The following is a 105661-nucleotide window of genomic DNA, read 5'->3' as shown; positions in this document are numbered from 1 at the left end:
CGCTCTGTTGGTTGGCGAGGTTGTTGAGGGAGGCGGCGAGGTCGGGCAGGTAGGCGGCAGGGGCGGCCTGGACGAGGGCGCGGTAGTGGTCGACGGCTTCGGTGGCGGTGTCGAGCGCGGCCCGCCGGTCCCCGGCGTCGGATTGCCGGTTGGCGAGGTTGTTGAGGGACGAGGCGAGGTCGGGCAGGTGGGCGGCGGGGGCGGCCTGGACGAGGGCGCGGTAGTGGTCGACGGCTTCGGTGGCGGTGTCGAGCGCGGCCCGGCGGTTTCCGGCCGCGCTCTGGTGGTTGGCGAGGTTGTTGAGGGAGGCGGCGAGGTCGGGCAGGTGGGCAGCAGGGGCGGCCTGGACGAGGGCGCGGTAGTGGTCGACGGCTTCGGTGGCGGTGTCGAGCGCGGCCCGCCGGTTTCCGGCCGCGCCCTGGTGGTTGGCGAGGTTGTTGAGGGACACGGCGAGGTCGGGCAGGTAGGCGGCGGGGTCGGCCTGGGCCAGGGCGCGGCGGATGGCGACGGCCTCGGTGATGGTCTCGACTGCGCCCTGCCGGTTTCCGGCCGCGCCCTGGTGGACGGCGAGGTTGTTCAGGGATACGGCGAGGTCGGGCAGGTGGGCGGCCGGGGCGGCCTGGACGAGGGTGCGGTAGTGGCCGACGGCTTCGGTGATGGTCTCGAGTGCGGCCCGTCGCTTTCCGTTCGCGTTCTGGTGGTTGGCGAGGTTGTTGAGGGACACGGCGAGGTTGGGGAGGTGGGCGGCGGGGTCGGTTTGGGCGAGCGCGCGGTAGTGGCTGACGGTTTCGGTGGCGGTGTCGAGCGCGGCCCGCCGGTCGCCGGTCGCGTTCTGCTGGATGGCGAGGTTGTTGAGGGAGGAGGCGAGGCTGGGGAGGTGGGCGGCGGGGTCGGCCTGGGCGAGGGCGCGGCGGATGGCGACGGCCTCGGTGATGGTGTCGAGCGCGGCCCGCCGGTCCCCGGTCGCGTTCTGCTGGATGGCGAGGTTGTTCAGGGACACGGCGAGGTCGGGGAGGTGAGCGGCGGGATTGACCCGGGCGAGGGCACGGCGGATGGCGACGGCTTCGGTGATTGTCTCGAGTGCCCCCTGCCGGTTTCCGGCCGCGCCTTGGTGGACGGCGAGGTTGTTGAGGGAGGCGGCGAGGTCGGCGAGGTGGGCGGCCGGGTCGGCTTGGGCGAGAGTGCGGTGGTGGCCGACGGCTTCGGTGGTGGTGTCGAGCGCGGCCCGCCGGTCCCCGGTCGCGTTCTGGTGGACGGCGAGGTTGTTGAGGGACGAGGCGAGGTTGGGGAGGTGGGCGGCCGGATCGGCCTCGGCCAGGGTGCGGCGGATGGCGACGGCCTCGGTGATGGTGTCGAGCGCGCTTTGCCGGTTTCCGACCGCGTTCTGGTGGTTGGCGAGGTTGTTGAGGGAGGAGGCGAGGTTGGGGAGGCGGGTGGCGGGGTCGGCCTGGGCGAGGGCGCGGTGGTGGCCGACGGCTTCGGTGATGGTGTTGAGTGCGGCCCGCCGCTCTCCGGCGCCGGATTGCCGGTTGGCGAGGTTGTTGAGGGAGGCGGCGAGGTCGGGGAGGTGGGCGGTGGGGTCGGCTTGGGTGAGGGTGCGGTAGTGGTCGACGGCTTCGGCGGCGGTCTCGAGCGCGGCCCGCTGCTCCCCGACCGCGTTTTGCCGGTGGCTGACGCGCTGGAGCTGGCTCGCCAGTTCGGCCGGCTCCGTGCCGTCGGTGGTGCGGAGGATCGACAGGCGCCGGAGGTCGGCGCGCAGGCCGAGTCCGGGCAGGCCGATCGTGGTGAAGGGGATCGCGCTGGCGAGGTCGTCGAGCCAGGGCACGGCGGGGTCGCTGTCGATGAGCCGTTCGAGGGCGGCGAGCGCGGTGCCGCCCTGCTCGGCGGCCAGGTGCAGGACGACCCTCCAGCGGTCCGGTGCCGTGCCGAGCCACTGCGTCAGGAGTCCCGTGGCGACGGCCGGTTCGGCCGCGGCCGCGCGGTTGAGCTGGCGCAGCGCCGACAGGAGGCGTTCGCTGTCGAGGTCGTCGAGGACGCGGGGAAGCAGCTCCTCGTCGTGGCGGAGTTCGGTGAGGGTGAGGTGGTCGGCGATGGGGTCGGGGCGCAGGACGAAGGGCTCGCCGGGGCCGGGCTGCAGGCAGGTGGTCAGGGTGGCGCCGATGGTCCTGCGCTCCTGCGGGTCGTCCGAGAGTTCCTCGACCGCGCGGAGCGCGGCCTGGACGTCCCTGGGGGTGGTGGGGGAGCGGAGGGTGAGGCTGGTGACGGCGCGGCTGAGGGTGCCCTCCGGTACGTCCGCGTCCTTGGGCAGGCCGGCGTTCCTCCGGTAGGTCTGCGCCCAGTAGCCGTACTCGTGCGCGAGGACTTCGTCGTAGAGGTCCGCGCGGGTGGCGGGGAGGTGGTCGGGGCCGCGGGAGGCGAGGTAGGCCAGCAGGACGTGGTCGAGCGTGGTCCAGTCGGCCGGTGCCGCCCGGGTCGCCGTCTCCAGGTCGAGGTCGCCGCCGGGGCCGTCCCGGAAGGCTTCGGCGGCCCGGCGGAAGAGCGTGGCGCCGGCGGGGTGGTCCGGTGGCAGGTGCAGGGGGCTGCCCTCGCGGGCGAGGTGCCCGTCGCGCTTGACGGCCCTGCGCAGGTTGGTGAGCCACTGGCCGGTGATGGCGCGGGCGGTCATGACGACGATGGCGGGTGCGGCGCCGCGGTCGGTGCGGCGTCTGAGCACGGCCAGCAGGTCCTGGGCGTCGGCGGTCCGGGCGTCGGCGTAGTCGAGGACGACGAGGGTGGGGGAGACGACGGTGCCCAGCCAGTCCCAGCCGGTGCGGCCGTCGCGCAGGTAGCCGGTGTACCAGCCGCTGTCGGCGGCGAGCCGGTGCGCGAGTTCGAGGGCGAGGCGGGTCTTGCCCGCGCCGCCCGCCCCGTGGACGACGATCATGCCGGTGTGCGGGCCGGCCGCGACCTCGTGGCACCAGTGGGTGAGGATCGTCAGCTCGTCACGGGCCTGGAACGGCACGACCGCGTGCTCGGCCCGCAGCACCTCCAGGGGCCGGCCGCCGCGCCGGTCGAGTTCCACGTACGGGCTGCGCAGCGGGTCGTCCGCGGGACGGTCGGCCGGGGTGTGGGCGTCCTGCTCGCGCCAGGTGCGGTGGACGTCGACGGCGAGGCGCCAGGTCCACTCCAAGGCGTACCGGGCCCCGCTGCGGGCGGCCTCGGCGAAGGTGGCGCCGGTGCCGAGGACCGGCGAGGAGGGCAGCGCCTCGGCGATGCCGACGGGGTCGAGGAGCAGCAGCGGCCGCACCGGCCCGTCCGGGTCGGCCTGGACGAGGTCGGCGAGGTCGTCGGGCCGGGTGGCCCACACGTCCGCGTCGGGCACCTGGGGGTCGTCCGGGTCGGGGTCGTCGATCCGGACGCCGAGGAGGGCGTGGGCGGCGCCTCCTGCCACGGGCGGGTCGAGGACGAGCACGACGGGGCGGAGCCCGGCGTGCAGGCAGGCCCCGGCGAGGACCAGCGCGAGGTCCAGGCAGGTCCCGTGCCGCGGGGACCACAGGACTTCGGCGGGCTGCCGGACGACCTGCCGGCCGGGGTCGTCCGACGGCGCCTCGTGGGAGTAGGTGATCCCCGCGCCGGCCAGGGCCTCGTACACGGTCCGCGCCTGCGCCAGGCGGCTGTCGGCCGGCGGGCCCGGCAGCCCCACCAGGGCCGCGACCGCCTTCGGCTGGACGTACTTGGCCAGCGCGGCGGGTTCGCCCTCCAGGGACCAGCGGGGCCAGGACCCGGTCACGGTCACGGGGCGACCACCGCGATGCCGTCGGTCACGGACAGGTCGCCCGCGCCGGGCACGGCCCGCACGCTCACCTTCAGGTCGTAGCCGCCCGCGGGCTGGCCGGGCAGCTCGGTGGCGTACCCGCCCAGGCCGCCGTCCCAGTCCAGCCGGACCTCCGCGACGGCGGCGCGGGGGCCCTCCGCCGGGCGGAGGGTGGCCCAGACGGAGAGGCGTTCCGGGGCGGCGGTGGCCTCCTCGGGGAGCTCGTCGCCGCACAGCCGCACGCGCAGCGGGACCGCGGCGCCCTGGAGGTGCAGCTCGTCGAGGTCGAGGCCGAGCGCGGCCTCGCGCTCCTCGCCCCGCGCGGCGGTCAGCCGCTGCCGCCCCTCGTACGCCTCGACCAGGCCGGGGACCCAGTCGGCGGAGGCGATGGGGCCGTGGCGGTCGCGGGTGCGCCAGCCGGTGGTGTCGTGGCCGTCCATCTCGACGGGGACGGCGGAGACGGCGGGCACGGTGCCGTCGCCGTGGTCCTCCTCCCAGCCCGCGAGGTCCAGCCAGCCCGGGAGCTCCTTGCTGAACTCCAGCTTCCGGCCGTCCCACACCGCGGAGCCGGGGGTGCGGTGGCTCCAGCCCAGGCGGGGCACCACCTGCGGCTCCGCCCCGGTGCGGGGGATCGCCGCCCACGCGTCCTCGATCTCCCGGTGCACCGCGAAGCCCCGCTCCGCCGACGGGCGCAGGCCGTCGAGCGGCAGGTCGTGGGGGTGGAGGGCGGCGTTCGCGGTGCCGTCCCAGACCATGGGGTAGCGGGGGAGCAGCTCGGCCACCGACGGCCAGCGCGCCAGCAGGTCGCTCACCCGGTCCAGGCGCATCCCCGCGACGCGGACGCCGTCGACCAGGAGGCGCAGGGCCTTGGGGGCGCCGCGGTGGGGGGTGCCGAGGGTGATCAGGGAACGGCACAGCGGCCAGCCCCCGAGCGGACCCAGCCAGTAGCGGGCCACCAGGCCGCCCAGCGAGTGCGCCACCACCACGACCCGCCCGGCCCGCTCGGCGGGCGAGAGGTCCTTCAGCCGCTCGTGGACGTCGGCCGCGAGGAGCTCGGCGGCGTGCCGGACGCCGAGGCGGAAGTCGTACGGGAAGAGCACCACGTTCGCCGCCGGGTCGCGCCGTCCGGGGTGCCAGGTGTCGACGACCGTGCCCGGAAGCGCGGCGAGACCGGCGACCAGCCGCTCGTAGCCGGGGACGACGGTCCAGCCCGGCAGCAACCGCTTCGACCGGATCAGTCCGGTCGCCCGCAGCGGCTCGTCCACGGCCAGCCGCCCCGGGTTCGCCAGCAGCCCGGCGATGTCACCGAACCCCGCGTCCCAGACCGCCCGCGGCCCGGAGCCGCGGCTGCCCGGCCGTTCCAGCACGCTGCCCCCGATACCCGGCAGCACGTACACCAGATGCCTGCGCCCCATGGTCCGCACCCTCCCCGGACGGCGGGCGGAACCCCGACGGCCACCGCCCCGCCACCCTTTGCTACCAGCGACGGGCGGGCAGACGCGGAAGTTCCGGAAAAGATACGCACCGCCCGGCCCGCCCGCCCCGCCTGCCGTCCGGCGCCGCTCACCCGTCCGGTCCGCCGGGGTCGCCGCCCGGGCGGGGCGCCGGAAAAGTGGCGGAGAACGCCCGGCGGAGACCGCGCAGCACAGCCGGGCGGTGCGGGCCGGAAGGCCGGAGGGCCGGACGGCCGGACGGGGAGCGCGCCGGGCGGTGGGAGGAGGGCGGCGGTGTACGGGCGACCGGAGCAGGTCGATCGGGGCGAGCCCCTGCGCCGCACCGTCGAGCGGCTGCGCGCGGAGCAGCGCCGCGTCCGGCCCGCCGAGCCGCCGGGACCGCCGCCGGTCGTCCCGGCGGACGCGCTCGACCCGGCGCTGACCCGGCCGCCGGACCTGGACCTGCACCACCTGCTCGACGCCGTCCCGCAGGCCGCCGTGCTGGCGGAGCCGGTGCCGGGCGCCGACGGGGGCGTCCGCGACCTGGCCGCGGTGATCCTGAACGAGGCCGCCCTCCGGCACCCGTCCCACCCGGGGGCGGCCTACCGGCAGGCCGGCGAGGGGAGCGGCCTCTCGCTGCGCGAGGCGTACCCGGGGCTGTGGACGGCCGCGTTCGCGGACGCCGTCACCGAGGTGCTGCGCACGGGCGCCGCCGCCCGGGCCGTCCCGGTGCGCTGGCGCGCGGTGCTGCCCGACGGCCGCACCGGCCTGCGGCACGAGCGGGTCACCGTGCACCGGCTGGGCCGCCGGCTGCTGCTGGTGTGGCCCGACGACCGCACCGAGCGGATCGCCCGCGCCGCGCAGCGCATCGCCCGGGTCGGCTGGGCCGAGTGGGGGCTGCGCGACGGCCGGCTCGACATCTCGCCCGGCCTCGCCGTCCTGCTCGGCCTGCCGCCGGACACCGCCACCGTCCCGCCGGGCCGGGCGCTGCGCCGGGTCACCGAGACCGCCCGCCCGGCGCTCTACCGGGACCTCGACCGGCTGCTCACCACCGGCGCGGACATCGACGTGCTGACCGAGCTGTACGGGGTCGGCCGGCCGCGCCGGGTCCGGCTGGTGGCCGAGGCGGTGCGGGAGGAGGGCGGCCCGGTGGAGGGCCTGCGGGTGGTGCTGCAGGACGTCACCGAGCTGTGGGAGAGCCGGCGGCGGCTGCGCGAGCAGGAGGAGGAGACCGAGCGGCAGGCCCGCCGCGCCGACACCGAGCACCACGTCGTCCAGCGCCTCCAGGAGGCCCTGCAACCGCACTCCGCCGTCCTCACCGGGCTCGGCGTCAGCACCGCCGTCGCCTACCGCCCGGCCGAGGCCGGAGTCGGCGGCGACTGGTACAAGGTGCGCCAACTCCCGGACGGGCAGGTGCTGCTGGCGGTCGGCGACGCGCGCGGGCACGGTCTGGACGCGGTCGCCCTGATGTCGATGCTGCGGCACGCGCTGGCCGGGCTGGCGTTCACCGGCGCGCTGGTCGAGTCGCTCGGCGGCTGGCTCAACCGGATCGCCTGCGACGAGGGCGACGAGGCCACCGCCACCGCCGTCGTCGCCCGCTACTACCCGCACCGGCGCCTGCTGCGCTGGATCTGCGCCGGCCACCCCCCGCCGGTCCTGCTCCGCGACGGCCGGGCCACCCTGCTGGAGCCCGACACCGGCCCGCCGCTCGGCGTGCTGCCCGAGGTGGCCTACGGCGCGGTGGAGACGCGGGTCCGCCCCGGCGACACCGTGCTGCTGTACACCGACGGCCTGGTCGAGCGCCGCGACCAGGACGTCGACACCCGCCTCGAAGCGCTCCGCGCGGCCGTCGGCGCGCACGCCGACCGGGACCGCGCGACCGACCCCGACCTGCAGCGCCTGGTGGACGCGGTGGTCCGCGAGATGTCCGGGCCGCTCTCCGAGGACGACGCCACCCTGCTGGCGTTCCGCTTCGACCACTGAGCGGGGGCGGACGAGCGCCCGCCCCGCCGGCACCGAGGAGGCGGCGCGGCGGGGCGGGCGGGACCGGCGGAGCGGAGGCCGGCGGAGCGGGCAGCGGGGGTCAGTCGTGCGGGACGACGGCGACCGGCGCCTGCGCGTGGTGGATCACCGCGTGGGCGACCGAGCCGAGCCTGCTGCCCAGGCCCAGGGTGCGCCGGCGGCGGCCGACCACCACCAGGTCGGCCTGCTCGGACGCCTCGACCAGCGCGGCCGCGCCGCCGCCGGTGCGGACGTCCTCCAGGACCAGCGTGCGCGGGTACTTCTCCCGCCAGGGGGCGACCGCCTCGGCGACCATGCCGACCGCCAGCGCGCCCAGCTCCTGCTGCTCGGTCTCCACCGGGATCCACCCCGCGTACCCGTAGGCGGGCGGCAGCTCCCAGCCGTGCACCACCCGGACCCGGGCGCCGCGCAGCCGGGCCGCCTCGAAGGCGAACTCCAGCACCGCGTCGTTCGGCTCCAGCGCGTCCAGGCCGACCGCGACCTCCGGCTCGTGCGACGGCTGCTCCGGGCGGCCCTCGCGGACCAGCACCACCGGCGCCGCCGACCGGCCCGCCACGCCCAGGCTGACCGAGCCGACCAGCAGCCCGCGGAAGCCGCCCAGGCCCCGGGTGCCGATCACCAGCAGCTGCCCCTGCTCGGCGGCCGCCGTCAGCCCGTCGACCGCCGCGTCCGGCACCAGCTCGCCGGTCACCTCCAGGCCCGGGTACGCGGCCCGCAGCTCCTGGGCGACGTCGCCGAGCATGCCCTGCGCGCCGCTCTCCAGGTCGTCGGCCTTCACCAGGTCGTTCGCCTTCCGGCCCAGGTAGGGCCAGGCGTGCAGCAGGCGCAGCGGGGCCTCCCGCCGGCCGGCCTCCCGGGCGGCCCAGTGCGCGGCGGCCCGGCTGCGGACGGACGCGTCTACGGCGGCGAGAACGGGACGAGTCATGACGGTGCCTTCCCTGTGCTTTCCCGAGCGGGCTCCCCGCCGCGGGTTCCCGCGGGCCTCCGTCGCCCGCGTCGCCCGCGTCGCCCGGTGCCGGGGTCGTGGCCCACTCTGCTCCCGCCCGCGCGGGCCCGCCAGGGCCGCCGGACCCGGCGGTCCGGGACGTTGGTCCCGGGTGCGACCCCCGAAGTGGAGTGCGAACGTCCGATCGGGGTCCAAGGCCCCTGCCCGACCCGCCCCCCGGTCCCGCACCATGGAGGTACCGGCCGGACCGGACGCCCGCGAACGTCCCGGCGCGCCGGCCGGACCGAACGACCCACGGGAGGTGACCGAAGTGACCACCGGACACGCCCCGACCCCCGGGACCGCGCTCGCCCGCCGCTTCAGCGACCGCCTCGCCGACCTCGGCCTCACCGAGGCGCAGGCGGCCGCCCGGGCGGGCATGTCGACCGCCTACCTGCGCCGCGTCCTGGAACTCGGACGCGACTTCGACCCGCCCGCGCTGCTCCGCCTGGCCGCCGTCCTCGGCCTGGAGTACGAGGAACTGGTGGCCGGCCGCCCCGCCGAACGGGTGAAGCACCCGGACGGCCCCGCCCTGGCCGGCCCGCCCGTCCTCGGCGAGCTCGGCGTCGCCGAGTGCTGGCGGCGCCTGGGCTCCAACGGCCTCGGCCGGATCGCCCGCACCGGACTCGACGGCCCCGTGGTGCGCCCCGTCGGCTACCTGGTGCACGGCCACAGCGTCCTGTACCGCACCACCGGGGACGGCCCGCTCGCCCCCGGCCCCGGCGGCGACGCCGCCTTCGAGGTCGACCGCGCCGACCGGGACCTGCGCGAGGGCTGGAGCGTGCTGATGGTCGGCCCGCTCGAGTACGTCACCGAACCGGCCCTGCTCGCCGAACTGCCCAGTCCCCCCGCGCACGGCCGCTGGGTCCGGCTCACGCCCGCCACCGTCACCGGACGGAGCATCCGGGCGGGCGGCCGGGCCGCGGCGTAGGAGCGCCCCGGGAGCCCCGCAGCGGGGCCGTCGGAACGGGACCGTCGAAGCGGGGCCGTCGGAGCAGGACCGTCGGAGCAGGACCGTCGAAGCGGGACCGGTCCGGGCGGCGGCGGCACTGGGAGCGCCACCGCCCGGACCGGTCACCGACAGGTGCGGGCGGAGAGGAGTCCGCCACGGCACGTCCGCGCCCCGGCGCCGGACCCGTCGCCTCCCGCCACATCGGGAGAGGTCCGCCGCCCCCTCGGAGCACGGGGGTTCCCTGAACACCGCCCACCGTAGCCGCGCCCCGCCGCCCCCACTTGGCACCCCGTCCACAGGCACTTGGCACTGTGTCCACCGACACTTGGCAGCGGGACCGACCCGAACCGGAGGCGATCGGCCGACGCGGCGATCCGCGGACGGGGACGGCACCGAAGACCGGGGGAAGGAGCAGGGGGGCCGGACGGGAGGAGACGACGTGCGCTGTCTGGTGACCGGAGCGACCGGGTACCTCGGCGGGCGACTGGTGCCCGAACTACTCGCGGACGGGGCCCGGGTGCGCTGCCTGGTGCGCGACCCCGCCCGGCTGCGCGACCACCCCTGGCGGGGCGCCGTGGAGACCGCCACCGGCGACGTCACCCGCCCGGAGACCCTGGACGGGGCCTTCGACGGCGTCGACGTCGCCTACTACCTGGTGCACTCGCTCGGCACCGGCCCCGACTTCGAGACCGTCGACCGGGACGCCGCCCGCGCCTTCGGCCGCGCCGCCGCCCGGGCCGGCGTCCGCCGGATCGTCTACCTCGGCGGCCTCGTCCCGCCCGACCTGCCCGAGGGCGCGCTCTCCCCGCACCTGCGCTCCCGGGTCGCCACCGGCCGGGCCCTGCGCGAAGGCGGCACGCCCGTCACCGAACTGCGCGCCGCCGTGGTGATCGGCTCCGGCTCCGCCTCCTTCGAGATGCTCCGCCACCTCACCGAACGCCTCCCCGTGATGGTCACCCCGCGCTGGGTCGACACCCGGATCCAGCCGATCGCCGTCCGCGACGTGCTGCGCCTGCTGCTCGGCGCCGCCCACCTGCCCGACGACCCCGCCACCGACCGGGTCTTCGACGTCGGCGGCCCCGAGGTGCTCACCTACCGCGCCATGATGCAGCGCTACGCCCGCCTGGCCGGCCTGCGCCGCCGCCTGATCCTCGCCGTCCCCGTCCTCACCCCCACCCTCTCCTCGCACTGGGTCGGCCTGGTCACCCCGGTGCCCGGCGCGCTGGCCCGGCCGCTGGTCGAGTCGCTGCGCCACGAGGTGGTCCGCTCCGAGCACGACCTGGAGCGCTGGATCCCCGACCCGCCCGGCGGCCCGATCGGCTTCGACCGGTCCGTCGAGCTCGCCCTGCGCCGGATCCGCGACGACGAGGTCACCACCCGCTGGTCCTCGGCCTCGCTGCCCGGCGCCCCCAGCGACCCGCTGCCCACCGACCCCGACTGGGCCGGCGGCAGCCTCTACCAGGACGTCCGGGAACGCCGGGTCGACGCCCCGCCCGAAGCGCTGTGGCGGGTCGTCGAGGGCATCGGCGGCGAGCACGGCTGGTACTCCTTCCCGCTCGCCTGGGCCGCCCGCGGCGCGCTCGACCGGCTGGCCGGCGGCGTCGGACTGCGCCGGGGCCGCCGCTCACCCGGACGGCTCAGGGTCGGCGACTCGCTCGACTTCTGGCGCGTCGAGGAGATCGAACCCGGCCGGCTGCTGCGCCTGCGCGCCGAGATGCGACTGCCCGGACTCGCCTGGCTGGAACTCACCGTCACCCCCGACGGCGACGGCTCCTGCTACCGCCAGCGCGCCCTGTTCCACCCGCACGGCCTGGCCGGACAGGCCTACTGGTGGTCGGTCGCCCCCTTCCACGCCGTGGTCTTCGGCGGGATGGCCCGCAACATCGCCGCCCGCGCCGAGGCCGGCTGACCGGCGGGTCCGGGAGGGCCGCCGGGGGGTTGGTTGCGGAGATCCCCCCGGGACGAGATATCTTGACGTCAAGACGTTGCAGACGTGGAAGCTGGAGCTACGGTGACTGACTCGACCATCATCTACACCCACACGGACGAGGCCCCCGCCCTCGCCACGTACTCGTTCCTGCCGGTCGTCCAGGCGTACGCCGCCACCGCCGGTGTGAGCGTGGAGACCCGCGACATCTCGCTGGCCGGTCGGATCATCGCCGTCTTCCCGGAGTACCTCCAGGAGGACCAGCGCATCGCGGACGCCCTCGCCGAGCTCGGCGAACTGGCCAAGACCCCCGGCGCCAACATCATCAAGCTGCCGAACATCTCGGCCTCCGTCCCGCAGCTCAAGGCCGCCGTCGCCGAGCTGCAGGCCCAGGGCTACGCCCTGCCCGACTACCCGGACGACCCGCAGACCGACGAGGAGCGCGACGTCCGCGCCCGCTACGACAAGGTCAAGGGCTCCGCCGTCAACCCGGTGCTGCGCGAGGGCAACTCCGACCGCCGCGCGCCGCTGTCGGTCAAGAACTACGCCAAGACCCACCCGCACCGGATGGGCGCCTGGACGGCCGACTCCAAGACCAACGTCGCCACCATGGGCGTCGACGACTTCGCCTCCACCGAGAAGTCGACCGTGATCGCCGAGGCCGGCGCGCTGCGCATCGAGCTGGTCGGCGAGGACGGCACCGTCACCGTGCTGCGCGAGAAGGTCCCGGTGCTGGCCGGCGAGGTCGTCGACGCCTCCGTGATGCGCGCCGCCGCGCTGAACGAGTTCCTGGCCGCGCAGGTCGCCCGCGCCAAGGCCGAGGGCGTGCTGTTCTCGGTGCACCTCAAGGCCACCATGATGAAGGTCTCCGACCCGATCCTGTTCGGCCACGTGGTCCGCGCCTTCTTCCCGAAGACCTTCGCCGCGTTCGGCGCCGACCTGGCCGCCGCCGGCCTCAACCCGAACAACGGCCTCGGCGGCATCCTGGCCGGCCTGGACAAGCTCGCCAACGGCGCCGAGATCAAGGCCTCCTTCGACGCCGAGATCGCCGACGGCCCGGCCCTGGCCATGGTCGACTCCGACAAGGGCATCACCAACCTGCACGTCCCCAGCGACGTCATCGTGGACGCCTCGATGCCGGCCATGATCCGCACCTCCGGCCACATGTGGGGCCCGGACGGCCAGGAGGCCGACACCCTCGCCGTCCTGCCGGACAGCTCCTACGCGGGCGTCTACCAGGCCGTCATCGACGACTGCCGCGCCCACGGCGCCCTCGACCCGGCCACCATCGGCTCGGTCCCGAACGTCGGCCTGATGGCCCAGGCCGCCGAGGAGTACGGCAGCCACGACAAGACCTTCGAGATCGCCGCCGCCGGCACCGTCCGCCTGGTCGACGCCAACGGCGAGACCGTCCTGGAGCAGGCCGTCGCCCCCGGCGACATCTTCCGCGCCTGCCAGACCAAGGACCTGCCGATCCAGGACTGGGTCAAGCTGGCCGTCACCCGCGCCCGCGCCACCGGCGACCCGGCCGTGTTCTGGCTGGACGCGAACCGCGCCCACGACGCCGTCCTGATCGAGAAGGTCAAGGCGTACCTGCCCGAGCACGACACCGAGGGCCTGGACATCCAGATCCTCTCCCCGGTCGAGGCCACCAAGCTCTCGCTGGAGCGCATCCGGCGGGGCGAGAACACCATCTCGGTCACCGGCAACGTGCTGCGCGACTACCTGACCGACCTGTTCCCGATCCTGGAGCTGGGCACCAGCGCCAAGATGCTGTCGGTCGTCCCGCTGATGGCGGGCGGCGGCCTCTTCGAGACCGGCGCCGGCGGCTCCGCCCCCAAGCACGTCCAGCAGCTGGTCAAGGAGAACTACCTGCGCTGGGACTCGCTCGGCGAGTTCTTCGCGCTGGCCGCCTCCTTCGAGCACCTGGCTACCACCACCGGCAACGCCGGCGCCCAGGTCCTCGCCGACACCCTGGACCGCGCCACCGGCACCTTCCTCAACGAGGACAAGTCGCCCTCGCGCCGCCTCGGCGGCATCGACAACCGCGGCAGCCACTTCTACCTGGCCCTGTACTGGGCCCAGGAGCTGGCCGCCCAGACCGAGGACGCCGCGCTCGCCGCCGCGTTCGCCCCGCTCGCCCGGACCCTGGGCGAGCAGGAGCAGGTCATCGTCGACGAGCTGATCGCCGTTCAGGGCCAGCCCGCCGAGCTTGGCGGCTACTACCAGCCCGACCCGGCCAAGGCCGCGGCCGTGATGCGCCCGTCGAAGACCCTCAACGACGCGCTCGGCTCGCTCGCCTGACGACCGGTCGGCAGCCGCTGACGCCGCCGTCGGCCACCCCCTCCCGGGGCGGCCGACGGCGGCGTTCCGCGTTTCCGGGCCCCGGGGCGGGGGGTGGCGTTCCGGGAGGGCGGGGCGGGGTGGCGTTCCGGGCCGGCGGGGCGGGGGCGCACTACAGTGCACCGTATGCCGACCCCCCCGTTCATCCTGGAACTGCGCGAGCACATCGGCCACGGCCCGCTGTGGCTGTCCGGCATCACCGCGGTGGTGGTCGAGGACGGCCGGATCCTGCTCAACCAGCGCTCCGACAACGGGCGTTGGGCCCTGCTGCACGGGATCGTCGAGCCCGGCGAGCAGCCCGCCGACACCGTGGTCCGCGAAGTCCGGGAGGAGACCGGCGTCACCGTCCGCCCCGAGCGGATCACCAGCGTCCTCAGCCTGCCCGCCTTCGCCTGCGCCAACGGCGACCGGGTGCAGTACCTGGACATCGCCTTCCGCTGCCGCCCGCTGGCCGGCGAGGCCGTGGTCAACGACGACGAGTCGCTCGCCGTCGCCTGGTGGCCGCTCGACGCGCTCCCGCCGCTGACCCCCAACGACACGCTGCTGCTGGAGAAGGCGCTCGCCGACCAGCCGTCGCCCTGGTTCGCCCTCGGCTGAGCGCCACCCGGAACCACCGCACGGTGCGGGCGAGTCGGGAGAGCGAGGAGGCTGACATGACATTCCCGCCGACCCGGCTGCCCGGGCGCGGCCCCGGCTGGTACCGGGGCGACCTGCACGTACACTCCGTCCACTCCGACGGCCGGCTCACCCCCGCCGAACTGGCCGCCGCGGCCCGCGCCGCCGGCCTCGACTTCCTGGCCGCCACCGAACACGACACGCCGATGGCGCCCGGGAGTTGGGCCGCCGTGGGCGGCGACGACCTGCTGGTCCTGCTCGGCGAGGAGGCCACCACCGACACCGGCCACTGGCTGGCGCTCGGCCTGCGCCCCGGCCAAGTCGCCGGCCGGACGCACCGGGTGGGCGATCCGGGGTTCGCCGAGGCACTGCGCGCAGTGCGCGCCGCGGGCGGCCTGTGCGTCGCCGCGCACCCCCACGCACCGTACCCCGGAGGGGAGTTGATGTATCCGCTGGGGTCCTTCGACGCCGTCGAGGTGTGGAACGGCCAGTGGGCCGCCGACCTGCCCTGGCAGGCCGACAACGAGGCCGCGCTCGCCGAGTGGAGCCGCCGCCTCGGCGCCGCCACCCGCACCGGCGACGGGAGTTGGCAGCCCGCCGTCGGCAGCAGTGACACCCACCTGCCCGGCCAGCTCGGCACCCCGCAGACCGTCGTGCACGCCGAGGAGCTGAGCGTCTCCGCCGTCCTCGCCGCCGTCCGGGCCGGACGCAGCTGGATCGCCGAATCCGCCGCCGTCCGGCTGGAGTTCACCGCCGAAGCGGCCGGCCGCCGCGCCGGCATCGGCGAACGCCTCCGCACCGGCGGCGCCCCCGCCGAACTGACCCTGCGGCTCTCCGGCGTCCCCGACGGCAGCACCGTGCACTTCCGCACCGAACGCGGCCGGGCCCACCAGGCCCCGGCCGACGACTTGCTGCGCTGGGAGGCGCACGCCGGACGGGACGGCTTCGTCCGGGTCGAGGTCCGCCGTCCGGACGGGCGGCCGGCGGCGCTGACCAACCCGATCCTGCTGCGCTGACCGTCCCCTGACGCCTGACGCCTGACGCCTGACGCCTGACGCCTGACATCTGACGCCTGTCGCTGGCCCGCCGGGGCGGGGAGGTGTCAGGATCCCCGGATGGACATCCGTCGCGCCACGCGGACCGAGGCGGTCAACGCCGCCGGACACCTCTTCGACACGCTCCCCGGGCGGGAGGCCACCGAGCGGTTCCTGGCGGACGAGCGCCACCACCTCCTGATCGCCTACGTGGACGACGCCCCGGCGGGGATCGTCACCGGTGTCGAGATGACCCATCCCGACAAGGGGACCGAGATGTTCCTGTACGAGCTGGGCGTGGACGAGCCGTTCCGCGGGCGTGGCGTCGGCCGGGCCCTGGTGTCGGCGCTCGCGGACTTGGCACGTGAACGGGGCTGCTACGGCCTGTGGACGGTCACGGACGAGGAGAACGCGGCGGCGCTGGCGACGTACCGTCGCGCCGGTGGCGTCCCGGAAACGGGACAGGTGGTGCTCGGCTGGTCGTTCGACCAGCGCTAGGCCGGCGCTAGGCCGGCGCGGCGGCCTCCCCGCACCGGACGCCGGGTCGCCGCCCTGGCAGCCGGGTCACCGGTCCGGGTGGCGGACGCCGAACCACTGCTCGGCGTCGAACTCCTCGAAGCGCTCCAGCTCGGTGAAACCGAGGCGCTCGGCGAGCCGGACGGAGGCGGTGTTGGCGGTCTGGGTGCAGAGCACGACGGGCTCGCCGGGCAGGACGGCGGCCAGCCAGTCGAGGGCGGCGGCGCAGGCTTCGGTGGCGTAGCCGCGGCCCCAGGCCCGGGGCAGGAACAGGTAGCCGAGCTCGCGTTCGCCGCCTTCGGGGCGGAGACGGCCGGGGCGGTCGGCGGCGCGCCGGTCGAGCGTGACCACGCCGATCATCTCCCCGTCCAGGTCGACCACCAGCAGGCCCGGGCGGCCCGGCGGGACCTCGGGGAGCCGCCGTTCGAACTCCTCGCGCGGGCGCGGGCCGCCGATGTAGGTGCCGACCTCGGGAGAGGTGAACAGCTCGACGATCGCCGCCCGGTCACCGGCCACGGGCTCGCGCAGCAGCAGCCGGGCGGTCCGGATCGGGGCGGGGGGCCAGGGCAGGGGCGCGGTCGAGGGTTCGATCATGCGTGCCAACGTATCGTGCACGCTCGACGCCCCGTCAAGGAGCGCGGTCGGGAAGGGCCGTCGGGAGGCGGCAGGGGGCACGCCGTCAGGAGGCGGTGAGGTCGCGGCGCCAGGCGACCTCGGCGGCCAGCGAACCGTCCGCCAGGTACTGGCGGACCTGCGAGGCGTCGGGGAGGGCGGCCACGGCCTCCGGGACGGGAACCTCCTGGAAGCCCAGCCGCCGCCAGAACGCGCCCGCGTCGGTGGAGAACAGGTAGACGTGCCGGATCCCGCCGGCCTCGGCCTCGGCCAGCACGTCCTCGACCAGGCGACGGGCGGTGCCGCGGCCGCGCCGGTCGGGACGGACGGCGACGCTGCGCAGCAGGGCGGCCCGCCCGGAGAGCTCCAGGGCGGCGCTGGCGGTCGGGCCGCTGGCGTCCCGGGTGGTCCACAGCAGGGTGCCGGGCTCGTCCAGGCCGTGCGGGTCCAGGCCCTGGGCGTGCAGGAAGGCGGCGAGGTCGTCGGTGGCGGTGCGCATCGGGCGGGTCCCTTCCGGGGTGGGGCGGCGGTTCGGACGGTAGCCGAAGCTTGTTGCGCAGAGTGACGTGTGTGGTGTCAGGGATGTGAATCCCGTGACCGTGAACGCGTTCGTCGCGTCCGAGCCGCCACCCCGCCGCCGCCCTCCGCACCGGCCAGGACCGGCCCCCCGCGCTCAGCGCCTGCGGCGGCGGGACCGATCCGCTGCGCACGGTGTGGCGGCGAGCAGGAGCGTGGAGCGACGCGTGGAGCGGTGTCAGGGCGACGGCGGTGCGGGCGGCGGCCCGACCTCGGCCCACAGCCGCTCCCGCTGTCGCCGATCGCGGTGCCCGAACCGGTCGGCCGTGCCGAGCACCCGGAGCACCGCCGTCACCACGGTCGGATCCGGGGGCTCCACGACCCGGAGGGTGACCCGGTAGCCGCCACCGGCCACCTGCTCGACCAGGGGCGGCCGCCCGGTCAGCCTGTGCAGCGCGTCGCCGATCCACCGGGCCCGCCCGGCGGGTGTGTCGTCGTGATCCACGGGCCGATCCTCCCCTCCTCCGGCCGGACGCGGGCCCGAACGGGCATGTCGGCCCCCCGGATCGGCAACCCCCCTGTGCTGCCGAGCGGTTGACGCCGGACGGCCGGGAGGGCCGCTCCGCGCGCTCGGGCCGGGCTCAGGCCGGGCCGAGGACGATCCGTTCGACGACCTGGTCCGGGTGGGCCGCCTCGCCGTGCAGGGTGGCCGGGTGGAGGTGGCCGGCCCGGTCGAGGGTGAAGAGCAGGTCGTGGCCGGGCGGCAGGGCACCGTCGGCGGGACGGCGCAGGATGCGGGCGCCCGCCGCGTGGCGGCGGGCGAGTTCGGGGCCGGTCAGGGCGGCGGGCAGCAGCATCGCGGCGGGCGCGTCACCGACCACGCCCGGGCCGGACGCGGCCGCGGGCAGCCGGAACACCGGAACGCCGGGCTCCTCGTCCAGGACGGCCGCCGCGAGCGCGTTGAACTCGTCCTCGGCGGTCAGCAGGTACACCGCGGTGACGCCCTCCTGCTCGGCGCCCTCACCGCTCGCGATGGCGAGCAGTTCGCCGTCGGCGAGCTCCAGCCCGGCGGCGGAGATCCGGGCCCGCTGCTCGTCCCGCCCGGCCCAGAGCAGCACGTCCAGGCCCGCCGAGCGCAGCACGACGGCCAGTTCGACCGTCCAGGGCTCGCCGCCGACCAGCAGCGGGCGGGAACGCGCCGGGCGGGTGACCCGCAGCAGCCGGGCCACCGGGACGGCGGTCAGGCCGTACAGCGTGACGGTCAGCACGATCACCAGGAACGTGGCGGGGAGGATCTTCTCCGCGCCGCCGATGCCCGCCGCCGCCAGCCCCGCCGAGAAGGTCGCGGCGGTGGACGCGGCGACGATGCCGCGCGGTGCCATCCAGCCGAGGAACGCCCGTTCGCCCTCGGGCAGGTCCGTCCCGGCGGTGGAGAGCGCCGCCACCACCGGCCGGACCAGCACCACCAGCGCCGAGGTCAGCACCAGCGCGGGCAGCAGCACCGGCCGGACCGACGCCCAGGTCACCGTCGACGAGATCGACACGAACAGCACGCCGACCACCAGCGACACCAGCGTCTCGAAGAACGTCCGCCGGGCCGGCAGGTCGAACGCGGGCACCGTCGCCACCACCACGCCCATCACGATCGCCGCGATCAGCCCGGTGTCCTCGCGCAGCGCGTCGCAGAGCGCCGCGACACCCACCACGGCCGCCAACTGGGTACTCGTCCCCAGCACTTCACCCAGCCGCACCCGCACCAGCAGCCACCACAGCACCACCGCGCCGAGCAGCCCGCCGAGCAGGCCCAGCCCCACGCTGAGGGCGAACTCCAGCAGCCCGGTGCCGAACCCGTGGTGCTGCTCCCCGACCAGCGCGTGGAAGACCAGCGCGCCCAGGATGCCGCCGACCGCGTCGATCAGCGAACCCTCCCAGACCAGGATCCGCTGCACCCGCTCGGTCGGGCGGACGAAGTTCAGCAGCGGCCCGACCACCGTCGGCCCCGACACCACCAGGATCGCGCCGAGCATCGCCGCCGCCTGCCCCGACATCCCGAGCAGCGGCGCGGCCGCGAACGCGGCGGCCGGCGCCGTCACCAGGGCGCCCACCCACACCAGCCGGACCACCGCGTGCCGGGTGTGACCGGTCAGCTTGCGCAGGTCCAGGCCGAGCCCGGCGTCGTACAGGATGACCGCGACGGCGAGCGAGACCAGCGGGGAGAAGGCCGCGCCGAGCAGCCGCTCCGGGTGGACGTCCTCGGTGACCGCGCCCGCCGCGAAGCCCACCGGCAGCAGCACGATGATCGCCGGGATGCGCAGCCGGGCGGCCAGCAACTGGGAGGCGACCGCGAGTACCACGGTCAGGCCGGACCCGATCAGGATCTGCTCAGAGGTCATCCCGCCATCCCATGCCGCCGACCCGCCCCCCGCACGCCACGCGCCCGGCACGTCCCCCGTCCGGCCCAACGGCGGTTCGCCCCGGCACCATTCGCTCCGGAGTGAACGGTGGCCCCCGCCCCGGCACGGTTCGCTCAGAAGCGAACGATGGCCCGCCCCGGCACGGTTCGCTCCGGAACGAACGGTGCCGCACCGCAGTCCGGCCCGGTTCGCTCCGGGCGGCGGGCGGCGGGCGGCGGGCGGCGGGCGGCGGGCGGCCGGAAGCGGACAGGCCGATCGGCGCCAATCGGGCCGTATCGGCCGCAAGTGGTAAACCCCCTGGGGTGTAGGGGAATTGACAGGTGCAAGAAGAGCGGCCGAATCGTGCACGACTGGTGACGACTAGATGTTCATACCCCTACCGTACGGGCATGAATTCCACGGGTGGGGCGGCCGAGGGCCGCGGTACGGCAGTGGTGATCGGTGGGGGACTGGCCGGGTGTCTGGCGGCCTGGGCGTTGCACGGGGTCGCGGAACGGGTCGTGGTGGTCGAGCGCGACCGCTACCCGGACGGTGTCGACTTCCGGGCCGGTGTGCCGCAGGCCAGGCACAGCCACCTGCTGCTGGAGGCCGGGCAGCGGACCTTGAACGAGCTGATGCCCGGCCTCGTCGACGAACTCGTCGCGGACGGTGCCAACCGGATCCTGCTCGGTGGGGTCAGCTGGCTCACCGCCGCGGGCTGGCTGGCCCGGCACGAGAGCGACCTCGCGGTGCTGATCTGTAGCCGTCCGCTGATCGACCACGCGGTGCTCCGGCGGGTCCGGGCGGTGCCGAACGTCGAGTTCCGCACCGCCACCGAGGTCACCGGCCTGCTCGGTGACGGCGGCGCCGTCACCGGCGTACGGCTGGTCGGCCGGGGCGAGGGCGGCGAACCGGAGACCGAGCTCGCCGCCGAACTGGTCGTCGACGCCTCCGGGCGCACCACCCGGGCCCCCAGGTGGCTCGCCGCGCTCGGCGCCCCGGCCGTCCCGGACGAGAGCATCGACCCCGGCATCTCCTACGCCACCCGGTTCTACCACCGGCCCGCCGGCACCCCCGACGACCTGGCCTACTACATCCAGTGCAAGGCCCCCGACCAGGGCCGGCTCGGCCTGCTGATGCCGATCGAGGGCAACCGCTGGATGGTCGGCATGGGCGCCATGCGGGGCTTCGAACCCTCGACCAAGCCGGGGGAGTTCGAGGAGCAGTTCGGCGGGCTGCGCCACCCCGGCATCGCCGAGGCGATCGCCGGCGCCGAACCGATCGGCCCGGTCCGCGGCTTCGCCCCCGGGCCGAGCGTGTGGCGGCACTACGAACGCTCCGCGCTGCGCGGCTTCCTGGCCATCGGCGACTCCTCCTGCGCCTTCAACCCGGTCTACGGCCAGGGCATGACGGTCGCCTCGATCGCCGCCCGCGCCCTGCGCGAGGCCGCCCGGAAGCATGAGGGCCTCGGCGAGGCCGTCATCCGGGAGACCCGGGACGCCATCGCGGCCGCCACCAAGGGTTCCTGGGAGATGGCGGCCGGCGAGGACGTCCGCTTCCCCGCCACCGTCGGCGGCCCCTCCGGCCTCCCGGTCCGGCTCCAGCAGCGGCTGATGGACCGGGTGCTGGCCCGCGCCGCCACCGACGGCCGGGTCGCCGACGCGTTCCTCCAGGTCGCCTCGCTGGTGGCGCCGCCCACCCTGATGTTCCGCCCCTCCGTCCTCGGCCGGGTCCTGTTCGGCCGCTGACCGCTCCGGTCCCGGAGTCCGTGCCCGGAGCCCGGTGACGGAGTCCGGCTCCGGAACCCGGTGCCGCCCGGACAACCCGGGCGGTACCGGGCGCAAGCGGTGAAACCGTCCCGGGGCGCGGTGTTCGAACGTGCGGGTCCGGCGGTTGAAGTGCGGGGATCCGGTGACTGTGAGCGCCGCTTCCCTTACTGTACGGACATGAGTTCTAGGGGGAGCGCGGCCGGCGACCGCGGCACGGCAGTGGTGATCGGCGGCGGGCTGGCGGGGTGCCTGGCGGCCTGGGCACTGCACGAGGTCGCGGAACGGGTCGTGGTGGTCGAGCGCGACCGCTACCCGGACGGTGTCGACTTCCGCCCCGGCGTCCCGCAGGCCAAGCACGGCCACCTGCTGCTGGAGGCCGGCCAGCGCACCCTGGACGAGTTGCTGCCCGGGGTCCTCGCCGAACTCCTGGCGGCCGGCGCCACCCGCGTCCCGCTCGCCGACGGCCTGCGCTGGCTCACCGCCGCCGGCTGGCTCGCCCCGTACCGGAGCGAGGCCGACCTCGCGGTGCTCACCTGCAGCCGTCCGCTGATCGACCACGCGGTGCTCCAGCGGGTCCGCACCGCGCCGAACATCGAGTTCCGCACCGGCGCCGAGGTCACCGGCCTGCTCGGCGACCGGCACGCCGTCACCGGCGTGCAGCTCAGCGGCCGCGGCGCGGGCGGGAGCGGCGCGGCGGACGGCGAACTCTCCGCCGAGCTGGTGGTGGACGCCGCCGGGCGCTCCACCCGCGCGGCCCGCTGGCTCTCGCTGATCGGCGCCCCGGCCGTCCCGCGCGAACGGGTCGACGCCGGCGTCTCCTACGCCACCCGGTTCTACCACCGGCCCGCCGACGCCGACGCCGGATCGGCCCTCTACCTGCAGAGCAGGGCCCCCGAGCAGGGCCGCTTCGGCGTCCTGCTGCCGGTCGAGGGCGACCGCTGGATCGTCGGCATGGGCGGCATGCGCGGCTTCGAACCCTCCATCCAGCCCGAGGAGTTCGAGAAGCAGCTCGGCCTGCTCCGCGACTCCGGCATCGCCGAGGCGATCGTCGGCGCCAAGGCCACCGGCCCGGCCCGCGGCTTCGTCCCCGGGCCGAGCGTGTGGCGGCACTACGAACGCTCGGCGCCGCACGGCTTCCTCGCCCTCGGCGACTCCTCCTGCACCTTCAATCCGGTCTACGGCCAGGGCATGACCGTCGCCTCGCTCGGCGCCCTCGCCCTGCGCGAGGCCGTCCGCAAGCACGGCGACCTCGGCCACGCCGCCGTCCGCGAGACCCGCGACGCGGTGGCCGGCGTCACCCGCAACCCGTGGCAGATGGCGGCCGGTGAGGACGTCCGCTTCGCCGGCACCACCGGTGGCCCCTCCGGACTCCAGGTCCGCATCCAGCAGCGGCTGTTGGACCGCGTCCTGGAGCGCGCCGTCACCGACGCCCGGATCACCGAGGCCTTCCACCAGGTCGCCGCCATGGTGGAGCCGCCGACCCTGCTGTTCCGCCCCTCCGTGCTGGGCCCGGTCCTGTTCGGCGGCTGACCGCACCGGCCCCGCGCCGGTGCGACGCCCGGCGCCGAGCGGTCGTCCCCGGGGCGGTTCCGGGTGGCCCGTGCGGTGGTTCAGGTGCCGTGGACGGGCAGCAGCAGGATCTGTTCGGGGTCGTAGCGCCGCCACGCGGGGTCGGTGCCCGCGCCGAGCAGGCGCAGGCGGCACCAGGGGTCGCCGTCGGGGGAGTGCCACCAGGCGTTGATCCGGCCCAGGACCCAGGTGTCGGTGCCGTCGAGGCGCACCTCCACCGGCTGGTAGGCGGGGTGGACGTCCTGCTCCGGCGGGGACCAGGCGGGTTCGGTCTGCAGTTGCGGAGGGAGCACTGCGGGCCTCCTTCGAGTCCGGTCGGCGGGGGCGACGGGTGAGGGGTGCCCGAACGGCCCGGCTGTGGCGGTCGAGAACACTCTACAGAGGTGTAGAAGGCGATGGCTGCCGATCCGGCAGCGTGGCGCAACACCACCGCCCCGGTGGCGGGTTCGGTCCGCCAGGGGCGGCCGGCCACCGGTTCCGCCGCTGCCCCGCCGCCGGGGCGGCCGGCCGGTCATAGACTCGGCGGATGACTGCTGAGGACTCCTCGATCGAGGCCCTGGGCGCCCTCGCCGACCCGGTGCGGCGCGCCCTCTACCGGCACGTGGCCGACGCGCCGGAGGAGGTCGGGCGGGACGCGGCCGCCGCCGCGGCCGGCGTCTCCCGCACGCTCGCCGCCCACCACCTCGACAAGCTGGTCGAGGCCGGCCTGTTGGAGGTCACCTACCGCCGCCTCTCCGGCCGCACCGGCCCCGGCGCGGGCCGTCCCGCCAAGCTGTACCGCCGGGCCGCCGTCGAGATCGCCGTGGCCCTCCCGCCCCGCTCCTACGGCACGGCCGGCCGGCTCCTCGCCGAGGTGGTCGAACACGCGGGCCTCGACCGCCAGTTGCAGGCCGCGGCCCGCGCGGCGGGCGTCCGGGACCAGGAGCGGGACCCGGACGCGGACCTGCCGGGCGCGCTGCGCGAACGCGGCTACGCGCCGTACCGGGACGGCGAGGTGCTGCGGCTGCGCAACTGCCCGTTCCACGCGCTGGCGGACGAGTTCCCGGCCCTGGTGTGCGGGATGAACCTGGCCCTGCTGGAGGGCCTGGCGGGCGACGGGTGGACGCCCGCGATGGACCCGGGGGCGGACGGCTGCTGCGTCTCGTTCTCTAAAAACAATAACGATTGACGTTAGAAGGCGGATCGGGCCATGCTTGCCGCATGACGCTCCTTCAGCCCGTCGGCACCCACCTCGCCCAGGTCAACATCGGCCGCACCGTCGCCCCGCTGGACAGCCCCGCCCTCGCCGGGTTCGTCGACCAACTGGCCGGGATCAACGCGCTCGCCGAACGCAGCCCCGGCTTCGTCTGGCGGCTGGTCGACGACGCGGGCGCCGACGCGACCGGCCTGCGCCCCGACGCGGACGACGACCTGCTGCAGATCAACTGCTCGGTCTGGGAGAGCGCCGAGGCGCTCCACGCGTACGTCTACCGCAGCGACCACCTGCGGGTCCTGGCCCGCCGCCGCGACTGGTTCCAGCCGCCGACCGCCGCCCACCAGGCCCTCTGGTGGGTCCCGGCCGGCCACCGCCCCGACGTCGCCGAGGCGATGGCCAGGATCGCCACCCTCCGCGAGCACGGCCCGGGCCCGGAGACCTTCACCTTCCGCGAACTGCGCCCCGCACACTGAAGCTCCGCACGCCGAGGTGCCGTGCACTGAAGCCCCGCACGCTGAAGCCCCGCACACTGAAGCCCCGCGCGCCGAGGCCGCGCGCCGAGGGACGCCACCGGCGGGGCGCCGCTCAGCGGATCGGGCCCAGGCGGGTGCCGGAGGCGGTGACGGCCTCGACGGTGCTGGGGTCGGGGCCCGGGTTGTCGAGGGCGAGGGTGCGGGTGGCGGGGGCGGGCTGGTCGAGCCTGCGGGCGGGGGTGGTGACGATCAGGCGGGAGACCCGGCGGCTGGCGGCGACCAGCAGGTAGGGGGTGCCGTTCGGGGCGCGCCAGCGGTACTGCGCGACGGTGTCCTGCTCGTAGCGGCTGCAGGCCCGGCCGTCCGCGTGCGCGAGCCGCTCCGCGGGTGCCCCGTTCGGGGGCAGGACCGCCGCGGCCGCGCTGCCCGAGCCGTCCCAGTGGTCGGCCCGCAGGCAGGCCCAGGCCAGCTCGCCGGCGTTCTGCGGGAGCTTCTGGTCGGCGAACTCCCACAGGTTCAACTGCCGTACGCCGGGCCCGGCTTCGGGAACGGCGCAGGCGCCGGCGGCCCAGCGGCGCAGGGCCTGCGGGCCGACCGCCTCGCGGGGCGGTCGGGCCGGGGCGGAGGCGTCCGGGGGCGGGGTGTAGGTGAGGTGGGCGGGGGTGAGGCCGCCGAGGTCGGCGAGCAGGAAGGCGTGCTGCTCGGCCACCGCCGGGTCGGAGCGCAGTTGCAGCACCGGTCCGGGGCAGCCGGGCGCGGCCGTGCCGGGGACGGGGTCGGTCACCCCGTCGGGGAAGGCGAGCGGGCGCTCCGCCTCGTCCGGCCGGTCCAGGCGCCGGGTCGCGGCGGCGGCGATCCAGGGGGCCAGCAGGTAGCGGGCGCCGCGCGCGTCGCGGCGCAGGACGGCGGCGGCCCCGGCGGTCACGTCGCTGTCCCCGGCGGCGGCCAGCACCAGGGCCGGGGCCGGCCCGCTGGCGGGGTCCTCGGTGTAGCGGGCCAGGGTCCGGCCGTCCGCGAGCAGCACCACCGAGGCGCCGTCCAGCCGTCCCGCGTACAGCAGCCGGGGCGCGGCGGCGGGCGGCCCGGGGCGGCCGCCCGGTTCGGTCGCGGTGGCCGGTCCGGCCTGCCGCCAGGCATCGACCGCGCGTCCGACCAGGGCCCGGTCGTCCCGGAGCCCGCCGCGGGCGGGCCAGACGTCCAGGCCCAGCTTCGCGGTCCGCCGCCACAGGTCGTCGGCGCTCCGCTCGACCGGGACCGCCCCGGCGGCGGACGGCGGCGCGGCCGGACGGTCGGCGCCGGACGCGGCGAGCAGCGGGACGGTCGCGGCGGTGACCGCCACCGCCACCGCCGAGGCCAGCACCGTCAGCCGGCGCCGTCGCAGCAGGTCGCCCGGCTGCAGGTGCACCGCGCACGCGTCGTAGCCCGGCGGGAGGTCGGACCAGGCGGGCGTGCCCAGGGCGCGCAGCAGCGCGGAGCCGGCCCGGGCGGACTCGGCGGGCGTCTCCACCCCGGCCCAGGCGAGCACCTCGGCGGCCTCCGGCCCGCTCAGGCCGTCCAGTGCCCGGAGCGCGAATCCGGCCCGGGCCGGTGCCGTCAACTCGGCCAGCCGGGCGTCCAGTTCGGCGTCCGCCTCGGTCGGGGGCGTGAACAGCCGCACCCCCCACACCCGGGGGAGCAGCGCTCCCGGTCGGCGTCGCCACCGCACCGCCGCCCGCACCACCCGGATCCGCACCGCCGGGTACCCGTCCGCCGCGTCCGTGCCCGGCGTGCCGGCCGGGCCCACCGTGCGCCCGGCGCGCACCGGCAGCGCGCGCTGCACCACCCCGTGCGCCGCCAGCACCCGGGCGTGCCGCCCCCGGTCGGCCGGCAGGATCAGGTACGCCAGGCACACCAGCCGCCGGTAGTGCCGCACCAGCACGGCCTCCGCGGAGTCCGGCCGTCCCCCGGGAGCAGCCGTCCCGGGCCGCGGCAGCGTCTTGAGATCCATCGGCCCCTCCAAGGCGCGGGAAGAAAGCCCCCGTACGTCGGACGGACCAACGAATGGATCATCGGATGGTTGCGCCGTCCGGGTCGCCCCCCCGGCCTCCGGCGGCCGGGCCCGGTGCGCGTCCTCCCGCCACCGGGTGCCGTCCCGCCCGGTCTCCTCCGACTGTTCGAGCCGCCGTTCGGCGTGCTCGACCAACCCGGCGGGCGGCCGGGCCGCCGGGTCGACGACGTGCTCCCGCCGGCACCCCGACCGCCCGCGCCACCACCGGAGTCCGCCCTACGGGCGGGCCGCTCCCGGGCCGGGCGTCCCGCTCCGGTGTTCTCCGAACCTCTCCCGGAACTCCTCCGGTCCTCCCCAGGTCCGCCGCCGTACGGGTGAGGATCGCTGCGCTGAGTAGTCATTCGGTAGCACTCTGCTGCTATCAATGGCGGTGCGCTCACCCACGAGCCGCCACAGCAGACGACGGTCGGCATGCGAAGCGTGCGACCGGAGCGAGAACGGACCCCTTCCCGATGGCATTCGCACTCCGCCGGACCCTCGGCCTGACCGCGCTGGCCCTCACCGCCTCCTTCCTCCCGGCCGGGCAGGCGGCGGCCGCTCCCGCGCCGCACCCGGGCGTGTACTGCCTGGCCAACGCCTGGGGCACCGCCAGTGTCGGCACCAAGCCGTGCGACGCCAACGACAAGGGCCAGCACTTCACCCTGACCGGCCAGCAGATCGCGCTCACCAACGCCCCCGCGTACTGTCTCGCCAACGCCTGGAGCACCCCGAACGTCGGCACCAAGCCGTGCGACCCGACCGACCTCGGCCAGTACTTCAGCGTCTCCGGCCAGCAGATCGCGCTGACCTACGCCCCCGGCTACTGCCTCGCCAACGCCTGGGGCACGCCGAACGTCGGCACCAAGCCGTGCGACGCGAACGACCCGGGCCAGCACTGGGTGGTCTTCAAGGACCAGGTCAGCCTGGCGTACGTCTGACCGGCCCCGCCGGTGCGGCGGGGAGCCCCCGGCCCCCCGCCGCACCGGCCCGGGTCAGACCGGGCCGTCGTGGCGGGCGCTGGAGCGCCAGTCGGCGGTGCGGACCAGGCACTCCAGGTGGGCGAGGCGGAACGGGCCCAGGGCGGGGTCGGCGCACAGAGCCGCGACCGTCGGCGTCCAACAGCCGCCGGGGCGGAACGGGGCGGTGTCGAGCGGGAGGGCGGGGAAGTGCTCGCCGGTGGAGACCGGGACCGGCGGCGTGCGGTCGCCGTCGCGGACGCCGAGCAGGGTCCCGGCCGGTTCGCCGGGCTCCGGGCTGACCGCGACCCGGACCCGGCCGTGGTGCGCCGCCACCAGGTAGGCCACCAGCGCCGGGTCCACCGCCGCGGCCGGCTCCGCGGGGTGCCAGTGGTCGCCGCCCAGCAGCAGGAGCGCGCTGACCAGCTCGTGCCGGAAGTGCGGGCGGGCCGAAACCCCGGTGCTCCAGGGGGCCTTGGACTTGGCCAGCAGGCCGCTCGGCGGCTCGCCGCCACCACCGCCGCGCAGCTTGTCCTGGAACACGGGGTGGCACTTGCCGAGGTCGTGCAGCCGGGCCGCCAGCGCCACCGCCGCCCGCTGCAGGCCGGACAGGCCGGGCAGCGCGGCGGTCAGCGCACGGGCCTCCTCCTCGGTCTCCCGCAGGTGCTGGTCCAGGCCCACCCAGGCGGTGCACCCGGTCGTGGCGGGCGCCCGGCCGGTGAACGACGACGGCACCGGTGCCCCGCTGTCCGGCGACCAGCCCGCGCCCGGCAGGTGCCCGCCGCGCGCCGAGTCGAGGGTCAGCAGCAGGCCGGCCCGCAGGTCGTCGGGGCCGGCCGGCCGCCACTGCCCGTCGGTCCGGTCCCGCAGCCAGGCGCCGTCCGGCACCTCGTCCAGCGGCGCCTCGCACTGCTCGGCCCGCCCCGGCTCCGGCTCGTCCGGCGCGGGCACCCCGTCCGCCCAAACGCGCCAGGCGACGAAGGCCGTGCGGTCGGCGTCGGCGTGCAGCCACGGGCTCGAGTCGGCGGGCCGGGCTCCGCGCGAGGTGTCGAACAGCGCCGCGAGTTCGGCCCGGCCCAGCGCGGGGGAGCGGACGGGGGCCGGCGCGATCCCGGCCCCGAACAGCTCCCCGGCGCCGACGGCCACCCCCTCGTGCGCCGCAAGCCAGCGCGCGACCCCCGGCTCGGCACCGGTCTCCTCCGGCGGCACGCACCACAACAACTCGCCGCCGTCCGGGAGTTCGCCGTGCCGGTTGCAGCGCCCGGCCCGCTGGACCAGGGCGCTCCACGGCGCGAGCTCGGTCAGCACCACCCGGGCGGACAGGTCGGAGCCGGCGTCCAGCGCCCGGGTCGCGACCAGGAACCCGTCGTCCGGCAACTCCCGTACCAGGGACCGCCGTTCGTCCGAACGCAGGTAAGGGTGGAGCAGGACGACCGGCTGCTCCGGGGCCGCCGCGCGCAGCGCGTCGCGCAGGGCGCGGGCCCGCTGCGGGGAGTTCACGGCGGCGATGCTCCGGGTGCCGGGCCGGTGGGCGGCGAGCAGCGCCGCGACCAGGTCGGGCAGGTACCGCCCGGGGTCGGCGGCCACCCGGCGGACGCGGCGCCGGGCGGTGTCCGGCCGGGGCCCGTCCGGCGGGGGAGCGGCGCCGTCGCCGACCGCCGACAGCCAGGTGCTGCCGGTCGGCGCGGTCGTGCCCAGCCGCTCGCGCAGCTCCTGGAGCCGCTCGCCGGTCGCCAGCCCCGGGCCGAGCAGGTGCGCCTCGTCGAACACCCAGTGCGCGTCGTTGTTGAGCAGCGCGAACGACACCGGCGCCATCGCCCGGGCGTCCGCGAGGCCGCGCATCAGCGCCCGGCTCAGCAGCACGTCGCGCGTGCCGACCAGGATCGCCGTCCGCTCCGGCCGCCGCCGCCAGGCGCCGTCCTGCGCGTCCGGCCCGGCCAGCAGGTGCAGGTCCACCCCGCCGGCCAGGCCCAGGCGGTGCAGCCACTCGCCGGTCCGGGCGTGCGTCCAGTCCGCGAGGCTGCCCTGCGGCAGCGCGTACACCAGCCGCCTCGGCGTCGCCCCCGGCGCGGACACCGTCCGCCGGTACAGCCAGGCCAGCACCGCCGCCGCGCTCTTCCCACCCCCCGACGGCACCCGCAGCGAACGCGGCAGGCCGCGCTCCGCCAGTTCCCGCTGGTAGGCGTACGGGCGGTGGCCGGTCGCGGTGCGGAAGAACTCCTCGAAGTCCCGGAACTCCCCTTGCCCGTACGTCATCCCGCCGCCTCCCCCTCGTCCGTCCGGAACACCCTAGGGCGCCGGACCGACGCGGCACCCGGACCGACGCGGCACCCGGCCCGGACCGGACCGGCGCCGACCCGGGCCGCCCACCCATCCGGGGCCGGGCCGGCTCCGAACCAGTCGGCAGGGGCGCCCGTCCCCGCCGCAGACCACCCAGGTGTCGACCGGACCCCGGGCCGACACCGCGAGGCACCCGTACGGAAACCAGCGCCATGACACTCGCCATCGTCCTGTTCACCCAGGACCTGCGCCTGCACGACAACCCCGCCCTGCACGCCGCCCACACCCGGGCCGAGCAGGTCGTCCCGCTGTTCGTCACCGACCCGGCGGTCGCCGCCGTCGGCTTCGCCGCCCCCAACCGGGTCGCGTTCCTGGCCGGCTGCCTCACCGAGCTCGACGCCGCGCTGCGCCGGGCCGGCAGCCGCCTCACCGTCCGCGACGGCGACACCGCCGAGCAGACCGCGAAGCTCGCCGCCGAGACGGGCGCCACCACCGTCCACGTCGCCGCCGGGGTCAGCGCCTACGCCCGCCGCCGCGAACAGCGGCTGCGCGAGGCCCTCGGCGGACGGCTGCACGTGCACGACGCCTCGCTCACCGCCGTCCCGGCGGGCGCGGTCCGTCCCGCCGGACGCGACCACTACGCCGTCTTCACGCCCTACCTGCGGGCCTGGCAGCAGGTCCCCCGCCGCGCCCCGCTGCCCGCGCCGCACGCCCTGCGCACCCCCGAGGGCCTGCCGAGCGCCCCGCCGCCCGCCGCGACCCCCACCGCCCGGGTCCTCCCCGACCCCGGCGAGGACGCGGCCCGCCGCACCTGGCGGCACTGGCGCGCCGACGACTACGCCGACCTGCACGACGCCCTCGCCGCCGACGCCACCTCGCACCTCTCGCCCTACCTGCACTTCGGCTGCCTCTCCGCCAACGAGCTCGCCCACCTCGCCGAACGGCGCGGCGGCCCCGGCGCCGAGGCCTTCGTCCGCCAACTGGTCTGGCGCGACTTCCACCACCAGGTCCTCGCCGCCCGCCCCGCCGCCGCCCACGCCGACTACCGCCCGCGCCCCGTCCCCTGGCACGACGACCCGGACGAGTTCGCCGCCTGGCGCGACGGCCGCACCGGCTTCCCGATCATCGACGCGGCGATGCGCCAGCTCGCCGAGACCGGCTGGATGCACAACCGCGCCCGGCTCCTCACCGCGAGCTTCCTCAGCAAGTCCCTGCACCACGACTGGCGGCCCGGCGCCGCGCACTTCCTGCACCACCTCGTCGACGGCGACCTCGCCAACAACCAGCTCAACTGGCAGTGGACCGCGGGCACCGGCACCGACACCCGGCCCAACCGCGTCCTCAACCCGCTGGTCCAGGCCGACCGGCACGACCCCGAGGGCGCCTACGTCCGCCGCTGGCTCCCCGAACTCGCCCACCTGCCCGCCCGGGACGTCCACCGCCCCTGGCAGTCCGCGCTCCGCCCCGCGGACTACCCCGACCCGATCATCGCCCCGGAGGCGACCGGCCACCGGCTGCGGACCGCACTGGGCAAGTGAGGGTCCGCCGGGCGCCGCCCAGACCCGGCCGCCGGGTGCCGTTTCAGACCCGGACGACGGTGGTGCCGGCGGCCTCGAAGGCGGTGAGCTCGTCGGCGGGGGCGTCGGTGTCGGTGACCAGGGTGTGCAGGCGCGCGGCGGGGGCGACCCGGGCGAAGGCGGTGCGGCCCAGCTTGCCGCCGTCGGCGGCCACCAGGGTGCGGCGGGCGGCGGCCATGGCGGTCTGCTTCACCGCGGCGTCGTCGAGGTCGTAGGCGGTCAGGCCGTCGGCGGCGCTGAGGGCGCAGCAGCCCAGGACGGCGGTGTCGAAGCGCAGCGCGTTGATCGAGGCGAGGGCGAGCGGGCCGGTGAGGGCGCCCTCGGCGGCCCGCGGGCGACCGCCGGGGACGAGCAGGGTGGCCGGCCCGGGGGTGTCGCCGAGCACGTGGACGGCGGGCAGCGACAGCGGCATGACGGTGACGGGGCGTTCGCGCAGCAGGCGGGCCACCTCCAGGCAGGTGGTGCCGCTGTCGAGCAGGACGCTCTCGCCGTCGGCGACCAGCGCGGCGACCCCGGCGGCGATCCGGCGCTTGGCGTCGACGGCCTCGCGGGCGCGCAGCGCGAAGGGGGGCTCCTCGCCGCGCAGCAGCAGGGTGCGGGCGCCGCCGCGGAAGCGTTCCAGGGCGCCCTGGGCGGCGAGGGCGTCGAGGTCGCGGCGGACGGTCATCTCGGAGGCGCCGGTGAGGCGGGCGAGTTCCAGGACGGTGGCGCTGCCCGCGTCGCGGACGGTCTGGGCGATCAGGGTGTGGCGCTCCGCGGTGTTCATACCGGCATTCAACCGCACCCCGAAGCGCACAGGCAATCTGTTCGATAGGCGGGTTTCGCACAGGGAAAATGTTCGTTATGGTCGATGGCATGGATCGCTCGCTCCGGGCCGCCCGCGTGGCGACCTACGTCTACTTCGTCCTGTGCGGAACCCTGACGGGCGCCTGGGTCGTGCACATCCCCGCCGTCGAGGCCCGGGTCGGGATCGGCCACGCCGCGCTCGGCGGCCTGCTCGTCCTGCTCGGCCTCGGCGCGTTCCTCGGCATGCGGGCCGCCGGCCGCCTGACCGACCGGCTCGGCGCCCGCACCGTCGTCCCCGCCTCCGGCGCGCTGTGCGCCGCCGCCCTGGTGCTGCCCGGCCTCGCCCCGGACCCGTGGACGCTGGCGGGCGCGCTGCTGGTCTTCGGCTTCGCCAACGGCTGCCTGGACGTGAGCATGAACGCGCACGCCGTCCACGTCGAGCAGGCGTACGGGCGGCCGGTCATGTCGGGCTTCCACGCCACCTTCTCGGTCGGCGGCGTGCTCGCCGCCGGCGCGGCCGCCGCCGCCACCGCCGCCGGGGTCGGGCCGACGGCCGCGCTCGCCGTCCTCGCCGCGCTCGGCCTCGCCACCGCCCTGCTCACCGCCCGCGCCCTGCTGCCCGACGCCGGGAGCGCCGTGCCCGCCACCGGAACCCCGGCCGACCGGGCAGCCCCCGCCGACCGGGCGGCCGCCGTCGACCGGCCCGCCGGAGCGGGCGGTGGCGCCGCCGCCGACGGCGCCGAGGTCCGCCGGCGGATCCGGATCCTCGCCGCGCTGGCGCTGATGGTGATGCTCGGCGAGGGCGCCGCCAACGACTGGAGCGCCCTGCACCTCAAGGACGTCCTCGGCGCGCCCGCGTCCACCGCCGCGTTCGCCTACGGCACCTACGCCGCCGCGATGACCACCGGCCGCCTGCTCGCCGACCGGGCCGCCGCCCGGTACGGCCCGACGGCCGTGCTGCGGCACGGCGCGGCCACCGCCGCCCTCGGCATCACGGTCGCCGCGCTCACCCCGTGGGTGTGGGCCGCGTTCGCCGGCTGGGCGCTGTTCGGCCTGGGCCTGTCCGGCTGCGTCCCGCAGCTGCTCAGCGCCGCCGGCCACGCCGACCCGGCCGCCGCGGGCGCCAACGTCTCCCGGGTCGCCGGACTCGGCTACCTCGGCATGCTGGCCGGCCCCGCCGTGATCGGCTGGCTCACCCACCTCACCGCCCTCAACCACGCCTTCCTGCTGCTCACCCTGCTCTGCGCCGCCACCGCCGCCACCGCCGGGATCCTGCGCACCGCCGCCGTCCCGGGCACCCGCGCCGACCGCGCACCCGCCCCCGCGGGCGGCGCCCACTGACCGCCCGTGCGGCCCGGGCCGGGGCCGCACGGGCCGGGGCGGCGGTGCCGGCCCCGGAGGGCCCGCCCGGGCGGTCCGCTCAGGGCCCCGCCGGTGCCGGGGTCGGCGTCATCAGGACGAAGTCCGCACCGGACGGGTCGGTGCAGACGGACATCCGGCCGATGCCCGGGGCGGTCTCCGGGGGCATGACGACGAGGCCGCCGAGGTCCCGGACGGTGGCGGCGGCGGCGTCGCAGTCGGGGACGGCGAAGACGGGGTGCCAGGCGGGGGCGCCGCGGGAGAGGGTGAGGGCGGCGGGGGTGACCTGGAGGAGGCCGCCGTGCATGCGGTCGGCGGGCAGGCCGGCGGGGGTGAGGACGGTGTAGGCGGTGGAGGCGGCGCCGGGCATCGGGGTGGACTCGTGCTGCCAGCCGAAGACCGCCTCGTAGAAGGCGAGGGCGGCGCCGGCGTCGGTGGTGTAGAGCTCGGTCCAGCAGAGCGCGCCGGGGCGGTCGGTGGCGGCGAGACCGCCGGCCGGGCCGGGGGTGCAGACGGCGAACCGGCCGCCCTGGGGGTCGGTGAACTGGGCCATCGGGGCCCAGCCCGGGACGTCGCGGGGTTCGACCCGGACGGTGCCGCCGGCCCGCAGGACGGAGGCGGCGGTCTCGTGCACGTCCGGGGTGAAGAAGTACGGCATCCAGGCGGAGCGGGCGCCGCGCTCGGTGAGCGGGCCGAGGCCGGCGGCGGTGCGGCCGTCGGTGGTGGCGAGCAGGAAGTCGTCCGCGCCCCCGGGCCGTTCGAACCGCCAGTCCAGGACCGGGCCGTAGAAGGCGGCGGCGGCGGACACGTCGGGTGCGCCGAGGTCCAGCCAGCAGGGTGAGCCGGGGACGAAGTCGGTGGTGATCACGGCGTTCTCCCTTCGCCGGGGTGCGCGGGACGCTCCCTCCCAGCCTGGCACCCGCCGTCGGCGGGCGCGTCCCGGCCGGCGCGCGTCCCGGCCGGTGCGCGTTCCGGTGGAGCGGGCGGCGCGGACGGCCGGTACCGCCAACCGGAGGAAATCCTGTGCAGATCGTCTGGTCGGGCAGCGAATTCGACCGTCGAGCGGACCCTGGGCATGACATTTCGCGGAAATTACTCCTCCCAGCCGCTAAATCGTCACCTGGAACAGGGTTGCGGCTGGATTAAACGGGCAGGGGCCGCTTACCCGAGGCGGCCCCAGAGAAAGGCAACAGAGTGGCACTGAGCGTGAGCTACGGGGAGCGATACGGCTGGACGGTCGTCCAAGTGGCGGGCGAGGTGGACATCAGCGGCGTCGCGGCCCTCCGGGAGCGCCTCCAGCGGCTGGTCACCGACGGCTGCCTGCGGATGGTCGTCGACATCAGCCGGGTCGACTTCTGCGATTCCACCGGCTTCGCCGTCCTGGTGGCCACCCGCCGCATGCTGTCCTCCCGGGACGGGCAGCTGCGACTGGTCCTGCCCGGACCCGAGGTCCACACCCGCAAGATCCTCCAGCTGTTCGGCATCGAGCGGATCTTCGACGTGCACGACTCCGTCGACGAGGCGCTCGCCGACCTGCGCGAGGCCGTCCTGAACGGGGACGCCGCCGACGCCGTCCCCCGCCCCCGGGAGGGCACCCGCGCCACCACCGGCGACTGACCCGCGCGGCCGGGAGCGGAGGGCGGGAGCCCGCCGGGCGGACGGCGCCGTCGACGGCGACGGCGTCAGCGCGGCGTACCGAAGTCCTGCGTCCACCAGGGCCCACCACTGCCCGGGTGGACCCCCACACCCAGCTCGGTGAACTTGCAGTTGAGGATGTTCGCCCGGTGCCCCGGGCTGTTCATCCAGCTGTCCATCACCGCGGCCGCGTCCTTCTGACCGCGCGCGATGTTCTCACCCCAACCGCTCCACGCGTACCCGACGGCGTCGATCCGCTGCTGCGGACCGGCGCCGTCCGGATTGGTGTGGTCGAAGAAGTTGCGCGCCGCCATGTCCTCGGAGTGCCCCAGCGCCGCCGCCGCCAACTTCGCGTCGGCCGCCACCGGCCCGCAACCCGCCTGCGCGCGCTGGGAGTTGACCAGGTCGAGGACCTGCTGCGCGAGATCCGCCGAGCGCTTCGAAGCGGAAGCGGCAGCGGAGGACGGAGCGGCGGACGGGGACCTGGGCGGAGGCGGGGACGGGGACGTACGGGAGGGGGAGGGGACGGCGGAGGACGCCGCGGGGGTCGGGGACGGGCTCGGGGACGGCACGGCCGACGGGGCCGGGGCCGGGGCGGTGGCGCCCGTCGGGTCGACCAGCGGCAGCGCGGACGAGGGAGCCGACGGCTGCGCCTCGGCCGGACCCGCCGCCGCCAGGGGCGCGTCCGAGTCGCCGACCACCACCAGCAGCCCGGCCACCACCGCCACCGCGGCCACCACCCCGCCGCCCAGCACCGCCGCCCCGGGCCCGCGCCGCCGCGCCCGCCGGTGACCGCGCCGCGCCCCCGCCCGGCGCGAACCGCCCCGCCGGTGCGAGACCGGACGCGGCGGCGCGGCGGACGTGGTGCCCGCGGTCGGCAGGCCCTCGTACCCGGCACCGGACGGCACCGGGACCATGGCCAGGCCCGCCAGCAGGCCCTCGGCCGGGACCAGGCCGCGGCGCTGCTCGTCGCAGACCGCGCACTCCCGGACGTGCCGGCCGATCCGCTTGCGCCACAGGGCGCCGGGCACGCCGTCCCAGCCGGCGGCGGCCTCGGCCAGCCACGGGCAGCCGGGGACGGCCGCCAGCGCCCGGACCACCACCCGGGCGGCCTGCAGCTGCCCCTTCATCCGCTGCACCCGGACCGCCGCGTGCTGCGGGGTCACCTCCAGCGCGGCCGCCAGTTCGGCCCGGGAGAGCTCGCCCGCGGCCTCCAGCCACCACAGCGCCAGCAGCTCGCGGTCGTCCGGGTCCAGCCAGCGGGTCGCCTCCGCGACCTCGCGGCGCTGCTCGGACAGGCCGAGCCGGACGATCGTCAACCCGACGAAGTCCGCCCCCGGGTCGGCGACCGCCGCCGGGTCCGGCAGCGCGTCCAGCGCCTGCGCCTCCCGCAGCCGCCGGCGGGCCTGGTTCAGCGCGATCGCGACCAGCCAGCTCCGGAAGGCCTCCGGGTCGCGCAGCCCGGCCAGGCCGTCGACCGCCCGCAGCATGGTCTCCTGCACCACGTCGTCGGTGTCCGGGTGCCCGGACAGCGCCCGGCCCACGACGTTGTACACCAGCGGCAGGTGCCCGCCGACCAGCTCCGCCACCGCCTGCCGGTCACCGCGCTGCGCCCGCCCGACCAGCGCCGCCGCCCGTCCACTGTCCACTGCCCGGCCCGTCCTCGTGTTCTCGCGTCCTGCCCTCACACCCTCGGAGATCCGCCGGGCAGCGGCGGATAACGCAAAAGCGGCGGGAACCTCCCGGACGCCCCGGACCTCCCGGGCCGTCCCCGGCCGACCCGAAGCATAGAGCGGGCGGCCGCGGGCGGGAACGCCGGAGCGGGTCCGCGCGGCCTGCGCGGACCCGCTCCGGCGGGGCGGCCGGGATCAGTACCAGTGGTGGGACTGCCAGAACGACCAGGCGCCGCAGGGGCTGCCGTAGCGGCTGTTCATGTAGTTCAGGCCCCACTTGATCTGGGTGGCGGGGTTGGTGCGCCAGTCCGCGCCGGCCGAGGCCATCTTCGAGCCGGGCAGCGCCTGGACCAGGCCGTAGGCGCCGGACGACTTGTTGGACGCGGTGTAGTTCCAGCCGCTCTCGCGCTGCACGATCTGGCTGAAGCACTGGAACTGGGCGTCGCTGCCGATGATCTGCCGGGCGGTGTCCTGGACCGAACCGGCCGGGACCGAGGCCAGCGCGCTGACCGACGCGGCCTGGTTGGCCGCCTGCTTGGCCTCCTTGGCCTTCTTCGCCTCGGCGGCCTTCTTCGCGTCCGCCGCGGCCTTCTGCGCGGCGGCGTCGGCCTCGGCCTGCTTCGCGGCGGCCTCCTCGGCGGCCGCCCGCTGGGCGGCCTGCTCCGCGTCGGCCTTCGCCTGGGCGTCCGCCGCGGCCTGCAGCCGGGCGGCCTCCTCGGCGGCCTTCTTCGCGGCGGCGTCGGCGGCGGCCTGCTGGGCGTCGGCCTGGTGACCGATGCCGTCGCTGACGTGCTGGGCCCGCTCGCCGGTGGGCGCGTCCGCGAACAGGGTGGCGCTCGCGACGTCGACCGTCCGGACGGGCTTCTCCTCGCTGCCCGCGGCCGCGCCGACGACGGCGCCGACGGCGGTCACCGCGGTGGCGGAGACGACAGCGACACCCCGGACCGAGATCCGAGTCACATGCTTTCCTTCCGGCATCGCCCGGCGAGGTGACCGTACGGGCGCACATCTGCCCCGGGCACTGGCCTCCGTCGCGCACTGGTCACCGGAGGCGCTGGCTCGGCCGTCCGTCCGGGCGGGCCCGGCGGGAACGGCGCGATCGAGCGGCGTACGGCGCTGCGGTCGTTCAGTGGTCCGCCCGCCGACCGGAGTTGTCGGGCGTTCAGGGCCGTACGCGGGGCCTGACGTCGATTCACACTGCCGCACCCGGACGCGTCCACGCAATCGCCTGCGCCGTGGCGGATCTCACACCGCTCCCCGACCCGGGACGTACGGTGCGGAAGAAGTGACGCCTCGTCAGTTCCCGCGCGCGGCCGGGCGGTCCGAACCTGACCGTGGCCGGTCAGGGCGGGTGCGGCGGGAGACCGGCCGTTCCCGGCGCGCCGGGAGGCCGGAGCGGGTAGAACACCGGAGCATCGGGATGCCGGAGCACCGGCGCACCGGCACACCGGAGAAGGAGGCGGACGGATGGGCACTCGGTCACCCCGACCCTGGCTGCGGGCGGCGGCGGCCCGCGGGTTCTCGCTCGGCTCGACGGGCTCGTTCCTGTCCGTCGGCTCGGTCGGCTCGTTCCTGTCGGTGGGCTCGGTCGGATCCGCGTTCTCGGTCGGCTCGATCGGCTCCGCGCTGTCCGTCCTGTCGATCGGCTCCTGGCGCAGCACGGCCGCCGTGCTCTCCGCCGAGTCGACCCTCGCCGTCCTCTCCTACCGCTCGGTGCACGCCGTCCGCGCCGCCCACCGCCGGCGCGGCGGCACCGGACGCCGCTGAACCGGCCCCGCCCGGGCGGGAAAACCCGGTGCGCCGGACCCGGCCCGCCCGGCATCGTGGCGGAATGACGGAGACGGTGGTCGCGGGCGCGCTGGCGGGACTCGGAGTGGCGGTGCCGCTCGGCGCGATCGGCGTGCTGCTGCTCCAGGAGGGCCGCCGGGGCTGGGCCCCCGCCGCGGGCGCCGCCACCGCCGTGGCCGCCGTCGACGGGGCGTACGCGGCCCTCGCCGTGCTGGCCGGCCCGCGGGTCGCCGCCCTGCTCGCCGGACACGAGGGCACGGTGCGCGCCGCCTCCGCGCTGCTGCTCGGCGCGATCGCCGTCCACGGCCTGCTCGGCCTGCGCCGCCCCGCCCCCGCCCTCACCGGAGGACCGGAGCCCGCCCGGACGGGCGGAGCGCTGCGCTCCTTCGCCCGCTTCGCCCTGCTCACGGCCGTCAACCCGACCACCGCCCTCTACTTCACCGCCCTGGTCGCCGCCCGGGGAGCCACCTCCCACGGCGACGCCACCCCCTTCGCGGCGGGCGTCTTCCTGGCCTCCCTCGCCTGGCAGCACCTGCTCGCCGCCACCGGCGCCCTGGCCGGCGCCCGCCTCGGCCCCGGCCCCCGCCGCCTCACCTACGCGGCCGGCTACGGCCTGGTCGCCCTCTTCGCGCTGCGCCTCGCCTTTGGCTGAGCCCCGGGCGCACCCGCCCCCCGCGCCGTGCGCCGTGCGGAGGGGCCGCCGTGACCGTCGGGTGCGCCCTGCCGATCCGCGACGAGTCGCCGGGCGCGGTGGTGGTGGCGGTGCCGGCGGCGATCTCGGGCTCGGTCTCGGCGCCGGGCTCGGTGTCGGCGCCGGTGTCGGTGTCGGTGTCGGTGTCGGATGGCACCGTGTGCGGATGGACCAGCCGCTCACCCCCATCGCCGCCTACTGGAACGACGCCGCCCCCGCCTTCGACCAGGAACCCGACCACGGCCTGCGCGACCCCGCCGTCCGGGAGGCCTGGCGCCGCCGCCTCGCCGGATGGCTGCCCGGCGAGGGGCTCGACGTGCTCGACGTCGGCTGCGGCACGGGCTCGCTCGCGCGGCTCCTCGCGGAGGCCGGGCACCGGGTCACCGGCGTCGACCTCGCCCCCGCGATGGTCGAGCGCGCCCGGGAGAAGTTCGCCGCCGCCGGGCTGGGCGGGCGCTTCCTGGTCGGCGACGCGAGCCGGCCCCCGACCGGTAGCGAACGCTACGACGCGGTGCTCTGCCGCCACCTGGTCTGGACGCTGCCGGACCCGCCCGCCGCCCTCCGCGAATGGACCGCCCGCCCGCGCCCCGGCGGCCGGCTGCTGCTCGTCGAGGGCCGCTGGCGCGAAGCCGACGCCCCGGTCGAGCCGTACGCCCCCGGCGCCGAGGGCCTCCCCTGGGCCGGCGGCGTCCCCGCCGAGACCCTCGCCGCCGCCCTCCGCCCCCTCACCCGCGACCTCCGCGTCCACCCGCTCGCCTCCGACCCGGCCCTCTGGGGCGGCCCGGTGCACGACGAGCGCTACGCGATCCTGGCCCACCGCTAGGCGAACTCGGCCGGGCCCCTGCCGGGCGCGCTACAGCAGGGCCGAACTCTCGCTGCCGAGCCAGACCCGGGCCGCGGTGTCCAGCGGCAGGTCGAGCGCGGCGCACAGGCCGACGACGGTGCCGAAGCCGGGGCTGGGCAGCCGGCCCATCTCGATCTTGCGGAGCGTCTCGGGGGAGATGCCGGCGCTCTGCGCGACGGTGGCGGGGTCGCGGCCGGCCCGGGTCTCGCGGAACAGCGTGCCCAGGCGGCGGCCGGCCTCGATCTGCTCGGGGGTCAGGGGGACTCGCACCATGCGGACACGCTACCGGGTCCCCTCCCGCCGCACCGGGCCCCGGCCCGCGAGGGCGGTCCCGGCTCAGCGCAGCGGCAGGTCGGGACCGCCGGGGTCCGCCGTCGGCCGGGGACCGTGGATGCGCCGCTCGGCGGCGGTGATGCGGACGTCGTCGATGCTGGCCTCGCGGCGCCGCATCAGGCCGTGCGCGTCGAACTCCCACAGCTCGTTGCCGTAGCTGCGCCACCACTGGCCGTCCGCGTCGTGCCACTCGTACTGGAAGCGGACGGCGATCCGGTCGTCCTCGAAGGCCCAGAGGTTCTTGCGCAGGGCGTACTCGTGCTCGCGCCGCCACTTGGCGGCGAGGAAGGCGGTGACCTCGGCGCGGCCGGTGAGGAAGGTGTCGCGGTTGCGCCAGACCGTGTCGGGCGTGTAGGCGAGGGCGACGCGTTCGGGGTCGCGGGTGTTCCAGGCGTCCTCGGCGGCCTGGACCTTGGCGAGGGCGGTGGCGCGGGTGAAGGGCGGGTAGGGCGGGCGGTCCTCGGACACGGTGGCCTCCGGAGGGCGGAAGGATCTGGGGAACGCTCGTTCTCCAGCGCGGCGGGGCCTACGCTAGGGAACGACCGTTCTCCACGTCAAGGGCCGACCCGCCGGAGCCGCCGATGCCCGCCCCGCTCACCGAGCAGCAGACCCGCCAGGACGGCGAGGCCCTGCTCGACGCCGCCGAGGCGCTGTTCTACGAGAAGGGGTTCCGCGCCGTCGGCATGGACGAGGTGCGGGCCGCCTCGGGCCTGCCGCTGAAGCGGATCTACCGCCTGCACCCGGCGAAGGACGACCTGGTGGTGGCCGTGCTGCGCCGCCGCGACCTGCGCTGGCGGGCCCGGCTGGTCGCCGCCGCCGAGCGGGCGGCGGAGCCCCGGGCGCGGCTGCTGGCCGCGTTCGACTGGCTGGGGGAGTGGTTCGCGGAGCCCGGCTACCGGGGCTGCGCCTGGATCAACGCCTTCGGCGAGCTGGGCCCGGCCTCCCCGGCGGTGCTCGCCGAGGTCCGGGCGCACAAGGACGCCTTCCACGCGCTGCTCGACGGGTGGGCCCGGGCGGCCGGCCTGGCCGACCCGGCGCCGGTGCGGCTGCTCGCCGAGGGCGCCATCGTGACCGCCGCGATCGGCGGCGACCCCGCCCCGGCCCGCCAGGCCCGGGCTGCGGTGGAGGTGCTGCTCGATGCCGCCCGCTGAGCCGCCCCCGGGCCCGGGGAAGCCGGCCCGCGACGGGACCCCCGCGATCGTCCGGGCCGCGGGGGAGCGGCCCCGGGCGTACGTCGCCGACCAGGCCGAGTACCCGTCTCCGCTCGGCGCGAAGCTGCACGGGGAGGCGGACGAGGCCCCGGCCGCCACCGGCCCGGAGGCGCTGGCGGAGCTGGCCTCGCCGCAGGCGGGGGTGCCGCGGGTGTTCGGCACGGTGCTGGCCGCGGTGACGACGTTCGCGCAGGGCGGCGACTGGGGGCGGATCAAGGCGTGCCGGAACCCGCCGTGCCACTTCGCCTTCCTCGACCGCACCCGCAACGGGGGCGGGCTGTACTGCAGTACGGGCTGCGGCTCGCAGGTGTCCATGCGCAAGCACCGCCAGCGCCGGCGCCAGGCCGGGGACGTGTCGCCCGGGGCGTGAGGCCCCCACTCCCGCGGCCGCCGTCGCACCGGTGGCCATCGGCGCTCGTCGGTGTCGCCGGTCCTCCGGCACCGTCGCGGTATTTGAATACCGGAATGCTGCTAGCGTGTCGCTGTCCACCGCCGGTATTGAAATACCGGCAGTCCTCACGACCGGGCGGCCGGGCGGCCGCCCGGGCAGGGAGTTGTGCCGTGATCGAGCTGAAGACCCCGCAGGCGATCGAGAAGATGGCCGTCACCGGCCGGTTCGTCGCCCAGACGCTGGCCGAGCTGTCGGCGCTCGCCGAGGTCGGGCGGGACGTGATGGACCTGGAGCTGCGGGCCCGCACGCTGGTGGCCGACCGGGGCGCCGAGTCCTGCTACTGGGACTACGCGCCGTCCTTCGGCCGCGGCCCGTTCCGGAACGTGATCTGCCTGTCGGTGAACGACGCGGTGCTGCACGGGCAGCCGCACCCCTACGTCCTGCGGGACGGTGACGTGCTGAGCCTGGACTTCGCGGTGTCGATCGACGGCTGGGTGGCCGACTCGGCGGTCACCGTCATCGTCGGCACCCCGGACGAGCAGGACGTCCGGCTCGCCGAGTCCACCCGGACCGCGCTGGACGCGGCGATCGCCGCCGCCGTCCCCGGCAACCGGATCGGCGACATCTCGGCCGCCATCGCCGGGGTCGGCCAGGGCGCGGGCTACCGGATCAACGGCGACTTCGGCGGGCACGGCCTGGGCCGCACCATGCACGAGGAGCCGCACGTCGCGAACCTCGGCCGCCCCGGGCGCGGCCTCGAACTGCGCCCCGGCCTGACCCTCGCGCTGGAGCCGTGGTGGTGCGCCGGCTCGGCGAAGCTGCGGGTCGACGCGGACGGCTGGACGCTGCGCTCGGCGGACGGCTCGCGCGGCGCCCACTCCGAGCACACGGTCGCGATCACCGAGGACGGGCCGCGGGTGCTCACCGCCCTCTCCTGAACGCGCGCCCCCGGAGGGCGAGTTCGGCCACGCGGGGTGACGGTGCGGTGGACGGTGGGTGGCCGCTGTGGCCCGTCCCATAGGCGGATCGCTGGACAGTCGGCGCGCCGTCAGCGGGAGGCCACGGAGGGTGCGCGGTTCCCCGGCCGGAGGGGGTCAAAACCGGTGAGGCCGGTCACACCGGTCGGCGGCCGGGCCCGGAAAATCGCGGCCCGACCGCCCGCCGGAAGCCGCTGTACCGGCGGTAACCAGGCGCTGACCTGCGTAAACCTTGGAATGCTTGGAGTTCCGTCGGATCGCCCGTAGCTTCGTAACCAGTGCAGGGCGCACTACCCGGGATCACCCGAAACCAACGCCCCGGTGCGGCAGACCAGCCGCCCGACGGGCAGGGTGACCGCGACGGAGAGCGGGTCGGACATCGACCGCCCCGTCCGATCCACAAGCGCGAGAGACCGAAGGCCCTTCCGGGCCCCTGGTTCCGCCTTGCCTGCCCGGGGCATCCGAAAGGAATCGCATGATCTTCCGTAACGAGACTGCCGCCACCAAGACCGCCACCACCGCCGACCAGGGCAACCGGAAGCGCAACCGCGTCCGTGGCGCCATCGTCGTGGGCGCCGCGGTGGCCGCTCTCCCGGTGGCCGGCCTCGTGACGGCGACCTCGGCCTCGGCCGCGGACGTGTCCACCTGGGACAAGGTCGCCCAGTGCGAGTCGACCGGCAACTGGTCGATCAACACCGGCAACGGCTTCTACGGTGGCCTGCAGTTCACCTCCTCCACCTGGGCCGCCTTCGGCGGCACCGCCTACGCCCCGCAGGCCAACCAGGCCACCAAGGCGCAGCAGATCGAGATCGCCGAGAAGGTCCTGGCTTCCCAGGGCCCGGGCGCCTGGCCGGTGTGCTCCGTGCAGGCGGGTCTGACCCAGGGCGGCGCGGCCGCCAAGGTCGACACCTCCAGCAGCTCCACCACCGCGAACAGCAGCACCGCGAGCAGCAACACCAGCACCAAGTCCACGAAGCCGGCCACCACCCAGACCGACTCCGCCTCCACCAACACCGGTGACTCCGCCTCCGCCGACCAGGGCCGCCAGTCCTGGAAGAAGAGCGCCACCACCCACACCGGTGGCGGCAGCTACACCGTCAAGGCCGGTGACACCCTGGGCGCCATCGCGGCCGCCAACGGCACCACCGTGGACGCGCTGTTCAGCGCCAACGCCCAGACCATCGGCGCCTCCGCCGATGTCATCTACCCGGGCCAGGTCCTCTCCGTCTGATCAGCCCGATCAGGCTCCGGTAGGACCGGACCGCACGCACGACGCCGACGGCCGCCCCTCATGTCGGGAGGGGCGGCCGTCGGCGTCCGCGCGCGCGGCGGGCGGACGGGCGGTCAGTCGAACCAGTCGGGGTCGGCGGCGTCGAGCAGTCCGCGCAGCGCCGCCCGGTCGCGGAACGCCTCCGCGAGCAGCGCGCCGAGCTCGCGCAGCGCCGCCGCGTCGTCCCCGTAGGCGACGAACATGCCGGCCTCCGGGTCGTACCCGAACCGGCCCTCCAGGTGCGGCGCCCGGGAGCGGACCGCGGAGCGCGCCACCGCCTCCCAGCCGTAGCCGCCGTTCTGCTGCCCCGCCGCCTCGAACACCTCGTCGACCTCGACCATCCGGTCGTCCGTCAGCATCAGTCCGTACGAACCGGGCCGGTGGTCGTACTCCAGGAACACCAGCGGGGCATGGGTCTCGCGATCAGCAGTCATGGCACGGACGCTAGCGCCGGCCACCGACAGCACCCCGCGCCGGTGGGCCCGGGGCCGGCAGGGGGCGCCGGGGTCCTTCCGGGCGCCCCCCCCGGGCCGGGGCGACCGGTCAGTACGGCAGGACCTCCTCGACCGCGCTGGTGCCCGAGCCGGGGCGGGACTCCCAGTTCCAGGTCTCGTCCAGCCGCAGCCGGCCGTCCGGGAGCCGGGTCAGGACGCTGACGCAGCGGCCGGAGTTGGTCTCGCCGGCCCGGTTCAGCTGGACGTAGCGGAACTCGACGGTGTCCCCGGTGCGGGTGCCGACCAGGTGGCCGTGCACCACCTCGCCGCCCCGGTAGTCGGCCCACACCAGGCCGTCGTCCTCGTGGTACGCGAACCGGGTGCCCGGGTCGACCTCGCCCTGCTCGGGGCGGGCGACCGGGGCGAACTCCAGTCCGTCCAACGAGGGCAGCGCGAACAGCATGACGGGCTCCTTGGGGCGCGAGGAGTGGGGGCGCGTCCAGTCGACCACGCCGGCCCGCCCGCCGACCGGGGCATCCGCATCATGGACAGTCAGGGATGATCGGTTCGTGTGACGGTCGTACCGAGACCGGCGGGCAAGTGCCGTGCGGGCGAAGGAGGGTGACCGGACCTCACGAGCCGGCGCGGCGGTCCCGGCCCGGCGGCGGGTCCTCGTCCGTCCGGTCGCCGTCCGTCCGGTCCTCGTCCGCTGGCGGGTCCTCGAAGCCGACGTCGACGCGCTGCTCGGGGCGGCGCTCCTCCTGGCGGGCGATGTCCGCCAGGACCCGCTCGTCCGGGCCGGTCAGCGGCGGCTGGAGCAGGGAGCGGGGCCACAGGCGGCGGGCGAGGACGGTGTTGGACTCGGCGGCGTACACGGTGACCTGGGCGGCCAGGTAGATCCAGGAGAGCAGGCCGATCACCGTCGCGAAGAAGCCGTAGACGGCGGTGGCGTGCCGTAGTTGGTGGGCCACCAGAGCGGCGCCGAAGGCCTGCAGGAGGGTGAACAGCGGTCCCGCGAGCAGGCTGCCGGGCAGCATGGCGCGGGCCGGCACCTCCTTCGGGGTGAGGATCCGCAGACAGGCCAGGAACAGCAGCGAGTTGAGGACGGCCGACAGCAGCAGCCCGCCGACCCGCGCCGCCGGACCGCCCAGCGCGGCGCCCACCAGCGCCGCCGAGGCCGTGCTCAGCAGCAGCCCGGTGCCCAGCACCCCGAACAGCGCCAGGCTCCGGCCCAGCCGGGGCCAGTAGCCCGGACGCCGCACCCCGGGGATGTTCCACACCTCCGCCATCGCGTGCTGCAGCACCTGCGCGATGCCGAGCGCCCCGTACAGCAGCCCCGCCACGCCGACCACCAGCGCCAGACCGCTGCCCTGCACCGAGTGCACGTTCCCGCGCAGCTGGTCGCCGATGATCGGGAACTCGGCGAGCGCCGAGTCGACCACCGCGCGCTGCGCGTCCGGGTGCCCGTGCAGGACGAAACCGAGCGCGGTGGAGAGCAGGAGCAGCAGCGGGATCAGCGACACGAAGCCGTAGTAGGTGATCAGCGCGGCCAGCAGCCCGCCCCGGTCGTCGCCGTACTTCTTCACCACCCCCACGACGAAGGCCGGCAGGCGGTGGCGCTGCTGGGCGCGGTCGGCGGCGCGCAGGACGCGTTCGACGGGGTTCATGGCGGGCGGCTCCTCCCTCGACGCTCCGGTGGCGACCGTGCGTATGCCCCGCAGGCGGGTGTGAACGCGGACCGCGCGGAAAGGCGGCGGGGGATCCGGAGTCGAGCGCACGAGGAGGCAGGGCGGGTGTGGTGGTGGAGCGCGGTGCGGCTGGTGGCGACCGGAGCGGCGGTGGGGCTGGTGCTGTACGGGGTCGACCGGCTGGTCGAGCCGGTCGCGCACCGGCTGCCCGCCCGCGCCGGGACGGTGCCGCAGGTGCTGCGCGGGTGCCGGAAGCCGATCCTCGCGGTGGCCGGCTGCGGACTGCTGCTGGCCGCCTGGCCGTGGGTCCGGGCACCGGAGGGGGTCGGGCACCTGCTGGTGCTGGCCACCATCGGGGCGTGCGGCTGGCTGGCGGCGCGGGCCGCCGGACTGGTGCTGGACGGGGCGGTGCGGCTCGCGGTGCGGCGCCGGGACCCGGCCTGGGCCGGTCGGGCCCGCACCCAGGCCGGGCTGCTGGGGCGGATCCTGCAGGCGGCGATCGCGGTGCTGGCGCTGGCCGCGATGCTGATGACCTTCCCTGCGGTGCGGGTGGTCGGCACCAGCCTGCTGGCCTCGGCCGGGCTGGTCGGCGTGGTCGCGGGCATCGCCGCGCAGAGCGCGCTGTCGAACCTGTTCGCGGGCATCCAGATGGCCTTCGGCGACCTGGCCCGGATCGGCGACGTGGTGGTGGTCGGCGGCGAGTGGGGCACCGTCGAGGAGATCACCCTGACCGCCGTGGTGATCGCCACCTGGGACCAGCGCCGGATCGTGATGCCGATGTCCTACTTCGCCGGCCGCCCGTTCGAGAACTGGTCGCGCCGCTCCGAGCGGATCACCGGCACCGCGCTGCTGCACCTCGACCACCGCACGCCCGTCGACCTGCTGCGCGCCGAGTTCGACGCCTACCTGGCCAAGAACCCGCACTGGGACGGCGAGGGCAGCGCCCTGCAGGTCGTCGACACCACCCCCACCACCCTGGTGGTCCGCGCCCTGGCCACCGCCGCCAACGGCGCCGACGCCTTCGAACTGCGCTGCGAGCTCCGCGAGCACCTGGTCGCGTTCCTGCGCGAGCACCACCCGTACGCCCTGCCCCGCCTCCCGGTCTCGGCCGCCCCGGAGGAACGCCCGGGGTACCCGGAACACCCGGAACACCCGGAACGCCCGGAACGCCCGGAGCGGGCGGGGGAGGCCGGGCGGACGCGGTGGCCGGAGCAGCGGCAGCGGACGGAGGCGGAGCGGCGCGCGGAGGGCGACGGGTAGCGGAACCCGGACGGCGACCGCCGCGCCGCCGCCTCAGAGGTAGTCCTCCAGCCGGGCGACGGCGAAGCCCTGGGCGGTGGCGGCGTCGACCACGCGGCGCAGCATGTCGGGCATGGTGCCCTTCCAGTCGGCGGCGGGGGCGCGGAAGTGGGTGAGGACGATGTCGCCGGGGTGGAACCTCTGGTCGGCGTAGCGCCACTCCAGGTGGTCCGGGAAGGCCTCCTCGTTCCACAGCGGGACGGCGGTGATCCCGCAGGAGGCGGCGGTGCGCAGGGCGGCCTCGGTGTACTCGCCGTACGGGGGGCGGAACAGCCGGGGGCGGGTGCCGGTCTCCTGCTGGAGGCGGTCCTGCTGGCCGCAGATCTCGCGCCGCAGGGCGTCCGGGTCCAGGCGGCGCAGGTCGGGGTGGGTGAGGGTGTGGTTGTCGATGCCGACGCCGTTCGCCTGCAGGGCGCGGAAGTAGCCGTAGTCGGAGCGGGCCAGGTAGTCGGAGAGGAACGCCGTCATCGGGACGCCCAGCTCGGCGGCCATCGCGGCGAACCGGGGGTCCTTCTCGGCGCCGTCGTCCACGGTCAGGAAGATCACCTTGTCGCCGGTCGGGACGCGGCGGACCACCGGCGGCAGCCCCGGCGCGCGCGTGACGCCGGGGCCGTCGGCCAGCTCGGGCTTGACGGCCGGCGGGGCGGGCGGACGCAGCGGCAGCGCGGCCAGGTCCCAGCGCTGCGCGGCGGCCAGCGCCTGCCGGGCGAGGGCCTCGCGCTCGGCGGCGGAAACCCTGCCGTTCAGCTCCTGCCCGGCGGCGGCCTGCGGGCGGGCGGCGGGCATCGCCGCGAGTGCGGCCTGCGCGGCCTGTGCGGCTTGTGCAGCGGCTTGGGCGGCGGGGGCGGCCTGGGCTTCGGCGGGGGCGGCCGCGGCGGGCGGGGCGGCCGGGACGGAGGCGCGGGCGGGGTCGTGGTCCCGGGAGCCGCCCAGTGTGGAGCAGCCGACGGCGAGGGTGGCGAGCGCGGTGAGGGCGGCCAGGCCCCGGCGGTGCCGGCGGTCGGGGCGGGGGTGGTGGGGGCCGGGGGGCGCGGGGAAAGGCGTCGACATACCGGCCGATGATCCCCTTGTCGTACTTGTCCTACCGACGCGCCGTCACGCGCCACCCGGACGGCCCGCACCCGTCGCCCGTTCGACCCACCCGTCCCCCGGTTGACGCGCCCCGACCGGCGGCGTACAGAGAAGAACATGCGCCCGGGACCCCCGGCGGACCCCGCCGGCCCGCCACCCCGAACCGGCCCGAACCCGCCCCGAGACGGCGCCGGCCCGGCCCGCGACACCGCTGCCCCGGCCCGCGACACCGCCGCCCCGGGCCGGGACGCCACCCCGCGCCGGGACGCCGCCGTCGAGCCGCTGCTCGCCGACGGCCTGCAGCGCGCCGTCCGGGCCACCGCCGCGTACGGGGGCGTGCTCTACCTGCACTCCGCCGACCGCCGCTCGCTGGTCGTCGCCGCCGTCGTCGGCATCCCGCTCAGCCTGCTCGAACCGTTCCGGCGGATCGCCGTCGCCGCGCCCCTGCCGGTCGCCGACTCCTACCGGGCCGGCCGGACCATCGTGCTCGCCGACGCCGACCGGACCATGCGCCGCTACCCCCGCCTCGCCGTCGGCCTCCCCTACGCGCACGCCTCCGCCACCACCCCCGTCACCGCCGGCGGCCGCACCTTCGGCGTGATCGCCGTCCTCTGGCCCGCCGACGGCAGCACCCCGCCCGCCACCACCCGCCGCCAGCTGCGCGCCGCCGGCAACCGGCTCGCCGCCGGCCTGCTCCCGTACGGCGACCGGGTCGACGGCGAGGGCCGGCCCGTCGTGGTGCCGCTGCCGCCGCCCGGGGGCGACGCCGTCCGCCTCGGCTTCCTCGACTGGGACGCCGCCACCGGCCGCGGCACCGCCGACGGACGGCTGCGCGGGATCCTCGGCGCGAGCGGGGACGGGGACGGGGACGGAGACGGTGGCGGGGACGGAGACGGCGGCGGGGACGGGGACGACGGCGGCCTGCTGGAGCGGCTCGTCCCCGAGGACGCCGCCGCGCTGCGCGACGCCCTCCGGCACGGCCCGCCCTTCACCCGGAGCGTCCGCCTGCGCGACCCCGACGGCGGCACCCGGCCGCTCGACCTGTACGGGCACCCCGGCACTGGACCCGGGCGGCCGGTCGTCGCCGTCCTCGACACCGCCGCCGCCACGGCCGCCACCGCCGCCGTGGAACGCCTGCGCGACGGTGTCTTCGCGCTCGACCCCGACGGCCGGATCGGCTACCTCAACCGCAGCGCCGAACTGCTGCTCCACGCCACCCGCGCCGACCTGCTCGGCCGCCGCCCCTGGGACGCGCTGCCCTGGCTCGGCGACCCCGCCTACGAGGACCGCTACCGCTCCGCGATGCTCTCCCAGCAGCCCACCGCGTTCCTCGCCCGCCGCCCGCCCGGCCACTGGCTGGCCGTCTCGCTCTACCCCGACGCGCACGGCCTCACCGGCCGGATCGTCCCCGCCGCCCCCGACGCCGGCACCACCCTGCCCGAAGCCCCGCCACCCACCCCTGCGGCCCTCGGCGGCGTCTACCACCTGCTGCAACTCGCCTCCGCGCTCACCGAGGCGGTGACCGTCCGCGAGGTCGCCGACGCCGTCACCGACCAGATCCTGCCCGGCTTCGGCGGCCAGGAACTCGCCCTCTACCTGGCCGCCGACGGGCGCATGCACCTGGTCACCGAGACCGGCTACCCCGAGGGCTTCCTCGCCCCCTTCGAAGGCACCCCGATCCGCGCCCGGCTGCCCGGCACCGAGGTCTTCACCACCGGTGCGCCGGTCTTCTTCGAGACCGCGCGCGAACTCTCCGCCGCCTACCCCGACATCCCGCGCGACGAGATGGGCGCCTGGGCGTTCCTTCCGCTGATCGCCTCCGGCCACCCCGTCGGCAGCCTCATCCTCGGCTTCGACCGCCCCCGGGCCTTCACCGCCGAGGACCGCTCCGTCCTCACCGCCCTCGGCGGCCTGATCGCCCAGGCCCTCGAACGCGCCCGCCTCTACGACGCCGAGTCCGCCGTCGCCCGCGGCCTGCAACAGGCCCTCCTCCCGCACCGGCTGCCCGCCGTCCCCGGCCTCGACGCCACCGCCCGCTACCTGCCCGGCACCCGCGGCATGGACATCGGCGGCGACTGGTACGACCTGCTGCCCACCCCCGACGGCGGCGTCGTCCTGATCATCGGCGACGTCGAGGGCCACAGCGTCAAGGCCGCCGCCCTCATGGGCCAACTACGCAGCGCGGTAAGGGCGTTCGCCAGCGGGGACGATCCCGTCGAGACCGTCGCCCGGCGCACCAACCGGCTCCTCGTCGACCTCGACGCCGGCCTGCTCGCCTCCTGCTGCCTGCTGCGCCTGCACCCCGCCACCCGCACCCTGCGCGCCGTCCGGGCCGGCCACCCCCCGCCACTGCTGCGCGAGGCCGACGGCCGCACCACCGTGCTCGACCTGGACACCGGCCCGCTGCTCGGCATCGACGCCGACCTCGACTTCCCCGCCACCGAGACCCGGCTGCCGCCGGGGGCCACCCTCGTCCTCTACACCGACGGCCTGGTCGAATCCGCCACCGCGACGATCACCGAGGGCATCGACCGCCTCCGCACCGCCCTCGCCCACGCCACCGCCCCCGACCTCGAACCCCTCGCCGACCTCCTCCTCGGCCAGGCCCGCCACGACGGCCACCGGGCGGACGACGTGGCGGTGCTGGTCGCGCGCCTGCGGCAGGAGTGAGTGGCCCGAGTGGGGGCGGGAACGCCGGAACGGCCCACCGGTGGGGCCGGTGGGCCGTTCGTGGGGCGGGCTCCTGGTCAGGGGGCCGCGCAGTAGGCGGTCATGGCGGGCTCCAGCATGTCGCGGAGCTCGAACTCGGTCGGGTCGCGGTGGGAGTCGGCGACCGCGGCCAGTTCGACACCCATCGCCGCCAGGGCCTCCGGGGTCTCGTCCTCGTCCGCCGTCACGCGCAGGAGCGCCTGCAGCGCCTCCTCCGGAGCGACGAGGGCCAGCCGGCGGGTGGCCCGGACGCGCGCGGCGAGGTCCGACGAGGTGTCGGCGATCTCCGCCGCGAGCTCGGTGTTCCGGTCCGACGTCATTCGACAGGCTCCTCCAGGACTCCGTTCAGCCTGGCCGTGACCTCTTCGGTCACCGGCTGCGGGAGCACCACCGTGTAGTGGCTCGGGCCCTTCCCGGTCTTCACGACGGCGAAACCCGCGTCCAGCAACTGCTGCACGGTGGTGGTCCGGTACTCACCCGTCGCCTTGACCCTGGAGCGGATGACGCTGGAGGTCGAGATCCCGTGCGGGAAGTTCGCCCCGTCCTCCGCCGCGGCGTCGACGGTCCCCGCCGCGGCGGCCGCGGACTTGCCCAGCTCCTCGGTCGTCTCCGGACCGGTCCCGAAGCGGTAGAGCGTCATGCTCCCCTCGGGGGTGTCGCCGTTCCCGCACCCTCCGTTGTGGACGAGCACCGGGATCCCGCCGGCCGTCACGTAGTACGTGTGCACGCCGTCCACCGTGAGGTTGTACGTCACCATCGACGCCGTGTACGAGCGCAGGCCCACGACCGTGACCGTCCGGCCGCCGGGGCTCTGCAGCGCGTGCCCGACCACCAGGTGGTCGGCCTCGCTCCAGCGGTTGGAGGTGACGTCCCAGTAGAGGTGGTGGGCGGTTCCGACGACGGTCTCGGTGGTCGTGCCGTCGGAGACGGTGACGTCGGTGTAGTCCCGGTCGGTCCGGGTCACGTGGACCTGCGTCACCTTGTGGCCCGGCCCTCGGCCGCCGTTCTCGCCCGGGGCGTCGTTCGCGACGGTGTCGCCGACCTCGATCCGGTCGATGTCCTCGGCGTGCCCGTCCGCCATGGGGACCTTTGTGCCGGCCGCGAAACTGTTGCAGCCGGTGAAGACCGTGAGCTCGTCGGCCCCGGTGACGACGCCGAACTTGAAGGGGGCCTTGGTCCACCCGGCACCGTCGAACGCGATCGTGCCACTGGCCTCGACCAAGGCTCCGCCGAAGTCGTCACCGCAGCCCGTGCCCGAGAACTCGCAGGCGGAGAACATCAGTCCGGTGTGTCCGCCGTCGGAGTTCTCGAAGTGCGCCTGCTTGACGGCGTCGATGACGCCCTGGCTGCAGAGCCCCTTGTTGTCCTTGCACATGTCGTACCAGAGGCTGTCCTCCTGCTCCGGCGTGGGCACCCAGTCGCTCTTCGTCCAGGCGTAGTGCTTCTTCACCTCCGCGGCCAGTGCCGAGGAGAGCTTGTCCAGCAGCTTGTCGTCGCCGTTGACGACGACCGTGGGGGTGATCGGCGTGAAGACGGGCACCGAGGCACCGCTGGTGCCGGTGGGCGTGGAGCCCGGGTGGCCGTCGCAGGGGACGTTCGCGCCGGAGGGGACGTGGTCGCAGGGGACCGAGGTGCGGGCGGGGGAGCCGCCGCCGCAGAGGTTGCCGTCGTCCTGGTAGCAGTTGCGGCTCAGGCCGCTGGGGTCACTGCTGCCGACGGGGTTGTTGCCCGCGTAGGAGTACCCGTTGAGCTGCTGGGTGTCCGTCGCGGCGAAGAGCGGGTCGACGCTGATGAAGGCGGCGGTGTTCGGGTCGTACTGGCGGGCTCCCAACGAGGTGAGGCCGGTGGTGGTGTCGGCGGGGGCGTTCAGGAAGCCCCGGTCGTCGAGCCAGGTGCTGGTGGTGCCGCGGGGGGCGCCGTAGGGGGTGAACTGGCGCCAGGTGGGGGTCTGGCCGGTGTGGTCGAGGGCGAGCCCCGCGGTGCCGTGGGGGTCGGGGAGCTCGAAGCCGTAGTTGGTGCCGGTGCCGGTGCGCACGGCGGTGCCGCCGCCCGGCAGGGACATGTACCGGACGCCGCTCGTGGTGTTGCCGGCGGTGTCGAGGGTGATCTGCTCGCCCGGCAGGTAGAGCGTGGTCCTGCCCGGGCCCGCCTTGAGGAGCAGGCCGCCGTCCGCGTCGTAGAGGTAGGAGACGCCGGCGGTGGGGGTGGTGATGGCCCGGAGCCGGCCCAGGGTGTCCCAGCTGAGGGACTGGCTGCCGTTCGCCGGGGTGGTGCGGGCGGTCATGTTGCCCGCCGCGTCGTAGGCGTAGGTGTCGCCCGCGGTCGGGGCGGTGCCGGTGTCACCGGTGAGGGTGTGGGGCTGGTGGGCTCCGTTGCCGTCGTAGGTGGAGGTGGTGGTGGTGTCGGCGCCGCCGGTGAGGTCGTGCCGGGTCTGGGTGGCGCGCTGGCCGCTGGGGGTGAAGGTCCAGCTGGTCCAGTAGGCGCTGGCCGTGCCGAGGGCGTCGCCGACCTGATCGTGGGCCGCGCCGGTCGGCGCGGTCCCGCAGGTGCCGGTGCCGGCCCAGACCGCTGTCCAGGCGCTGCTCAGCCGGTCCTGGGTGTCGTACCGGTAGCACTGGCTCTCGGACGGGGTGCCGGCCCCCAGCCGGGTGCTGTCCTGCTCGGTCAGGTTGCCGGCCGGGTCGTAGGCGTAGGCCTGCTCGTCGACCGGGGCGGGGGCCCCGGTGGTGGCGCGGGAGACCAGTTGGTCCTTGAGCGCACCGGTGTGGACGTCGTAGCTGTCCGAGACGTACGCGAGGCCGCTGTCGCCGCCCAGGGTCTCCTGGTTGACCCGGCCGTAGGCGTCGTAGGTGACGTCCTGGGCGTAGCCGTAGCCGACGGAGCCGAGGCCGGCGGGCAGGTCGAGGGCGGTGCTGTAGGTGTGGTGGACGGTCTCGGCGGGCAGCCCGCCGCCCAGGGGGTAGGTGTCGCTGGAGAGCAGGCCGGTGGTGCTGGTGTAGGAGTGCTTGAAGGTGTAGCTGCGGCCGAGGACGCTGCCCTGGGCCGTCGAGGGGATGGTGACGGTGTCGCCCAGGGACTCGCCGAAGACGTTGAAGCCGAGCGACTGCGTGACGTACGCGTTGCCGTTGTCGTACGCCGTGGCGGTGGTGGCGTGGCCCACGGGGTGGGGGTCACCGGTGCCGGGGACGGCGTTGTCGTCGTTGTCGTAGACCCAGGACGCGGTCTCGTTCGCGGTGGTCTGGGCCGTGACGGCGGCGGCGTACTGCGCCGTGGCGCGGTTCAGGGCGTCGTAGGCGTAGGAGACGGTGGCGCCGCGGGCGTCGGTGGTCTGGGCGACGTTGCCGGCCGCGTCGTAGAGCACGGTGCTGGTGCCGGCGTCCGGGTCGTGCTTCGCGGTGACCTGGCCGAGCAGGTTGTAGGTGGTGGTCCAGGTGGAACCGGCGTTGCTGGTGCTGTTCTGCCGGCCGTGGCCGTCGTAGCCGTAGGCGGTGGTGCTCGCGGCGGTGCCCCCGGTCGTGTACCAGATCCCGGTGAAGGGGTCGGCCGGGGTGGTCAGGGTCGGCGCGGTGGCGTACTCGGTCAGGCCGGTGGTGCGGCCGAGCGGGTCGGTGGTGGTGCTCCGGACCACCCCGCCGGTCGGCGGGAGGACGGTGGTGGTGTCGCCGGTGCGGACCGTGGTGGTGGTCTGCTTGACGGCCGAGTACTGCAGGGAGTCGTCGACCACGGTGCGGCCGAGGCCGTCGTGGGTGTAGACGTCCTGGCTGGGGATCTGGGAGTCCTGGAACGAGGCGACGGTGAGCGAGGGCGCGTTGTCCTTGTCCCAGTACGCGTCGTTCCGCTTGCGGACCCAGCCGTGCGAGTCGAAGAACGACTCGGTGATCATCCGCCCGCCCTGCGGCGTCGGCGCCTGGGTCTGGCGCACCCGGCCGAGGGAGTCGTAGACCGTGTACGAGGTCACGTAGCCCAGGGAGTCGTTGAGCTTCTGGGTGGAGGTGCCCGACGGGCCCGAGCCGGAGACGGTGTAGGTGTAGACGTCGTTGGCCGGCGCCGAGGTGGTCCGCGAGTCGAGCCAGATGCCGGTGACCCGGCCGATGGCGTCGTACCGCGCGGTGGTCACCACGCCGTTGGCGTCGGTGCTGTTCAGGGTCAGGCCGCGGCCGGTGGCGTAGGTCAGCCGGCTGGACTGGGACTTGGCGTTGGTGACGGTGGCGCCCGTGGTCAGGCCGACCGCGTCGACGGTGTAGGCCGTCGACGTCAGGTTGCCGTTGCCGTCGTAGCTCTTCGCGGGGCGCCCGTACGCGTCGTAGGTGCCGCGCTTGACGGTCTGCCAGGTGAAGGCGCCCCCGGTGTGGTCACTGGCCTTGCGGACCATGGTCACGTCGCCGCGGGTGGGCGCGGCGGACTGCGGGAAGCCGGTGGCGAAGGCCGGGTCGTCGTAGAACGTGCGGGTCGCGGTCTCCACCTGCGCCGGCCGGTTCACCGCGGCCGGCGCGCCGAGGGTGTTGAACCCGGACGGGACGGACGCGACGGAACCCTCGGTGAAACCGGAGCAGGCCACCGAGTCGGTCTCGGCGGAGGCGAGCAGGCCGACCAGGTTGAGCGCGGTGTTGGCCGGCGCGTACGTGGAGGTGGCGCACTGGTCGTAAGCGGTGTCGACCGGCACGGTGTGGGTGTAACTGGCTTTCAGCAGGCCGAAGTTCACGTCGGCACGGTCGGTGTTGTAACTGCTGTCGCTCTCGGTCCGGCGCCAGCGGGTGGTGCCGCCGTCGGTGAGGGCCTGGGCGGTGAAGCTCTCCGCGATCCGGGTGGTGGTGGCGGTCAGGTCCGGTAGGCCGCCGCGGGTGCGCGTGGCGGCGGGGGCGGAGACCCAGTAGGAGGTGACGGTGGTGTGGTCGACCGCGCCACCGTCACCGAGGTAGGCGGTGGACTCGAGGACGTCGCCGTTCAGTTGCGCGCTGTCCGGGTGGACGCCGCCCTGGGAGTCGGTGACGTTCACCGACCGCTTCGTGGAGGGCGTGAGGTAGTCGCCGTCCATGCCGCGGTAGTAGCCGGTGGTGCTCCTGGTCCGGGGGTCGTTGACGCCGTTGCCGGACGTGGTGGTCACCTGCGCGTAGCCGCGGAACTGGCCCCAGGTCCGGTACTTGGCCTTGACGACCTCGTTGTCGTCGTAGTGCCAGGCCGCGCCGCCGCCGTAGGCGTAGTCGGTCTCCTTCGCCGGGGCGCCGCCGGTCCGGTCGCTCTCCAGGACCTGGGTCACGGCGTACTTCTCGAACCAGTCCCGGACCGGGGCGCTGTAGAACTTCGGGGTCCAGTACACCGGGAAGCAGGAGCCGGTGTTGGTGGCCGGGTCCCGGTTCGCGACCGAGGCCGGGGTGCAGGGGGCGGGCAGGCCGTAGGTGACGCCGATGACCTCGCCGAGCTCGGTGGTGACCGAGGAGAGGCGGTAGCGGTACAGGCCGGGGTAGTTGGCGGTGTCGACCCGGTTCTGCAGGGACTGGCCGGTGAAGGTCACCGCGGGCATGGTGACCGGGCCGCCGGGGCCGCCGCCGCCCGCGTCGCTGCCGGTGCGGGTGACCGAGGAGAGCCACAGGGTCGGCGAGGTGCCGTCACCGGTGGCGGGCTCGCTCTGGACCAGGTCGTAGGTGTCGACCGGCAGGTAGGAGGACGTGCCCGCCGAGTACTGCTGGGTGGTGATGGCGGAGAGGCGGACCGTCGAGAAGAACCCCGGCCCGTAGGAGGTGCAGGTGGCCCCGGCCGCGCAGACCAGGTCGAACGGGACGTCCGGGTACTCGGCGGCCGCCGTCGCGGCGGACAGCGGGTGGCAGGTCGCCGCGACGCAGCGGGGCGCGGCGGTGAAGACGATCCGGTCGGGGACGGTGCCGTAGGCGCCGCCGTCGAGGAAGCCGTAGTCGATCCGGGCCAGGTGGGAGTCGCGGACGTACGGGGCGTTGGTGGCCCCCAGGTCCTGGCCGTAGTGGTTGGTGTCCTGGTCGTAGTAGTACGCCATGGCCTGGCCGCGGACGTCCTTCACGTAGTCCAGGTGCCACTTGTAGGCCGTGGTGCACACGGAGGACGTGAACCCGGCCGCCTTGTAGCAGGGGTCGCCCGGGTGCGCCGAGTACACGGGGACGCTGTCCACCGAGTTGGTCGCGCCCTTGCCCGCCGACCAGCCCGGCAGCTGGTTGCGCCCGAACTGGTACACCGTGCCGGTGCGGTCGGTGACGGTCCAGTAGTCAGTGTTGTAGGTGCCGGAGCCGTTGCCGGAACCGGTCACGTGGGTGACCTTCTCGCCGTTGTCGTCGCTCGGGGTGTAGGTGCCCTTGGCGGCGTCGTAGACGAGCGGGGTGGAGGAGCCGTTCAGCGACAGGGTGAGGACCTGCCCCGCGTAGCACTCGTCGTTCGTCGAGACGGGGGAGGCGGTGCCCTCCGGATCGTCGGCGCACGGCGTGAAGGTCTGCTCGACGAAGGAGTCCGGCGTCCCCCAGCCGTCGCCGACCCAGGACGACTGGGCCTGGGACGAGGCGGTCTGCCCGTCGACCGCGCCCGAGTCGTAGCCCAGGGAGACCTTCGGGACCAGCGTGGTGGAGGAGTTCGGTGCGGCCACGGGGTAGCCGTAGGTGAAGGAACCGCTGGAACCGCCGCCGGCCCAGGTGCCGTTGGGGCTCAGCGAGTCCACTCCGTAGCTGCCGGCCGCGCTGCCCTCCTGCCCGGTCGAGTCGGTGGCGGCGATCACGGACGCGGCCTGGGCCGTCGAGGCCCGGACGGCCGTCGTGGGGACGCCGGACCAGGTCGCCGGAACCACCTGCGCGTCGCGCGTCGCGGCCGCCCGCACCGTCCCGGAGTCCGGGACGTCGGGGCCGGCGGGAAGCACCGCCGAGACCGACCTGCCGACCGGGTCGGCCTCGGTGGCCAGGGGGGTCTGCACGCGGCAGGCCGCGACGTCGGGCGTGGTCAGGGCACAGGCGGGCAGCGAGACCAGGCGCAGGCGGGAGGCGTAGTTGCCGCCGTAGACCTGGGCGAAGGCGGAGTAGTCCAGGCCCACCCGGGTCCCCCGGGCGGCGCCGTCGACGCTGAGCACCACGCCGGAGACGCCCAGGGCCGCGGACCCGTCCTGGCCGAGGACCCGGACGTGCACGTCCGCCGCCGCCCGGGCGGCCCCGTCGGCGGCCTTCCCCGCCTGGACCCACACGGGCGTGCCGGGGACGGCGGTCCGCGGCCCCTCGGAGCGCGCGTCCGCGGCGGCCGGGACGCCGGCGCGTCCCTCCGCCTCGTGCGGCCAGGTCACCGCCGTGGGTGCGAAGGGACGCCGCGTCTCGTCCTTCGTCCCGATCTGCCGCGGCTTGAGCGTCGTCCCGTTCCGGACGGACACCGCCTGCGGCGCCGCGGGCGCCTTGGGGCCGCCCGGGGCGGCGACCGCCTGGACGGGCGCGGCTATCAGGGACGAGACGAGGGCCGCGGCGAAGAGGGCCGGCAGCCGGCGCCCCGGAGGATTCGGTCCGCTCGGCGGTGGTGCGCCGTCAGGTCCCTGGGGCCTGAGGCGGTTGATGAGGGGGAGCATCCGGTGAGTCACACCTCTGTCGTCGATGCACTGCGCTCTGGCAGTCCGTCACCAGCGGTCCCGCTGGTTCGCCGCCGACTATCGCAGCGGCCGCAGAGGGGAGTCATCGTGCGAACGGTCTTCCCAGGATGGATTTTTGGAAAGGTTTGCCATGATCCGCAATGTCATAAGCGACAAAGGAACGACAAAGGTGACAAGCCGTCTGAAGACCAGTTGGGAGGGGTCCCGGCGATGGTTCGCCGACGGAAGGTGCCCGTGCGGACGGCTCGTCGAAGAGTCATCGAATGGTCATCGAATACCGGAGAATCCGCTGGGGGCGGGGGTTTCACCGGGTGGCCACTCCCACCGCTCCCACGCGGCAGCGGAAGTGATGGAGCGTCACGTTCCTTCCGGGGGGACCAGGCCGCTCTCGTGGGCGAGGACGACGGCCTGGACCCGGTCGCGCAGTCCGAGCTTCGGCAGGATGCGGCCCAGGTGGGACTTCACGGTCGCCTCGGCGAGGTGGAGGGCGGCGGCGATCTCGGCGTTGGAGCGGCCGCGGCCGACCTGGACGAGGACCTCGCGCTCGCGGGGGCTGAGGCGGGCCAGCAGGGTCCGGCGGGCGCGCTGGTCGGGGGTGGCGGGGGCCGGGAGGCGCGGGCGGAAGTCCTCCAGCAGGCGGCGGGTGATCCGGGGGGAGAGGACGGCGTCGCCCGCGGCGACGTCGCGGATCGCGGCGAGCAGCTGCTCGGGCCGGGTGTTCTTCAGCAGGAAGCCGGAGGCCCCGGCGGCCAGGCCGGCGAACGCGTACTCGTCCAGGTCGAAGGTGGTCAGGATGAGCACCTTGGTGCCGGGGACCTCCCGGACGATCCGCCGGGTCGCCTCGATCCCGTCCGTCCCGGGCATCCGGACGTCCATCAGGACCACGTCGGGACGCAGCTCCCGGGCCAGCCGGACCGCCTCGGCGCCGTCCGCGGCCCCGCCGACCGGCACGATGTCGGGCTGGGCGCCCAGGATGGTGTCGAAGGCCAGCCGCAGCAGCGCCTCGTCGTCGGCGACCAGGACCCGGACGGCCGTCATCCGGACACCGCCGCCGCGCCGTCCAGCCGGAGCCGGGCGTGCACGCCCCAGCCGCCGCCCGGGAGCGGCCCGGCCCGCAGCGTGCCGCCGTAGGCGGCGGCGCGTTCGCGCATGCCGGGCAGGCCGTGGCCGGCCCCGCCCGTGGCTCCGGCGCGGGTGCGGGCCCCGGCCGCGGCAGGGTTGTCGTCGGTCACGTCGACCGTGACGGCCCGGGCCGAGCAGACGATCCGGACCTCGGCCCGGGTGCCCGCCGGGGCGTGCTTGAAGGTGTTGGTCAGGGCCTCCTGCACCAGCCGGTAGACGGTCAACTGGGCGGTCGCGGGCAGCCGGCCGGGCTCCCCCCGGACGTCCACCCGGGTCGGCAGCCCGGCGGCCCGCATCCGCTCGGCCAGGTCCGCGAGTTCCGCGACGCCGGGCAGCGGCCGGAACTCCTCGTCCGGGTCCGGGGCGTCGGCGCGCAGCAGGCCGAGCGAGCGCCGCATGTCGGCCAGCGCCTGCCGCCCGGTCTCGGAGACGCCGAGCATCGCGGTGGCGGCCCGGTCCGGCGCGTGCTCCCGGGCGTGCACGGCGGCGTCGGCCAGCGCGACCATCACCGACAGGTTGTGGGTGACGATGTCGTGCACCTCCCGGGCGATCCGGGCCCGCTCCTCGGCGACGGCCAGCCGGGCCCGCTGCTCCTGGCGCTGCTCCAGGTGCGCGGCCCGCTCCGCCAGCACCGCCAGGTGGGCGCGGCCGGTGCGGGCGCCGGTGCCCAGCGCGGCGGCCGTCACCAGCGCCGCGGTCAGCGCGACGAACGTCGCCGGGAACGCGCCCGGGCCCGCCCAGCGCAGGCAGGCCAGCAGCGCTCCCGCCACCGCGACGGCCCCGGCCAGCAGCGTCGTCCGCCGCCCGGTCCGCGCCGCCACCGCGTACAGCGCCACCAACAGGGCCGCGTCCGCCGGGAGTTGGACGCCCGCCAGCCACTGCACCAGTGCCGCCCCCGCCACCGCCCCGAACACCGCCCTCGGCGCCCGCCGCCGCCACGCCAGCGGTAGCACCAGCGCGACGGTGAGCGCCGCCGCGAGCGGCAGCCCCGCCGCCGGGCGGGTGGCCGCCGCGTGCAGCAGCAGCGGCGGCAGGAACAGCGGCGGCAGCCACTCCCGCACGGCGGGCGGCAGACGGCGCGGGACGGCACCCGGGAACGGGGCGGGGCCCGCTCCGGCGGCGGCTTCGGTCATCGCGCGGTCCTGTTCCGGTGGGTCGGTCGGTGCGGTCGGTCGGCGGGTGCAGTGGGTGGGTGCAAGTGGGTAGGTGGGTGCGGTCGGCGGGTGCGGTGCCGTTCACGCTAGCCCGGCCGCGCGGCGGCGCGCATGGTCCCGGCGGGGGACGGGGGAGGGCGCGGGTACGACCGCAGGAGGAGGCCGGGTACCGTCCGGGGTCGCAACGCGGGCGCCCGGCGGGCGGGGCGGGGTGCGACCGGGGTGGCAGCGCGGTGGCGACCGGCGGCCGATGTGCCGGACGGGGTGCCGCTCCGAGGATGGCGACGTGACCGAGATCCTCACGGGACCGTCGATGTCCCTCCCGGAGTACCTGGCCGTCCTCGCCGCCGGCGCGCTGCTCGCGGTGCGCTGGCTGCCGCCCGCCGCCCGCCCGAGGGCCGCCGTCGCGGCGGCGGGGGCGTTCGTCGCGACGGCGGCGCTGCTGGGCGTGCTCGGGGTGCGCTGGCAGCTGCTGCCGGTGCTGGCGGGCGGCGCGCTCGCGCTGCCGTTCGTCCTCGCGCCGCCGCTGCGCTCCCGGCGCCGCCCGGGCCGCCCGGGGTGGCGGGCCCGCTGGTGGCTGGCGCTGCCCGGGACGGCGGCCTGCGCGGGGCTGGTGGCGGCCGGGCCGGTGGCGGCCTGGGCGTTCGTCGCGCCGGCGTTCCCGGCGCCGTCGGGTCCGTTCGCGGTCGGCACCCGGGTGGTGCAGTGGACCGACCCGGAGCGCCCGGAGACCTTCACCGCCGACCCGGCCGACCGGCGCACCGTCGTCGTCCAACTCTGGTACCCGGCACGGAAGTCGCCCGAGGGCGCGACGCGGGCCCGCTACCTCGGGCGGACGGCGGCGGAGGCCCGCGCGGTGGCCGACGCGCTGGCGGGCGGGGTCGGGCTGCCCGGGTTCCTGCTCGACGACGCGGCGGACGCCCGGAGCCGGGCCGTCCCGGACGCCGCGCCGGCCGACGGGGGCGGCCGGTTCCCGCTGGTGCTGTTCTCGCCGGGATCGGGCGGAGCGCGCACCCAGAACACCGCCTGGGCCGAGGAGTTGGCCTCCCACGGCTACCTGGTGGCGGGCCTGGACCACCCGTACGACAGCGCCGCCGTGCTGCTCGACGACGGCCGGACCGTCCGCACCGCGACCACCTCCAGCGGCGACCGTGACGCGGACGAGCGGCTCGCCGCCGAGTGGACCGCCGTCCGCGCCGCCGACCTGCGGTTCGCCCTCACCGAACTGACCGCGCTGGACGCCGGCCCCGACCCGCTGGCCGGACGGATCGACACCGGCCGGGCCGCCGTCGCCGGACACTCGATGGGCGGCGCCGCCGCGCTCCAGGCCGCCCGGCAGGACGCCCGGTTCGCCGCCGTCGTCGACCTGGACGGCTTCCCGCACGGCCCGGCCGACCCCCTCCTGCACCGCCCGGTGCTCGCACTCACCCAGGAGCCCGGCCCGGGCACCGACCCGCGCTACCTGCCCCGCCTCACCGAGGCGCTGGCCGCCGACACCGCGCCCGGCTACCGGGTCACCGTCCCCGGCGCCGCCCACTTCAGCTTCACCGACGCCCCGCTCTACCTGCCGCCGGTGCCCACCGTCGTCGGCACCCTGGGCCGCACCGCGAGCCCCCGGCTGACCGCCGGCGCCACCCTCGCCTTCCTGGACGCCGTCCTGCGCCCGGCCCCCGAGGACCCCTCCACCGCCCTGGCCCGCTACGGCGACCTCACCGTCCACCGCCCGGACGCTCCGGACGCCCCGGACGTCACCGCGGGGTGAGCAGCTCGGCGGCGACCCGCCCCTCCAGCAGGCGGCGGTCGGTCTCGCCCGGGGTGCGGCCGTGGAGCGACGGGGACCGTCGGCCGCGAACTGGTCCGCGCGCGGGACGTCCGGGCCGCCGATCTGCCCGCCCGGGTCGAACGCGCCGTCGGCGACCTGAACGAACCGGCCGCCGGGGCGCCCACCACACCCTCACCGGTGGCGAAGCCCTCACCGTCGCCGAACAGGTCGCCCTGCTGGCCGCCGCCACCGGCCGGTCCCGCACCGTCCGCCCCGCCCGTCCGAGCCCTCCCGGCGACGAAGGTCGGTGCGCGGCGTCGACTTTCGGCGGCATCGGGGCGGCAGGGGAGGTAGCTAGGGTCGGGGCGTGAGGATGCGGACGTGGATCGGCCGGGCGTTCCCGGGGCCCTGGCGGTGGCGGACGGCCGTGCGGGAGGTGCTGGGCGGCCTGCTGGTGTGCGGGCTCGCCGGGCTGCTGCAGGCCGCGGACAACGGCGGGTGGCCGTCCGCGCTGGTGGTCGGGCTCAGCGCGGTGCTGTACGCGCTGCGGCGCGGGCTGCCCGGGCCGGTGCTGGTGCTGGCGGCGGCCGGGATGGGCGGCCCGCTCGGGTTCCTGCCGCTGCTGGTCACCGCCGGGTACTCGGCCGGCCGCCGGCTGAACCGGCCCTGGCGGGTCCCCGCCGTGCTGGCGCTCGGCTTCCTGGCCCTGTTCGGCGTCGGCTTCCTGCAGAACCGGCACCGCGACCACCTGCCGTTGACCGTCCTGCTCGGCCTGTGCATCGCCGGCTACCTGCTGATCGGCGTGCTGCCCGCCGTCATCGGACGCTACCGGTCCCAGCGCGTCGCCCTGCTCGACAGCCTGCGCGAACGCAACGCGCAACTGCTCCGCGAACGCGTCATGATCGCCCGCCAGGCCCGGCTGCGCGAACGCCACCGGATCGCCCAGGACATGCACGACAGCCTCGGCCACCAACTCGCCCTGATCGCCGTGCACACCGGTGCCCTGGAGGTCGACCGCACCCTCGGCGGGCAGCAGCGCGAAGCCGTCGCCGTGCTGCGCCAGGCCGCCACCGGCGCGATGCGCGAACTGCGCGAGGTGGTCGGCCTGCTCCGCGAGGACACCGCCACCGCCCCCGGCGGCGTCGACGCGATCGACCGCCTCGCCGAGGCCTCCGGCGCGGCCGGCACCCCGATCGCGCTGCGCCACCAGGGCACCCCCCGCCCGCTCGCCGCCGCCACCGGCCACGCCGCGTACCGGATCGCCCAGGAAGGCCTCACCAACGCGCACAAGCACGCCCGGGGCGCGGAGATCACGCTGACCGTCCGCTACGAGCCCGACGCGCTGGTGGTGGAGGTCGCCAACGGCCCCGGCGGGGACGGCGCGGCCGCGGTCTCCGGCGGCCAGGGCCTGACCGGCCTGCGCGAACGGGCCCGGCTGCTCGGCGGCATGGTGCACAGCGGCCCGCTCCCGGACGGCGGCTTCCGGCTGGCCGGCGTGCTGCCGTACACCTCCGAGGGCGCCCGCGCCGCCGTCCCCGAGGACGAGGAACTCGCCCTGCTCGCCGACGCCACCGCCGAACCGGAGAAGCGCCGCCGCAGCCCCGCCGTCGGCTGCGCGCTCGGCGCGCTGGGCGTGCTGGGGGCGGTCGCCGCCGTCGCCGTGGTCGGCGCCATCATGTTCGTCGGCTCGCTGCGCGACGCCACCGTCCCGCTGAAGCTCTACGACTCGATCGAGGTCGGCCAGAGCGAGCAGTCCGTCAACGAACGCCTCCCCGTCGGCAGCGACTTCCTCACCGGCGACTTTCGCAAGCTCGGCCCGCCGGTCCCCGAGGGCGCGCACTGCCGCTGGTTCGCCAGCGACCGCCAGACCTACTCGGACAGCAGCCAGGACGTGCTGCGGTTCTGCTTCAAGGACGGCCTGCTGGTGGAGAAGCAGCACTTCCATGGCAAGGTGTGACCGGACCGGGAACGAAGGGTGCGTGCGGTGATCCGAGTGCTGGTGGCCGACGACGAGCCGCTGATCAGGGCCGGCATCCGGATGATCCTCACCTCCGCCGAGGACGTCGAGGTGGTCGGCGAGGCCCCCGACGGTGCCCAGGCGCTCCGGCTGGCCCGCGAACTCGCCGCCGACGTCCTGCTGCTGGACATCCGGATGCCGGTCATGGACGGGTTGAGCGCGCTCGCCGAACTGCCCCGGGCCGCCCCCGGCACCCGGGCCATCGTGCTCACCACCTTCGGCGAACGCGAGAACGTCCTGCGCGCGATCACCTCCGGCGGCGCCGGGTTCCTGCTCAAGGACACCGCCCCCGGCGAACTCATCCAGGCCGTTCGGGCCGCCGCCACCGGGCACGCCTTCCTCTCCCCGGCCGCCACCCGGCACATCGTCGACACCCTCGCCGAAGGCCCCGCCGCCGCGCGCGGCGAACAGGCCAGACGACGGCTGGCCGTGCTCACCGCGCGCGAACGCGCCGTGGTCGAACTCCTCGGCGAAGGGCTCTCCAACGCCGACACCGGCACCCGGCTGCGGATGAGCGAGGCCACCGTGAAGACCTACGTCAGTCGGATCCTCGCCAAACTGGGCTGCGAGAACCGCGTCCAGGCCGCCCTGCTGGCCCGCGACGCGGAACTCTGACGGTCCGTCAACTCCACTCTGCGGGAAGCGGGATGCCGAGCGCGTCGGCCCGCTTCCCGTACGCCTCGCGGATCCGCCGCAGCGCCTCCGGCCGGAACGGGTCGTCCGGCGCGATCGCCGCCGCGACCGCCAACGCCTCGTCCAGCAGCTTCCGTTGCAGGTCGGGGCGGAGCAACACCGGGTAGTGGCCGGTCAGTCCGATCGCCGCCAGCGCCAGTCTCGGCAGGTGCGCCGCCGGGTTCACCCGGGCCGGCAGCCCGTGCGCCCGGTACGCCTGCCACGGCGTCGGCGGTTCGCTGCCCGCCAGCAACACCCGTGCCCGCAAAGCCAGTTCGGGGTCCACATGGTCCGACTTCTCCACGCGTGAGGACACACGACTCCCATCGCTCTCGTCCAAGGGGGAATGCGGACGAGTCTGCGGCCCGCGGGGCGGGACGGACAAGGGAGGACGGATGTGCGCTCGGTCCTACCGGAAGCGGTCCTGAACAGGCAGAATGGGGCTCGACACGTTGCCCGGAGGGACGGTGGACGGTCCGGGCGTCAGCGGTGCACCCGGTGTTCGCGGTCCCCGGCCTTCGACTTCGTGATCGTGACCCCGTCCTCCCGCCACCACCGGGAGACGCCCCCGACCAGCGCGTAGAGTCCGGCCGCCGCGCAGACGAGGTCGACGACCACCGCGGCGGTCGAGCCGCCGAGCGCCTCCAGCGTCTGGCCCACCCGGAACACGCAGAAGTAGATGGCGGCCGCCCCGGCCAGGGCCAACAGCAGCCACAGCGCCCGCCGCACCCGAGTGGGCCGGGTGCCCAGGATCCGGTACGGAACCCTCCGGTCACAGTTCTCGCAGACGAGGACCGCACGCACCGCCCCCCGGGGCGGCCGCTCCACCGGGATCGGGTAGGTCATCATCCTCGTCGTGCGCTTCGTGCCGGTCATGGTGATGTCGAGGACGTGCGCGTGCCTCGCGTGAATCGACGCGCCCAGACTCCTGCTGCCCATTCCACCCCCCAAGGTGCCGTCGGACGACAGCACGCTATCTCCCCCGGCGGCGCCGTGAAACGCCTTCGGGAAAAAGGGGGAGGGGTGAATTCCCGGCCCGGCGCACCCGGCCGCCGGGATCGCGCCACTCCTGTCCCACTGGTAGTCAACTCATGCTGGCGACAAGGGGTTTGGCCGTACCCGGACGGTTCGGAACACGGCGGGAGCGTCGCCCGGACGGCGGGAATCCGGACCGGTCCGCGGTCGACGGAAAGGGCCGTGGGGTCCCGTTTCCGGGGGACTCGCGCACCACCGCCCCGCCGTCATCGAGCGGCACCCCGAATTCGCCGAAGCGGTGCCGCCCGCCGCCAGGCGGTCAGGACCACTCGCACCCGACTCGCGGCGAATCCACGCCCCGGATCACCAGTCGGTGGCGGGGACCCCGGGGACCCCGGGAACCTCGGGGACCTCGGGGACCGCGCGGTCGGCCGGGTCGGCGGGGGTGACGGGGCCGGCCGGGTCGGCGGGGGTGACGGCGGCGGCCAGGCGGTCGCCGATCGCGTCGAGTTCCGCCGAGAGCTGGGCGCGCAGTGCGGGCAGCAGTGCGAGGGCCGCCCGGGCGGCGTCCGGCTCCGGCCGCGGGTCCCCGTGCGCGGCGGCCACCGCCGTCCGCAGCGGCAGCACGGCCAGCGCGGTCTCCCACGCGGTGCGGTGCACCCCGGTGGCGTAACGGGACGTCAGGTACTCCAGCGGACTCAGTGCCAGCCCGTCCCGGTCGTTCGGCCCGGCCAGGCGGTGGTCGGGCAGCAGCCAGGCCACCCCGTCCCGCGCCACCAGGTCGAACGCCCGGGACAGGTCCGGCGCCGCCAGGCCCCGCACCGACTCGGCCGTCGCCGCCGCCAGCAGCCGCTCCAGCATCGCCGCCTCCCGCGGCCCGTCCGGCCGGTCCGGGTCCTCCCGCCCGGCCAGCAACTGCTCCAGGTGGTAGCGCTGCCCCCAACTCCCCACCGCCCGGTGCATCGCCCCCGCCCGGGTCTCCCGGATCGCCGCCAGCACCAGCGCCCGGGTCGTCAGGTCCCGCCGCACCGCGAAGCGCGCCGCCGCCGTCCCGTCCGGGAGCAGCCGTCCCAGCGCGCACCGCACCGCCTCCACCGTCGGCCCGTCGTACCAGCGCAGCGTCCACCGCCCCCCGGACGGCTCGTACTGCGGCTCGACCGGCACCCGGAACCGCGCCGACAGCCGGTCCGCCACCCGCCGCACCTCCGGGCCCCGCGGCCCCCCGTCCGGCGGCGGTTCGGCCTGCGGCCGGGTCCCGGCCCGGTCCCGGGTCGGGGCGTCCGGCTGCGCCGGGGCGTGCGGCTGGGTCAGGGCGTCCGGCTGCGCCGGGGCCGGCGCGAGCGGGTCGCGGCGGGGCGGGTGGTGCGCGGGGGTGGCCATGGCCGGAGAGTAGCCACGGGCGCGGGCGAGCGCGGGCGACGCGCGGGGTGGCTCAGCCGTTCGCCGCAACCGGCGCCGCGGCTGCCCGCCGGGGAACGGGGACCGGCACCGCGGGGGCCGGCACTGCGGGGACCGGCACCGCGGGGACCGGTGGGACGGGCGCGAAGTCGATCGCGGCGAGGCGGGCCGCGGCTTCGCGCGGGAGTAGGACGGCGGACGCCAGGTCGGGCGGCAGCGGGCCGTCCGCGGTGGCCAGGGCGCGCAGGGCGGCCCAGGCGCGGCGGTGGCGGGCGAAGGCGTACCGGGAGACCCGGCGGCCCCGGCGGCGCTGGCCGTCGACGGCCTCGGCGGGGCTGGCGTCGAGCAGCAGCAGGTGCAGGCGGCGGCCCTGCCGGGCGGCGGCGCGGGCCAGCGCCCGGCGGACCCACGGGAGGGTGCCGCAGTCGTGCACGACCAGCGGCCCGCCGGCCCGCACCGCCGCGCGCAGCCCCAGGTAGTGGGCGGCCCGGACCAGCGGCCGGTAGAGCGCGTACGGGACGCCGGGCAGGGCGCGGGCGAAGGCGGCCCGGGTGTGCTGGGAGTCGATCACCCGGACGCGGGCGCAGCGCCGGATCAGGGTGCTCTTGCCGCTGCCGGGCAGGCCGGAGACCACCAGCACGTCGTCCACCGGGTAGGCCAGCCGGGCCGGGGCGGGACGGTCGGTCAGGTCGTGCCGGGCGTGCGGTCGCAGCTGCGGGTGCACACGGTCCTCCTCAAAGAGTGTGCCAAGGGGGCGTCATGAGAACGTCATGCCCGGGGCGAGCGGTTCCAGACGGGCGGCAACCCACCTGTGACGCGGCTGTATCCGTTCCTGGACACCCTGGGTGAAATCCGGCGGATGATCCATGGCAGGGTGGTCGGATGCGATCCGCCCCGGGGGAGTCCGGCGGGGGCGGAGGGGACAGTCGGAATGGGGTGGGGGCACGTGGGCCACATGAGGTTCTGCTTCCTGGTGGAGGAGCACTACCGCAACGACGGCATGCCGCTGGCGGTGGTCGACCACCTGCGGGCCGTCGGCCACCGGGTGGACGTGCTGCGGCCGGGCGCCGACCTGCTCGACCTCGCCAAGCTGGTGCGCGCGGGCAAGCACGACGCGTGGGTGCTGAAGACCGTCTCCGGCGGCCCGGGCCTGGGCCTGCTGGAGTCCGCCGCGGCGGCCGGCCTGACCACCGTCAACGACGCCCGGGCGATCCGTCCGGTGCGGGACAAGGCGCAGGCCGCCGTGGTCGCCGCGCTGCACGGCCTGCCGATGCCGCGGACCTGGGCCGCCGCCGACCCGGCCGCGTTCGCCGCGATCGCCGCGCGCCGCTACCCGCTGGTGGTCAAGCCCGCCGACGGCTCCTCGGGCCGCGCCGTGCACCTGGTCCGACGCCCGGAGCAGCTCGCCGAGTTGGCCGCCCCGGTGGACGGCGGGCTGCTGATCGCGCAGCCGTACGTGCCCAACGACGGCTGCGACCTGAAGGTGTACTGCGCGGGCGGCGAGTTCCACGCCACCCTGCGCACCTCGCCGCTGCACCCGCACCACCCGGCGGTGGAGCGGCCGGTGCCGGTCCCGCGCGAGGTCGCCGCGCTGGCCGCGCAGGTCGGCGAGGTGTTCGGCCTCGACCTGTACGGGCTGGACGTGCTGATCGGCCCAGACGGCCCGGTGGTCGTCGACATCAACGACTTCCCGAGCTTCCGCCAGGTCCCGCGCGCCGTCGAGCGGGTGGCCGACGCGGTGGTCCGCCTCGCCCGCACCGGCTCCTCCTGGCCGACGCCCGCCGCGGGCCACCTGCTCAGCGACGCCCGGGCCGGCCGGTGACCGGGGCGCGCGCCGCCGTACGGGTCGCGCTGGTCGCCCGCGAGCCGGACCACCCGCTGCTCGCCGGCGCGCGCGCCCTGCTGGAGGCGGACGGGCACCTGTTCGTCCCGGACGGCGAACCGGCCGACGTGGTGCTGCTCAAGGCCCGCGGCCCGGAGGCGCTGCAACGCGCCGCCGCCTACCGGCAGTCGGGCGCGGCCGTGCTCAACTCCCCGGAGGCGACCGGGCGCTGCCAGGACCGCGACTGGATGGAACGCACCGCGCTCGCCGCCGGACTGCCCTTCGCACCCACCCTCGGGCGCGGCGTCCTCGGCGAACTCGGCTGGGACGGGCCGGTGGTGGTGAAGAGCCTGCACAGCCGCAAGGACGACCTGGTGGCCCGGGCCGACACCGCCGCGCAGTGGCGCGCGCTCGCCGCACTCCGGCCGGGCGAGCCGGTGCTCACCCAGCGGCCGGTCGACGGCGACGGCTGGGACCGCAAGGTGTGGGTGGTCGGCGGCCGGGTCTTCGCCGAGCAGCGCCGCTCCGAACTCGCCGACGGCGCCCCCGCGCGCCGCCCCTGGCGGCCCGACGAGCGGGAGCGCGCCGTCGCCCTCGCCGCCGGGCCCGCCTTCGGCCTCCAGGTGTACGGCGTCGACCTGCTGCCCGGCCCGGACGGACCGGTCGCCGTCGACGTCAACGCCTTCCCCGGCGTCCGCCACCAGCCGGGCGCACCCGAGGCGCTCGCCGCGCTCGTGCTGCGCACCGCCCGCCGCTGAGCGGGGCCGGACCGCCGCCGCGCCGGGCCCCCACCGGGCTGCCGCCGGGCCAGCCCGCGGCCCGCTGTCCGCCCGTCATGACCTGCCGGTTCCGGCCTACCGCATCCGCACCCCGTGGGTCCACCCGGCCCCGGACGTCTGCGAGAATCGGCGGCGGAGACCCGGACGAGGAGGAGCGCGGTGCGCGAGGAGGAACCGCGGTCGCGGCTCCCACAGCTTCGGCTGGACGAGCTGTTGGCCGAGCTGCAGGCCCGGATCGACGTGGCCCGGGGCACCCGCGACCGGGTGCACAGCCTGCTGGAGGCCGTCCTGTCGGTCGGCCGGGAGCTGGAGCTGACCCAGGTGCTGCGCCGGATCGTGGAGGCCGCGGCCGTCCTCGCCGACGCCCAGTACGCGGCGCTCGGCATCATCGGCCCGGACGGCGACACCCTCTCGCAGTTCATCACCGTCGGCCTGACCGAGGAGGAGATCGCCCTGATCGGCCCCTACCCCACCGGGAAGGGCCTGCTCGGCGAACTCATCCGGCACCCGCAGCCGTTGCGCCTGGCGGACCTCAAGCAGCACCCGGCGTCCACCGGCTGCCCCGCCCACCACCCCGAGATGCGCACCTTCCTGGGCCTGCCGGTCCGGGTCCGCGACGAGGTGTTCGGCAACATCTACCTGACCGACAAGCGCGGCGCGGCCGGCTTCGACGACGACGACGAGTCGGTGATCGCCACCCTCGCGGTGGCCGCCGGGGTCGCCATCGACAACGCCCGGCTGTACGAGGAGGCGCAGCGCCGGCAGCGCTGGCTGACCGCCACCGCCGAGATCAACCGCCGTCTGCTGTCAGGGAGTTCGCGCACCCAGGTGGTGGAGCTGATCGCCCAGCGGGCCTGCGACATCTCCGGCGCGAAGCTCGCCGACGTGCTGACCGCGCTGCCCGACGGCAGCGGCCTGCGGGTCGAGTTGGCGCTCGGCGGGGACGTCAACGGGCGGGTCGGGGTGGGCGTCGAGCTGGAGGGCACGATCTCCGGCGCGGCGTGCGAGACCGGCTTCCCGGTGACCTCGCCCGACCTGGCGCAGGACCCGCGCTACCCGGGCTGCGTGCCGCGCTTCGAGGGCATGGGCCCGGCCGTCGCGGTGCCGCTCGGGCGGGCCGAGGGCCACACCGAGGGGGTGCTGCTGCTGGTGCGCGGCAGCGGCGAGCCCGAGTTCACCGAGCGCGAGATCGACCCGCTGCTGGGCTTCGCCGACCAGGCCGCGCTCGCCCTGGAGCTGGCCGAACGGCGGCGCGACGCCGAGCAGTTGGCCGTCCTGGAGGACCGCGACCGGATCGCCCGCGACCTGCACGACCTGGCCATCCAGCGGCTGTTCGCGACCGGCATGACGCTGCAGAGCGCGTCCCGGTTCATCGACCACCCCGGGGCGTCCGACCGGGTGCTGCGGGCGGTCGGCGACCTGGACGAGACCATCAAGATCATCCGCTCGACGATCTTCGGCCTGCGGGTCCGCGAGGCCGGCGCCGGGCAGGGCCTGCGGGCCCGAGCCGTGCACGTGGTCGAGGAGGCCCAGGCCACCCTCGGCTTCGCGCCCCGGCTCAGCATGGAGGGACTGCTCGACACCGACGTGCCGCCCGCCGTCGCCGACCACCTGGTGGCCGTCCTCGGCGAGGCGCTCAGCAACGCCGCCCGGCACGCCCGGGCCGGCCGGGTCGAGGTCACCCTGCAGGCGGCCGGCGGCCAGGTCGCCCTCACCGTCCAGGACGACGGCGTCGGCATCCCCGCCCAGGGCCGCCGCAGCGGCCTGCGCAACCTGGAGGAGCGCGCCCGCACCCTCGGCGGCGCCCTCACCGTCACCGCCCCGCCCACCGGCGGCACCCTCCTCAACTGGACCGCCCCGCTGGTCCACTGAGGTCGGACGCCCCGCCCGCGCCGGTCCTGCCGCCGCGGCGGCGCCACCCCGGGCCCCCGACGGACGGCCGCTCGCCCTCCCCGGCCCGGACGCCCCGTCACTCCAGCGCGGCCGCCTTGCGGAGCAGGACGGCCCGCTCCGGGGCGTTGCGGCACAGGCGGGCGGCCAGTTCGAGCTCGGCGCGGGCCTCGACGGTCCGGCCCAGGCGGGACAGCAGCTCGCCGCGGACGCCCGGCAGCAGGTGGGAGCCCGGCAGCCGGCCCGCGGCGAGCAGCTCGTCCACGACGGCCAGCCCCTCGGCCGGGCCGCTCGCCATCGCGACCGCGACCGCCCGGTTCAGCTCCACCACGGGGGACGGCGCGACCCGGCCGAGCGCCTCGTACAGCAGCACGATCCGCTCCCAGTCGGTCTCCGCGACCGACGGCGCCCCCGCGTGGCAGGCCGCGATCGCCGCCTGCAGCCCGTACGGCCCGAGGCCCCGGCCGGCCGAACCGGCCCGGCCGAGGGCGGCCAGGCCCCGGCGGATCGCGGCGCGGTCCCACCGGGTGCGGTCCTGGTCCTCCAGCAGCACCGCCTCGCCGTCCGGCCCGGTGCGGGCCGGGAAACGGGCCGCCGTCAGCTCGAACAGGGCCAGCAGGCCGTGCGGTTCGGGCTCGCCGGGCAGCAGCGCGGCCAGCGTCCGGGCCAGCCGGACGGCCTCGTAGGCGAGGTCGGGGCGCAGCAGGTCCGCGCCCGCCGTCGCCGTCGCGCCCTCCGTGAACACCACGTACAGCACGCTCAGCACCGCGCCCAGCCGGGCCCGGCGCTCCTCGGCGGGCGGCAGCTCGAACGGGACGCGGGCGGCCGCGATGGTCTTCTTCGCCCGGGTGATCCGGGCCTGCACGGTCGGCACCGGCACCAGGAAGGCGCGGGCGATCTCCTCGCTGGACAGGCCCGCCACCACCCGCAGGGTGAGCGCGACCCGGGCCTCCGGGGCGAGCACCGGGTGGCAGGCGGTGAACACCAGCGCCAGCACGTCGTCGTCGATCCGGTCCGGGTCCCAGGGCAGCGCGTCCGGCCGGTCCGCCTCCGGCGCCGCCGCGCCCGTGACGGCCCCGCCCTCGGCCAGCCGCCCGGCCAGCAGGGCGTAGCGCTGGTCCAGCGCCGCGCGGCGGCGGAAGGCGTCGATCGCCCGCCGCCGCGCGGTCGCCAGCAGCCAGCCCACCGGGTTCGCGGGCGCGCCGTCGCGCGACCAGGAGACCAGCGCCTCGGCCAGTGCCTCCTGCGCGACGTCCTCGGCCAGCGCGAAGTCGCCGGTGTAGCGGGCCAGCGCCCCGACGATCCGGGCGGACTCGATCCGCCAGACCGCCGCGACGGCCCGCCGGGCCGGCTCGCTGACCGCCCCGGCGCCCGGGCCGCCGCCCGGCTCGCCGTCCGGGCCGCCGCCCCGCGGGGGGTCCTGGTCCGGCGGAGCGTCCTGCGGATCGTCGGTCGCAGGCATCAGAGCTGGCCGGTCCGCTCGCGCCAGGCGCGCTCCAGCGCGACCCACTCGTTGTCCTGTGGGAACTCGTCGATCCCCGGCACCCGGCGGACCTCGCACTTCGAACCGGGCAGCGCCGGGAGCCGCTTGGCCCACTCGACGGCCTCCTCCTTCGAGGCGACGTCGATCAGGTAGAACCCGCCGAACAGCTCCTTCGTCTCGCCGTACGGGCCGTCCGTGACCACCGGCTCCTCGCCGGCGAAGTCGACCACCACGCCCTGGGAGGCGTCGTCCAGGCCCTCGGCGGCGATCAGCACGCCCGCCCGGATCAGCTCCTCGTTGAACCGGCCCACCGTCTCCAGCATCTCCTCGAAGGGCGTCTGCATCATCTTCTCCAGGGTCTCGTCGGTCGCCCGCATGATCAGCATGTACTTGGCCATCGCCGTACTCCTCGTCCGTGGTGAGTGGTTGGTGGTGAGTGGTTGGTGGTGAGTGCGTGGTGGGTCGGGATGGGGTTCCGACCCTTCTCTATCCCAAGGTCGAACGGCGCGGGCGCGGATCGACAGGGGAGGGCGGGAGTTTCCGGATTTCTTCCGGGTGCGGCTCCGGTCCGGGGTTTCGGTAGGCTGCGGGCTTCCGGGATGATGATCATTCCAGTTGACGAGGGGGTGCCCAGTGGTGGGACGGCTCGCGGGTCCGACGCTCGCCGCACTCGCGGTGCTGGCCGCGTCCGGGTGCAACCCCCTGCTGGGGGAGGAGTTCGAGGTCAAGGGGACCTGCGCCGGGAGTCGGGACCGGCTGCCCGTCCTGGAGGGCCTCGCGATCGGCCGGGCCGCGCCGCCCGGGACGGCGCCGGTGGACTGGGAGCCCGGCTCCGGCCGGGCCGCCCGGCCGGTCGACACCGCCTGCGTGGGCGGCGACTCCCTCGACACCCCCTGGGTGCACGCCGCCCGGCTCTACCGCCACCCCGGTCCGCGCGCCGAGGTCGCGGACTTCTACCGCGCCGCCGCCGGGGCCGACGGCTGGCGGCTCGACGAGGACCGGGCCGACCGCCCCGACGGCAGCCTCTGCTTCTCCCGCGAGGTCGAGGGCCACCCCACCCTGCTGGTGGTGCACTTCGCGCCCGAACACGCCCCCGGCCCCGACGTCTACCAGGTGACCGTCAGCCACAGCGCGTACGACCCCGAGACCCGGTGCGCACCGCCCGCCCGACGGAGCGGGTCCGCCGCGCCCGGGGCGGCCGGGCGGTGAGCGTTCCGAGGACGGACGGACGGACGTAAGGAAGGGAGCGGGCCGGTGAAGTGGGTCGTGCGGTGGGGGGCGGTCACGGTGATCGCGGTCATGGCGGCGGGCGGGTGCGCGTTCGGGGCCTTCGACGAGTTCGCCCCCGGGCACAGCTGCCGGGGCACCGGCGACCGGGTGCGCGGCCTGGAGCGCGCCGTGACCGCGCTCGGCCTGCCGGCCGGGGCCACCCCGGTGGGCGCACCCACCGGCGGGGGCGGGGGCGGCCCGGTCACCGAGTCCGGTTGCTTCGACGACCACTCCGGCATCCCCTGGGTGTACGCCGCCGGCGCCTACACCGGCGCCGGCCCGCGCGAGCGGGTGCGCGAGCACTACCGCGCCGCGGCCGCCGCCGACGGCTGGCGGTACGAGCCCGCCGCGGACGAACCGGACGGCGGCCTCTGCTTCACCCGCACCGTCGACGGCCACCCCGGCCTGCTGACCGTCAGCTTCGCCGGGTACGCCCCCGACAGCGGCGCCTACCGGGTCGAGGCCGGCCACGCGGCCGACGACTCCGCCGCCCGCTGCCACCTCCCCGACGCCACCGCCCGGTACTGAACCCGGGCCCCGGTCCCGGGCGTTCAGCGCTTCGTGACCTGCGGGGCGCCCGGGCGGCCGGTGGCCGGGTCGAGGACGAAGACCGTGACCTCGTCCTCCGAGGTCACCGTGATCCGGTCCCGGCCGGTCCACTCGATGCTCCGGTAGTAGCCGCGCGGCTCGCGCTCCCCCCAGTCGCCCAGGTCCCAGTGCCGGGCGGACCAGCCGCTGCCGGCCACCAGTTCCAGGCGGTAGACCGGGTCGATCGAGAAGGCGACGTCGGTCACGGTCACCGCCCGGTCCGGGTGGTCGGGGTTGACCTTGCGCTCCACCGGCCGGCCGTCCCCGCCGAACACCACCGCCGCGAAGACGACCGGCGCGCCGAGGGCGACCAGCGCCACCAGCGCGAAGGCGCAGCTGACCTGCGAGAACGTGGTGCGGAACTCGAACTCGACCACCACCGAGGCCACGGTCAGCACGACCGCCGCCCCGATCATCCACACCGGGTGGTCGAGCAGGCGCTCGACCACCACCAGTCCGCCCGGCCGGGCCGCGTACTGGCCCGGCAGGTAGAGCAGGATCGCGAGCAGGGCCAACCCCCGCATCAGCCAGGAGACCTGACGGCGGCGTCGCAGAGTCATCGATTCCCCTCCCGTGATCGACCGGGCGGACTGTACTACCCGCCCGCCGGAGGGGAGGACGCCGGGGCCCGGGGTCCGGTTGCCTCCTCCTGGTGCAGGTCGAGGGCGGTCAGCAGGTGGATCGCGGCGTCCGCCCAGCGCGCGGGCACCGGGTCGGCGGCCAGCGCGTCCAGCAGCGCGGCCGAGCTGCGCAGGCCGGTGCGGCGCAGCAGGGCGGCGGGCGGGGCGAGCCGGTGCGGGAGCGCCGAGTCCAGTCCGGTGCGGGCGAGTTCGGCCAGCGCGGTGCGGGCGGCGGCCAACGCCTCCGTCAGCGGGTCGGCGCCGGCCGGCGGCAGGGCGGCGAACGGGTGCGGGTCGGTCTCGGCCGCCAGGTCCGGGAGGACCAGGCCGGCCGCGCCGCGCACCGCCAGCGGATCGAGCGCCGGACGGCCCGCCTCCTGCCGCAGCAGGCCGCTGACGTGCGACACCGTGCCCGACTCCAGGGCCGCCGCCAGCGCGTCGACCCGGCCCGGACACAGCACGTCGTGCTCGGCCGCGACCAGCACCGCCGTCCCCGACTCGTCCCGCACCACCGCCTCCAGGCGCTGCCGGGCCGGGTCGTAGCCCAGCGGGCCGACCTCCGCGACGGCCAGCACGTGCGCGTTCTCCGCCTCGATCCGGGGCCGCACCAGCCGGGGCGGCCGCCCGCCCAGCGCGCGCAGCCGGGCCGCCGCGTCGCGCAGCAGCAGCGGCGCGGGCAGCGACGCCCAGGCGTCGCCCAGCGGCGTGACGCTGGTGGACGCGATCCGGCCGCGCTCCACCGTCACCGCCCGCCCGGCGCTGCGCGACACCGACTCGCTGACCAGGTTCGCCCCCGCCAGCGCCCGCACCGGGTGGCCCAGCAGCCGCCGCGCCGCCAGCGCCGCCCCCGTGCCGTCCTGGCCCTCCGCCAGCGTCCAGCCCCTGCGCAGCACCAGGGCGATCCCGGCGTCCGGCTGCGCGAAGTAGAGCGCGACCTCGCGCTCGGCCGCGCTCCGGCCGGACACCCGGCAGCCCAGCGCGACCAGCCGGGTCCGGCGCAGCTGGGTGACGGCGCTCTCCCCGGTGCCCAGCGCCAGCGCCCGGTCCGGCGCCCGGTGCCGCGCGCACAGCTCCGCCAGCAACTCGGCCACCCGGTCCGGGTCGTGCCGGGTGTCCCGGGCCGCATACGCCTCCAACTGCACCCGCAACTCGGCCGTCGCGGCGGCCGGCCAGTGCGCCGAGACGGCGGCCAGGTCGCGCTCCAGGCGCGACAGCTGGGCGAGCAGCACCGGACCGGTCCGGGAGGTGCCGGTGCGCAGCAGCTCCTCGGCGAGCGCCGCGACGGCGACGAGCGGGGGCGGGGTGGCGGCGCTCCTCGGGGTGGTGTCCGAGGTGCCCCTCGGGGGGTTCTTCGGAGGGCTCTTCCGGGTGGTCGGCGCGCTGGTCTCCGTGCTGGTCTCCGCCGTGGCCGTCGCGGTGGCCACCGGGGCGGCCGGGCCGCCGGCCGTGCGGGTCGCACCGGACGGGGTGCCGTCCGCGTCGGCGGACCGGAACGCCCACACCGCGAGGGTCACCAGCTCGCCGTGCCGGGCCGAAGTCGCCCCGCTCAGCGCGAAGTTCAGGCTGTGCGGAACGGGGAAGCGGACGGTGCAGCTGGGCAGCTCCACCGAGGGCGCCGGGTGGTCGGCGTCCATCCGCTGCACCGTCACCCGCACCCCCCGCTCCCAGGCCCGCCGGGCCGCCGACAGGGCCGGCCGGCCGAACGCCGTCAGCAGCGCCGCGTCGTCGAACTCGGCCGGAGACCAAGGACGTTCGGAGGCGCCCCCGACGCTCTCCGGAGCGTCGTGCCGCGCCTGGTAGGCGAGGACCAGCCCGACCAGGTGCCGGCACACGCCCGGCGCCGGACAGCTGCACGTCCCCGCGTCGAGCGGCACGCCGGCCGGCAGGACGGCCCGGCTGCCGTCCGGGAAGAGCGCGGACACCTCGCCGTCCGCGCCGAGTTCCGTCGACGGGCCGGTGCCCGCCTCCAGTTCGCGGGCCGCCCGCTTCACCAGGCCGCGGTTGGCCAGCGCGGCCAGGGTGTCGGCGTCCAGCGCCAGCAGGTCCGCCCGGGGCGCGCTCACCGGCCCACCTTCTCCGCCACGAACGCGGCCAGCGCGCCCGGTGTCATCGCCCCCACGTGCGCCCCCAACCCGGCCAGCCGGGAAGTCAGTTCGCGGTCGTACACCGGATCGGCCTCCTCGTCCAACGCCGCCAGCCCGAGCACCGTGGTGCCCTGCTCCACCAACGCCCGCACCCCGCGCAGCAGTCGGCCGGGGTCGCCGCCCTCGTAGAAGTCCGACACCAGCACCACGATGCCGCGCCTCGGGTTGTCCAGCAGCGTGGCCCCGTAGTCCACCGCCCGGGCGATGTCCGTGCCGCCGCCGAGCTGCACCCGCATCAGTAGCTCCACCGGGTCGGTCACGTCCGCCGTCAGGTCCACCACCGAGGTGTCGAACGCCACCAGGTGGGTGCGCAGCCCCGGCAGGTTCCACAGGCAGGCCGCCGTCACCGCGGAGTGGATCACCGACCCGGCCATCGAGCCCGACTGGTCGACCAGCAGCACCAGTTGCCACTGCTCCAGGCTGCGCCGCGTCCGGGTGTGGAAGTACGGCCGCTCGATCAGCAGCCGCCGCCGGTCCGGCTGGTAGTGCGCCAGGTTCGCCCGCACGGTGGAACGGAAGTCGAAGTCCCGGGCCAGCGGGATCCGGCTGCGGCCCGGCGCCCGCGCGCCGGTGAACGCCCGGCGCACCTCCGGACGCAGCCGGTCCAGCAGCTCGCGCACCACCGCCTCCACCAACCGGCGGGCCAGCAGCAGGAGTTCCGGGTTCATCAGGTGCTTGGTGCGCAGCACGGCACGCAGCAGCGCCTGGCTCGGCTCGACCCGGGACAGCACCTCCGGGTCGGTGACGATCTCGTCGATCCCGTAGCGCTCCACCGCGTCCCGCTCCAGCCGCTCCACGGTCTCCTTCGGGAACAGCCGGTGCACGTCCTCCAGCCAGTCCACCGGCGTCACCCGGGACGCCTCGCCGCCGCCCCGCCGCGCCCCGCCGGTCCGGCGCACCCCGCGCCGGCCCGCCTCCGGGTCGCGCCCGTACAGCCACTCCAACGCGACGTCCTGCGCGGCCGCGTGCTCGCCGAGCGCACCGGTGCAGCGCTCGGCGGCCGCGCCGAGGATCAGCCGCCACCGCTCCAGGCCCTCGTCGGGGAGGTGGGTGCCGGGGGACGGGGGCTGGGACGGGGACTGGGACGGGGTCGGGATCGGGCGCGCGTCGACGGGTTGGGCGGGGGTGTCCGGGGCCAGGCCGTAGTGGGAGAGCAGGTCGGCGACGGCCAGTTCGAGGCGCGCGGCGCGGACGAGCAGCGCCGGATCGGCGGTGGTCCGCAGCAGGGCGCGGGCCGAACCGGTACGGCCTCGGCGGGCCAGCAGGCGCTCCGCGATCCGCTCGCGCTCGCGGGGCGGGAAGTAGCCGAACGCCTGGCGCAGCGCGGGCAGGCCGGACAGGAAGTCGGCGGTCGGCAGACCGGTGACGATCCCGTCCAGGGAGTCGAACAGTGACGTGTCATCGACCGTGTCCAGGGCCGGCCCGGTCAGCTGCTCACGCGCCAGCACGAACACCCCCGACAGCCAGTCGCCCAGCCGCTCCGGCCGCCCCGCCAGCGCCCGCGCCTGCCGGGCGACGGCCTCGGCCGAAACCGCGACGGGCCGAGGACCGGGCACGGGCCCGGACGCACGCGCTTCGCCGCCGTCGCCCGCCGTCGCGGGCGGCTCGGCGCCGGCGCCGCTCCCGCGCGCCGCCGGGGGTGCCGTTCCGTCGGCGGTCAGGGACCAGCAGAGGCCGAGGGCCGCGCCGCGCAGGTCGGGGGGCGCGGCGGGGTCGGCGGCGACCCGGCCGGCGGTGGCGAGGGCGGCGGCGCGGGCGACGGTGAGGACGGGGGCGGCGTGGCGGAGGGCGTCGCGGGCGGCGGTGGTGGCCCGCAGGCGGGCGCGGTCGACACCGGTGCCGCCGTGCAGGCCCTCGGCGAGCCACAGGACGCGGTGCAGGGCGGCGTCGACCAGCCCGGCCAGTCGCGGGTCGGCGGCCACGCCGTACACCCGGTCGTGCCGCCACAGGTCCAGGGTGGTGGCCAACACCTCGCCGACCGCGCCGAGTTCGGGGGAGCGGCCGATCCGTTCGGTGAGCGTGTCGAGCAGGTCGCCGGCCAGCGTGCCGACGCCGCACAGGACGGCGTCGAACAGCAGCCCGGCGAGGTCGGCCGGGTCCGCGTCGGCGGCCCGGGCCCGCCCGGCGAGGGCCACGGCGGCCGCCTCGGGCAGCCGCGCCCCGTACGCGCCGGCCTCGATCAGCGCGGCGTCGCGCCGGTGCGCCCAGCCGCCCGGGGCGGGCTCCCAGCGTTCGGTGAACACCGGGTCGCCGCCGCCGGTCGGCCCGCTCGCCCGGACGTGCCCGGGCACGTCCAGCACCCGCAGCCGGTGCAGGAAGCGGCTGCGCCGCAGCCCCTCGGGGCCGGTCAGGTCGGCCGTCGCCACCGCACCCGGCTCGACCCCGCAGACGGCCTGTTCGGCCGCCACGTCGTGCACCAGCGGCGGCGCCGGCGTGTCCGGGTGCAGCCGGCCGCGCCGGTCGCCGGTGCCGGCCGCGACCAGCGCCCGGACCAGCGGGTCGCCGCCCGCGCCCGGACGGCCCCGCTCCTGCCAGGGCAGCGGCTGCTCCAGCGCCTCGCCGACCAGCCCGGAGACCAGCCCGTCCAGCACGTCGGCGCGCGAACGGGTCGGGTGGCCGCGCAACGCCGCCAGGCCCTCGGCGAGGGTGCGGGCCGCGATCAGGTCGGCCGTCGACACCGGCACCTTCGCCTCCCGCAGCCGCCGCACCGCGCGCTCGACCAGGCCGTCCGCCGCGCCCGACGGGCCGCGCTCCCACAGCAGTTGGTAGTAGCCGGGGGAGGGCATGCCGGACTGGTAGCCGCCGAACGCGTCCAACTGCGCGAAGGAGTACGGCACCAGGTGGCTCCCGCCGACCGCGCCCGCCGGCGGCTCCGGCACCTCCGGCCAGTCGGATTCCCGCTCGGGCTCCGAGCGGCCGGACGACCCGCCGGACGACCCGCCGGACGCCACCAGCGCCCGCAGCGCGGGCGTGTGGAAGCCGCCGGTGACCACCAGCACCGGCCCGTCGCCGCGGGCCAGCGCGGCCCGCACCCAGCGCGCCATGTACGCCTCGCGGGCCGCGTCGCCCTCGTCCGCGGCCGCGTCCCCGCGCACCAACTCGAAGTAGGCGTCCAGCCGTTCGGCCAGACCGGCCGGGTCCGGAAGCTCGACCAGGCCGTCCCACAGGGTGTCCGGCGAGTCCGTGCCGAACGCCTCGCACAGCCGCGCGGTGGCCTGCGCGTACCGGGCCTCGGCGTCCGCGAACCGGTTCGCCAGCGGGCGGTCCCGGTCGGTGAACGCCGGGTGCCAGGCCGGGAGGTCGACGAAGCGCACCTGCGCGCCCGCCGCCCGGCCCTCGGTCAGCGCCACCCACTCCGGCGAGTACGCGCACAGCGGCGCCCAGGACGTCGCCGTCCGCGCCTCGTCCCGGTAGTGGCTGAACACCGCGACCGGCAGCTCGTGGCCGAGCAGCAGCTCGTCCAGCCGCGGGTTCAGGTCCGCCGGGCCCTCGATCAGCACGTGCGCGGGCCGCAACCCGGCGACGGTGCGCGCCACCAGGGCCGCGCAGGCCGGCGAGTGGTGCCGGACACCGAGGAAGACCGCCTCCGTCCGGCGCGCGGGGCGGGCCATCAGTCGGCCAACAGGTGCCGGGCGTCGTACAGTTCGCGCCAGCGGCCGCCCTGGCGCTGCCTGGCCTGCTGCTCCAGGAAGCGCCGCAGCCGGGCCAGGTCGTCCGGGCTGTCCTTGGCCGCCGTACCGGCCAGGCAGGTCACCAGGTCGGCGGCGCTGCCCGGCTCCTGGCGCAGGAACCAGCCGCGCACGCCCACCGCGTGCGCCACCGACACCGCCTCGGCCGTGCTCAGCACCGCCGAGGAACCGCCCCTCCCGCCGGTGCCGGCGCCGCCGTCCGGCGCGCGCAGCTCGCGGAAGGTCGCCACCAGCACCTCCAGCAGGTCCCGGTCCGGGGCCGGCTCGACGCCCGAACGGCGCAGCAGCGCCGTCGACTCGGCCTCCACCAGGGCGACTTCGGTGGCGAAGTCGGCGATCGGGAAGACCGTCTCGAAATTGAACCGGCGCTTGAGCGCGGCGCTCATCTCGTTGACGCCCCGGTCCCGGGTGTTCGCGGTGGCGATCACGTTGAACCCGGCACTGGCGAACACCATGCCGTCCGGGCCCTCCAACTCCGGTACCGCCAGCACCCGTTCGGACAGCAGCGAGAGCAGGCAGTCCTGCACCTCCAGCGGGCAGCGGGTGATCTCCTCGAACCGCACCACCTTGCCCTGCGCCATCCCCTTCAGCATCGGCGCGGGCACCAGCGAACGCGTCGACGGGCCCTCCGAGACCAGCAGCGCGTAGTTCCAGCCGTACTTGATCTGGTCCTCGGTGGTCGCCGCGCCGCCCTGCACCGTCAGCGTGGACGTCCCGCTGACCGCCGCCGCGATCAGCTCCGACAGCAGCGACTTCGCCGTCCCCGGCTCGCCCACCAGCATCAGCCCGCGATCGGTCGCCAGCGTCACCAGCGCCCGCTCCACCAGCGCCGCGTTCCCCACGAACTTCCGGCTGATCCCGGCCCGCTCGTCCCCCACCACGAACCGCCGCGCCGCCCGCAGGCTCAGCTCCCAGCCCGGCGGCCGCGGATCCGCGTCCTGTTCGCGCAGCGCCGCCAGCTCCGCCGCGAACCGCACCTCGGCGGGCGGCCGCTGCAGGACGGAACGGTCGGCGGCGGCGGTCGGAGCGGGCATCGCGCAGTCCTCGGGGGTGGCAGGGGTCGGAAGGGCAGCCGGTGTGGCGGGAACGATCCTCTCAAGCCCCGCCGGACGCCCGCGCCCGGGCTCCCCGCCCCGGCCGGACCGTCCACCGGGCCCCGACGCTACCCGCCGCCCCCGACAGCGCGTCGGCCACCGGCCGGAGCCGACGCCCCGCCCGCGCCCCGCGGGCTCCGGCGTACCGCCCCGGGGCGTCAGCTCGTGGTGAACGGGCGGTCGCGGCGGGCGTCGCGCAGGACGGAACCCCACCAGTCGAGCTGGTCGAGCACCGCCTTGGCGGCGGCCTCCGGGCCGTCCGGGTCGAGCAGGGTGCCGTCGGGGGCGAAGAGCTGGTAGTAGCGCGGGAAGGAGACGTAGTCCCGGACGGTGTGGGCCTGCAGCTCGTTGAAGACCTGCCGGAGCTGTTCGATCGCGAGCAGGCCGCCGCTGGCACCGCTGTAACCGACGAAACCGATCGGCTTGGCCTGCCACTGGGTGTAGTGCCAGTCGACGGCGGCCTTCAGCGAGGCGGGGAAGCTGCGGTTGTAGTCGGGGGTGACCACCACCACGGCGTCGGCGGCGGCGAGGCGGTCGGCGAGGCGCTGCATCGCCGGGGTGCGGGGCGGGTTCGGCTCCAGGGCCGGCGGGACGGCCGGGAGTTCGAGCGGGACCGGCGTGTCGGCGAGGTCGATCAGGTCGACGGTGAACCGGCCGTGCAGTTCCGCCCGCTCCACGAACCAGCGGGCGACCACCGGGCCGAACCGGCCCTCCCGGACGCTGGCGACGATCACGGCGAGGTTGAGCGGCTGACTGGTCATCACGGGACTCCTGCTGTCGGCACGCCGCCCCCGGTCGGGGCGGCACCGCTCCAGGCTCGCGGGCCGCGGCGGGGCGGGGGAGGCCGCGCCGAGACTGGTAGTGCGGGGGCCACCCTCCGCACCGGGCCGGGCTGTTACGTTCGACGGGTGAGCGACAACGAGTTGGGACTCTTCCTGCGCACCCGCCGCGAAGCCGTCACCCCGGCCGAGGTGGGCCTGCCGTCCGGCCCGCGCCGCCGCACCCCCGGCCTGCGGCGGGCGGAGCTGGCCACCCTGGCCGGGGTGAGCGTCGAGTACGTGACCCGGCTGGAGCAGGGGCGCGACCGCCACCCGTCCGTGCCGGTGCTCTCCGCGCTGGCCGACGCGCTGCGGCTGGGCACCGCCGAGCGGGTCCACCTGCACCGGCTGGGCAAGGCGCTGGGCGGCCGGTTCACCTGCACCGGCGGCGCGGCGCCGAACCGGTCCGTCCGCCCCGCCGTGCGGGCGCTGCTCGACCACCTCGAACCCGCCCCCGCGCTGGTGCTCAACCGGCTCGGCGAGATCCTCGCCTGCACCGCCGCGTACCGGCGGCTGGCCGAACCCCTCGGCCTGCTGGACGGCGCGCGGCCGAGCCTGGTCCGCTACGTCTTCGCCGACCCCCGGGCCCGGACCGCCTACCCGGACTGGGAGCGCACGGCCGATCAGCAGGTGGCCGCCCTCAAGCAGGGCCCCGGGCGCTCCGACCTCCAAGTGGCCGCCCTGATGGACGAGTTGGCCCTCGCGGCGGGCGCCGAGTTCACCGACCGGCTGGCGAGCCTGCCCGGACTGCCGGATGCCACCGGGACGGAACGGCTGCACCACCCGGAGGCGGGTGAGCTGCGGCTGGCGTACGAGACCCTCCACCTGCCCGCCGACGACGACCAGCGCTTGCTGGTCCACCTGCCCGCCGACCCGGCCACCGCCGCCGCCCTCGACCGCCTGACCGGCCGCCACCCGGGCGCCCTGCGGGTGGTGCCCGCCTAGGACCCGTCAGTCAGCGGATCCCTGTTGCCGTACTCCTCTCCGAAGTCCCGCGCGGACGAGCTGCCATCACCCGAGGCTCGGGCGTGATGCCGTTTCGCGGTTACGGGGTGCCCGCCTGCTCAGTCACCCGCGTCCAGGTGTTCATGATGATGAAGGTCCTGGTGCCCTCCACCTTGCCGGTCCGGCGTACGGCGTTGATCACCTGCTGAAGGTGCTTCACGTCCCGGACCCGGAGCCTGAGCAGGGCGTCGGAGGTGCCGGCGATGCTGTGGCTCTCCTCGATCTCCGGGATGCTCTCGGAGATGCCCTGGATCTCGTCGCTGTCGGTGGCGCCGAGCAGTCGGATCTCGATGAACGCCTGAAGCATGCCCGCCCGGCTGTCCTCGATGACCGCGGTGTAGCCGCGGATCACACCCGTCCTCTCCATGCGCTCGATGCGGCGCGCGCACGGAGCCGCCGAGAGGCCCACAGCACGCGCGATCTCCGACACGGGCGCTCGCCCGTCCTTGCGGAGGACGGTCAGGATATGACGGTCGATCGCGTCCACGGCCAACTCCCCGAATCGTGCGCGCCACGCATGAGTCACGCGCTGAAAGCTCCACTGCTCCTTGCGGATCGAGTGAACCACGCTCGACATGTGCGTGATGACGCCCGGCCTATCGCCTGCGGACCGCCCTCCTGTCATCGTCGTGGCGTCCGGGTGACCCCCGGCAGGAGGCCCGCGCCGGCCAACCCCCACGGCGCGGACTCCGACCAGGTGACAGGTGCGCGGGCATCCCCGGCACCCCGCGGCCGGCCCCCCATCCCGGGGCCGGCCGGGTACCGGACCAGGTCCACCAGCAGCGGCCATCGCGCCGGCCGAACGGGCGGGCTGCCAAGGACCGGACGCACGAGAGGGTGAGGGCCGGACGGCCCCAGACGGGCTCAGATCCAGCCGCGCTCCCGCGCCCGGACCCCCGCCTGGAACCGCGTACCGGCGTCCAGTGCGACCATCAGAGCCGCCACTCGCCGCGTCGCCGTGCGCACGCTGACCCCCAACTGCCGGGCGATCGCCTGGTCCTTGAAACCGGCGTGCAGCAGACGCACGAGCACCAGATCCTCCTCGCTGGGCCCCTCCTCCGCCTCCTCCACCTGATGGGCGAGCAGGGGTTCGGCGCGTTCCCAGTACACCTCGAACAGCTCGATCAGCCCGTCCAGCAGGCCCGACGGATGCACGAGCACGATGGATTCCTTGCTGCCACCGGTCAGCAGCACCATCGCCACCCTGCGGTCCACGATCCGCGCCTTGAAAGGCAGATGACGCAGCAGCCGCGACTTCTCGCCGAGGGCGGCGAGCCGCAGAACGGTCTCCATCCGGCCGGGCGGAGCGATCGACTCCAGGCAGTACACGCCCCGGACGTCCACGCCGCGCTCCACCCATTCGCGGGTGGTCGTCTTCTCCTGCTCGTGGAAGTGCGGCTGACCGACCGCATCCAGGTACGGCGGCTTGTCCAGCGTCCACAGATGGGTGGTGACGGACCGGTTCACCTCGTCGATCCGCCGGGCGATCGCCTCCGGGTCCGAGACCACCTCCACCAGGGCTTCCGGGTCCGACGTCAACTGGTGGGCCCGGTAGAGGCGATGGAGACCCGACAGTTCCGCCTCCACTTCGGCGTACATCGTCTCCGCCTCGGACCGACGCCGGTGCAGCAGGGCCGAGAGCGCCGACCGGGGGCTCACCGCCTCCCACCGGCCCCGGCCCACCCGCCGTACGAGGCCGAGGTCGGCCAGCCGCTTCAACGCCTGTCCGGTGCGCGCCACTCCGGTGCCGGTGCTCTCCGCGAGCTCGGCCACCGTGCACTGCTGTCCCGACAACACCGCCCGGTACACGCTCTCGTCGAACGGGCCCACGCCCACGGCTTCCAGCACAACCACCCCTCCTCGCCACCCGGGAGGACAGCGCCAGAGGCCCATGCCCCGTCGCGGGCCGACCGGTCCTCCCACGCCTGGCGCGTTTGGTCACCACGCCAAAGACGCCATCACATTATCTGGACAGCCGGTATTCGTGCGGCGTTCACTCGTCCCGGACCACCTGTCAGTCACCCCAGGTGCCAGCCGGTTCGGAGATTCCCACCCCCAGCGCAGGCCGCAGACGAGCATCCACGCTCGTCCCTCCGGCGTGCGTGGAAATCCATGAGGAGAGTCCGTGTCACTCCCACCGCGACGAACGTCGCGCAACCGGCGAGCCGCCCTCGCCGCCTTGCTCACCACCGCCCTCGCCGCGCTCAGCCTCCCCCTCGCCACGACCGCCACCGCCGCTCCCGCCCCCGATCCCGCTCCGATCGCCGAATCCGCGACGGGCACCTACCTGGTCACCCTCGCCGACGAGCCGCTGGTCACCTACGACGGCGGGGTCGCCGACCTCTCCGCCACGAAACCCGCCGGGGGCGGCAAGCTCGATGTCGAATCGGCCGCCGCCAAGCGGTACCGCACCCACCTGACGGACCAGCAGACCCGCGTCGCCAAGGAGGTCGGTGCCACCGTCCGGCAGCACTTCGCGGTCACCACCAACACCTTCAGCGCCCGGCTCGACGCCCGCCAACTGGTGCGCCTCGCCCGCACCGGGAGCGTCGTGCACATCGCCCCCGACCGGTTCCACCGGGCCGCCGACGACCGGAGCTCCACCGACTTCCTCGGGCTCTCCGGCCGCGACGGGCTGTGGAAGGCCCTCGGCGGGACGGCCGAAGCCGGCAAGGGCATCGTCATCGGCGACATCGACACGGGCATCTGGCCCGAGAACCCCTCCTTCGAGGCCCCGGCCCTGAGTTCCCGCAAGCCCGGCAACAAGGACCGCCACCGCCCCTACCGGGTGGGCGCGACCACCGTGATGCACAAGGCGGACGGCGGCACCTTCAAGGGCACCTGCCAGACCGGCGACCGCTTCACCGCCGCGGCCTGCAACGAGAAGGTCATCAGCGCCCGCTACTTCGGCGACGCCTGGTTCGACGCCGTACCGGAGTCCAACCGGGCCGGATACGTCTCCCCGCGCGACAGCCAGGGCCACGGCACCCACACGGCGTCCACCGCGGCCGGCAACGCCGACGTCCGCGCCAAGGCCGACGGCGAGGACCTCGGCACCGTCTCCGGCGTGGCCCCCGCAGCCGCCATCGCCGTCTACAAGGCCCTCTGGCAGAGCAAGGACGGCACGGCGGACGGCGGTCTGACCAGCGACCTCGTCGCCGCCATCGACCAGGCCGTCGCCGACGGCGTGGACGTCATCAACTACTCGCTCGGCGGCACGGTCGAGAGCGGGTACGACGACCCGGCGCAGGTCGCGCTCCGCAACGCCGCCGTGGCCGGGGTCTTCGTCGCCACCGCCGCGGGCAACTCCGGCCCGAAGCCGTCCAGCCTCGACAACACCGCGCCCTGGACCACGACGGTCGCCGCCGGCACCATCGCGTCGCACACCGGCACGGTGACCCTCGGCAACGGCGCGAGCCACACCGGCATCAGCACGACCGTGCACCGGCAGGTCGGCCCCGCCCCGCTCGCCCGGGGCTCCGCGGTCCGGGTCTCCGACACCGTGGACGTCTACGCGGACTACTGCATGTCGAACTCCCTCGACCCGGCCCGCGCGGCCGGGAAGATCGTCGTCTGCGAACGGGGCTTCAACTCCCGCCTCGAAAAGTCCGCCGAGGTCCGGCGGGCCGGCGGCATCGGCGTCGTCCTGGTGAACCCCGGCGACGAGAGCAGGGACGGCGACCTCCACAGCTTGCCGGTCGTCCACCTCAACGCCCCCGACGCGGCCACCGTCCGCACCTACGCCGCCACGGACGGAGCCACCGCCACCCTCACCGCGGGAGGCGCCTCCGACGCCTACCCGCAGGTGGCCGGCTTCTCTTCGCGCGGCCCCTCGCTCGTCGGCAACGGCGACCTGCTCAAGCCCGACATCACCGCGCCCGGCACCACGATCCTCGCGGCCGTGTCCCCGGACGGCAACAACGGCCACGACTTCGACTACTACTCCGGCACGTCCATGGCCACCCCGCACATCGCCGGCCTGGCGGCGCTCTACCTCACGGAGCACCCCACCTGGTCCCCGATGAGCATCAAGTCGGCCATGATGACCACCGCCACGCCGACGAGGACCGCGGACGGCAAGAACGGCGGCGACGCCTTCGCGCAGGGCGCCGGCGAGGTGGACGCACGGGCCATGCTGCGGCCCGGACTCGTCTACGACTCGGGCGAGCGGGACTGGCTCGCCTACCTCGAAGGCTCCGGCGTGCACACCGGAACCGGCGTCAAGGCCATCGACCCGAGCGACCTCAACTACCCGTCCATAGCCGTCGGCGACCTCTTCGGCAAGCAGACCGTCACCCGCACCGTCACCGCGACCACGCCCGGCACCTACCGTGCCCGCGTGGACCTCCCCGGCGTCAGGACCACCGTGAGCCCGCCCGTCCTGCACTTCACCCACCCCGGCCAGAAGCTCACCTTCACCGTCACCCTGGACGTCACCACCGCGCCCGCCGGACGCGTCGACACCGGGTCCCTCACCTGGACCTCCGACCGCATCACCGTCCGCAGCCCGATCGTCGTCACCCCGCAGACCGTCCGCGCCCCCGCCGAGATCAAGGGCTCCGGGTCCAGCGGCTCGACCGGGTTCTCGGTCACCCCGGCCACCGGCACCTTGACGGCCACCGCCTACGGACCGGTCTCCTCACCCGTCACCAAGGGCACCCTGACCTCGATGCAGCAGCTCTCCTACGACGCCGAGATCCCGTCCGGCGCCAAGGCGTCGCAGATCACGGTCCGCTTCGACGCGGCGGCGGACACCATCACCGGCGTCCTCTGGGGCGGCAAGGTCGGCGGAGTCATCCAGGACGTCCAGGTCGCCGTCCCCGACAGCGACGGAAAGGTCACCATCACCGTGCCGCATCCCACGGTCGACGCCATCTTCGTGTCCCTGGTCGCGGTCGGGGCCGACGCCGAGACCGTCACTCCGTACACCTACCAGGCGAACCACGTCACCGCGGACAGTCCCGTCACCGGCAAGGTCACGGTCACGCCCGACCGGGCCCGCGTGACCCCCGGCGTACCGACCGACCTGACCGCCGCCTGGTCCGGCGTCCCGGCGGACGCCCGGTCCGGCGCCTGGATCGAGTACGCCAACGGGGCGGGCTCCTTCCTGTCCCTCAACTGAATCCCGGCACCCACCGGCGGGGGCGGCACGCACGCGCGTGCCGCCCCCGCACGGGTGCTCCGCCCGCGCCGACCACTCGAACTGATCAGCGGGCCACGGGCGAACCGCATCCGCGGGGGTTGCTGCTGGAGGGCCGGCACACGTCGAGCCCGACGAACCCGCCGGCACGGGACTGCGGCCCGCCGCGCTGGTCGCGGACACCGCCCACGGCGCCGACGCCGGCTTTCGCCCCGGCCTGGAAGGCCGCCACCCGGCCTGTGCCCGGCAGGCCCGGGGCGAGATGACCGCCCACCAGGAGGACGCGGAACCGCATCAGCAGTTCGACCAGGTCGCTTGCGGCCCGTTTCCCCGGCAGCGGGCGCAGCCGGGCGACTGCCTCCTCGACGTGCTCGTCCCGGGTCGGCGGCCAGGCGATGCGGGCCTGGCCGACGGCGGTACGGCGGACGCACGGTGTCGCCACCGTGCGTCCGCGGTGTTCCCGGATCAGTCGATGGCGTCGAGGACGTCGCCGAGGTCCACGAACTTGAAGCCGGTGGCCTCGCGGTCGTCGTCGCCGGGGGTCTCCTGGCCGTCCTGGACGACGAGCAGGCCGTGGGGGTAGCGGCTGCCGAGGGGGGCGTTGAGGGCGGCGGCGCCGTCGCAGACCTCGGAACCGTCGAGGGTGGTGGAGGCGGCGGTGATACGGAAGGCGCCCTCGTACTCGTTGTCGTCGTCGCGCTCGCGGTCGTAGGCGACGAAGGTGTTGTCGCCCTGGCTGGAAGCCAACAGGTAGCCGTCACCGTCCGCCTCGGTGACCAGGGCCAGGCCCTCGACGTCGGCGGCGAGGTGGTTGCCGCCGTAGCCGGGGTCGGCGCCCGGGGTGCACTCCCCGGTCGCGTCGTCGTAGGTGCCGGGCACGCCGTACTCGCGCACCTTGTCGACCAGGACCGGTGTGCCGGTCAGGCCGGCGTCGACGCGCCAGATGCCGACGTCCTCCTGTCCCGCGTACAGGGTGCCGTCGGCCGGGTCGACGACCATGCCCTCGACCTGCGGCAGTTCACCGGGTTCGGCGCACGGCGTCCAGGTCGTGCCGTCGGGCAGCCGGAAGGTGGACGGCAGGTCGAGAGTGCGCACCCGGCGGTAGTCCACCGTGCCGGCCGGGGTGGCGATCAGTTCCAGCATCGCGATCCGGGTGCGGTTGCGCTGGCTGACCAGCGCGTAGGAGCGCCCGGTGGAGCGGTCGGTCCAGGTGGCCAGACCGTACGCGGTCTTCTGCTTGTTGATCTCGGCCTGGTCGGCGGAGAAGACCGGACGCGCTCCCGGGTCGGTGACGTCGGTGAGCGGACCGCCGGGCTTGTCGCGGTCGATGCGGTAGATCCGCAGCCGGTCGTTGCCGCGGTCGCTGACCACCGCGAGGTCGGCGGGGGCGCCGCCCAGCCTCAGGCCCCACACCAGGTCGACGTTGTTGAACCGCCCGGGCTTGTCGGCGGCGCTCGGCCCGGCCGGGGCGGGGAGCGACTGCACCTGCCGCGCCTCCAGGTCGTAGACCCGCAGGCCGCCCTGCTTGGCCGTGGCGATCACCAGGCTGCGGCCCGGGTCGGCGGCGTTGCGCCAGATCGCCGGGTCGTCCGCGTTCGCGTTGCCGCCGGCCTCGTCGTCGAACAGAGGCGCGGTCTCGGCCTTCGCGTGGACGGCCGGGATCCCGGAGGCCTGCGCCGGGAGGGCGAGCGAGCCGGCCAGTGTGGTGCAGAGGACGAGGGTTGAGACGCGGACGGCCAGACGTATCGTCATGCTTTCTCCCGATATGAGCGGTTTACCCTGATGAGGAAGAAGCTCGCTGCCGCATCCGTCATGTCCGCGACCGTTCGGTGTCCGGCGGTTGAACACCTCGCGAAGCCGTGGAGCGAGGACCGGACCGCCCCGGTCGGCCCCGGCCCGTGATCACCGGTTCCGAGGCCTGCGGGACATCACCGCCCTCCCGCCGCATGAGGGCCGGCTGGAGGGACGGTCCTTCGGCAGCCGGAGCCGACTCGACGGACAGGACGCTAGGCCCCGGGCCCGAGACCGCGCATCAGGGAGAGCCCTTGCCTCGGGCGCAGGGTTCCTGGCAGTCCGTCATCGACCGCCGCCCTTGGTCGCTCCGATCGACAACCGCCTACTTCGGCGCGGCGACGAGACGCGCGGCCAAGCCGCCGAAGATCCTTCCACTGAGGACGTTCAACGCCCGAGCGGTGCGGGCACTGCGGCGCAGCAGCGCGGCAAGTCGTCCGGCCAGCAGCCCGACCGACGTGTCGACGGCGAGGCCGATGAGGACCATCGTCAAGCCCAGGAGGAGGAACTGCACCGGGACGTGCCCCGTGGCCGGACGGACGAACTGTGGCAGGAATGCGATGTTGAACAAGATCACCTTTGGGTTCAGCAGGTTCGTCAGCATGCCCTGGCCGAAGGCGCGCCACCGACTGGGGCCCGCCGACCCGGTGGTGCCTTCGTCCTCGCCGAGCGGGGCGCGGTCCCGGAAGGCCTTGACGGGCCCGCGGCGGCGGTCGCCCGTGGCGGGCGCGATCGGGGCTTCACGGGCCGTACGGACACCCGGAGTGCTGCTGCTCTCCGAACCGTCCATCCGCTGTCCGTCGGCCCGGAGGGGAGCAGTCGGTGTTCCGGGGCGCGGATGGTCCCCGGTGCTGAGCAGCGCGGACGCGGGACGACCGGCACCGTCCCGGAACAACCGCCGGCGCACCTTGCGGGGCAACGCATTCATCGAGCCGCTCGCCTCGCCAGGGTGCACACCCGCCTCGGCGATCCCCGGCCGTGTGACGAGCTTGAGCCCGAGATGTCCGCGACGCCCGAGCGGTGGCCCGGGACCTTCGTCGATGATCGACGTTGGTCCGCCGCGGCAACGACCCGAACACCTCACCCACCAACTCCGCCAGCTCACCACGGAGCCGCTCCACATCCCACCTTCACACCCGGGGGGCGCCCACCACCAGGAAAGATCACCCAACGTAACGAATCACTACGGCGTCCTCCCCCCTCGCGTGCCGCCGGACGCGCGACGCCGGGTCTCCGCCCGGCCCCGAGGGGCCGGGGGAGACCCGGCGGAGGGGCGAGGGCCTAGTACCTCAGGCCGCCGCCCTGGCTCTGGGTCACGCCGCCGGCGAGGTACAGGTTCCCGTCCGAGTCCAGGATCGCGATGACCTTCTTCGTGCCGCCCCAGTGGGTGGTGAAGTAGAACTTGTTCTTCGTGCGGTCCACCTCCAGGTTGGTGTTGATGGACAGCTCGATGCTCTGGGGGCCGCTGACGAGCACGTCCCGCTTGGGCGAGGTGTCGTAGACCCGGTTCTGGACGAGCTTGACGCGGCCGTTGCCGTCGCCCTCGTAGTTCTCGTCGGTCGCCTGACCGAGGTCGATGTCGGGCATGGAGGTCCTCCCCTATGTTCTGCGGGAGCCGCCGAGGGCGCTCCCGCACTCCAGTGGAAACGAGTTCGGGGCCGGGTCGGCGGTTTCCCCGCCCGGCGCCGCGTCCTAGTAGGTCAGGTTCGTCTGCCCCGTGTTCAGCCGGCCGGCGAGGCTCAGGTTGCCGTCGGAGTCCAGCACGGCGAGGAGGATCTTGATGCTGCCGTGGTGGGTGGTGAAGTAGACCTTGTCGGCCTCCTGGCTGCTGGACAGGTTCGTGTTCACCGAGAGCTCGATGCTCTCCGGGCCACTGATGACCACGTCCTTCTTCGCCGGGTTCGAGGCCACCCGGTTCTGCGTCAGCTTGATCCGGCCGTTGTAGTCGCCGGTCTTCACATCCGACGCCACGCCGAGGTCGATGTCGGGCACGGAGGTCCTCCCCTACGTTCTGCGGGAGCCGCCGAGGGCGCTCCCGCACTCCAGTGGAAACAAGGTCGTGGCCGGGTGGGCGGTCTGCTCCACCCGGCGCGGGCGCGCGCACCGCGTCGGTGCGCGCGGGGGCGGCCGGGGCGGCGCCCCGGTCTGATCAGGTCAGGTTCCCCTGGTTGGTGAACACCTTGCCGGCGATGGAGAGGTTGCCGTCGGAGTCCAGCACGGCGACGACCTTCTTCGTGCTGCCGTGGTGGGTGGTGAAGTAGATCTTGTCGGCTTCCTGGCTGGTGGACAGGTTCGTGTTCACCGAGAGCTCGATGCTCACCGGCGATCCGACGAGCACGTCCTTCTTCGCCGGGTTCGACTGGCCCCGGCTCTGCACCAGCTTGACGCGGCCGTGGAAGTCGCCGTCGTCCCAGTCGTCCGCCACCCCGAGGTCGACGTCGGGCATGGAGCCCCCCCTTTCGGTCCTGCGGGGCGTCCACGAGGGAACGCCCGCGCTCTGATGGAAACAACTTCGGTCCCGGGTAAGGCACTTGGCCGCCCGGACCGATCGAAAACCTACACAGCCCGGCTGCGGAACCGGCACGTCCGTTCGTAAATTTCTGATACCGCCCCAAAATGAGAGGGTGCTGATCGATTTTGCCCGGACGGGGGGCTCCGGGCGCAGCACGCTGCCCGGACCGGCGGAGGGGGTGGACGGGTGGCCGGTGCGGGCGGCTAGGTTGACCGGATGCAGACGAACCCGACGGCGAACTCCACGGCGGACCCGGCGACGGACCTGACGGCGGCGGAGGTCGCGGCCGCCGGTGCGGCCTGGGTGTGGACGCCGGAGGACGCCGAGGTCTTCACGGACGGGACGTGCACCGTGCTGCGGCTGCCGGACCGGTACGCCTTCGACCTCTCGGTGGTCTCCTTCACCCCGGCCGGCCCGCTCGGCGAGGCCGTGGACGCCGTGCTGGCGCTGGCCCGGACGCTCGGGCCGCTGGTGCTGGACTGGCAGGTGCTGATCGGCGACCCGGCCGGGCTGGGCGCCGAGCTGGCCGCGCGCGGCGGGCGGATCAAGCTCGGGCTGGAACTCCTGGCCACCGACCTGTCCGGCGGCGCGCCGGCGCCCGTCCCGCCCGGGCCGGCGACCGAGCTGCGCTGGGTGCGCGACCCGGCCACCGCGCGGGACGCCGCGGCCGTCGAGGTCACCGGCTTCGGCGGCGAACTCCCGTCCGCCGCCTGGTGCGAGGGCGCGGCGGCCCGAGGCGCGGCGAGCGTCCCGGCGGGTCGCGGCGGCACCCTCGTCGCGTACGCGGACGGCACGCCCGTGGGCGCGGCGAGCCTCGAACTGGTCGACGGCGTCGCCCGGTTGACCGGCGGCGTGGTCGCCCCGCCCTGGCGCGGACGGGGCGTCTACCGGGCGCTGCTCGGCGCCCGCCTCTCGTACGCGGCGGCGAACGGCGCCCGGATGGCCCTGGTCAAGGCCAATCCGGACACGTCCGGCCCGATCCTGCGCCGCAACGGGTTCACCGGGTTCGGCCAGGAGCCGGTCTACGCCCTCCGGCTGGGTTGAGCGGGGGCGGACCCCCGGCTTCAGACGCCGGTGGCGATGCGGCCGAGGTCGCTCCAGTCGCCCCGGCCGTCGCCGCCGTTGTTGGCGTAGGCGGTGACGGATCCGTCGGTGTTGGTGACGAGGTAGTCGGCGCGGCCGTCGCCGGTGACGTCGGCCAGCACGACGGCGTCCTGGTTGGTGGTCAGGCCGGTGGCGATCTGCCCGTAGTCGCTCCAGCCGCCGTGGCCGTCGCCGCCGCGGTCGAGGTAGGTGGTGACGGAGCCGTTCGGGTGGATGACGTTGTAGTCGGCCCGGCCCTCGCCGTCGACGTCGGCCAGGCGGATCCGGCCGAGGTCGCCGGTGAGGCCGGTGGCGATCTGCCCGTAGTCCCTCCAGCCGCCCGAGGTGTCGCCCCCGCGGTTGAGGTAGGTGCGGATCCCGCCGTTGCCGTCCAGGACGCAGTAGTCGGCCCGGCCGTCGCCGTCGACGTCCGTGAACCGGACCCGGGAGGCGTCGGTGGTCAGCCCGGACGCGACCTGGCCCAGGATCTGCCAGCCGCCGTTCCCGTCCCCGCCCCGGTTCAGGTAGGCGGTCACCGAGCCGTTGCCGTTGATCATCAGGTAGTCGGCCCGGCCGTCGCCGTCGAAGTCCGCGAAGCGCACCCGGGAGGCGTCGGTGGTCAGCCCGGACGCGACCTGGCCCAGGTTCTGCCAGCCGCCGTTCCCGTCCCCGCCCCGGTTCAGGAGGACGTTGACCGCCCCGCCCGGGTTGACGACGACGTAGTCGGCCCGGCCGTCACCGTCGAAGTCCGCCCACCGCACCCGACCGGAACCCGCCTCCGAACCCGCGCGGTGCGCGGCAGGACGCTGCGCCAGGCCGTCCGTGACGGCCTGGTCCAGGCCCTGGAAGAACACGCCGGCGAGCCGGGCGTAACCGGCGTCGTTCGGGTGCAGCTGGTCGTTCATCTCGGTGCCGGCCAGCGCCGGCGGCTCCAGGTAGCGGAACTTGCGCCCGGCCAGGCTCCCGTACTGCAGGGCCTTGATGTCGGCGTTGTAGGCCTGGGCCGCGGTCTGCAGGCCGGGCGTGGTGGGGATCAGGCCCTGGACGAGGAGGGTGACACCGGGACGGTCGGCGAAGATGCGGTCGGCCAGGTCGACGAACGCGGCGGCGGCCCGGTCGGCCGACGCCTGGGTGTTCCGGGCGGGATCGCGGTCGAGGTCGTTGATGCCGATGTGGAGCAGCACGACGTCGGGGGCGGCCGCGGAGAGCCAGCCGTCGACGCCGGCGCGGATGTCGGCGACGCGGGCGCCGCTGTGCCCCTCGTTGTCCGGGTCGGCGACGTTGCCGAAGCTCTGCGAGCCGACGTAGTCCGCGGTGAAGCGGGACTGTCCCGCGAGGGTGTTCCACAGCGGCAGGCGGTAGCCCGCGCCGGTCGTACCGCCGACGCCCGCAGTGATGGAGTCGCCCAGGGGCAGCACCCGCAGCGGCGGTGCGGCGGGGGCGGCGGCCTGGGCCGACGGGATCGTGAGGAGGGATCCGGAGACGATCGCCAGTGCGGCGACTCCGGCCCGTCCGAGGTGCTTCATCATGGGCGGAAGCCTTTCACGGGGAAGGGACGGGCCTTCGGGCGCCCGTGACGATGCGGACGAGGGGGACGGACGGGTGCTGATCGCGATGGCGGGCCTGCCCGGCGCGGGCAAGAGCACGGTCGGCGGAGCACTGGCGCGGCGGCTGTCCGCGCCGGTGGTGTCGGTCGACCCGATCGAGGCGGCGATGCGCCGGGCCGGGGTGGCGGCCGACCAGCCGACCGGCCTGGCCGCGTACCTGGTGGCCGAGGCGGTCGCGGACGGAGTGCTGGCGCTCGGCCGGCACGTCGTCGTCGACGCCGTCAACGCGGTGGAGGCGGCCCGCGGGCAGTGGCGGGCGCTGGCGGCCCGGCACGGCGTGCCGGTGGCGTTCCTGGAGGTGGTCTGCCCGGACCAGGCCCTGCACCGGGCCCGGCTGGAGGGCCGCCAGCGCGGCATCGATAGCTTCCCGGAACCGAGTTGGGACGCGGTCCAGCGCCTGCGGGCGGAGTACCGGCCCTGGCCCCCCGCGCCGCCGGGCCGGCCGGAGCTGCTGGTCCTGGACAGCACGGTCGAGGTCGCGCGGAACGTCTCGACCGCGCTGGACTTCCTGGCCGCGGTGTCCTGAGCGGGACGGGGGAGGACGGGACGGGGGAGCGGGGGGCGGGGTGGGGGCGGGGTGGGTCAGGCCGTGGCGCCGGTCAACTCCTCCAGTTCGACGAGCAGTTCGGAGAGGGCGACGGCGTCCACCCCGGCGAAGGGCCGCTCGTGCCCGTCGCCCGGGACGTACCCGCCGGGCCGGGTGCCGAGCCAGACCTCCCGCACGGTCTGGTCGGGCCGGGCGGCCACCGAGGCGCCGTGCAACCCCGGGTCGAGGACGACGCTCAGGTACCGGCCGTCCGACAGCCGCTTGTAGACCGCCGACCCGCTGGCACCCGCCTCCGGCTGCCCGCGCACCCAGTCGCGACCGCGCCGCACCAGCTCCTGCGCCGCCTCGTAGCCGACGAGCCGCCCCGAGAACCCCGGCAGGCGGTGTCCGGCCGCCTGCTCCGGCGTCAACGACCTGACCGGACGCCCGAGTTGGGAGAACGGCTGGACCAGCAGGTAGTCGGTGAAGAGCTCCGTCCAGCCGGCCAGGTCGCCGCCGAGGCGGACCGGGTGGACGAGGCGGACGACGGCGTCGGCGGGCAGCTCGAACGGCTTGTCGTCGAGGTCGGCGAAGGTGCGGTCCTCGGCGACCCGGAACGCCCCCGCCGCCTGGGCGGCACCGCGACCGGTGGTCCACAGCAGCTGCTGCCCGAGCCGGCCGAGCAGCGGGTGAGCCAGGAAGAGCGACCTGAACTCGTCCGCGCCCCAAGGCCGTTCTTCGACCATGGCGGCTTCGAGCCGGGCGATCTGCTCGGCCCCGACGGTGCGCAACTCCTTCTTCAACGCCGCGTACCGCTTGCGCGCGGCGGGGGCCAGCTCCGGATCGTCCCGCTCGCCGGGCGCGGGCAGGGCCGCTCGCCGCCGGCCCGCCGCGTCCAGCACGTACGGCTGCAGGTGCGCGTCCAGGGCGACGGTGAACTCCCGCGGCCCGTAGTCGAACCGGGCCGTGCCGTCGGCGGCCAGGCCCAGGTCGGGCACCAGCCGGTCGGCCAGCTGGTCGGGCGTCAGGCACAGGTGGAGGGCGACCTCGGCGACCTTCTCCCGGGCCCGGGCGCGGATCCCCGCGAAGCGCACCCGCTGGGCGATGTCGTGCAGGTGGGCCAGCGCGGTGTCGGTGCCGATCGCCGCCAGCACGTCCAGGCCCTCCGCCGCCCGGCGGCTCGCCTGCTGGCCCGGCCACGACCGCAGCACCGGGGCGAGCCGTCGGGCCGTGTCGTCACCGCCGAACTCGCCGAGCAGGGACAGCGCCCAACTCCCCGCGGCGGGCATCCCGGCCAGCCGCCACTCCTCGAACACCGCCCAGCAGAACGCCTCCCACGCCCCCGGCGCACACTCCCGCGCGACCAGCGCCAGCCCCGGGTAGGGGGCGCCGGGCTTCGACAGCGCCAGCATGGTCAGGACGCGGCGCACGGCGGCCTCCGGCAGCACCGCGCCCACGGCGGGACGGTCCCCCGAGTCCGAGTCCGAGTCCGAGTCCGAGTCCGAGTCCGAGTCCGAGTCCGAGCCTGCGTCTGCGTCTGCGCCCGTGCCCGCGGCGGCGCGTAGCGGTAGGGGCGGCAGCAGCGTCGGGTCGAGCCAGTGGGGTGGTTCGGGGAGCCGGGTGGGCAGCGCGGCCACCAGGGGGTCCACCGCCAGTACGGCCGCGACGGCTCGCGCCACCCCCTCCCCGTACCGCTCGGTGACCGCCGCCGTCAGCCGGTCCGGGCCGGACCGCGCGGCGACCAGGCGGAGCGCCTGTTCGGCTGCCGTCCGGGCCCGGCCCGGGGCGCCCACCGCGTCCGGGACGAGCAGCAGCGCGCCCGCCACCCCGTGCCGGGCGAACCACGAACCGGCCGTGCTGCGAACCGACTTGAGCGTGACCAGGCCCTCCGCCATCAGCCGGGCCGCCGCCACGTTCAGCACCGGCAGCAGCAGTGACGCGGTCTGCGCGGGCCGCAGCCGGGCGGTGTGCAGCACCACCGGCACCGCCGAGCGGCCGTAGTCGGCGAGCACCGGGCGGAGCAACTCCACGCCCTGGTAGATCAGTTCCGGCCGCCAGCGGACCAGCAGCGGGGCGAGCGCCGGCACCGGCGCCCGCCGCAGCCACCGGCAGGCCGCCCACATGCCGCCGCCGGTGAACGCGTCCGACGCGGCCGCCACCCAGTCGGTGTCCGCCGGGAGGTTCCACACGTCCTCGTCGGGCTCGGCGGGCACGGCCCAGGCCTCCCGTTCGCCCGGCAGCCAGCGCAGCTCGGTCGACTCGTCCACGGTCGACTCGTCCACGGCCGGCGCGGCCGGTCCGGCCGTCGCCCGGGGCCGTCCGGTCGCCCGGGGCCGCTCCCACGGCGGCGACGCCAGCACGGCGGGCCAGTCCGGCTCGGCGGCGAACGGGCCGGCCGGCCGCGCGGCGGGCAGCGTGCGGACGAACGCCGCCGTCGCCGGGTCGAGCCGGACCGGCAGCGGGTCCGCCTGCGCGGCCAGGCCGCGCAGCCGGCGGTCCAGCAGGTGCCGGGCCGTGCTCCCGCCGTCCCGTGCCGCCGCCGCCAGCAGGCGCAGCCCGCGCACCGGATAGCGCTCCACCGCCGCCCACAGCACCGGCGCCACCGACTTGTCGTCCGCCCGCTCCAGCAGGGCCCGCACCGCCTCGTCGCTCGGGAACTCCAGGAGCAGCTCGGCGAGTCGGCGTGCCTCGTCGCCGCAGTCCAGCCGGCGCAGCGCCCTGGCGAGCAGCGGCACCGCGTCGGTGCCCAGACCGTCCGCGACGGTCGCCGCCGTCTCGGCGTCCCACGGGAACCAGGCCACCCGGGCGGCCAGCCGGTCGACCTGCGCGCGCTCGCCGAGCGCCGACAGCAGCAGCGCCCACAGCGACCGGCCCTGCCGTTCCGCCGGCAGCTCGTCGATCCACTCGTCCACCCAGCCGGGCACCTCCGGGAACAGGTACCCGGCGCCCGCCCGGTGCAGCGGCCCGCCGGAGCGCAGCTCCCCGGCCGCCGCCCGGGCCGCCCGGTGGTCGGGCCCGGTGGCGACCGCGAGCAGGTGCCGGGCCCAGCGCAGCAGTTTCGCCGGCTCCCGGCCGAACGCGGGCGAGGCGGGGTTGCCCGGCAGGAGGCGCTCGGCGGCGCATCCCGGCCACGCGTGCGCGTACCCGACCCCGAGCGAGGCGACCGCGGCCCGGACGGCGAACACCAGGCCGTGCCGCGCCGTCCAGGCGTCGACCAGGAGCGCCCCGCCCGCCGCGCCCTCCTCGTACAGCGGGGACAGCATCGACGCGACGCAGGCCGCGCCCAGCGCGTCCGCCGCGCCGTCCAGGTACGCCCGGGCGGCGCGCACCAGCGCCCCGTCCGAGCGGGCGGAGGCGCACACCCGCTCGATCCACTCGCGGTGCTCGGCGACCAGCGCGTCCTCGGCCGCCACCGCCCCGGCGCCGGGCCACTCGGCGGGCGACACCGCCGCGCCCCCGCGCCTCGGCACCACCAGCGACCCCCACCCGGCCGGCCATGCGAAGGCGTCCTCGCCCGATTCCGTCCGCCGCAGCACCGCGCCCCCCGCACCCATCACACCTCGGACCGACCAACGTCGGTTCCCAGCCTAGCCAGTGGCCCCGACACCGCCGGGCGCGGCGGTGTCGGGGCCACTGGCCGTCAGCGGGTCAGAACGCCGAGGTGTACGCCAGCAGGAACGGCGCCGCGACGGGCGCGCCGCCGGGGTTGAAGCAGAGCGGGGTGAGCTGCACGGTGCTCGCACTGCGGGACCAGGGCTGCGCGAGGTGGCACCAGCCGGGGCCGCTGCCGTACGCGGTGACCTGGGCGTGGTCGGACGGGACGGCGACGCCCGGCATGACCACGGAGGACGGCACGCCGATGCTCCAACTGTTCACGGCACCGACCGAGTTGAAGTTCGTCCCGGCCGGGACGGCGCCGTTGTACCAGAGGTACCCGAAGGACTTCGGCGGGAACGCCGGCCCGTGCACGGCCCGCTTGACCGAGTAGCTGAGCGTCCAACTGGTGTCGTACGGGACGTTGGCGGCGTTGAAGCAGGCGACCAGGAAGGTCTGCCCGGTGGTGGACGGGTACCAGCCCGAGACCTTGCAGCGCGCGCCCTGGGCGGAGTCGACCGCGGTGACCTGCACGTTGCCGACCTCGACCGAGGAGCCCAGGTTCGGCAGCCAGGCCTTCCAGATGCCGGTGGAACCGTGGCTGGCCAGGTTCGCCCCGCCCGTCGAGTTGTACTGGGTGACCAGCGAGCCGGAGGGCAGCGAGTACAGGTAGCCGTAGCCGCCGGGCGTGGTGGGCGTGCCGCTGCTGCTGGTGAACAGCACGGTGAAGGCCGAGGGCGCGGGCGCCCCGCTCGGGGCGTAGCAGGCCACCTTGACGTCCAGGCCGGTGCCGACGGTGCCCCAGCCCTGGATCTGGCACCAGGTGCCGGTGCGGTTGACGGCGGTGGCGTGCGCGATCCCGCCGGGGCCGCCGATCAGCGGGAAGTGCACCACGTACCCGCCGGCCGAGACCTGGTCGACCTTCACCGGGTTGCTCGCGGGGGTGGTCCAACTGCCCCACTGCCGGCTCGGGTCGGGGACGTAGCCCGGCGGCGGCGTCGGGTTGTCCAGGTACGCGAAGCCCCACCGGTCGGGCACCGCGGCGTGCGCCGGGGCGGCCGCCGGGACGGCCACCGCGAGCAGGGCGGCCAGCAGGGCCAGCACGATCGGGACGAGGCGGAGCTGCCTGCGTGGGGGCAGGGCGGAGCGGACGGTCATGGGGGTGACTCCAGGGGTGGTGGGGACAGGTGCCGACTGCGTGCGGGGCGTGCGCTGAGAACTCCCGCCCGGGGGCAGGGGCAACGGCCGTCCGGGGACGGTGCGTGCCGCCACCTGGCGGGTCGAACGGTTCGGAGCGGGGAGCCCGACGTCACCCCGGCGGCGCCGGGGTGCGCGGTGGAACCCGGACGCGGTCACTGCAACCCGAGGCGTCCGGTGCTGTCCGATCGGCGCCGGCTGCAACGGCGCCCGGCCGCCCGGGACTTCGGCCCCCGGCGGCGACTCACATGCTAGGAGCGGCGGCCCCCGGCGGCCCAGCCCCCGGAGCCGCCCGGCCCCGGCGGAACCCGGCCGATCCCCGGCCCGCCCCCCGCGCCCCGCGAGCCCCGACCGTCCCCGGTGCCCCACCCGGCCGCCCCACCCGGCCCGCCCGCCGCGCCCGCCCCGCCACCCCCGGCCGGGACGGGCGCGACGTGGCCGGAACCCGGCGCCGGCACCGGCTCATGCGGAGGCCGACTCCTCCGGTTCGCCGAGGACCCCGGCGGCGAGGACGGCGCCGGACCCGCCCCCCGGCGGGTGCCGGACCCGGCGGGGGTATCGTGGCGCGGTGGACTACTTGGTGGAACTCCGGCGCGAACTGGACGAGTTCGGCGCCCTGTTGAACGGCGACCTGACGGCCCCGGTCGAGCACTGCGGGGACTGGACGCTGGCGGACCTGGCCGGGCACATGGGGGCGGGCAACCTGTGGGTGGTCACCGCCGTCCGGGAGAAGCACGGCGACCGCTACGACGAGGGCGCCGCGCCCGCCGACCCGGCCGCGCTCCGGGCCTGGTACGCCGAGTCGGCGGACGCCCTGGTGGAGGCCCTGGCGGTCGATCCCGACACCGAGGCGTGGACGTTCTTCCCGCCGCACACGGTCGGCTTCTGGCGCCGCCGCCGCGCCCAGGAGACCCTGGTGCACCGCTGGGACGCCGCGCACGCCCTCGGCGCGGCGAAGCCGCTCGACCCGGAGCTCGCCGCCGACGGCGTCGCCGAGGTCTTCGAGGTGATGGCGGGCCGGATGGTCTCCCGGGGCGCCGCCACCGCACCCGAACGGGCCGTCCGGCTGACCGCCGCCGACCTCGGCCGGTCCTGGACGTACGGACCCGGCGAGCCGGTCGCCGAGGTCTCCGGCACCGCCGAGGACCTGCTGCTCACCCTGTGGGGCCGCAAGCCGCGCGACACCGGCCAGTTGAGCTGGTCCGGGGACCGCACGGCCGGACTCGACGTGCTGGCCGGGCCGCTGGTGCCCTGAGCCGCCCGCCGCCGCCCGCTCCGCGGTCAGGCGGAGGTCAGCTCCTCCAGCTCCAGCAGCACTTCGGAGGCGGTGACCGGCGCCAGGTCGGCGAAGCGCTCGCCGGACTCGGTCCGGCCCGTCCAGTAGTCGCCCGGCTCGGTGCCGAGCCACACCGTCTCGAAGGTCTGGTCGCCCAGCTCGTTGACCATGCCGACCGCGATGCCCGGCTGCAGCGAGACCACCAGGAACCGGCCGTCCGGCAGCGGCTTGTGGATGCCCCACTCGACGCCCCCGTCCATCGGTGTGCCGCGCTGCCAGCCGCGCGCGGTCAGCCCGAGCACCCGGCCGACCGGCACGGTGTGCTGCTCGAACCGGTGCAGCCGGTGCCCGGCGGCCTCCTCCTCGGTCAACCGGACCACCGGACGGCCCAGTTGGCGGAACGGCTGGACCAGCTCGTAGTCCGCGAACACCTCGCCCCAGGCCGCCGCCGTCTCCGCGTCCAGGTGCAGCGGGTGGACGAGGCGGACGGCGGCGTCGGCGGGCAGTTCGAAGGGCCGGTCGTCGCGGTCGGCGAGGGTGCGGTCCTCGGCGACCCGGAAGGTGTCGGGGCCGGCGGCCCAGAGCAGTCGGCGCACCAGGTGGCCGAGCAGCGGGTGGTGCACCAGCAGGTCGGTGAACTCGGCGGCGGTCCAGGTGCGTTCGGTGACCATCGCGGCTTCGAGGCGGGCGAGCTGGTCGGTGGCCAGGGTGCGGACGTCCTTCTTCAGGGCGGTGTAGCGCTTGCGTTCGGCGGGGGCGAGGGTCTGGTCGTCGCGGGTGCCGACGGCGGGCAGGTCCTTGCGGCGCTTGCCGTCGGCGTCCAGCACGTACGGGCGGAGCTGTTCGTCGAAGCCGACGGTGAACGTCCGGGTGCCGTAGTCGATGACGGTGGTGCCGTCCGGGTCCAGGCCGAGGTCCGGCACCAGGCGGTCGCCCAACTGCTCGGCACTCAGGCCGAGCGCCTCGGCGATCTCGGCGATCCGCTCCTGGGCACGGGACTTGAGCGCCTTGAACTTCACCCGCTGGGCGATGCCGTGCAGGTGGGACAGGGCGGCGTCGGTGCCGATCGCGGCCAGCACGTCCAGGCCCTCCACCGCGCGCTGGTGGGCGCTCTGGCCCGGCCACTCGCGCAGCACCGGGGCCAGCCGACGGGCGGTCCCGTCGTCGCCCAGGCCGCCGAGCCCGTGCAGCGCCCAGCCGTCCCTGGCCGGCATGCCCGCCTGCCGCCACTCCTCGAACACCGCCCAGCCGAACTCGGCCGCCTCCGCCCGCCCCAACTCCTCGACGACCAGGGCCAGGCCCGGGTACGGCTCGCGCACCTTGCTCAGCTGCAGCATCGTCACCAGGTGCCGCACCGCCCGCTGCGGCAGCGCCCCGCCGCCGCCCGCCAACGGCACCTGCGGCAGCACCTCCAGCCGCAGCCAGTCCGGGAGTTCGGGCAGCCGCCCGGGCAGCGCGGTCTCCAGCGGGTCCGAGGCCAGCGCCTCCGCGACCACCGCCGAGGCCGGCTCGCCGTACCGCTCCGCCACCGCCGCCAGCAGCGCCGGCTCCCCCTCCCGTCGCGCGACCGCCCGCAGCGCGTGCTCGGCCGCCGTCCGGGCCCGCCCGGCCTTGCCCGTCGCCGCCGGGACGAGCAGCAGCGCACCCGCCACCCCGTGCCGGGCGAACCACGAACGGGCCACCGGCTGCGCCGACTTGAGCCGCACCAGGACGTCCGCCATCAGGTTCGCCGCGGCCGCGTCCCGCACCGGCAGCAGCACCGCCGCCGCCTCGCTCGGCCGGGCCTGCGCCGCGCCGTGCACCAGCCGCAGCGCGTCCGTGCCGAACCTGGCCAGCAGCGGCGGCAGTTGGTCGGGGGCCTCGGCGAGCGCCCGCGGCTCCAGGGTCTCCAGGAGTGGCGCCACCAGCTC

At 76.0% G+C, this 105661-nt stretch carries 83 protein-coding genes and 1 pseudogene (1 of these 84 running past the window's edge); 37 read left to right on the top strand and 47 right to left on the bottom strand.

Annotation, left to right across the window (positions count from 1 at the left end; translation table 11 throughout):
• Both ACZ3J7_RS15445 and ACZ3J7_RS15440 read right to left on the bottom strand, forming a co-directional pair.
• Positions 1–3775 (bottom strand): annotated as a pseudogene (locus tag ACZ3J7_RS15445) (hypothetical protein); the annotation flags it as partial.
• On the bottom strand, positions 3772–5208 hold the full coding sequence (locus ACZ3J7_RS15440) for an esterase/lipase family protein (RefSeq protein WP_465620834.1): 1437 nt from the start codon (positions 5206–5208) through the stop codon (positions 3772–3774). The gene ACZ3J7_RS15440 and the pseudogene ACZ3J7_RS15445, both read right to left, overlap by 4 nt.
• Before the next feature lie 312 nt (positions 5209–5520).
• On the opposite strand from ACZ3J7_RS15440, the gene ACZ3J7_RS15435 reads away from it, so the two are divergent.
• A complete protein-coding gene (locus tag ACZ3J7_RS15435; protein ID WP_465620832.1) occupies positions 5521–7209 on the top strand; it encodes a PP2C family protein-serine/threonine phosphatase in 1689 nt (562 codons plus the stop codon).
• A 100-nt stretch (positions 7210–7309) separates the two neighbouring features.
• On the opposite strand, the gene ACZ3J7_RS15430 is transcribed toward ACZ3J7_RS15435, so the two are convergent.
• The gene (locus tag ACZ3J7_RS15430) at positions 7310–8173 is read right to left on the bottom strand and encodes a universal stress protein (protein WP_465620830.1); all 864 of its coding nucleotides are present in this window, start codon (positions 8171–8173) and stop codon (positions 7310–7312) included.
• 331 nt (positions 8174–8504) lie between these two features.
• Between ACZ3J7_RS15430 and ACZ3J7_RS15425 the strand changes: the two genes are divergently transcribed.
• The 6 genes from ACZ3J7_RS15425 to ACZ3J7_RS15400 all read left to right on the top strand — a co-directional run bounded on the left by ACZ3J7_RS15425 (position 8505) and on the right by ACZ3J7_RS15400 (position 15602).
• Positions 8505–9164: a pyridoxamine 5'-phosphate oxidase family protein gene (locus ACZ3J7_RS15425; protein WP_465620828.1), complete on the top strand. Its 660-nt coding sequence runs from the start codon at positions 8505–8507 to the stop codon at positions 9162–9164.
• Positions 9165–9624: 460 nt separating this feature from the next.
• On the top strand, positions 9625–11094 hold the full coding sequence (locus ACZ3J7_RS15420; RefSeq protein ID WP_465620826.1) for an SDR family oxidoreductase: 1470 nt from the start codon (positions 9625–9627) through the stop codon (positions 11092–11094).
• A gap of 102 nt (positions 11095–11196) precedes the next feature.
• Positions 11197–13416: an NADP-dependent isocitrate dehydrogenase gene (locus tag ACZ3J7_RS15415; protein ID WP_465620824.1), complete on the top strand. Its 2220-nt coding sequence runs from the start codon at positions 11197–11199 to the stop codon at positions 13414–13416.
• Between the two features lie 165 nt (positions 13417–13581).
• Positions 13582–14052 carry an NUDIX hydrolase gene (locus tag ACZ3J7_RS15410; RefSeq protein WP_465620822.1) on the top strand — a complete coding sequence of 157 codons (471 nt, stop codon included), beginning with the start codon at positions 13582–13584 and terminating at the stop codon, positions 14050–14052.
• Between the two features lie 56 nt (positions 14053–14108).
• Positions 14109–15086, top strand: coding sequence for a CehA/McbA family metallohydrolase (locus ACZ3J7_RS15405; protein ID WP_465620820.1), 978 nt, complete (start codon positions 14109–14111; stop codon positions 15084–15086).
• 99 nt (positions 15087–15185) lie between these two features.
• The gene (locus tag ACZ3J7_RS15400; RefSeq protein WP_465620817.1) at positions 15186–15602 is read left to right on the top strand and encodes a GNAT family N-acetyltransferase; all 417 of its coding nucleotides are present in this window, start codon (positions 15186–15188) and stop codon (positions 15600–15602) included.
• Positions 15603–15668: 66 nt separating this feature from the next.
• Here the strand turns inward: ACZ3J7_RS15400 and ACZ3J7_RS15395 are convergent, their stop codons facing one another.
• The 4 genes from ACZ3J7_RS15395 to ACZ3J7_RS15380 all read right to left on the bottom strand — a co-directional run bounded on the left by ACZ3J7_RS15395 (position 15669) and on the right by ACZ3J7_RS15380 (position 19141).
• On the bottom strand, positions 15669–16214 hold the full coding sequence (locus ACZ3J7_RS15395; RefSeq protein ID WP_465620815.1) for a GNAT family N-acetyltransferase: 546 nt from the start codon (positions 16212–16214) through the stop codon (positions 15669–15671).
• A gap of 85 nt (positions 16215–16299) precedes the next feature.
• Positions 16300–16731, bottom strand: a complete 432-nt coding sequence (locus ACZ3J7_RS15390) for a GNAT family N-acetyltransferase (RefSeq protein ID WP_465620813.1) — start codon at positions 16729–16731, stop codon at positions 16300–16302.
• A 255-nt stretch (positions 16732–16986) separates the two neighbouring features.
• On the bottom strand, positions 16987–17253 hold the full coding sequence (locus ACZ3J7_RS15385; protein ID WP_465620811.1) for a hypothetical protein: 267 nt from the start codon (positions 17251–17253) through the stop codon (positions 16987–16989).
• Positions 17254–17389: 136 nt separating this feature from the next.
• The gene (locus tag ACZ3J7_RS15380) at positions 17390–19141 is read right to left on the bottom strand and encodes a cation:proton antiporter (RefSeq protein WP_465620809.1); all 1752 of its coding nucleotides are present in this window, start codon (positions 19139–19141) and stop codon (positions 17390–17392) included.
• Between the two features lie 410 nt (positions 19142–19551).
• Between ACZ3J7_RS15380 and ACZ3J7_RS15375 the strand changes: the two genes are divergently transcribed.
• Together ACZ3J7_RS15375 and ACZ3J7_RS15370 are read left to right on the top strand one after the other, a co-directional pair.
• Positions 19552–20889, top strand: a complete 1338-nt coding sequence (locus tag ACZ3J7_RS15375; protein WP_465620806.1) for an NAD(P)/FAD-dependent oxidoreductase — start codon at positions 19552–19554, stop codon at positions 20887–20889.
• 198 nt (positions 20890–21087) lie between these two features.
• Positions 21088–22440 carry an NAD(P)/FAD-dependent oxidoreductase gene (locus tag ACZ3J7_RS15370; RefSeq protein WP_465620804.1) on the top strand — a complete coding sequence of 451 codons (1353 nt, stop codon included), beginning with the start codon at positions 21088–21090 and terminating at the stop codon, positions 22438–22440.
• 80 nt (positions 22441–22520) lie between these two features.
• Here ACZ3J7_RS15370 and ACZ3J7_RS15365 read toward each other — a convergent pair whose 3' ends face one another.
• Positions 22521–22772, bottom strand: a complete 252-nt coding sequence (locus ACZ3J7_RS15365) for a hypothetical protein (protein WP_465620802.1) — start codon at positions 22770–22772, stop codon at positions 22521–22523.
• A gap of 233 nt (positions 22773–23005) precedes the next feature.
• Between ACZ3J7_RS15365 and ACZ3J7_RS15360 the strand changes: the two genes are divergently transcribed.
• Positions 23006–23647 carry a helix-turn-helix transcriptional regulator gene (locus ACZ3J7_RS15360; RefSeq protein WP_465620800.1) on the top strand — a complete coding sequence of 214 codons (642 nt, stop codon included), beginning with the start codon at positions 23006–23008 and terminating at the stop codon, positions 23645–23647.
• Positions 23648–23679: 32 nt separating this feature from the next.
• Positions 23680–24147 carry a DUF3291 domain-containing protein gene (locus ACZ3J7_RS15355; protein ID WP_465620797.1) on the top strand — a complete coding sequence of 156 codons (468 nt, stop codon included), beginning with the start codon at positions 23680–23682 and terminating at the stop codon, positions 24145–24147.
• A 112-nt stretch (positions 24148–24259) separates the two neighbouring features.
• On the opposite strand, the gene ACZ3J7_RS15350 is transcribed toward ACZ3J7_RS15355, so the two are convergent.
• Entirely contained in the window at positions 24260–26134 is a 1875-nt protein-coding gene (locus tag ACZ3J7_RS15350) for a hypothetical protein (protein ID WP_465620796.1), read from the bottom strand.
• Between the two features lie 512 nt (positions 26135–26646).
• Between ACZ3J7_RS15350 and ACZ3J7_RS15345 the strand changes: the two genes are divergently transcribed.
• Positions 26647–27111, top strand: coding sequence for a ricin-type beta-trefoil lectin domain protein (locus tag ACZ3J7_RS15345; RefSeq protein WP_465620794.1), 465 nt, complete (start codon positions 26647–26649; stop codon positions 27109–27111).
• Between the two features lie 54 nt (positions 27112–27165).
• Here the strand turns inward: ACZ3J7_RS15345 and ACZ3J7_RS15340 are convergent, their stop codons facing one another.
• Positions 27166–29385 (bottom strand): CRISPR-associated endonuclease Cas3'', encoded by a 2220-nt coding sequence (locus ACZ3J7_RS15340; protein WP_465620793.1) that lies wholly within the window; start codon positions 29383–29385, stop codon positions 27166–27168.
• Positions 29386–29621: 236 nt separating this feature from the next.
• Between ACZ3J7_RS15340 and ACZ3J7_RS15335 the strand changes: the two genes are divergently transcribed.
• Positions 29622–30947 (top strand): cryptochrome/photolyase family protein, encoded by a 1326-nt coding sequence (locus ACZ3J7_RS15335; RefSeq protein WP_465620791.1) that lies wholly within the window; start codon positions 29622–29624, stop codon positions 30945–30947.
• Positions 30948–30990: 43 nt separating this feature from the next.
• On the opposite strand, the gene ACZ3J7_RS15330 is transcribed toward ACZ3J7_RS15335, so the two are convergent.
• On the bottom strand, positions 30991–31752 hold the full coding sequence (locus ACZ3J7_RS15330) for a DeoR/GlpR family DNA-binding transcription regulator (protein ID WP_465620788.1): 762 nt from the start codon (positions 31750–31752) through the stop codon (positions 30991–30993).
• A gap of 89 nt (positions 31753–31841) precedes the next feature.
• Here ACZ3J7_RS15330 and ACZ3J7_RS15325 point away from each other — a divergent pair, with 89 nt between their 5' ends.
• The gene (locus ACZ3J7_RS15325; protein WP_465620786.1) at positions 31842–33113 is read left to right on the top strand and encodes an MFS transporter; all 1272 of its coding nucleotides are present in this window, start codon (positions 31842–31844) and stop codon (positions 33111–33113) included.
• 79 nt (positions 33114–33192) lie between these two features.
• Here ACZ3J7_RS15325 and ACZ3J7_RS15320 read toward each other — a convergent pair whose 3' ends face one another.
• The gene (locus ACZ3J7_RS15320) at positions 33193–33999 is read right to left on the bottom strand and encodes a VOC family protein (protein ID WP_465620784.1); all 807 of its coding nucleotides are present in this window, start codon (positions 33997–33999) and stop codon (positions 33193–33195) included.
• 326 nt (positions 34000–34325) lie between these two features.
• Here ACZ3J7_RS15320 and ACZ3J7_RS15315 point away from each other — a divergent pair, with 326 nt between their 5' ends.
• Positions 34326–34748, top strand: a complete 423-nt coding sequence (locus ACZ3J7_RS15315) for an STAS domain-containing protein (RefSeq protein ID WP_465620781.1) — start codon at positions 34326–34328, stop codon at positions 34746–34748.
• Positions 34749–34813: 65 nt separating this feature from the next.
• Here ACZ3J7_RS15315 and ACZ3J7_RS15310 read toward each other — a convergent pair whose 3' ends face one another.
• The gene (locus tag ACZ3J7_RS15310) at positions 34814–36415 is read right to left on the bottom strand and encodes a sigma-70 family RNA polymerase sigma factor (RefSeq protein ID WP_465620777.1); all 1602 of its coding nucleotides are present in this window, start codon (positions 36413–36415) and stop codon (positions 34814–34816) included.
• A 219-nt stretch (positions 36416–36634) separates the two neighbouring features.
• Positions 36635–37399, bottom strand: a complete 765-nt coding sequence (locus tag ACZ3J7_RS15305) for an aggregation-promoting factor C-terminal-like domain-containing protein (protein ID WP_465620775.1) — start codon at positions 37397–37399, stop codon at positions 36635–36637.
• Positions 37400–37906: 507 nt separating this feature from the next.
• Here ACZ3J7_RS15305 and ACZ3J7_RS15300 point away from each other — a divergent pair.
• The 3 genes from ACZ3J7_RS15300 (at position 37907) to ACZ3J7_RS15290 (ending at position 39741) form a co-directional block, all read left to right on the top strand.
• Complete coding sequence (locus tag ACZ3J7_RS15300; protein WP_465620773.1) at positions 37907–38206, top strand: hypothetical protein; 300 nt, start codon at positions 37907–37909, stop codon at positions 38204–38206.
• A 64-nt stretch (positions 38207–38270) separates the two neighbouring features.
• The gene (locus ACZ3J7_RS15295) at positions 38271–38879 is read left to right on the top strand and encodes a LysE family transporter (protein ID WP_465620771.1); all 609 of its coding nucleotides are present in this window, start codon (positions 38271–38273) and stop codon (positions 38877–38879) included.
• Between the two features lie 205 nt (positions 38880–39084).
• Entirely contained in the window at positions 39085–39741 is a 657-nt protein-coding gene (locus ACZ3J7_RS15290) for a class I SAM-dependent methyltransferase (protein WP_465620770.1), read from the top strand.
• A 30-nt stretch (positions 39742–39771) separates the two neighbouring features.
• Here ACZ3J7_RS15290 and ACZ3J7_RS15285 read toward each other — a convergent pair whose 3' ends face one another.
• Positions 39772–40035 (bottom strand): helix-turn-helix domain-containing protein, encoded by a 264-nt coding sequence (locus ACZ3J7_RS15285; RefSeq protein ID WP_465620768.1) that lies wholly within the window; start codon positions 40033–40035, stop codon positions 39772–39774.
• A 63-nt stretch (positions 40036–40098) separates the two neighbouring features.
• Positions 40099–40563, bottom strand: coding sequence for a nuclear transport factor 2 family protein (locus tag ACZ3J7_RS15280; protein ID WP_465620766.1), 465 nt, complete (start codon positions 40561–40563; stop codon positions 40099–40101).
• A gap of 113 nt (positions 40564–40676) precedes the next feature.
• Between ACZ3J7_RS15280 and ACZ3J7_RS15275 the strand changes: the two genes are divergently transcribed.
• The 4 genes from ACZ3J7_RS15275 (at position 40677) to ACZ3J7_RS15260 (ending at position 43905) form a co-directional block, all read left to right on the top strand.
• Positions 40677–41246: a TetR/AcrR family transcriptional regulator gene (locus ACZ3J7_RS15275; RefSeq protein WP_465620764.1), complete on the top strand. Its 570-nt coding sequence runs from the start codon at positions 40677–40679 to the stop codon at positions 41244–41246.
• Complete coding sequence (locus tag ACZ3J7_RS15270) at positions 41233–41676, top strand: CGNR zinc finger domain-containing protein (RefSeq protein WP_465620762.1); 444 nt, start codon at positions 41233–41235, stop codon at positions 41674–41676. Before ACZ3J7_RS15275 ends, ACZ3J7_RS15270 begins: the two co-directional genes overlap by 14 nt.
• Before the next feature lie 191 nt (positions 41677–41867).
• The gene (gene map, locus ACZ3J7_RS15265; RefSeq protein WP_465620760.1) at positions 41868–42635 is read left to right on the top strand and encodes a type I methionyl aminopeptidase; all 768 of its coding nucleotides are present in this window, start codon (positions 41868–41870) and stop codon (positions 42633–42635) included.
• A gap of 514 nt (positions 42636–43149) precedes the next feature.
• Positions 43150–43905 carry a transglycosylase family protein gene (locus ACZ3J7_RS15260; RefSeq protein WP_465620758.1) on the top strand — a complete coding sequence of 252 codons (756 nt, stop codon included), beginning with the start codon at positions 43150–43152 and terminating at the stop codon, positions 43903–43905.
• A 113-nt stretch (positions 43906–44018) separates the two neighbouring features.
• On the opposite strand, the gene ACZ3J7_RS15255 is transcribed toward ACZ3J7_RS15260, so the two are convergent.
• From ACZ3J7_RS15255 to ACZ3J7_RS15245, 3 genes are all read right to left on the bottom strand, one after another.
• On the bottom strand, positions 44019–44378 hold the full coding sequence (locus tag ACZ3J7_RS15255) for an immunity 51 family protein (RefSeq protein WP_465620756.1): 360 nt from the start codon (positions 44376–44378) through the stop codon (positions 44019–44021).
• A 109-nt stretch (positions 44379–44487) separates the two neighbouring features.
• The gene (locus ACZ3J7_RS15250) at positions 44488–44841 is read right to left on the bottom strand and encodes an avidin-fold protein (RefSeq protein ID WP_465620754.1); all 354 of its coding nucleotides are present in this window, start codon (positions 44839–44841) and stop codon (positions 44488–44490) included.
• Positions 44842–45010: 169 nt separating this feature from the next.
• Positions 45011–46045, bottom strand: a complete 1035-nt coding sequence (locus ACZ3J7_RS15245; protein WP_465620752.1) for a YihY/virulence factor BrkB family protein — start codon at positions 46043–46045, stop codon at positions 45011–45013.
• A 126-nt stretch (positions 46046–46171) separates the two neighbouring features.
• Between ACZ3J7_RS15245 and ACZ3J7_RS15240 the strand changes: the two genes are divergently transcribed.
• Complete coding sequence (locus tag ACZ3J7_RS15240) at positions 46172–47326, top strand: mechanosensitive ion channel family protein (protein WP_465620750.1); 1155 nt, start codon at positions 46172–46174, stop codon at positions 47324–47326.
• A gap of 33 nt (positions 47327–47359) precedes the next feature.
• Here ACZ3J7_RS15240 and ACZ3J7_RS15235 read toward each other — a convergent pair whose 3' ends face one another.
• Positions 47360–48415: a polysaccharide deacetylase family protein gene (locus ACZ3J7_RS15235; RefSeq protein ID WP_465620741.1), complete on the bottom strand. Its 1056-nt coding sequence runs from the start codon at positions 48413–48415 to the stop codon at positions 47360–47362.
• 138 nt (positions 48416–48553) lie between these two features.
• On the opposite strand from ACZ3J7_RS15235, the gene ACZ3J7_RS15230 reads away from it, so the two are divergent.
• Complete coding sequence (locus ACZ3J7_RS15230) at positions 48554–51106, top strand: GAF domain-containing SpoIIE family protein phosphatase (RefSeq protein WP_465620737.1); 2553 nt, start codon at positions 48554–48556, stop codon at positions 51104–51106.
• 77 nt (positions 51107–51183) lie between these two features.
• On the opposite strand, the gene ACZ3J7_RS15225 is transcribed toward ACZ3J7_RS15230, so the two are convergent.
• The 4 genes from ACZ3J7_RS15225 to ACZ3J7_RS15210 form a co-directional block, all read right to left on the bottom strand.
• Positions 51184–51465 (bottom strand): hypothetical protein, encoded by a 282-nt coding sequence (locus ACZ3J7_RS15225; RefSeq protein ID WP_465620735.1) that lies wholly within the window; start codon positions 51463–51465, stop codon positions 51184–51186.
• On the bottom strand, positions 51462–58430 hold the full coding sequence (locus ACZ3J7_RS15220; protein WP_465620733.1) for an RHS repeat-associated core domain-containing protein: 6969 nt from the start codon (positions 58428–58430) through the stop codon (positions 51462–51464). The genes ACZ3J7_RS15225 and ACZ3J7_RS15220 overlap by 4 nt, the downstream gene beginning before the upstream one ends.
• A gap of 651 nt (positions 58431–59081) precedes the next feature.
• A complete protein-coding gene (locus ACZ3J7_RS15215) occupies positions 59082–59762 on the bottom strand; it encodes a response regulator (protein WP_465620731.1) in 681 nt (226 codons plus the stop codon).
• Positions 59759–60979 (bottom strand): sensor histidine kinase, encoded by a 1221-nt coding sequence (locus tag ACZ3J7_RS15210; RefSeq protein WP_465620729.1) that lies wholly within the window; start codon positions 60977–60979, stop codon positions 59759–59761. Before ACZ3J7_RS15210 ends, ACZ3J7_RS15215 begins: the two co-directional genes overlap by 4 nt.
• Before the next feature lie 271 nt (positions 60980–61250).
• Here ACZ3J7_RS15210 and ACZ3J7_RS15205 point away from each other — a divergent pair, with 271 nt between their 5' ends.
• The 3 genes from ACZ3J7_RS15205 to ACZ3J7_RS15195 all read left to right on the top strand — a co-directional run bounded on the left by ACZ3J7_RS15205 (position 61251) and on the right by ACZ3J7_RS15195 (position 65394).
• Positions 61251–62762, top strand: a complete 1512-nt coding sequence (locus tag ACZ3J7_RS15205; protein ID WP_465620727.1) for an alpha/beta hydrolase family protein — start codon at positions 61251–61253, stop codon at positions 62760–62762.
• Between the two features lie 373 nt (positions 62763–63135).
• Complete coding sequence (locus ACZ3J7_RS15200) at positions 63136–64719, top strand: sensor histidine kinase (RefSeq protein WP_465621105.1); 1584 nt, start codon at positions 63136–63138, stop codon at positions 64717–64719.
• A 27-nt stretch (positions 64720–64746) separates the two neighbouring features.
• On the top strand, positions 64747–65394 hold the full coding sequence (locus ACZ3J7_RS15195; protein WP_465620725.1) for a response regulator: 648 nt from the start codon (positions 64747–64749) through the stop codon (positions 65392–65394).
• 7 nt (positions 65395–65401) lie between these two features.
• On the opposite strand, the gene ACZ3J7_RS15190 is transcribed toward ACZ3J7_RS15195, so the two are convergent.
• From ACZ3J7_RS15190 to ACZ3J7_RS15175, 4 genes are all read right to left on the bottom strand, one after another.
• Complete coding sequence (locus tag ACZ3J7_RS15190; protein WP_465620723.1) at positions 65402–65737, bottom strand: hypothetical protein; 336 nt, start codon at positions 65735–65737, stop codon at positions 65402–65404.
• Positions 65738–65934: 197 nt separating this feature from the next.
• A complete protein-coding gene (locus ACZ3J7_RS15185) occupies positions 65935–66390 on the bottom strand; it encodes a hypothetical protein (protein ID WP_465620721.1) in 456 nt (151 codons plus the stop codon).
• A 399-nt stretch (positions 66391–66789) separates the two neighbouring features.
• Positions 66790–67806 (bottom strand): hypothetical protein, encoded by a 1017-nt coding sequence (locus ACZ3J7_RS15180; RefSeq protein ID WP_465620719.1) that lies wholly within the window; start codon positions 67804–67806, stop codon positions 66790–66792.
• A gap of 52 nt (positions 67807–67858) precedes the next feature.
• Positions 67859–68548 (bottom strand): AAA family ATPase, encoded by a 690-nt coding sequence (locus ACZ3J7_RS15175; protein WP_465620717.1) that lies wholly within the window; start codon positions 68546–68548, stop codon positions 67859–67861.
• A gap of 231 nt (positions 68549–68779) precedes the next feature.
• Between ACZ3J7_RS15175 and ACZ3J7_RS15170 the strand changes: the two genes are divergently transcribed.
• The 3 genes from ACZ3J7_RS15170 (at position 68780) to ACZ3J7_RS15160 (ending at position 72297) form a co-directional block, all read left to right on the top strand.
• Positions 68780–69646 carry an ATP-grasp domain-containing protein gene (locus tag ACZ3J7_RS15170; RefSeq protein ID WP_465621104.1) on the top strand — a complete coding sequence of 289 codons (867 nt, stop codon included), beginning with the start codon at positions 68780–68782 and terminating at the stop codon, positions 69644–69646.
• A complete protein-coding gene (locus ACZ3J7_RS15165) occupies positions 69643–70404 on the top strand; it encodes an ATP-grasp domain-containing protein (RefSeq protein WP_465620715.1) in 762 nt (253 codons plus the stop codon). Before ACZ3J7_RS15170 ends, ACZ3J7_RS15165 begins: the two co-directional genes overlap by 4 nt.
• Before the next feature lie 180 nt (positions 70405–70584).
• The gene (locus ACZ3J7_RS15160; RefSeq protein ID WP_465620714.1) at positions 70585–72297 is read left to right on the top strand and encodes a sensor histidine kinase; all 1713 of its coding nucleotides are present in this window, start codon (positions 70585–70587) and stop codon (positions 72295–72297) included.
• Between the two features lie 97 nt (positions 72298–72394).
• On the opposite strand, the gene ACZ3J7_RS15155 is transcribed toward ACZ3J7_RS15160, so the two are convergent.
• Together ACZ3J7_RS15155 and ACZ3J7_RS15150 are read right to left on the bottom strand one after the other, a co-directional pair.
• The gene (locus tag ACZ3J7_RS15155; protein WP_465620711.1) at positions 72395–73777 is read right to left on the bottom strand and encodes an RNA polymerase sigma factor; all 1383 of its coding nucleotides are present in this window, start codon (positions 73775–73777) and stop codon (positions 72395–72397) included.
• On the bottom strand, positions 73777–74196 hold the full coding sequence (locus ACZ3J7_RS15150) for a YciI family protein (protein WP_465620709.1): 420 nt from the start codon (positions 74194–74196) through the stop codon (positions 73777–73779). The genes ACZ3J7_RS15155 and ACZ3J7_RS15150 overlap by 1 nt, the downstream gene beginning before the upstream one ends.
• Positions 74197–74434: 238 nt before the next feature.
• Between ACZ3J7_RS15150 and ACZ3J7_RS15145 the strand changes: the two genes are divergently transcribed.
• Both ACZ3J7_RS15145 and ACZ3J7_RS15140 read left to right on the top strand, forming a co-directional pair.
• Complete coding sequence (locus ACZ3J7_RS15145) at positions 74435–75007, top strand: hypothetical protein (RefSeq protein ID WP_465620707.1); 573 nt, start codon at positions 74435–74437, stop codon at positions 75005–75007.
• Between the two features lie 45 nt (positions 75008–75052).
• Positions 75053–75595, top strand: a complete 543-nt coding sequence (locus tag ACZ3J7_RS15140; RefSeq protein ID WP_465620705.1) for a hypothetical protein — start codon at positions 75053–75055, stop codon at positions 75593–75595.
• 23 nt (positions 75596–75618) lie between these two features.
• On the opposite strand, the gene ACZ3J7_RS15135 is transcribed toward ACZ3J7_RS15140, so the two are convergent.
• The 5 genes from ACZ3J7_RS15135 to ACZ3J7_RS15115 all read right to left on the bottom strand — a co-directional run bounded on the left by ACZ3J7_RS15135 (position 75619) and on the right by ACZ3J7_RS15115 (position 83963).
• Positions 75619–76215 carry a hypothetical protein gene (locus ACZ3J7_RS15135; RefSeq protein ID WP_465620702.1) on the bottom strand — a complete coding sequence of 199 codons (597 nt, stop codon included), beginning with the start codon at positions 76213–76215 and terminating at the stop codon, positions 75619–75621.
• A 35-nt stretch (positions 76216–76250) separates the two neighbouring features.
• Positions 76251–78338 carry a hypothetical protein gene (locus ACZ3J7_RS15130; protein WP_465620700.1) on the bottom strand — a complete coding sequence of 696 codons (2088 nt, stop codon included), beginning with the start codon at positions 78336–78338 and terminating at the stop codon, positions 76251–76253.
• Entirely contained in the window at positions 78335–82030 is a 3696-nt protein-coding gene (locus ACZ3J7_RS15125; protein ID WP_465620698.1) for a DUF5682 family protein, read from the bottom strand. The genes ACZ3J7_RS15130 and ACZ3J7_RS15125 overlap by 4 nt, the downstream gene beginning before the upstream one ends.
• The gene (locus tag ACZ3J7_RS15120; protein WP_465620696.1) at positions 82030–83142 is read right to left on the bottom strand and encodes an ATP-binding protein; all 1113 of its coding nucleotides are present in this window, start codon (positions 83140–83142) and stop codon (positions 82030–82032) included. Before ACZ3J7_RS15120 ends, ACZ3J7_RS15125 begins: the two co-directional genes overlap by 1 nt.
• 218 nt (positions 83143–83360) lie before the next feature.
• Positions 83361–83963, bottom strand: a complete 603-nt coding sequence (locus ACZ3J7_RS15115; RefSeq protein ID WP_465620694.1) for an NADPH-dependent FMN reductase — start codon at positions 83961–83963, stop codon at positions 83361–83363.
• Between the two features lie 147 nt (positions 83964–84110).
• Between ACZ3J7_RS15115 and ACZ3J7_RS15110 the strand changes: the two genes are divergently transcribed.
• On the top strand, positions 84111–84965 hold the full coding sequence (locus ACZ3J7_RS15110) for a helix-turn-helix domain-containing protein (RefSeq protein ID WP_465620692.1): 855 nt from the start codon (positions 84111–84113) through the stop codon (positions 84963–84965).
• Between the two features lie 100 nt (positions 84966–85065).
• On the opposite strand, the gene ACZ3J7_RS15105 is transcribed toward ACZ3J7_RS15110, so the two are convergent.
• Together ACZ3J7_RS15105 and ACZ3J7_RS15100 are read right to left on the bottom strand one after the other, a co-directional pair.
• Entirely contained in the window at positions 85066–85512 is a 447-nt protein-coding gene (locus ACZ3J7_RS15105) for an Lrp/AsnC family transcriptional regulator (protein ID WP_465620690.1), read from the bottom strand.
• A gap of 377 nt (positions 85513–85889) precedes the next feature.
• On the bottom strand, positions 85890–86873 hold the full coding sequence (locus ACZ3J7_RS15100; RefSeq protein ID WP_465620688.1) for a helix-turn-helix domain-containing protein: 984 nt from the start codon (positions 86871–86873) through the stop codon (positions 85890–85892).
• 277 nt (positions 86874–87150) lie between these two features.
• Between ACZ3J7_RS15100 and ACZ3J7_RS15095 the strand changes: the two genes are divergently transcribed.
• Positions 87151–90147 (top strand): S8 family serine peptidase, encoded by a 2997-nt coding sequence (locus ACZ3J7_RS15095; RefSeq protein WP_465620686.1) that lies wholly within the window; start codon positions 87151–87153, stop codon positions 90145–90147.
• 85 nt (positions 90148–90232) lie between these two features.
• Here the strand turns inward: ACZ3J7_RS15095 and ACZ3J7_RS15090 are convergent, their stop codons facing one another.
• The 6 genes from ACZ3J7_RS15090 to ACZ3J7_RS15065 form a co-directional block, all read right to left on the bottom strand.
• The gene (locus ACZ3J7_RS15090; protein WP_465620683.1) at positions 90233–90607 is read right to left on the bottom strand and encodes a hypothetical protein; all 375 of its coding nucleotides are present in this window, start codon (positions 90605–90607) and stop codon (positions 90233–90235) included.
• 23 nt (positions 90608–90630) lie between these two features.
• Positions 90631–91917, bottom strand: a complete 1287-nt coding sequence (locus ACZ3J7_RS15085; RefSeq protein WP_465620681.1) for a phytase — start codon at positions 91915–91917, stop codon at positions 90631–90633.
• A 364-nt stretch (positions 91918–92281) separates the two neighbouring features.
• Positions 92282–92746, bottom strand: coding sequence for a LysE family translocator (locus ACZ3J7_RS15080; protein WP_465620679.1), 465 nt, complete (start codon positions 92744–92746; stop codon positions 92282–92284).
• Between the two features lie 491 nt (positions 92747–93237).
• Positions 93238–93543, bottom strand: coding sequence for a DUF6342 family protein (locus ACZ3J7_RS15075; protein ID WP_465620677.1), 306 nt, complete (start codon positions 93541–93543; stop codon positions 93238–93240).
• 105 nt (positions 93544–93648) lie between these two features.
• A complete protein-coding gene (locus ACZ3J7_RS15070) occupies positions 93649–93948 on the bottom strand; it encodes a DUF6342 family protein (RefSeq protein WP_465620674.1) in 300 nt (99 codons plus the stop codon).
• Positions 93949–94105: 157 nt separating this feature from the next.
• Positions 94106–94402 (bottom strand): DUF6342 family protein, encoded by a 297-nt coding sequence (locus ACZ3J7_RS15065; protein WP_465620672.1) that lies wholly within the window; start codon positions 94400–94402, stop codon positions 94106–94108.
• 282 nt (positions 94403–94684) lie between these two features.
• On the opposite strand from ACZ3J7_RS15065, the gene ACZ3J7_RS15060 reads away from it, so the two are divergent.
• A complete protein-coding gene (locus ACZ3J7_RS15060; RefSeq protein WP_465620669.1) occupies positions 94685–95512 on the top strand; it encodes a GNAT family N-acetyltransferase in 828 nt (275 codons plus the stop codon).
• Positions 95513–95532: 20 nt separating this feature from the next.
• On the opposite strand, the gene ACZ3J7_RS15055 is transcribed toward ACZ3J7_RS15060, so the two are convergent.
• The gene (locus ACZ3J7_RS15055) at positions 95533–97080 is read right to left on the bottom strand and encodes an FG-GAP-like repeat-containing protein (RefSeq protein WP_465620667.1); all 1548 of its coding nucleotides are present in this window, start codon (positions 97078–97080) and stop codon (positions 95533–95535) included.
• 73 nt (positions 97081–97153) lie between these two features.
• Between ACZ3J7_RS15055 and ACZ3J7_RS15050 the strand changes: the two genes are divergently transcribed.
• Complete coding sequence (locus ACZ3J7_RS15050; protein ID WP_465620664.1) at positions 97154–97684, top strand: P-loop nucleotide/nucleoside kinase family protein; 531 nt, start codon at positions 97154–97156, stop codon at positions 97682–97684.
• A 56-nt stretch (positions 97685–97740) separates the two neighbouring features.
• On the opposite strand, the gene ACZ3J7_RS15045 is transcribed toward ACZ3J7_RS15050, so the two are convergent.
• The gene (locus ACZ3J7_RS15045; protein WP_465620662.1) at positions 97741–101238 is read right to left on the bottom strand and encodes a DUF4132 domain-containing protein; all 3498 of its coding nucleotides are present in this window, start codon (positions 101236–101238) and stop codon (positions 97741–97743) included.
• 94 nt (positions 101239–101332) lie between these two features.
• Positions 101333–102436 carry a hypothetical protein gene (locus ACZ3J7_RS15040; RefSeq protein ID WP_465620660.1) on the bottom strand — a complete coding sequence of 368 codons (1104 nt, stop codon included), beginning with the start codon at positions 102434–102436 and terminating at the stop codon, positions 101333–101335.
• A 607-nt stretch (positions 102437–103043) separates the two neighbouring features.
• On the opposite strand from ACZ3J7_RS15040, the gene ACZ3J7_RS15035 reads away from it, so the two are divergent.
• Positions 103044–103730 carry a maleylpyruvate isomerase family mycothiol-dependent enzyme gene (locus ACZ3J7_RS15035; RefSeq protein WP_465620658.1) on the top strand — a complete coding sequence of 229 codons (687 nt, stop codon included), beginning with the start codon at positions 103044–103046 and terminating at the stop codon, positions 103728–103730.
• Positions 103731–103756: 26 nt separating this feature from the next.
• On the opposite strand, the gene ACZ3J7_RS15030 is transcribed toward ACZ3J7_RS15035, so the two are convergent.
• Positions 103757–105661: the 3' portion of a DUF4132 domain-containing protein gene (locus ACZ3J7_RS15030; RefSeq protein ID WP_465620656.1), read on the bottom strand. It continues 1749 nt past the right edge of the window; only the last 1905 of its 3654 coding nucleotides appear in the window; its start codon lies off the right edge, out of view; its stop codon occupies positions 103757–103759.

The organism is Kitasatospora sp. NPDC015121 (assembly GCF_055562955.1).
Note: the sequence above shows the minus strand (reverse complement) of the source record. Positions and strands in the feature narration are given on the sequence as shown.

What these genes read in the sequence shown, in the direction of transcription:
- ACZ3J7_RS15350 (WP_465620796.1), bottom strand. Translation starts at nt 26,134, where the DNA reads ATGGATCTCAAGACGCTGCCGCGGCCCGGGACGGCTGCTCCCGGGGGA.
- ACZ3J7_RS15235 (WP_465620741.1), bottom strand. Translation starts at nt 48,415, where the DNA reads ATGTCGACGCCTTTCCCCGCGCCCCCCGGCCCCCACCACCCCCGCCCC.
- ACZ3J7_RS15215 (WP_465620731.1), bottom strand. Translation starts at nt 59,762, where the DNA reads ATGACGGCCGTCCGGGTCCTGGTCGCCGACGACGAGGCGCTGCTGCGG.
- ACZ3J7_RS15330 (WP_465620788.1), bottom strand. Translation starts at nt 31,752, where the DNA reads ATGAACACCGCGGAGCGCCACACCCTGATCGCCCAGACCGTCCGCGAC.
- ACZ3J7_RS15270 (WP_465620762.1), top strand. Translation starts at nt 41,233, where the DNA reads ATGCCGCCCGCTGAGCCGCCCCCGGGCCCGGGGAAGCCGGCCCGCGAC.
- ACZ3J7_RS15115 (WP_465620694.1), bottom strand. Translation starts at nt 83,963, where the DNA reads ATGACCAGTCAGCCGCTCAACCTCGCCGTGATCGTCGCCAGCGTCCGG.
- ACZ3J7_RS15075 (WP_465620677.1), bottom strand. Translation starts at nt 93,543, where the DNA reads ATGCCCGACATCGACCTCGGTCAGGCGACCGACGAGAACTACGAGGGC.
- ACZ3J7_RS15285 (WP_465620768.1), bottom strand. Translation starts at nt 40,035, where the DNA reads ATGGTGCGAGTCCCCCTGACCCCCGAGCAGATCGAGGCCGGCCGCCGC.
- ACZ3J7_RS15125 (WP_465620698.1), bottom strand. Translation starts at nt 82,030, where the DNA reads ATGGCCCGCCCCGCGCGCCGGACGGAGGCGGTCTTCCTCGGTGTCCGG.
- ACZ3J7_RS15255 (WP_465620756.1), bottom strand. Translation starts at nt 44,378, where the DNA reads ATGACTGCTGATCGCGAGACCCATGCCCCGCTGGTGTTCCTGGAGTAC.
- ACZ3J7_RS15200 (WP_465621105.1), top strand. Translation starts at nt 63,136, where the DNA reads ATGCGGACGTGGATCGGCCGGGCGTTCCCGGGGCCCTGGCGGTGGCGG.
- ACZ3J7_RS15045 (WP_465620662.1), bottom strand. Translation starts at nt 101,238, where the DNA reads ATGGGTGCGGGGGGCGCGGTGCTGCGGCGGACGGAATCGGGCGAGGAC.
- ACZ3J7_RS15230 (WP_465620737.1), top strand. Translation starts at nt 48,554, where the DNA reads ATGCGCCCGGGACCCCCGGCGGACCCCGCCGGCCCGCCACCCCGAACC.
- ACZ3J7_RS15325 (WP_465620786.1), top strand. Translation starts at nt 31,842, where the DNA reads ATGGATCGCTCGCTCCGGGCCGCCCGCGTGGCGACCTACGTCTACTTC.
- ACZ3J7_RS15250 (WP_465620754.1), bottom strand. Translation starts at nt 44,841, where the DNA reads ATGCTGTTCGCGCTGCCCTCGTTGGACGGACTGGAGTTCGCCCCGGTC.
- ACZ3J7_RS15335 (WP_465620791.1), top strand. Translation starts at nt 29,622, where the DNA reads ATGACACTCGCCATCGTCCTGTTCACCCAGGACCTGCGCCTGCACGAC.
- ACZ3J7_RS15290 (WP_465620770.1), top strand. Translation starts at nt 39,085, where the DNA reads ATGGACCAGCCGCTCACCCCCATCGCCGCCTACTGGAACGACGCCGCC.
- ACZ3J7_RS15055 (WP_465620667.1), bottom strand. Translation starts at nt 97,080, where the DNA reads ATGATGAAGCACCTCGGACGGGCCGGAGTCGCCGCACTGGCGATCGTC.
- ACZ3J7_RS15245 (WP_465620752.1), bottom strand. Translation starts at nt 46,045, where the DNA reads ATGAACCCCGTCGAACGCGTCCTGCGCGCCGCCGACCGCGCCCAGCAG.
- ACZ3J7_RS15430 (WP_465620830.1), bottom strand. Translation starts at nt 8,173, where the DNA reads ATGACTCGTCCCGTTCTCGCCGCCGTAGACGCGTCCGTCCGCAGCCGG.
- ACZ3J7_RS15295 (WP_465620771.1), top strand. Translation starts at nt 38,271, where the DNA reads ATGACGGAGACGGTGGTCGCGGGCGCGCTGGCGGGACTCGGAGTGGCG.
- ACZ3J7_RS15390 (WP_465620813.1), bottom strand. Translation starts at nt 16,731, where the DNA reads ATGCGCACCGCCACCGACGACCTCGCCGCCTTCCTGCACGCCCAGGGC.
- ACZ3J7_RS15060 (WP_465620669.1), top strand. Translation starts at nt 94,685, where the DNA reads ATGCAGACGAACCCGACGGCGAACTCCACGGCGGACCCGGCGACGGAC.
- ACZ3J7_RS15300 (WP_465620773.1), top strand. Translation starts at nt 37,907, where the DNA reads ATGGGCACTCGGTCACCCCGACCCTGGCTGCGGGCGGCGGCGGCCCGC.
- ACZ3J7_RS15360 (WP_465620800.1), top strand. Translation starts at nt 23,006, where the DNA reads ATGACTGCTGAGGACTCCTCGATCGAGGCCCTGGGCGCCCTCGCCGAC.
- ACZ3J7_RS15410 (WP_465620822.1), top strand. Translation starts at nt 13,582, where the DNA reads ATGCCGACCCCCCCGTTCATCCTGGAACTGCGCGAGCACATCGGCCAC.
- ACZ3J7_RS15440 (WP_465620834.1), bottom strand. Translation starts at nt 5,208, where the DNA reads ATGGGGCGCAGGCATCTGGTGTACGTGCTGCCGGGTATCGGGGGCAGC.
- ACZ3J7_RS15260 (WP_465620758.1), top strand. Translation starts at nt 43,150, where the DNA reads ATGATCTTCCGTAACGAGACTGCCGCCACCAAGACCGCCACCACCGCC.
- ACZ3J7_RS15205 (WP_465620727.1), top strand. Translation starts at nt 61,251, where the DNA reads ATGTGCCGGACGGGGTGCCGCTCCGAGGATGGCGACGTGACCGAGATC.
- ACZ3J7_RS15040 (WP_465620660.1), bottom strand. Translation starts at nt 102,436, where the DNA reads ATGACCGTCCGCTCCGCCCTGCCCCCACGCAGGCAGCTCCGCCTCGTC.
- ACZ3J7_RS15355 (WP_465620797.1), top strand. Translation starts at nt 23,680, where the DNA reads ATGACGCTCCTTCAGCCCGTCGGCACCCACCTCGCCCAGGTCAACATC.
- ACZ3J7_RS15185 (WP_465620721.1), bottom strand. Translation starts at nt 66,390, where the DNA reads ATGGGCAGCAGGAGTCTGGGCGCGTCGATTCACGCGAGGCACGCGCAC.
- ACZ3J7_RS15225 (WP_465620735.1), bottom strand. Translation starts at nt 51,465, where the DNA reads ATGACGTCGGACCGGAACACCGAGCTCGCGGCGGAGATCGCCGACACC.
- ACZ3J7_RS15155 (WP_465620711.1), bottom strand. Translation starts at nt 73,777, where the DNA reads ATGCCTGCGACCGACGATCCGCAGGACGCTCCGCCGGACCAGGACCCC.
- ACZ3J7_RS15370 (WP_465620804.1), top strand. Translation starts at nt 21,088, where the DNA reads ATGAGTTCTAGGGGGAGCGCGGCCGGCGACCGCGGCACGGCAGTGGTG.
- ACZ3J7_RS15180 (WP_465620719.1), bottom strand. Translation starts at nt 67,806, where the DNA reads ATGGCCACCCCCGCGCACCACCCGCCCCGCCGCGACCCGCTCGCGCCG.
- ACZ3J7_RS15170 (WP_465621104.1), top strand. Translation starts at nt 68,780, where the DNA reads ATGAGGTTCTGCTTCCTGGTGGAGGAGCACTACCGCAACGACGGCATG.
- ACZ3J7_RS15275 (WP_465620764.1), top strand. Translation starts at nt 40,677, where the DNA reads ATGCCCGCCCCGCTCACCGAGCAGCAGACCCGCCAGGACGGCGAGGCC.
- ACZ3J7_RS15085 (WP_465620681.1), bottom strand. Translation starts at nt 91,917, where the DNA reads ATGACGATACGTCTGGCCGTCCGCGTCTCAACCCTCGTCCTCTGCACC.
- ACZ3J7_RS15210 (WP_465620729.1), bottom strand. Translation starts at nt 60,979, where the DNA reads ATGACCGAAGCCGCCGCCGGAGCGGGCCCCGCCCCGTTCCCGGGTGCC.
- ACZ3J7_RS15345 (WP_465620794.1), top strand. Translation starts at nt 26,647, where the DNA reads ATGGCATTCGCACTCCGCCGGACCCTCGGCCTGACCGCGCTGGCCCTC.
- ACZ3J7_RS15080 (WP_465620679.1), bottom strand. Translation starts at nt 92,746, where the DNA reads ATGGACGGTTCGGAGAGCAGCAGCACTCCGGGTGTCCGTACGGCCCGT.
- ACZ3J7_RS15395 (WP_465620815.1), bottom strand. Translation starts at nt 16,214, where the DNA reads ATGATCGAACCCTCGACCGCGCCCCTGCCCTGGCCCCCCGCCCCGATC.
- ACZ3J7_RS15135 (WP_465620702.1), bottom strand. Translation starts at nt 76,215, where the DNA reads ATGACTCTGCGACGCCGCCGTCAGGTCTCCTGGCTGATGCGGGGGTTG.
- ACZ3J7_RS15065 (WP_465620672.1), bottom strand. Translation starts at nt 94,402, where the DNA reads ATGCCCGACGTCGACCTCGGGGTGGCGGACGACTGGGACGACGGCGAC.
- ACZ3J7_RS15375 (WP_465620806.1), top strand. Translation starts at nt 19,552, where the DNA reads ATGAATTCCACGGGTGGGGCGGCCGAGGGCCGCGGTACGGCAGTGGTG.
- ACZ3J7_RS15120 (WP_465620696.1), bottom strand. Translation starts at nt 83,142, where the DNA reads ATGCCCGCTCCGACCGCCGCCGCCGACCGTTCCGTCCTGCAGCGGCCG.
- ACZ3J7_RS15340 (WP_465620793.1), bottom strand. Translation starts at nt 29,385, where the DNA reads ATGACGTACGGGCAAGGGGAGTTCCGGGACTTCGAGGAGTTCTTCCGC.
- ACZ3J7_RS15405 (WP_465620820.1), top strand. Translation starts at nt 14,109, where the DNA reads ATGACATTCCCGCCGACCCGGCTGCCCGGGCGCGGCCCCGGCTGGTAC.
- ACZ3J7_RS15400 (WP_465620817.1), top strand. Translation starts at nt 15,186, where the DNA reads ATGGACATCCGTCGCGCCACGCGGACCGAGGCGGTCAACGCCGCCGGA.
- ACZ3J7_RS15150 (WP_465620709.1), bottom strand. Translation starts at nt 74,196, where the DNA reads ATGGCCAAGTACATGCTGATCATGCGGGCGACCGACGAGACCCTGGAG.
- ACZ3J7_RS15380 (WP_465620809.1), bottom strand. Translation starts at nt 19,141, where the DNA reads ATGACCTCTGAGCAGATCCTGATCGGGTCCGGCCTGACCGTGGTACTC.